The organism is Acinetobacter sp. IK23 (assembly GCF_035615275.1).
Taxonomy (GTDB): Bacteria; Pseudomonadota; Gammaproteobacteria; order Pseudomonadales; family Moraxellaceae; genus Acinetobacter; species Acinetobacter seifertii.
Map to the genome: position 1 here is coordinate 1 of NZ_JANBNX010000004.1, position 115,343 is coordinate 115,343.

The 115,343-nt window shown below is 39.6% G+C and carries 115 protein-coding genes, 2 tRNA genes, 1 pseudogene and 1 riboswitch (1 of these 119 running past the window's edge); of the genes and pseudogenes, 58 read left to right on the forward strand and 60 right to left on the reverse strand.

Annotated elements, in window-relative coordinates; translation table 11 throughout:
* Positions 1-335 (reverse strand): transposase (locus MSG95_RS04310; RefSeq protein ID WP_272363000.1); only part of this gene is annotated, 335 nt, incomplete at its 3' end.
* A gap of 98 nt (positions 336-433) precedes the next feature.
* On the opposite strand from MSG95_RS04310, the gene MSG95_RS04315 reads away from it, so the two are divergent.
* Positions 434-778: a hypothetical protein gene (locus MSG95_RS04315; protein ID WP_019456903.1), complete on the forward strand. Its 345-nt coding sequence runs from the start codon at positions 434-436 to the stop codon at positions 776-778.
* Between the two features lie 60 nt (positions 779-838).
* On the opposite strand, the gene MSG95_RS04320 is transcribed toward MSG95_RS04315, so the two are convergent.
* Positions 839-1,099, reverse strand: coding sequence for a DUF2798 domain-containing protein (locus MSG95_RS04320; RefSeq protein ID WP_077164983.1), 261 nt, complete (start codon positions 1,097-1,099; stop codon positions 839-841).
* Between the two features lie 233 nt (positions 1,100-1,332).
* Between MSG95_RS04320 and MSG95_RS04325 the strand changes: the two genes are divergently transcribed.
* Entirely contained in the window at positions 1,333-1,671 is a 339-nt protein-coding gene (locus MSG95_RS04325; RefSeq protein WP_000434938.1) for a tRNA-binding protein, read from the forward strand.
* 1 nt (position 1,672) lies between these two features.
* Here MSG95_RS04325 and lnt read toward each other — a convergent pair whose 3' ends face one another.
* Both lnt and MSG95_RS04335 read right to left on the reverse strand, forming a co-directional pair.
* Positions 1,673-3,232 (reverse strand): apolipoprotein N-acyltransferase, encoded by a 1,560-nt coding sequence (gene lnt / locus MSG95_RS04330; protein ID WP_077164982.1) that lies wholly within the window; start codon positions 3,230-3,232, stop codon positions 1,673-1,675.
* Positions 3,229-4,068, reverse strand: coding sequence for an HlyC/CorC family transporter (locus MSG95_RS04335; protein WP_004698992.1), 840 nt, complete (start codon positions 4,066-4,068; stop codon positions 3,229-3,231). The genes lnt and MSG95_RS04335 overlap by 4 nt, the downstream gene beginning before the upstream one ends.
* A 184-nt stretch (positions 4,069-4,252) precedes the next feature.
* Here MSG95_RS04335 and tusA point away from each other — a divergent pair, with 184 nt between their 5' ends.
* Both tusA and MSG95_RS04345 read left to right on the forward strand, forming a co-directional pair.
* Positions 4,253-4,510 carry a sulfurtransferase TusA gene (gene tusA / locus MSG95_RS04340; RefSeq protein ID WP_002053527.1) on the forward strand — a complete coding sequence of 86 codons (258 nt, stop codon included), beginning with the start codon at positions 4,253-4,255 and terminating at the stop codon, positions 4,508-4,510.
* A 132-nt stretch (positions 4,511-4,642) separates the two neighbouring features.
* Positions 4,643-5,023 carry a hypothetical protein gene (locus tag MSG95_RS04345; RefSeq protein WP_139344740.1) on the forward strand — a complete coding sequence of 127 codons (381 nt, stop codon included), beginning with the start codon at positions 4,643-4,645 and terminating at the stop codon, positions 5,021-5,023.
* Between the two features lie 43 nt (positions 5,024-5,066).
* Here the strand turns inward: MSG95_RS04345 and MSG95_RS04350 are convergent, their stop codons facing one another.
* On the reverse strand, positions 5,067-6,779 hold the full coding sequence (locus MSG95_RS04350) for an electron transfer flavoprotein-ubiquinone oxidoreductase (protein WP_004698986.1): 1,713 nt from the start codon (positions 6,777-6,779) through the stop codon (positions 5,067-5,069).
* A 184-nt stretch (positions 6,780-6,963) separates the two neighbouring features.
* On the opposite strand from MSG95_RS04350, the gene MSG95_RS04355 reads away from it, so the two are divergent.
* From MSG95_RS04355 to MSG95_RS04375, 5 genes are all read left to right on the forward strand, one after another.
* Positions 6,964-7,575, forward strand: coding sequence for a DUF1285 domain-containing protein (locus MSG95_RS04355; RefSeq protein ID WP_077164980.1), 612 nt, complete (start codon positions 6,964-6,966; stop codon positions 7,573-7,575).
* Positions 7,576-7,623: 48 nt separating this feature from the next.
* Positions 7,624-8,490 (forward strand): glutamate racemase, encoded by an 867-nt coding sequence (gene murI / locus MSG95_RS04360; protein WP_324624608.1) that lies wholly within the window; start codon positions 7,624-7,626, stop codon positions 8,488-8,490.
* Positions 8,491-8,610: 120 nt separating this feature from the next.
* Entirely contained in the window at positions 8,611-9,615 is a 1,005-nt protein-coding gene (locus tag MSG95_RS04365; protein WP_077164978.1) for a DUF4062 domain-containing protein, read from the forward strand.
* A 73-nt stretch (positions 9,616-9,688) separates the two neighbouring features.
* Positions 9,689-10,705, forward strand: a complete 1,017-nt coding sequence (gene hemH, locus MSG95_RS04370) for a ferrochelatase (RefSeq protein ID WP_077164977.1) — start codon at positions 9,689-9,691, stop codon at positions 10,703-10,705.
* Between the two features lie 23 nt (positions 10,706-10,728).
* Positions 10,729-11,373 carry an MBL fold metallo-hydrolase gene (locus MSG95_RS04375; protein WP_019456911.1) on the forward strand — a complete coding sequence of 215 codons (645 nt, stop codon included), beginning with the start codon at positions 10,729-10,731 and terminating at the stop codon, positions 11,371-11,373.
* Here MSG95_RS04375 and MSG95_RS04380 read toward each other — a convergent pair.
* Positions 11,370-11,564, reverse strand: a complete 195-nt coding sequence (locus tag MSG95_RS04380; protein WP_004698974.1) for a DNA gyrase inhibitor YacG — start codon at positions 11,562-11,564, stop codon at positions 11,370-11,372. The genes MSG95_RS04375 and MSG95_RS04380 overlap by 4 nt on opposite strands.
* An 87-nt stretch (positions 11,565-11,651) precedes the next feature.
* On the opposite strand from MSG95_RS04380, the gene MSG95_RS04385 reads away from it, so the two are divergent.
* The 5 genes from MSG95_RS04385 to MSG95_RS04405 all read left to right on the forward strand — a co-directional run bounded on the left by MSG95_RS04385 (position 11,652) and on the right by MSG95_RS04405 (position 14,884).
* The gene (locus tag MSG95_RS04385; RefSeq protein ID WP_077162820.1) at positions 11,652-12,290 is read left to right on the forward strand and encodes an SAM-dependent methyltransferase; all 639 of its coding nucleotides are present in this window, start codon (positions 11,652-11,654) and stop codon (positions 12,288-12,290) included.
* On the forward strand, positions 12,280-13,485 hold the full coding sequence (locus MSG95_RS04390) for a TIGR03862 family flavoprotein (RefSeq protein WP_077164976.1): 1,206 nt from the start codon (positions 12,280-12,282) through the stop codon (positions 13,483-13,485). The genes MSG95_RS04385 and MSG95_RS04390 overlap by 11 nt, the downstream gene beginning before the upstream one ends.
* Positions 13,486-13,562: 77 nt before the next feature.
* Entirely contained in the window at positions 13,563-13,973 is a 411-nt protein-coding gene (locus tag MSG95_RS04395; RefSeq protein ID WP_000075988.1) for a GFA family protein, read from the forward strand.
* Positions 13,974-14,017: 44 nt separating this feature from the next.
* Positions 14,018-14,084, forward strand: a riboswitch (Fluoride riboswitch).
* A 124-nt stretch (positions 14,085-14,208) separates the two neighbouring features.
* The gene (gene crcB, locus MSG95_RS04400; RefSeq protein WP_077164975.1) at positions 14,209-14,589 is read left to right on the forward strand and encodes a fluoride efflux transporter CrcB; all 381 of its coding nucleotides are present in this window, start codon (positions 14,209-14,211) and stop codon (positions 14,587-14,589) included.
* 166 nt (positions 14,590-14,755) lie between these two features.
* Positions 14,756-14,884 (forward strand): hypothetical protein, encoded by a 129-nt coding sequence (locus tag MSG95_RS04405; RefSeq protein ID WP_002053279.1) that lies wholly within the window; start codon positions 14,756-14,758, stop codon positions 14,882-14,884.
* A gap of 132 nt (positions 14,885-15,016) precedes the next feature.
* Here the strand turns inward: MSG95_RS04405 and MSG95_RS04410 are convergent, their stop codons facing one another.
* From MSG95_RS04410 to MSG95_RS04420, 3 genes are all read right to left on the reverse strand, one after another.
* The gene (locus tag MSG95_RS04410; protein ID WP_002114866.1) at positions 15,017-15,349 is read right to left on the reverse strand and encodes a HopJ type III effector protein; all 333 of its coding nucleotides are present in this window, start codon (positions 15,347-15,349) and stop codon (positions 15,017-15,019) included.
* A 254-nt stretch (positions 15,350-15,603) separates the two neighbouring features.
* Positions 15,604-15,858, reverse strand: coding sequence for a type B 50S ribosomal protein L31 (locus MSG95_RS04415; protein ID WP_019456916.1), 255 nt, complete (start codon positions 15,856-15,858; stop codon positions 15,604-15,606).
* A gap of 101 nt (positions 15,859-15,959) precedes the next feature.
* A complete protein-coding gene (locus MSG95_RS04420) occupies positions 15,960-17,258 on the reverse strand; it encodes an ABC1 kinase family protein (RefSeq protein ID WP_077164974.1) in 1,299 nt (432 codons plus the stop codon).
* A gap of 257 nt (positions 17,259-17,515) precedes the next feature.
* On the opposite strand from MSG95_RS04420, the gene MSG95_RS04425 reads away from it, so the two are divergent.
* Both MSG95_RS04425 and MSG95_RS04430 read left to right on the forward strand, forming a co-directional pair.
* Positions 17,516-18,763 carry an SfnB family sulfur acquisition oxidoreductase gene (locus MSG95_RS04425; RefSeq protein WP_077164973.1) on the forward strand — a complete coding sequence of 416 codons (1,248 nt, stop codon included), beginning with the start codon at positions 17,516-17,518 and terminating at the stop codon, positions 18,761-18,763.
* A gap of 33 nt (positions 18,764-18,796) precedes the next feature.
* Positions 18,797-20,047, forward strand: coding sequence for an acyl-CoA dehydrogenase family protein (locus tag MSG95_RS04430; protein ID WP_077164972.1), 1,251 nt, complete (start codon positions 18,797-18,799; stop codon positions 20,045-20,047).
* Positions 20,048-20,081: 34 nt separating this feature from the next.
* Here MSG95_RS04430 and abeM read toward each other — a convergent pair whose 3' ends face one another.
* Positions 20,082-21,428 carry a multidrug efflux MATE transporter AbeM gene (gene abeM / locus MSG95_RS04435; protein ID WP_174735301.1) on the reverse strand — a complete coding sequence of 449 codons (1,347 nt, stop codon included), beginning with the start codon at positions 21,426-21,428 and terminating at the stop codon, positions 20,082-20,084.
* Between the two features lie 32 nt (positions 21,429-21,460).
* Positions 21,461-21,922, reverse strand: coding sequence for a DMT family transporter (locus tag MSG95_RS04440; protein WP_213033545.1), 462 nt, complete (start codon positions 21,920-21,922; stop codon positions 21,461-21,463).
* A 117-nt stretch (positions 21,923-22,039) separates the two neighbouring features.
* Here MSG95_RS04440 and hemW point away from each other — a divergent pair, with 117 nt between their 5' ends.
* Entirely contained in the window at positions 22,040-23,194 is a 1,155-nt protein-coding gene (gene hemW / locus MSG95_RS04445) for a radical SAM family heme chaperone HemW (protein WP_077164970.1), read from the forward strand.
* A 46-nt stretch (positions 23,195-23,240) separates the two neighbouring features.
* On the opposite strand, the gene MSG95_RS04450 is transcribed toward hemW, so the two are convergent.
* On the reverse strand, positions 23,241-23,996 hold the full coding sequence (locus MSG95_RS04450; RefSeq protein WP_077164969.1) for an SDR family oxidoreductase: 756 nt from the start codon (positions 23,994-23,996) through the stop codon (positions 23,241-23,243).
* Positions 23,997-24,109: 113 nt separating this feature from the next.
* On the opposite strand from MSG95_RS04450, the gene MSG95_RS04455 reads away from it, so the two are divergent.
* Positions 24,110-25,006 carry a LysR family transcriptional regulator gene (locus tag MSG95_RS04455; RefSeq protein ID WP_077164968.1) on the forward strand — a complete coding sequence of 299 codons (897 nt, stop codon included), beginning with the start codon at positions 24,110-24,112 and terminating at the stop codon, positions 25,004-25,006.
* Positions 25,007-25,071: 65 nt separating this feature from the next.
* Here MSG95_RS04455 and MSG95_RS04460 read toward each other — a convergent pair.
* The 4 genes from MSG95_RS04460 to MSG95_RS04475 form a co-directional block, all read right to left on the reverse strand.
* Positions 25,072-25,147 (reverse strand) — tRNA-Lys (locus MSG95_RS04460).
* A gap of 22 nt (positions 25,148-25,169) precedes the next feature.
* Positions 25,170-25,245, reverse strand: a tRNA-Lys gene (locus tag MSG95_RS04465).
* Positions 25,246-25,365: 120 nt separating this feature from the next.
* The gene (locus MSG95_RS04470; protein ID WP_019458010.1) at positions 25,366-27,207 is read right to left on the reverse strand and encodes a long-chain-acyl-CoA synthetase; all 1,842 of its coding nucleotides are present in this window, start codon (positions 27,205-27,207) and stop codon (positions 25,366-25,368) included.
* A gap of 192 nt (positions 27,208-27,399) precedes the next feature.
* On the reverse strand, positions 27,400-30,717 hold the full coding sequence (locus tag MSG95_RS04475; RefSeq protein ID WP_077164967.1) for an Rne/Rng family ribonuclease: 3,318 nt from the start codon (positions 30,715-30,717) through the stop codon (positions 27,400-27,402).
* Between the two features lie 722 nt (positions 30,718-31,439).
* Between MSG95_RS04475 and MSG95_RS04480 the strand changes: the two genes are divergently transcribed.
* From MSG95_RS04480 to MSG95_RS04495, 4 genes are all read left to right on the forward strand, one after another.
* Entirely contained in the window at positions 31,440-32,372 is a 933-nt protein-coding gene (locus MSG95_RS04480; RefSeq protein ID WP_077164966.1) for an RluA family pseudouridine synthase, read from the forward strand.
* Positions 32,369-33,043: an HAD-IA family hydrolase gene (locus tag MSG95_RS04485; RefSeq protein WP_039251825.1), complete on the forward strand. Its 675-nt coding sequence runs from the start codon at positions 32,369-32,371 to the stop codon at positions 33,041-33,043. The genes MSG95_RS04480 and MSG95_RS04485 overlap by 4 nt, the downstream gene beginning before the upstream one ends.
* 70 nt (positions 33,044-33,113) lie before the next feature.
* Positions 33,114-33,809 (forward strand): helix-turn-helix transcriptional regulator, encoded by a 696-nt coding sequence (locus tag MSG95_RS04490; protein WP_077164965.1) that lies wholly within the window; start codon positions 33,114-33,116, stop codon positions 33,807-33,809.
* Between the two features lie 49 nt (positions 33,810-33,858).
* Positions 33,859-34,464, forward strand: coding sequence for a glutathione S-transferase family protein (locus MSG95_RS04495; RefSeq protein WP_077164964.1), 606 nt, complete (start codon positions 33,859-33,861; stop codon positions 34,462-34,464).
* 58 nt (positions 34,465-34,522) lie between these two features.
* On the opposite strand, the gene MSG95_RS04500 is transcribed toward MSG95_RS04495, so the two are convergent.
* Positions 34,523-35,200 carry a DUF1345 domain-containing protein gene (locus tag MSG95_RS04500; RefSeq protein WP_077164963.1) on the reverse strand — a complete coding sequence of 226 codons (678 nt, stop codon included), beginning with the start codon at positions 35,198-35,200 and terminating at the stop codon, positions 34,523-34,525.
* 243 nt (positions 35,201-35,443) lie between these two features.
* Entirely contained in the window at positions 35,444-36,343 is a 900-nt protein-coding gene (gene hcaR, locus MSG95_RS04505; protein WP_019458017.1) for a DNA-binding transcriptional regulator HcaR, read from the reverse strand.
* A 692-nt stretch (positions 36,344-37,035) separates the two neighbouring features.
* Here hcaR and MSG95_RS04510 point away from each other — a divergent pair.
* Entirely contained in the window at positions 37,036-38,088 is a 1,053-nt protein-coding gene (locus MSG95_RS04510) for an MBL fold metallo-hydrolase (RefSeq protein ID WP_324644964.1), read from the forward strand.
* A gap of 65 nt (positions 38,089-38,153) precedes the next feature.
* Here MSG95_RS04510 and katG read toward each other — a convergent pair whose 3' ends face one another.
* From katG to MSG95_RS04525, 3 genes are all read right to left on the reverse strand, one after another.
* The gene (gene katG, locus MSG95_RS04515; RefSeq protein WP_077164960.1) at positions 38,154-40,310 is read right to left on the reverse strand and encodes a catalase/peroxidase HPI; all 2,157 of its coding nucleotides are present in this window, start codon (positions 40,308-40,310) and stop codon (positions 38,154-38,156) included.
* A 512-nt stretch (positions 40,311-40,822) separates the two neighbouring features.
* Positions 40,823-43,117, reverse strand: coding sequence for a phosphoenolpyruvate--protein phosphotransferase (ptsP, locus tag MSG95_RS04520; protein ID WP_077164959.1), 2,295 nt, complete (start codon positions 43,115-43,117; stop codon positions 40,823-40,825).
* An 84-nt stretch (positions 43,118-43,201) separates the two neighbouring features.
* Entirely contained in the window at positions 43,202-43,687 is a 486-nt protein-coding gene (locus MSG95_RS04525) for an RNA pyrophosphohydrolase (RefSeq protein WP_019458019.1), read from the reverse strand.
* A 183-nt stretch (positions 43,688-43,870) separates the two neighbouring features.
* Between MSG95_RS04525 and MSG95_RS04530 the strand changes: the two genes are divergently transcribed.
* The 4 genes from MSG95_RS04530 (at position 43,871) to MSG95_RS04545 (ending at position 47,329) form a co-directional block, all read left to right on the forward strand.
* Complete coding sequence (locus MSG95_RS04530; RefSeq protein WP_032048122.1) at positions 43,871-44,521, forward strand: HAD family hydrolase; 651 nt, start codon at positions 43,871-43,873, stop codon at positions 44,519-44,521.
* A 190-nt stretch (positions 44,522-44,711) separates the two neighbouring features.
* Positions 44,712-46,151, forward strand: coding sequence for a DUF2252 domain-containing protein (locus tag MSG95_RS04535; RefSeq protein WP_077164958.1), 1,440 nt, complete (start codon positions 44,712-44,714; stop codon positions 46,149-46,151).
* 54 nt (positions 46,152-46,205) lie between these two features.
* Positions 46,206-46,949 (forward strand): sporulation protein, encoded by a 744-nt coding sequence (locus MSG95_RS04540; RefSeq protein WP_077164957.1) that lies wholly within the window; start codon positions 46,206-46,208, stop codon positions 46,947-46,949.
* A gap of 128 nt (positions 46,950-47,077) precedes the next feature.
* Entirely contained in the window at positions 47,078-47,329 is a 252-nt protein-coding gene (locus MSG95_RS04545) for a hypothetical protein (RefSeq protein WP_077162797.1), read from the forward strand.
* A 5-nt stretch (positions 47,330-47,334) separates the two neighbouring features.
* Here MSG95_RS04545 and MSG95_RS04550 read toward each other — a convergent pair whose 3' ends face one another.
* Both MSG95_RS04550 and MSG95_RS04555 read right to left on the reverse strand, forming a co-directional pair.
* Positions 47,335-48,195 carry a LysR family transcriptional regulator gene (locus tag MSG95_RS04550; protein ID WP_077162796.1) on the reverse strand — a complete coding sequence of 287 codons (861 nt, stop codon included), beginning with the start codon at positions 48,193-48,195 and terminating at the stop codon, positions 47,335-47,337.
* 117 nt (positions 48,196-48,312) lie between these two features.
* Positions 48,313-48,567, reverse strand: coding sequence for a DUF2061 domain-containing protein (locus MSG95_RS04555; protein WP_171262290.1), 255 nt, complete (start codon positions 48,565-48,567; stop codon positions 48,313-48,315).
* 238 nt (positions 48,568-48,805) lie between these two features.
* On the opposite strand from MSG95_RS04555, the gene leuC reads away from it, so the two are divergent.
* The 4 genes from leuC to leuB all read left to right on the forward strand — a co-directional run bounded on the left by leuC (position 48,806) and on the right by leuB (position 52,704).
* On the forward strand, positions 48,806-50,224 hold the full coding sequence (gene leuC, locus MSG95_RS04560; RefSeq protein WP_213033544.1) for a 3-isopropylmalate dehydratase large subunit: 1,419 nt from the start codon (positions 48,806-48,808) through the stop codon (positions 50,222-50,224).
* An 18-nt stretch (positions 50,225-50,242) separates the two neighbouring features.
* Positions 50,243-50,890 carry a 3-isopropylmalate dehydratase small subunit gene (leuD, locus tag MSG95_RS04565; protein ID WP_004698920.1) on the forward strand — a complete coding sequence of 216 codons (648 nt, stop codon included), beginning with the start codon at positions 50,243-50,245 and terminating at the stop codon, positions 50,888-50,890.
* 112 nt (positions 50,891-51,002) lie between these two features.
* Complete coding sequence (locus MSG95_RS04570) at positions 51,003-51,593, forward strand: hypothetical protein (protein WP_004698919.1); 591 nt, start codon at positions 51,003-51,005, stop codon at positions 51,591-51,593.
* Positions 51,594-51,624: 31 nt separating this feature from the next.
* Complete coding sequence (leuB, locus tag MSG95_RS04575) at positions 51,625-52,704, forward strand: 3-isopropylmalate dehydrogenase (protein ID WP_077164956.1); 1,080 nt, start codon at positions 51,625-51,627, stop codon at positions 52,702-52,704.
* A 60-nt stretch (positions 52,705-52,764) separates the two neighbouring features.
* Here leuB and MSG95_RS04580 read toward each other — a convergent pair whose 3' ends face one another.
* Complete coding sequence (locus tag MSG95_RS04580) at positions 52,765-53,172, reverse strand: hypothetical protein (protein ID WP_077164955.1); 408 nt, start codon at positions 53,170-53,172, stop codon at positions 52,765-52,767.
* Positions 53,173-53,339: 167 nt separating this feature from the next.
* On the opposite strand from MSG95_RS04580, the gene MSG95_RS04585 reads away from it, so the two are divergent.
* The gene (locus MSG95_RS04585) at positions 53,340-53,714 is read left to right on the forward strand and encodes a lysozyme inhibitor LprI family protein (protein ID WP_077164954.1); all 375 of its coding nucleotides are present in this window, start codon (positions 53,340-53,342) and stop codon (positions 53,712-53,714) included.
* Positions 53,715-53,765: 51 nt separating this feature from the next.
* Here MSG95_RS04585 and infA read toward each other — a convergent pair whose 3' ends face one another.
* A complete protein-coding gene (infA, locus tag MSG95_RS04590) occupies positions 53,766-53,987 on the reverse strand; it encodes a translation initiation factor IF-1 (RefSeq protein WP_001284370.1) in 222 nt (73 codons plus the stop codon).
* Positions 53,988-54,251: 264 nt separating this feature from the next.
* On the opposite strand from infA, the gene MSG95_RS04595 reads away from it, so the two are divergent.
* Positions 54,252-55,262: an AraC family transcriptional regulator gene (locus MSG95_RS04595; protein ID WP_004883404.1), complete on the forward strand. Its 1,011-nt coding sequence runs from the start codon at positions 54,252-54,254 to the stop codon at positions 55,260-55,262.
* A gap of 19 nt (positions 55,263-55,281) precedes the next feature.
* On the opposite strand, the gene truA is transcribed toward MSG95_RS04595, so the two are convergent.
* The 5 genes from truA to asd form a co-directional block, all read right to left on the reverse strand.
* Entirely contained in the window at positions 55,282-56,079 is a 798-nt protein-coding gene (gene truA, locus MSG95_RS04600; RefSeq protein WP_004883402.1) for a tRNA pseudouridine(38-40) synthase TruA, read from the reverse strand.
* Positions 56,080-56,093: 14 nt separating this feature from the next.
* The gene (locus MSG95_RS04605; RefSeq protein WP_077164952.1) at positions 56,094-57,065 is read right to left on the reverse strand and encodes an asparaginase; all 972 of its coding nucleotides are present in this window, start codon (positions 57,063-57,065) and stop codon (positions 56,094-56,096) included.
* 58 nt (positions 57,066-57,123) lie between these two features.
* Complete coding sequence (locus MSG95_RS04610) at positions 57,124-58,419, reverse strand: hypothetical protein (protein WP_139344738.1); 1,296 nt, start codon at positions 58,417-58,419, stop codon at positions 57,124-57,126.
* A 59-nt stretch (positions 58,420-58,478) separates the two neighbouring features.
* On the reverse strand, positions 58,479-59,840 hold the full coding sequence (locus tag MSG95_RS04615; protein WP_077164951.1) for a FimV family protein: 1,362 nt from the start codon (positions 59,838-59,840) through the stop codon (positions 58,479-58,481).
* 148 nt (positions 59,841-59,988) lie between these two features.
* The gene (gene asd, locus MSG95_RS04620; protein ID WP_002053322.1) at positions 59,989-61,107 is read right to left on the reverse strand and encodes an aspartate-semialdehyde dehydrogenase; all 1,119 of its coding nucleotides are present in this window, start codon (positions 61,105-61,107) and stop codon (positions 59,989-59,991) included.
* Between the two features lie 187 nt (positions 61,108-61,294).
* Here asd and MSG95_RS04625 point away from each other — a divergent pair, with 187 nt between their 5' ends.
* Both MSG95_RS04625 and gltP read left to right on the forward strand, forming a co-directional pair.
* Positions 61,295-62,416 carry an endonuclease/exonuclease/phosphatase family protein gene (locus MSG95_RS04625; RefSeq protein ID WP_077164950.1) on the forward strand — a complete coding sequence of 374 codons (1,122 nt, stop codon included), beginning with the start codon at positions 61,295-61,297 and terminating at the stop codon, positions 62,414-62,416.
* Positions 62,417-63,107: 691 nt separating this feature from the next.
* A complete protein-coding gene (gene gltP / locus MSG95_RS04630) occupies positions 63,108-64,394 on the forward strand; it encodes a glutamate/aspartate:proton symporter GltP (protein WP_004698899.1) in 1,287 nt (428 codons plus the stop codon).
* Between the two features lie 56 nt (positions 64,395-64,450).
* Here gltP and MSG95_RS04635 read toward each other — a convergent pair whose 3' ends face one another.
* The 3 genes from MSG95_RS04635 to MSG95_RS04645 all read right to left on the reverse strand — a co-directional run bounded on the left by MSG95_RS04635 (position 64,451) and on the right by MSG95_RS04645 (position 67,507).
* On the reverse strand, positions 64,451-65,551 hold the full coding sequence (locus tag MSG95_RS04635) for a glycosyltransferase family 4 protein (RefSeq protein WP_077164949.1): 1,101 nt from the start codon (positions 65,549-65,551) through the stop codon (positions 64,451-64,453).
* A gap of 269 nt (positions 65,552-65,820) precedes the next feature.
* A complete protein-coding gene (gene lpxL, locus MSG95_RS04640) occupies positions 65,821-66,756 on the reverse strand; it encodes an LpxL/LpxP family Kdo(2)-lipid IV(A) lauroyl/palmitoleoyl acyltransferase (protein ID WP_324624606.1) in 936 nt (311 codons plus the stop codon).
* Positions 66,757-66,874: 118 nt separating this feature from the next.
* Entirely contained in the window at positions 66,875-67,507 is a 633-nt protein-coding gene (locus tag MSG95_RS04645; protein ID WP_077164947.1) for a LysE family translocator, read from the reverse strand.
* 141 nt (positions 67,508-67,648) lie between these two features.
* On the opposite strand from MSG95_RS04645, the gene MSG95_RS04650 reads away from it, so the two are divergent.
* The gene (locus MSG95_RS04650; RefSeq protein ID WP_151819264.1) at positions 67,649-68,656 is read left to right on the forward strand and encodes an acyltransferase family protein; all 1,008 of its coding nucleotides are present in this window, start codon (positions 67,649-67,651) and stop codon (positions 68,654-68,656) included.
* A gap of 20 nt (positions 68,657-68,676) precedes the next feature.
* On the opposite strand, the gene MSG95_RS04655 is transcribed toward MSG95_RS04650, so the two are convergent.
* A complete protein-coding gene (locus tag MSG95_RS04655; protein ID WP_077164502.1) occupies positions 68,677-70,587 on the reverse strand; it encodes an ATP-binding cassette domain-containing protein in 1,911 nt (636 codons plus the stop codon).
* Positions 70,588-70,619: 32 nt separating this feature from the next.
* Between MSG95_RS04655 and MSG95_RS04660 the strand changes: the two genes are divergently transcribed.
* Positions 70,620-70,865: a SlyX family protein gene (locus tag MSG95_RS04660; protein ID WP_004698888.1), complete on the forward strand. Its 246-nt coding sequence runs from the start codon at positions 70,620-70,622 to the stop codon at positions 70,863-70,865.
* Between the two features lie 55 nt (positions 70,866-70,920).
* Here the strand turns inward: MSG95_RS04660 and MSG95_RS04665 are convergent, their stop codons facing one another.
* On the reverse strand, positions 70,921-71,928 hold the full coding sequence (locus MSG95_RS04665; protein ID WP_077164501.1) for a zinc-binding alcohol dehydrogenase family protein: 1,008 nt from the start codon (positions 71,926-71,928) through the stop codon (positions 70,921-70,923).
* A 99-nt stretch (positions 71,929-72,027) separates the two neighbouring features.
* Between MSG95_RS04665 and MSG95_RS04670 the strand changes: the two genes are divergently transcribed.
* The 10 genes and pseudogenes from MSG95_RS04670 to MSG95_RS04715 all read left to right on the forward strand — a co-directional run bounded on the left by MSG95_RS04670 (position 72,028) and on the right by MSG95_RS04715 (position 80,823).
* Positions 72,028-72,405, forward strand: a complete 378-nt coding sequence (locus tag MSG95_RS04670) for a winged helix-turn-helix transcriptional regulator (protein WP_004698884.1) — start codon at positions 72,028-72,030, stop codon at positions 72,403-72,405.
* Between the two features lie 147 nt (positions 72,406-72,552).
* Positions 72,553-73,002 carry a hypothetical protein gene (locus tag MSG95_RS04675; protein WP_004698883.1) on the forward strand — a complete coding sequence of 150 codons (450 nt, stop codon included), beginning with the start codon at positions 72,553-72,555 and terminating at the stop codon, positions 73,000-73,002.
* A gap of 35 nt (positions 73,003-73,037) precedes the next feature.
* Positions 73,038-75,674 (forward strand): type I DNA topoisomerase, encoded by a 2,637-nt coding sequence (gene topA, locus MSG95_RS04680; RefSeq protein ID WP_019458040.1) that lies wholly within the window; start codon positions 73,038-73,040, stop codon positions 75,672-75,674.
* An 86-nt stretch (positions 75,675-75,760) separates the two neighbouring features.
* Positions 75,761-76,519, forward strand: coding sequence for a hypothetical protein (locus tag MSG95_RS04685; RefSeq protein WP_324624605.1), 759 nt, complete (start codon positions 75,761-75,763; stop codon positions 76,517-76,519).
* Positions 76,520-76,656: 137 nt separating this feature from the next.
* Positions 76,657-77,229, forward strand: coding sequence for an HdeD family acid-resistance protein (locus tag MSG95_RS04690; protein WP_077164499.1), 573 nt, complete (start codon positions 76,657-76,659; stop codon positions 77,227-77,229).
* A gap of 115 nt (positions 77,230-77,344) precedes the next feature.
* A complete protein-coding gene (locus MSG95_RS04695) occupies positions 77,345-79,324 on the forward strand; it encodes an ATP-dependent helicase (RefSeq protein WP_324624604.1) in 1,980 nt (659 codons plus the stop codon).
* A gap of 73 nt (positions 79,325-79,397) precedes the next feature.
* On the forward strand, positions 79,398-79,637 hold the full coding sequence (locus MSG95_RS04700) for an RNA recognition motif domain-containing protein (protein WP_019458044.1): 240 nt from the start codon (positions 79,398-79,400) through the stop codon (positions 79,635-79,637).
* A gap of 15 nt (positions 79,638-79,652) precedes the next feature.
* Positions 79,653-79,805: pseudogene (locus tag MSG95_RS04705) on the forward strand (ASCH domain-containing protein); the annotation flags it as partial.
* Positions 79,806-79,928: 123 nt separating this feature from the next.
* A complete protein-coding gene (locus tag MSG95_RS04710) occupies positions 79,929-80,432 on the forward strand; it encodes a DUF6586 family protein (RefSeq protein ID WP_004698871.1) in 504 nt (167 codons plus the stop codon).
* 112 nt (positions 80,433-80,544) lie between these two features.
* A complete protein-coding gene (locus tag MSG95_RS04715) occupies positions 80,545-80,823 on the forward strand; it encodes a hypothetical protein (RefSeq protein WP_004698869.1) in 279 nt (92 codons plus the stop codon).
* Between the two features lie 39 nt (positions 80,824-80,862).
* Here the strand turns inward: MSG95_RS04715 and MSG95_RS04720 are convergent, their stop codons facing one another.
* The 4 genes from MSG95_RS04720 to MSG95_RS04735 form a co-directional block, all read right to left on the reverse strand.
* Positions 80,863-82,572, reverse strand: coding sequence for a cation:proton antiporter (locus MSG95_RS04720; RefSeq protein WP_004698868.1), 1,710 nt, complete (start codon positions 82,570-82,572; stop codon positions 80,863-80,865).
* A gap of 147 nt (positions 82,573-82,719) precedes the next feature.
* The gene (gene rpmG, locus MSG95_RS04725; protein WP_001205031.1) at positions 82,720-82,875 is read right to left on the reverse strand and encodes a 50S ribosomal protein L33; all 156 of its coding nucleotides are present in this window, start codon (positions 82,873-82,875) and stop codon (positions 82,720-82,722) included.
* A 12-nt stretch (positions 82,876-82,887) separates the two neighbouring features.
* Positions 82,888-83,124 (reverse strand): 50S ribosomal protein L28, encoded by a 237-nt coding sequence (gene rpmB / locus MSG95_RS04730; RefSeq protein ID WP_000048256.1) that lies wholly within the window; start codon positions 83,122-83,124, stop codon positions 82,888-82,890.
* A 167-nt stretch (positions 83,125-83,291) separates the two neighbouring features.
* Positions 83,292-84,740, reverse strand: coding sequence for a coniferyl aldehyde dehydrogenase (locus tag MSG95_RS04735; protein WP_324624603.1), 1,449 nt, complete (start codon positions 84,738-84,740; stop codon positions 83,292-83,294).
* A 112-nt stretch (positions 84,741-84,852) separates the two neighbouring features.
* Here MSG95_RS04735 and MSG95_RS04740 point away from each other — a divergent pair, with 112 nt between their 5' ends.
* The 5 genes from MSG95_RS04740 to MSG95_RS04760 all read left to right on the forward strand — a co-directional run bounded on the left by MSG95_RS04740 (position 84,853) and on the right by MSG95_RS04760 (position 88,698).
* Positions 84,853-85,545: a TetR/AcrR family transcriptional regulator gene (locus MSG95_RS04740; protein WP_019458048.1), complete on the forward strand. Its 693-nt coding sequence runs from the start codon at positions 84,853-84,855 to the stop codon at positions 85,543-85,545.
* A gap of 74 nt (positions 85,546-85,619) precedes the next feature.
* A complete protein-coding gene (gene purU / locus MSG95_RS04745) occupies positions 85,620-86,483 on the forward strand; it encodes a formyltetrahydrofolate deformylase (RefSeq protein ID WP_004698860.1) in 864 nt (287 codons plus the stop codon).
* Positions 86,484-86,873: 390 nt separating this feature from the next.
* Positions 86,874-87,629, forward strand: a complete 756-nt coding sequence (locus tag MSG95_RS04750; RefSeq protein ID WP_213033529.1) for an energy transducer TonB — start codon at positions 86,874-86,876, stop codon at positions 87,627-87,629.
* Positions 87,630-87,673: 44 nt separating this feature from the next.
* Positions 87,674-88,294 (forward strand): MotA/TolQ/ExbB proton channel family protein, encoded by a 621-nt coding sequence (locus MSG95_RS04755; RefSeq protein ID WP_077164495.1) that lies wholly within the window; start codon positions 87,674-87,676, stop codon positions 88,292-88,294.
* Complete coding sequence (locus tag MSG95_RS04760; RefSeq protein ID WP_002053449.1) at positions 88,294-88,698, forward strand: ExbD/TolR family protein; 405 nt, start codon at positions 88,294-88,296, stop codon at positions 88,696-88,698. The genes MSG95_RS04755 and MSG95_RS04760 overlap by 1 nt, the downstream gene beginning before the upstream one ends.
* A 57-nt stretch (positions 88,699-88,755) precedes the next feature.
* Here the strand turns inward: MSG95_RS04760 and msrA are convergent, their stop codons facing one another.
* The 7 genes from msrA to lgt form a co-directional block, all read right to left on the reverse strand.
* A complete protein-coding gene (gene msrA, locus MSG95_RS04765; RefSeq protein WP_019458051.1) occupies positions 88,756-89,280 on the reverse strand; it encodes a peptide-methionine (S)-S-oxide reductase MsrA in 525 nt (174 codons plus the stop codon).
* A gap of 100 nt (positions 89,281-89,380) precedes the next feature.
* Positions 89,381-90,436: a DUF4105 domain-containing protein gene (locus MSG95_RS04770; RefSeq protein ID WP_077164494.1), complete on the reverse strand. Its 1,056-nt coding sequence runs from the start codon at positions 90,434-90,436 to the stop codon at positions 89,381-89,383.
* 14 nt (positions 90,437-90,450) lie between these two features.
* Positions 90,451-90,960 carry a dihydrofolate reductase gene (locus MSG95_RS04775; protein WP_019458053.1) on the reverse strand — a complete coding sequence of 170 codons (510 nt, stop codon included), beginning with the start codon at positions 90,958-90,960 and terminating at the stop codon, positions 90,451-90,453.
* Positions 90,961-91,004: 44 nt separating this feature from the next.
* Positions 91,005-91,847 (reverse strand): thymidylate synthase, encoded by an 843-nt coding sequence (gene thyA, locus MSG95_RS04780; protein WP_077164493.1) that lies wholly within the window; start codon positions 91,845-91,847, stop codon positions 91,005-91,007.
* A gap of 117 nt (positions 91,848-91,964) precedes the next feature.
* Entirely contained in the window at positions 91,965-92,294 is a 330-nt protein-coding gene (locus tag MSG95_RS04785; RefSeq protein WP_228144392.1) for a hypothetical protein, read from the reverse strand.
* A gap of 44 nt (positions 92,295-92,338) precedes the next feature.
* On the reverse strand, positions 92,339-92,698 hold the full coding sequence (locus tag MSG95_RS04790; protein ID WP_032048365.1) for a hypothetical protein: 360 nt from the start codon (positions 92,696-92,698) through the stop codon (positions 92,339-92,341).
* 73 nt (positions 92,699-92,771) lie between these two features.
* On the reverse strand, positions 92,772-93,590 hold the full coding sequence (gene lgt, locus MSG95_RS04795) for a prolipoprotein diacylglyceryl transferase (protein ID WP_004698831.1): 819 nt from the start codon (positions 93,588-93,590) through the stop codon (positions 92,772-92,774).
* A 93-nt stretch (positions 93,591-93,683) separates the two neighbouring features.
* Between lgt and MSG95_RS04800 the strand changes: the two genes are divergently transcribed.
* Positions 93,684-94,469 (forward strand): NRDE family protein, encoded by a 786-nt coding sequence (locus tag MSG95_RS04800; protein WP_213033530.1) that lies wholly within the window; start codon positions 93,684-93,686, stop codon positions 94,467-94,469.
* A 60-nt stretch (positions 94,470-94,529) separates the two neighbouring features.
* On the opposite strand, the gene MSG95_RS04805 is transcribed toward MSG95_RS04800, so the two are convergent.
* From MSG95_RS04805 to MSG95_RS04820, 4 genes are all read right to left on the reverse strand, one after another.
* Positions 94,530-96,515 carry a PhoX family protein gene (locus MSG95_RS04805; protein WP_077164492.1) on the reverse strand — a complete coding sequence of 662 codons (1,986 nt, stop codon included), beginning with the start codon at positions 96,513-96,515 and terminating at the stop codon, positions 94,530-94,532.
* A gap of 178 nt (positions 96,516-96,693) precedes the next feature.
* Complete coding sequence (gene tatC / locus MSG95_RS04810; RefSeq protein ID WP_004698824.1) at positions 96,694-97,464, reverse strand: twin-arginine translocase subunit TatC; 771 nt, start codon at positions 97,462-97,464, stop codon at positions 96,694-96,696.
* Positions 97,461-97,898: a Sec-independent protein translocase protein TatB gene (gene tatB / locus MSG95_RS04815; protein ID WP_049066767.1), complete on the reverse strand. Its 438-nt coding sequence runs from the start codon at positions 97,896-97,898 to the stop codon at positions 97,461-97,463. The genes tatC and tatB overlap by 4 nt, the downstream gene beginning before the upstream one ends.
* A gap of 11 nt (positions 97,899-97,909) precedes the next feature.
* Entirely contained in the window at positions 97,910-98,128 is a 219-nt protein-coding gene (locus MSG95_RS04820; RefSeq protein WP_004698818.1) for a Sec-independent protein translocase subunit TatA, read from the reverse strand.
* Positions 98,129-98,381: 253 nt separating this feature from the next.
* Here MSG95_RS04820 and MSG95_RS04825 point away from each other — a divergent pair, with 253 nt between their 5' ends.
* Entirely contained in the window at positions 98,382-99,257 is an 876-nt protein-coding gene (locus MSG95_RS04825; RefSeq protein WP_077164491.1) for an AEC family transporter, read from the forward strand.
* 192 nt (positions 99,258-99,449) lie between these two features.
* Here the strand turns inward: MSG95_RS04825 and rdgB are convergent, their stop codons facing one another.
* The 7 genes from rdgB to MSG95_RS04860 form a co-directional block, all read right to left on the reverse strand.
* Positions 99,450-100,076, reverse strand: coding sequence for an RdgB/HAM1 family non-canonical purine NTP pyrophosphatase (gene rdgB / locus MSG95_RS04830; protein WP_004698813.1), 627 nt, complete (start codon positions 100,074-100,076; stop codon positions 99,450-99,452).
* Positions 100,077-100,238: 162 nt separating this feature from the next.
* The gene (locus MSG95_RS04835; RefSeq protein ID WP_019458061.1) at positions 100,239-100,826 is read right to left on the reverse strand and encodes a tetratricopeptide repeat protein; all 588 of its coding nucleotides are present in this window, start codon (positions 100,824-100,826) and stop codon (positions 100,239-100,241) included.
* Positions 100,823-101,416, reverse strand: a complete 594-nt coding sequence (metW, locus tag MSG95_RS04840; protein ID WP_001217230.1) for a methionine biosynthesis protein MetW — start codon at positions 101,414-101,416, stop codon at positions 100,823-100,825. The genes MSG95_RS04835 and metW overlap by 4 nt, the downstream gene beginning before the upstream one ends.
* Complete coding sequence (gene metX / locus MSG95_RS04845) at positions 101,416-102,576, reverse strand: homoserine O-succinyltransferase MetX (RefSeq protein WP_025469059.1); 1,161 nt, start codon at positions 102,574-102,576, stop codon at positions 101,416-101,418. Before metX ends, metW begins: the two co-directional genes overlap by 1 nt.
* Before the next feature lie 83 nt (positions 102,577-102,659).
* Positions 102,660-104,357, reverse strand: coding sequence for a 2-isopropylmalate synthase (gene leuA, locus MSG95_RS04850; protein ID WP_151819268.1), 1,698 nt, complete (start codon positions 104,355-104,357; stop codon positions 102,660-102,662).
* A gap of 458 nt (positions 104,358-104,815) precedes the next feature.
* Positions 104,816-105,499: a Fe2+-dependent dioxygenase gene (locus tag MSG95_RS04855; protein WP_004698804.1), complete on the reverse strand. Its 684-nt coding sequence runs from the start codon at positions 105,497-105,499 to the stop codon at positions 104,816-104,818.
* A 107-nt stretch (positions 105,500-105,606) separates the two neighbouring features.
* Positions 105,607-107,895, reverse strand: a complete 2,289-nt coding sequence (locus tag MSG95_RS04860; RefSeq protein WP_077164489.1) for a TonB-dependent receptor — start codon at positions 107,893-107,895, stop codon at positions 105,607-105,609.
* 415 nt (positions 107,896-108,310) lie between these two features.
* Here MSG95_RS04860 and tig point away from each other — a divergent pair, with 415 nt between their 5' ends.
* The 4 genes from tig to MSG95_RS04880 all read left to right on the forward strand — a co-directional run bounded on the left by tig (position 108,311) and on the right by MSG95_RS04880 (position 112,723).
* Positions 108,311-109,645: a trigger factor gene (gene tig / locus MSG95_RS04865; RefSeq protein WP_077164488.1), complete on the forward strand. Its 1,335-nt coding sequence runs from the start codon at positions 108,311-108,313 to the stop codon at positions 109,643-109,645.
* A 193-nt stretch (positions 109,646-109,838) separates the two neighbouring features.
* Positions 109,839-110,444 carry an ATP-dependent Clp endopeptidase proteolytic subunit ClpP gene (gene clpP / locus MSG95_RS04870; protein ID WP_000289452.1) on the forward strand — a complete coding sequence of 202 codons (606 nt, stop codon included), beginning with the start codon at positions 109,839-109,841 and terminating at the stop codon, positions 110,442-110,444.
* 101 nt (positions 110,445-110,545) lie between these two features.
* Positions 110,546-111,859 carry an ATP-dependent Clp protease ATP-binding subunit ClpX gene (gene clpX / locus MSG95_RS04875; RefSeq protein WP_002053318.1) on the forward strand — a complete coding sequence of 438 codons (1,314 nt, stop codon included), beginning with the start codon at positions 110,546-110,548 and terminating at the stop codon, positions 111,857-111,859.
* Between the two features lie 147 nt (positions 111,860-112,006).
* Positions 112,007-112,723, forward strand: a complete 717-nt coding sequence (locus MSG95_RS04880; RefSeq protein ID WP_004698797.1) for a DUF2846 domain-containing protein — start codon at positions 112,007-112,009, stop codon at positions 112,721-112,723.
* A gap of 24 nt (positions 112,724-112,747) precedes the next feature.
* Here MSG95_RS04880 and MSG95_RS04885 read toward each other — a convergent pair whose 3' ends face one another.
* The 3 genes from MSG95_RS04885 to pta form a co-directional block, all read right to left on the reverse strand.
* Positions 112,748-113,302, reverse strand: a complete 555-nt coding sequence (locus MSG95_RS04885; RefSeq protein ID WP_004698794.1) for a DUF2059 domain-containing protein — start codon at positions 113,300-113,302, stop codon at positions 112,748-112,750.
* Positions 113,303-113,443: 141 nt separating this feature from the next.
* Positions 113,444-114,970: a fumarate hydratase gene (locus MSG95_RS04890; protein ID WP_004883333.1), complete on the reverse strand. Its 1,527-nt coding sequence runs from the start codon at positions 114,968-114,970 to the stop codon at positions 113,444-113,446.
* A 225-nt stretch (positions 114,971-115,195) separates the two neighbouring features.
* Positions 115,196-115,343 carry the 3' portion of a phosphate acetyltransferase gene (gene pta / locus MSG95_RS04895; protein ID WP_077164487.1) on the reverse strand. Its footprint extends 1,997 nt past the window's final position, so only the last 148 of its 2,145 coding nucleotides appear in the window; its start codon lies beyond the right edge, outside the window; it ends in the stop codon at positions 115,196-115,198.

The following is a 115,343-nucleotide window of genomic DNA, read 5'->3' on the forward strand; positions in this document are numbered from 1 at the left end:
CTTTTTTGGTAGCTAATCGCAATATCAATATGTTTTTGTCTTCTGCAAAGCGTCGTATAGTCTGGCGCTGTCCAATCTAATCCGCAAAGTTTAATCAGGCTTTGTACAAAGCCAGTGACCATGCGTAGAGAAAGACGAAATATGGATTTAATCATTAAGCAGCATTGGATGGCTGTATCGGAATAAGTTTGATTTCGACCATGTTGGCTTTTTGGTTGAGCATACCATTGTGTTTTGGGATCAAACCAAATGGCAATATTCCCACGATTAATGAGAGCTCGGTTGTATGTGGGCCAATTGGTTGTACGGTAGATTTTAGGTGTAGGCTTATTCATCTCAAAATTATATTGTGGAATAAGCCTTTAGAGATAGGTTTGTGCAACAAAGCCCATAATAAATAAAAATCACTTTATAAAACTATGGGAGAGATTAAATGAAAGCATTTCTCGTACTTGATGAACTAAATCAGTTTCATTGGGCGATGCTTAAGTCTGTCCTATTGATTTTAGCATTATTACCCATTGCTGAAGTTTCATTAAAACTATGGCTAAGTACAGAAGGTAGCAGTCAAATCATGATTGGCTTCTTTGCATTAAGTATTGTGAGTGCATGGTTAATGGTGAGTTTTTTCACTGCATTAAAAGCGAGTGTATGGCAAGCTAAACAGATCTCTTCTAAATATGAACAATTACTTTTTAAAGCTTATCGCTATGTACCCATGGTCTTTTTATCAAGCTTAGTTGCTTATTTATCTTTGCAGTTATCAATCGCTTTTTAATGATATTTAAAACCAAATTTTTAGATAAAACGTAGACTCAATATCTACGTTTTCATTTTTTTAAACAGGCTCTACTAATAGTGCCGTGATTTTACGAACGACAGGTAATACTAAAAGTAGTGTTGGAAAAGCAATTAACCAAGAAATGATCCATGCTGACATCCAGACATTTATAGAAAACTCTTCTAATCCTAAACTTCGTAAAGTACTGACCATAGACACTACAAAAGTCATAATGAAGGATAGAAAAAAAGGTAAAACAATAGCAGTATAGCGACTTGGAAGTTTCTTAAAACTATAGAAAGTTTTTTGGTTTTCCATTTTGTCTCCGTAAACCAACAAACGCCCGTGCCATTCAAAATATAAAAAATATTTTGAACAAATAGCTCCAAGCCTTGTTGGAGGTATGTTGGAACGTTGATTGACGTAAACGTTTACGGCTTTTGAATCAGCGGATTTAATTTAACATGGAATTTTCAAATTAAATATGAATAATTTATTTTTTTATATTGTGTATTTTTGATTTGAAGATTTAAGAATATGAGAAATATAAAGTGGAACAGATCGAGTGGAATGATTTTTTAAAAGTAGAGCTTCGTGTGGGTAAAATTATTCAAGCTGAGGTTTTTGAAAAAGCGCGTAAACCTGCTTATATTTTGCATGTAGATTTTGGTGAAGAATTGGGTGTACGTAAATCGAGTGCTCAGATTACTAAACTTTATCAACCGCAGGACTTGATTGGTAAATTAGTCGTTGCTGTCGTAAATTTCCCTAAAAAACAAATCGGACCTATTCAGTCAGAATGCTTGGTGACAGGGTTTCATAACGCAGATGGGGATGTAGCACTTTGTATCCCAGAGTTTGAAGTTCCTCTGGGTACAAAGCTATTATAATTTAGCGACGTGATTTATAAGACACATCAACTTGACGTGGACGATAGATCCAACCTAAAACCAACAGTAATACTGCAAATCCTAAAATTGGGTAATCACCTAGACGGTTATAGAGAGTTTGACCTTGCATGGCCGGTAAATCACCTCTCAAGACAAACTCTTTATCAATTGGTGCTTGTTCAGTGATATGACCATTTTGATCAATAAACGCTGTTACACCTGTGTTGGTTGCACGAATAAACCAGCGACCATTTTCTTTCGCGCGCATTTGCACCATTTGTAAATGTTGCCATGGGCCAGCAGTACCCGTAAACCAAGCATCATTAGATACAGTCACCAAGAAGTCGCTATCTTCTGCATTACGTCGTGTCAGGTTCGGATAAGCCACTTCATAACAAATTGCAGCAGCAAGCGCATGCCCTTTAATTAAGAGTGGTTTCTGGTTGCTCTCGCCACGTGTAAAACCGCTCATGCTAATATCATTTTGCATGGCTGGTAACACCCATGACAGTAAACCTGAAAGCGGAATATATTCACCAAAAGGTACGAGACGCTGCTTTTTATAGAGACCGCTTGAGTCACTACCTGAAGCCATAATACTGTTGTAATACAGAGGACTGCCGACTTGATGTGATTTCGCGACATCCCAATAAGGAATGCCAGTTACCCACGCAGTATGGTTCTTTTTCGCTTGAGCATCCATGGCATCCAAAAACGGTTCAATGTCGGTTTGGAAGAGTGGAATTGAAGACTCAGGCCATACAATCAGGTCACGGCCCCATTCAGATTGAGTTAAACCTGCATAAATTTCTAATGTTCTAACTTGATATTCGGTTAGCCATTTTAAATCTTGTGGAATGTTACCTTGAATAAGCGAAACGCTCAGTGGTTTAGCCGCTTTAGGTTGTACAAACTGAATATATGATGCTCCCCATGCACCTAAAACTAATAGGGCAGAAGGAATAACCCAAAAAATACGCTTACGTAGAACTTCGACTAAAGCACACGCCAATACAATTGCCACGAAGGAAATTGCATAAATACCAAATAGCGGTGCATAACTATCGAGTAGGCGTTCAGTAAAAGCGTAACCTACAAATAGCCACGGGAAACCCGTAAATACCCAAGTTTTAGCCCACTCAAAAACAATCCAGAGAGGGGCGAAAGTCAGCGGTGTTTCAGGGAAGAAGCGTCGATAAACCCAAGTTTGGAATGCTGTAAATAACCCCATCACAAGAGCCATAACAGCAATCATACATACGCTTAAAAAGGCATTGGTATCGCCATATACATGGATAGATGTATAGAGCCAGAAAGCCCCTACAAACCATAAACCAAAACCATAACTCCAGCCAATCGCAAATGCTTGTTTGGCTGAGCGTTTATGCAATGTCGCATAGAGTAGGGCAGGAGACAAAATTGCCAGCCACCACCAATAATAAGGTGCCAGTGCAAAGCTGAACACGGCACCTGAAAATAAAGCTATGAGCAAAGGAAAAATTAAAGGAAGCTGTTTTTGTTGTTTCGAAGAATCTAACAGCTTTTCAAAGTATGCTCTCATTGACGTACAGCTCGAATCAGATGAATAGTGCGGGCATCTGCTTCAACAATCGTAAATAACCATTTTCCAAGTTCAACTGTCTGACCTTGTAAATCACTGACTAGACCAATTTCTTGAAGCAATAAACCGCCGACAGTTTCTACTTCATCGTCAGAAAAATCAGCATCTAATACAGTGTTGAAGTGTTCAATTGGTGTAAGTGCCTGCACCATCCATGCATTCGCTACACTGTGGTCACTATCTGGAACAATGTACTGCGCATCTTCATCAGCAGTATCATGTTCGTCTTCAATTTCACCCACGATCTCTTCAAGAATATCTTCAAGTGTAACAAGACCAGCCGTAGAGCCATATTCATCAATGACAATCGCGATATGGGTTTGGGTATGTTTGAGCATACGAAGAACTTGATCTGAACGTGCGCTTTCAGGCACAAATAATGGCTGGCGCATAAGCGAGCCAATATCTAATTTGGTATTTGGTTCAGTCAAAAATGGCAATAAATCTTTTGCCAATAAAATACCGACAACATTATCGGGTTGGTCAGCTGAGAAAACTGGAAAACGTGAGTGAGCAGACTCAACCAATACGTGAAGAATATCAAGTAACTGATCATCTTCTTGCATACTGATCATTGCTGTTCGTGGCGTCATAACTTCACGAATTTTTGTAGCAGGAAGGTCAAGAACACCTTCAAGCATGGCAACAGTATCAGGTTCTAAAAAACGACGTGAATTTTGGACTAGTTTTAATAATTCATCTCGGGTTTCGGGCGCTGTACCTAACCACTTTCGTAAGCCTCGCATTCCCCACGACGGACTCGGTTCCTCTTGCATGATCTTTCCTAAAGACTCAATGTATCAAATGAATACATTGATCATACCGAAGAAAAGGCCCTTATGCATCTATAAAACAAAGTAAAAGACAAAACACATATTGTTATGTAAACACCAGTTACAGTTCATAAGTCAGTGATCGGTTTATGCTAAAATGTGAAAATTCTATTTGTTCGAGTTTGTTATGTCAGAACAACCTATTTCACCTACTGTACAACTCAATACACGTGGTTTACGTTGTCCGGAACCTGTCATGATGTTGCATCAAGCCATTCGTAAATCTAAGTCTGGAGACGTGGTTGAGGTCTTCGCAACAGACAATTCGACATCGTGGGATATTCCTAAATTTTGTATGCATTTAGGTCATGAGTTGCTTTTGCAAGAAGAACGCTTAGATGAAAATGGTCATAAAGAATTTCATTACTTGGTGAAAAAGGGCTAATAGAATAAATAAGGCTTCTAATGAATAGTGTTGGGAGCCATTAAACATTAAAATTATTTAAAAATGATAATTTTTTATAAATAAGAATCATTATATAATCTATAAAGTTAAGTATATAAATGACATATAAAAATGAATGATTATTTTTTAAAACGAAGCTTATTTATTTTCCTTTGGTTCGCATGTCTTGCTGGTTTGTTACGTATAGAAGTTTCTTGGTTAACTGAGACTACTGCTAACATAATTCTATTCACTTTTATAATTCTTGGTTCAATTATATTAGGTTATAGAAATACATCTTTTGCTCCAGAATCAAAAATTAACAATAGCATCATCTTACATACAGGTTTTATGGGATTTATGCTAATGATTGATTTATTGTTTGGAAAATCAGCTTGGTATATTGATCTAGCACGGAATTTGGGTTTTCTTAGCTTATTTTTATTAGGCACATTTATTTTCTATAAAAAGAATTTTAATTTAAAAGTATCAAGAATACCGCCTTTTCAATAAGTGGATACTAATAAAAAAGCCCCGATTATTCGGGGCTTTTTTATTACATGTTAGGGTAATTTGGACCACCGCCGCCTTCAGGCGTTACCCAAGTAATGTTTTGAGATGGGTCTTTAATATCACAAGTCTTACAGTGAACACAGTTTGCTGCGTTAATCTGGAAGCGCTTAGAACCATCATCATTTTCCATGATTTCATAAACACCAGCAGGGCAGTAGCGCTGAGCAGGCTCATCCCATTTTGGTAAGTTTACGTTCACTGGAATTGAAGGATCAGTAAGCTTCAAATGAGCTGGCTGGTTTTCTTCATGTACAGTGTTTGAGATAAACACAGAAGACAAACGGTCAAATGTAAGCTTGCCATCCGGTTTTGGATAGTTTGGTTTGAAGCTCGTTGCATCAACAGTTTTCAATGCAGCGAAGTCTTGCTTCAAGTCATGTAAAGTAAATGGAACTTTAAATACGTTTTGGTCGATAAAGTTAAATGCACCACCAATCCATTGACCAAATTTATGCATTGCTGGGCCAAAGTTACGAGAGTTATAAAGCTCTTCTTTTAACCAGCTGTTGTTAAATTTGTCAGTGTATGAAGTCAATTCTTTAACGAATAAATCTTCGCCTTCAGTAACACGTGCAATCGCAAGGTCACCACCTTTTTCTACACCAGCAGCAATCGCTTCAAATACAGCCTCACCACATAACATGCCTGATTTCATGGCAGTGTGTGAGCCTTTGATTTTTGCAAAGTTTAAGAAACCTGCGTCATCACCAATCAAGCAACCGCCCGGGAAAGTCAATTTAGGCAATGAGTTGAAGCCGCCTTTCACTACAGCACGTGCGCCATAAGAAATACGCTTACCACCTTCTAAATATTGTTTAATGAGAGGATGAGTTTTCCAGCGCTGCATTTCCATGAATGGATACATGTGTGGATTTTCATAAGACAAGTCCACGATCATACCCAAAGTCACTTGGTTGTTTTCAGCGTGGTATAACCACCAACCACCAGAAGAACCAGTTTCAGCCAATGGCCAACCAGCGCCATGCATCACTAAGCCCGGCTTATGTTTTGCTGGGTCAATTTCCCAAAGTTCTTTAATCCCGATACCGTAGTGCTGAGGGTCAGCATCTTTATCAAGGTTATATTTTGCAATGAGGCGTTTACCTAAGTGACCACGGCAACCTTCAGCAAAGAGAGTGTATTTAGCGTGAAGCTCATAACCCGGAGTAAAGTTATGCGTTGGTTCGCCATCTTTACCAATACCCATGTCACCAGTTTGAATACCTTTTACAGTACCGTCTTCATGGTAAAGCACTTCAGATGCAGCAAAGCCAGGGAAGATAGAAACTTCTAATTCTTCAGCTTTTTGGCCTAACCAACGAACCACGTTACCTAATGAAATAACATAGTTACCGTCATTGTGCATGGTTTTAGGAACCATCCAGTGAGGTGCTTCTTTAGACGTAGTTTCTGAAAGCAAGAAGAATGTTTTGTCTTCAGTTACAGGTACGTTAAGAGGCGCGCCTTCTTCTTTCCAGTTCGGGAAAAGTTCATTAATAGCACGTGGTTCAAGTACAGCACCAGATAAGATATGCGCACCTACTTCAGAGCCTTTTTCAACTACACAAACTGAAAGATCGGGTAAGTTATTCTCAATCGCTAATTGACGGATCTTAATCGCAGCAGATAGACCTGCAGGTCCTGCACCTACGATGACAACGTCAAACTCCATCGATTCGCGTTCGATGTGTTCCATGTAGGACTCCTCAATACTTAAAGGTGGCAACCGTAATGTCAGATCATCCGGTGCTGCCGTGAGTTTTAATCCATAGGCGCAAATATGCTATTGTGCCTTTTATCGTTTTGGCTAGTATAGTTTTAAACCATGATCTAGCCAATTGGCTGAGTCGTCATATTTTCTCGTCAGCAAGGCATAAACTATGGTAAATCAAAATAATTCCCCATCGGATATGGGAAAAATACCGTTATCTGATGATAAAAACTTAATGAACATTGCACAATACTTAAAAGATGTACAGCAAAGTCACAAAAGGTCAATCCCACCTTTAGAGCAATGGCATCCAAAGCATTGCGGTAAAATGGATTTAACGGTTAAAGCCAATGGAGAATGGTGGCACGAAGGTCAATTAATCAAGCGCCAAGCCCTATTGGATTTGTTTACCAAAGTCCTATGGAAAGAAGAGGGTAAATTCTACCTGAAAACCCCTGTAGAACAAATTGAAATCGAAGTTGCAGATGAACCTTTATTGGTCAATCAGGTCGATCAGGTCGAAATTTCAGGTGATCAGTTTTTACAACTGACGACGACCAATCAAGATGTGATTTTGGTTGATGCAGAACACCCGATTTTTATGCGGGAATATGCAGGCGAATTACGCCCTTATGTGCATGTCCGATTTGGTATTAATGCGCTTATTCAACGCCAAGCTTTCTATCACCTCGTGAACTACGGAACACTGGTCGAAAATGATAAAGGTGAAACCATTTTGCAGTTAAAAAGTGGTAATTTGCACTTGCAATTAGGCACTTGAGGTTTAAGCTTTATAGAGTGAAATTTTCCGACACTCTCTAGTACTGCCATGACAGCCATACAGCCTTTATTTACTGAATTAGAATCTATGCCTAAAGCATCAGCAGATGCCCCAATTGGTATTTTTGATTCGGGAATTGGTGGAATGTCGGTTGCAGCAGAAATTGCCAGATATTTGCCAAACGAACGTATTGTCTATTATGCCGATACAGCCTATGTACCTTACGGCCCTCGTTCTGATGACGAAATTAGAGAGCTTACCGCTCGCGCTGTCGATTGGTTATACCGCCAAGGTTGTAAAATTGCAGTTGTAGCATGCAATACTGCCTCAGCATTCAGTCTTGACCATTTACGTGAACATTATGGCGAGCACTTTCCTATTGTTGGTTTAGTACCGGCATTAAAACCTGCCGTATTACAAACACGTTCTAAGGTAGTTGCAGTATTGGCAACGCCTGCTACTTTTCGTGGGCAACTTATTAAAGATGTTGTAGAAAAATTTGCTGTTCCAGCGGGTGTTAAAGTCATGACTTTAACCAATCTGGAACTTGTTCCTTGTGTTGAAGCAGGGCAGCAAATGAGTCCTGTTTGTTTGAATGCATTAAAAGAGGTTTTACAGACTGCAGCCGATCAAGGGGCTGACTATTTAGTGCTCGGTTGTACGCATTATCCGTTCTTAAATGAAGCAATTCATCATCTTTTTGATAACCAATTCACACTGGTTGATTCGGGATTAGCAGTTGCCCGACAAACAGCCCGTATTTTAATAAAAAATGAGTTATTATGTGACCAAATACGTCAGAATGTTGCACGTATTGAATGTTATGTAAGTGGTAATAATGCCGACGCATTGCAACCTGTTTTACAGAATATGATTCCACAAGAATTGACATGGACGCTGCACAATCTGAGTTGAGCTCTGTTGTAGGCATTCAGAAGAAAGCGTTTTTTATATTTATTTTTTCTTATTTGGGGCGGTTCATAGTCTTGGCTTATTTAGGCCATATTAAGATTATGGGGCGATAAGGGTATTGTTATGCTCGATACACGCTATCAGATTTTTATTTCAACGTCAGGTCGCGAGATGCAACCTGAACGTGTAGTTCTCTCTCAAACTTTAGTCAGTATGGGTTTCTTTGCTTGGGGTTTAGAGTATAGAAGTCCTTTAACTACAACACTTTCCCGTCGACAAATTGATGAATCGGATTACGTTGTCTTACTATTAGGCAGCCAGTACGGTGAACAATCTATTTCTGGCACTAGCTATTTTGCCCAAGAGTATGAATATGCTTTAAGCCGAGCTAAACCTATTGTGGTATTCATGCATGAGCAACCTGAAAGCCGCGATATGCATTTGCAAGAGACTCATCCACAGCTTAAAGAAAAATTTCTAGCATTTAGAAAGAAACTATTACACGAAGCTCACCACGTATTTTACTTTAAAAGCCCACGTGATTTAGAGCTAGCCGTCCGTTTAAATATGCCTCTAATGGTTGAACAACATGTGGGACAAGGGTGGGTACCTGCACACCAAGCACATCAGTTAGAAGATGAGGTTAATCGATTAAAAAGTAAAATTTTACAATTAGAGAAACAATTAGCAGATGTACCTACACAACTCAATGAAGTAGCGCCACAAGACATTTTTGCGTTTGAGTATCAAATTCAAGCGTTTCAAGATGGTAACTTTAAAGAGCTGAAACGGCAGAGACAAATGACGTGGTCTGAGCTATTAAGTATTTTGGCTAAACACTTTGAGACAGCTATGCCAGAAGAAAACTTCGGCACTTGCCTTAATGAATATCTTAATCAAGCAGGGCTAGAAGATGCCCGCGAGGTGTTACCTCGTGCCCATGCAGTAGCTTGTGCACAAATCAATCATAAAGCGCTATTTCGAATTAAAAGGCAAATGCAGTCACAAGGTTGGATTATTCCAACAAAATCTGAGCAATACCCAAGTTTGTGGAAATTGACTACAAAAGCGCAAAAGCTTTTGCTGAGTTATAAATGGAATCATCGAGGTGCTCGATTAAAAGCTTAGAGCGATTCAATTTATATATAACAATGAAAACTGTTACATTAGTGTCATAAGTTGAACTGAAAGGCATTTGCGCATGTCGTTTGAACAAAAACCGAAAGTTACTGTCATTTTAGCGAATTTAGGTACACCGGATGAGGCAACTGTCCCAGCGGTGCGCCGTTTTTTAAAGCAGTTTTTATCTGATTCACGTGTGATTGAAATACCAAAATTCATCTGGTGGATTATCTTAAATTTGTTCGTTTTACCTTTTCGCCCAAAAAGAGTAGCGCATGCCTATGCTTCAGTATGGTCTACCGATTCACCCATGCGTGAAATTGTGCTTGAACAAACTCAACGTGTGCAGGCTTATTTAGAGCATGAAAATAAACAATTTGATTTAACTGTATTGCCAGCAATGACTTATGGTAATCCGGGTATTGATGCAGTTTTAGAAAAACTGGCAGCTCATCCACAAGAGCATGTCATTTTATTGCCTTTATTTCCTCAGTATTCTGCGACGTCGACAGCGCCTCTATACGATGCATTTGCCAAATGGATTCCTAGTCAGCGCAATTTGCCGGGTCTGACCATTATTAAAGACTACTACCAGCACCCAATGTTTATTCAGGCACTGGCAGAAAGTGTTTTAGCTTACCAAGAGCAGCATGGTAAGCCTGAAAAACTATTGATGTCATTTCATGGTATTCCACAGCCTTATGCAGACAAAGGTGACCCTTATGCAGACCGTTGTCGCATTACCGCAAAGTTAGTCGCTGAAGCTTTGCATTTAAAAGATGATGAATGGGCAATTAGTTTCCAATCACGTTTTGGAAAACAAGAATGGGTAAAACCTTATACCGATCAGCTTTTACAAGATTGGGCGAAGCAGGGTGTTAAGTCAGTTCAGGTTTTAAGTCCTGCTTTTTCTGCTGACTGCTTAGAAACACTTGAAGAGTTAGCCATCCAAAACGCTGAGTTGTTTCAAGAGGCGGGTGGCGGAAGCTATGCTTACATTCCTGCTTTAAATAGTGATCAGGCTCATATTGATTTGCTTGCAGGTTTAGTTCAGGCTAATCTTGATGCCCTTACCCATACCTTAGCCCACCGTTAATTGCGTTTTAGCCAGAGGTTCTTATGCTGCAAGTCAAAATTGTTCCAGTTACTGCTTTTGCTCAAAATTGTTCTTTAGTTTGGGACAGTGAAACAAAAGAAGCAGTTTTGATTGATGCTGGCGGTGACGCTGCTGTTTTGAAGAAAGAAGTAGAAGCCTTAGGTTTAAAAGTAAAGGCACTATGGCTCACTCATGGGCATTTAGATCACGCAGGGGCAGTGGGTGAACTCGCACAAGAATGGAGTGTTCCTGTTGTTGGTCCGCATAAAGAAGATCAGTTCTGGTTAGATATGATTCAGGAAGTTTCAGCACGTTATGGCTTTCCAATTCCACAGCCAGTAAAAGTTGATCAATGGCTTGAAGGCGGCGAAGTGCTAAAACTAGGTGAAGATGAGTTTGAGGTGCGTTTTGCACCAGGACATACACCAGGGCATGTCATGTTCTATAACAAAAATCATGGCTTACTTTGGACTGGCGATGTCCTGTTTAAAGGCTCAATAGGAAGAACAGACTTTCCACGTGGGAACCATGAGCAACTCATTGAGTCGATTCAACGCGAATGCTTTAGCTTGCCAGATCAAACTCAATTTATTTCAGGTCATGGTCCAATGAGTACCATTGGCTATGAAAAAAAATTTAACCCGTTTGTCGCAGGTAAAGCGGGTTAATCCTCATAATCATCTTCATGCTGACTACCCTTGTTTTGTTGAGGAGCATCTTGGGTAGGCAGTCTATATTCATCGTTTGCCCAAGCGCCTAAATCAATGAGTTTACAACGTTCAGAACAAAATGGACGAAATTCATTGCCTTCCCAAACACTTGGTTCACCACAACGTGGGCAGGGGAATGTACGTGGCATAAAGCGATATCCTCAAAGTGAAGAGAAATAGATTAGGCAAAAGTCAGGTGACTTGTTAGACTTGTGCCGATTTTTATTTAGTTTGATGTGATTATGCAGATTCGTCAATTTCAAGCACAACGTATGCAAGCGCCTCGCGATTTTACCCCAATTGAAAATACTCCAATTTGTGTAGAAATTGGGGCGGGCAAAGGTAAACATGCTTTGCTATTTAGTGGGCAAAATCCACAGCACACGTTATATGCGATTGAACGAACCCGAGAAAAATTCTTGGCAATGCAAAAGCAGCATGGTTTAGAACCACGAGAAAATCTGGTACCTGTACATGCGGATGCTTTGCCGTGGGTGGTACATGCTTTACACCCTGCACAAGTTGAACATTTTTTTATTCTCTATCCGAACCCTGAACCTCATAATCCGGCACAGCGCTGGTTAAACATGCCATTTTTTGAGTTTTTGTTATCACGTCTGAAAACAGGCGGAACCATTACTTTGGCAAGTAATATCCCTGAATATATTGAAGAAGCTGAACAACAGTTATTAAATGTGTGGAAGCTGCCTTACCAAAAAGAAAAAATTGCACAAACTTCTGCACGTACTCATTTTGAAATTAAATATTTAGAGCGTGGTGAGCTTTGCCAACAGCTCATAATCAGCAAGCCTGAAGGTTATCAAACTCGATTTGATGAATTTACGCCACTGCAAGGGCAAACACATGGCGAGTAAGCGCATTGCCATTATCGGTGCTGGTCCGGCTGGTTTAATGGCAGCTGAGGTACTGAGCCAGTATGCTTATGAAATTGATGTGTTTGAGCAAAAACCTTCGGCTGCGCGTAAGTTTTTGATGGCTGGTAAAACAGGTTTGAATATCTCGCATGCTGAACCATTAGCCCAGTTCATTGAACGTTATGACCATGCAGAATGGCTTAAACCGTGGGTTGAGAAATGGGATGCAGTCTGGATTCAGAACTGGATGAAAAGTCTGGGAATAGACTCGTATGTGGGCACTTCAGGTCGCATTTTTCCTGTCGAAATGAAAGCTGCTCCTTTACTGCGTGCTTGGCTTAAACGTTTAGCAGAACAACAGGTTAAATTCTTTTATCGACATCGTTGTATTAATTTGCAAGGTACAACGGTGACTTTAGAAAACCAAAATAATCAAAGCAGCAAGACTTTTACCCAACAATACGATGCAGTCGTGTTGGCTTGTGGGGCTGTATCTTGGTCTCAATTGGGTAGTGATGGTGCTTGGCAGCAATGGATAGATCAATCCAGTATTGAACCTTTTAAAGCAAGTAATGCAGGGGTATTGCACACTTGGTCAGCTTTTATGGAAAGCTGTTTTGGTGAACCTTTAAAGCGTATCAATGCGTGGGTTGAACCTAGCCAAGTTACTCATGGCGATATTGTGATTACTCACTATGGTTTAGAAAGTGGTGTCATTTATAAACTTGGACGAGCTTTAAGAGAACAACAAAAACAAGGGAAAAGCTTAAATCTATTTTTAGATTTATTGCCTGATGTAGAGCTTACACAGTTAGTTAAAAAATTACAGGCTAGCAAAAAACAATCGCTTACTAATATTTGGCGTAAAGCAGGCTTAGACACGGCCAAAATTAACTTAATTAGAGAAGTGGTTGATAAAGCGCTATGGAACCAACCAGAGGCTATGGCTCAGCAAATTAAAGCACTTCAAATCAAGTTAAGTGGCTTTAGACCGATTGAAGAAGCAATTAGCTGTGCTGGTGGTGTTAAGCAAGGTGCATTAACTGAAAGCCTAGAGCTTAAACAAACCTCAGGTGTTTTTTGCTGTGGTGAAATGCTGGACTGGGATGCTCCTACAGGCGGCTATTTGCTTACAGCATGCTTTGCTACTGGACGAGCTGCTGGTGAAGGCGTGCATTCATTCTTAGAGAAATAACGGCAAATTCGCTGCTATGTTTGATATGTGAAAAGTGTTATTTTTGAGCAATCAATAATAATAGGATTTACGAGAACATGTCTCAAGCATCACCAGTTTATCAAGGAAGTTGTTTATGTCAGGGTATTCGCTATGAAATTAAGGGCGATATCGGAGATATTATTCAGTGTCATTGCCAACGATGCCGAAAATCCAATGGAACAGCATTTGCCACCAATGCTCCTGTTAAAAGTACAGATTTTAAAATTACCCAAGGTGAAGATCTCGTCAAAAAATTTGCTGTGAATGGTGTGTATCGCTGGTTTTGTAGCGAATGTGGTTCACCGCTTATTAGCTCGCGTGATGCCCAGCCTGAACTGTATCGTGTAAGAATTGGGTCACTCGATACACCATTAGATCAAAAGCCGACAATGCATATTTTTGCTGCTTCAAAAGCAGAGTGGGAAAGCATTTGTGACGATTTACCACAATACGATGAACGTCCATGATTTAAAAAGTATGTTTTAATCAAATTTTAGATGATTTAATATACTTAAAACGGGGAGATGGCATTCCTCCCTTGAAAAACCGCCATATCGGCTAATGATGCCTACGTTACCCTCATGTATTTATATCGCTGGGTACGTAGGTTATTGCGTACTCTGCTTATTTTTGGAGTACGCCATGTCACGTTTCCCATCATTTTTGTTTGCTCTTTTAGCATGTCACTAAAGGGGTGGTTCTATGTATTATCCTTTACTTTCAATTGCTTTAGGCTCAGTTCTAGGGGCGTGGTTGCGTTGGTTTTTAGGTTTAAAACTCAACCCAATTTATCCGCAAATTCCATTGGGTACTGTCACTGTTAATTTAGTCGGTGGCTTTATTATTGGTTTGGCGATGGCTTATTTTGCTCATAGTGATTTAAGTCCGAACTATAAGCTTTTCGTAATCACCGGCTTTTGTGGTGCTTTAACTACGTTTTCAACGTTCTCGATTGAGATTGTGACTTTATTGCAAAGCGGTAAGTTGGGAATGGCGATGTTGGCAATTTCTATTCATTTAATTGGGTCGTTAATTTTTACGTGTTTGGGTTTGGCGACTTATTATTGGATAGCAGGCAACTGATTATTCAAATGTTTAAGGAGCGATACATACTGCACTGCCTCCGTTTTAAGATATTCTCCAAGACCATTTGTATAGGCATACCTTACTTTTGAGAGATCAAAAGTAAGCAAAAATCTTTTGTTTCGCTGATGCTACATCCATGTAGCACAGCAAAATAGCGGCATCCATGCCGCTTGTCACGATAGTAAATGACGAATTAAAAACATCTGATTTATTTTGGGATTTGATACGCGTTAAAGTCATCAACAGCCTGACTGAAATCAGCTATATATTGTTTTTGCAAAATATTGGATAAGTGCAAACGGGAAACAGGTTCTGTTGATGACAAATGCCTTTGGTTACTTTGGGCAAAACCAAAGTAACAGAATTAGCTACTTTCATTTGAGAATAAACGGTAAGACTCCGTCGTGTATTCACAAATACTTAATTACTTTTCAGTTAAAGCCTGACCTTCAAACTTCACACCATCCCAACCATTTTGCATAAACTGACGAATATTTTGATGATCAGTTCCTTCTGGGGTAGCCAATACAGATGCATAGTGCTCTGCAAATAAACTTAAAGTTTGTGCTTGGTCTAAACCTTGTAACTTGGCAAAAGAGAAAACTTTTGCACTGCCTTGATTTTCAGTCGCAGCGTTATGCTGTGCACCATTTTGAAAAGCTGTTGGAGTATGTTGGTAACGCGCTTCAATATGAGCTAAAACGTCTGAAAATTTTGCTGTGCCTGCTTGTAATTGGGCAAGTAACTCTTGTGCCATAATCTTAAACTTCCTATCAAATGGGGGCTTAAGCATAGCATCGAATACACGCTTTGAAAGCTTGGAAGCTATAAAAAATGATGGGTTGTTGAAAATAATCAGAAGCATTTTTAGACAAATTGTGGATAAGTTTTAGTTTATACACAACTGAAAAAAGTATAGAAAAAATCCACATAAAAAAAAGAAGCCTAAGTGGAGGAGATAGTCTTAGGCTTCCAATGATTTTAGTGTATTGGTCAAATCTTAACGCAAGATTAACTCTTACGACTGAAGCGACCGAAGCGTTTATTAAAGCTTGCCACGCGGCCTTCATTACTCGCTTGACGAACTTCACCTGTATAGAAAGGATGCGAAGCACTCGAAATATCAAGAGTCACATAAGGATAGACTTGTCCTTGATATTCCTTGGTTTGTTTAGACTGAAGAGTACTACCTATTAAGAAGTAGACGTCTGCATTGGTGTCATGAAATAACACTTGTTGATAAGCAGGATGAATATCTTTACGCATGAGAGATTGTCCTAAATTATTTTTGATTAAAGAAATGTTATAACATAACATTTAATAAGTCAATGTAACCCTGAAAAGGCTACATTAATCAGTAATTTAAATTAGTTAGAAGGTGGGACAAGCTCTTCAAATAAATCATTCAGGTTGTCATATACTTTTAAGTGAATGAGATTCCAGTAATGTCCTGAAATAGTCCTGTTGACCATCAAAGTGTCTGGTGATGGTTTAAAGACATCCCAATATTTTAAAGACTTCTTCACAAGTAACATGCCATCATGATGTGATGAGTTCTCTGCAAAGTCATAGCTTGTAGTAAGTGGACGCAATAACACTTCAATCCAGAGTTTATAAAGATCGCTCGGGAATTTACCTTTCTCGGTTAAAGAGTGCAGGGCAAGTAACTCAGTTTCAATAAGATCAATATCTTCATGACGAGCTGCATTCACCAATCGTTTGAAACTATAGACAATTTCATTGGAAAGCGTTTTAACACTGCCATAGTCATAAATAATGACACTACCATCTTGGCGGAAGGCAAAGTTACCTGGGTGAGGGTCACAGTGAAAACGCTTTAAAAAGAACATTTCCTGACCCAAAGCGCGGATTAAACGACGCCCAATAGTGTTTCGAATTTCGATAGGCCAAGAACTCGCAGTTTCAATACTGTCACCTTGTTCAAGACTTAAAGTCAAAATTCGTCTTGAAGAGTAATCTTTATAAACAGTCGGGATAATAATTTTGTCATCTAACTTGCTATGAAAAGTTTTAAAGACCTCAAGATTTTGAGCCTCAATTTCATAGTTAAGCTCTGCTGACAGACTATCTTGAATCTCTGCAAAAAGTTGATCTTGCAGTTTTTTATCAATTTTAAGTACACCCATTAAACGGAGGGCTAAACGCACTTGTTTTAAGTCACTTTCACAGGCTTCATCAACACCAGGATATTGAACCTTAACCACAACTTGTTGGCCATTTGGCAAAACTGCTTTGTGGACTTGTCCAATTGATGCAGCGGCAAAAGGCTGTTCATCAAAAGATTTAAAGGCGGCATTGAGTGGCTTCCCAAGCTCACGTTCAACTTGTTGCTGAATCGCTGCAAAAGGCATGGCTGGAGCTTGGCGTTGTAGTTTTGATATCGCTTTAGCAACTTCTGGCGGGAAGATATCTTTATATTGCGATGCAATTTGCCCAACTTTCATGACAGCACCTTTCATTTCGCCTAAGGTGTCTGCAATCTGTAGACCAATATCTTGAAACAATTTAGTTTTTGCAGCTAGTTTCTGTTCTTCATCCGCAGTCAGGTTTCGAATCGAATTAGAAACGGTTTTTGTTGCAATGCTCGCGGTCATTCCTGCAAGTTTCATAAATCGTTTGCCAGGTGAACTTGCACTCTTTGCCATATCTTCGATACCTCGTTGACTACAACATAATATTGTCTAGTTTTGATCATAGGTGACAAAACTTAAAAAGCCTATATGAAATTGTTTAGCGCGTGTAAGAATATTTTCGAAAAACAATATGTTATTTTTAAAGTAAAAAATGTGAAAAGCTTTTTAAAATTCATTTCATAAACAAAGCTTTAATATCTATAAAGTCACTGTTTTTTTAGTGCTAAGGTGAATGGCATGTTAAATAAGAAATAGAGACAATAAAAGTTATGACCAGTCTAAATTCATCTTATGGTCGCTCTCAAGCGGTTCCTTTATCTGTGTTTGAGCAGTCAAAAGACGCGCATATTATTCGCTCTGATGAAGAGGCAATTGAGGTTGCCAAGCAACTTGCTCAAGAGTTTGCTCAAGAAGCATCTGAGCGGGACAGAGAACGCCGTTTACCCTTAAATGAAATTCAACAGTTCTCACAAAGCGGTCTTTGGGCTATTACTGTGCCGAAGCAGTTTGGTGGCGCGCAAGTCAAGTATCGAACTTTAGCGGAAGTGATCAAAACAATTGCGAGTGTTGATCCATCTCTTGCTCAGTTGCCACAAAACCATTTGGCTTTTATTGAGCATTTAAGACTAGATGCGAAACCTGAACAGCAACAATTCTTTTTTAACTTGGTGTTAAGAGGAATTCGTTTTGGCAACGCATTTTCCGAAAAACATAGTAAGACAGTCGCGGACCTCACAACTAAACTTGGAAAGACCGAACATGGTTATGAAATTAACGGCAAAAAATTCTTTGCAACGGGTGCTTTGCTCGCACATTGGATTCCAATTGTTGCTGTAAATGAACAGGGGCAACCTTATGCCGCGCTTGTTCCACGGGAAACATCTGGGGTCAATATTATTAATGACTGGTCTGGTTTTGGACAACGTACTACAGCGAGTGGCACAGTAGAACTAAATCAGGTTCCAGTACGTGAAGAATATTTAGTTCCGATTTACCAAGCATTTGAACGTCCAACACCAGCAGGCGCTATTTCTCAGTTTATTCAGGCTGCGGTTGATGCTGGTATTGCGCGTGGTGCAATTGAAGAAACGATTCAATACGTTAAAAATCATAGCCGTGCATGGGTTGATTCAGGTCTGGAAAAAGCCAGTGATGATCCTTACACCATTGCAAATATTGGTGACTTAAAAATCAAACTACGTGCAGCAGAAGCGGTACTGGACTTGGCTGGAGATGCAATTGATCAGGCCATTGCTGAAACCACCGAAGAACATGTAAACCAAGCCACATTATTGGTTGCCGAGGCAAAAGTACTCACTACAGAAATTGCTATTTTGGCAGCCAATAAACTTTTTGAGTTGTCGGGCACACGTTCTACTTTATCTGAACTCAACCTTGACCGTCACTGGCGCAATGCCCGTACCCATACCTTGCATGACCCTGTGCGTTGGAAATATCACATTGTCGGTAATTATTACCTCAATGGCATCCATCCACCGCGTCATGCATGGAGCTAAAGTGAAGAAAAAAATAAGATTAGGAGAATAAAGATGACAACAGCTCAAATTGAATTAGAAGAGCTATCGGTAGGCGCCGATTATGAGAAGGTAGCAAACAGATTTCGTCCAGTTTTTGAAAAAATTGCACAAGGGGCAATTCAACGGGAAAAAGAACGAATCTTGCCTTTTGAGCCGATTCAGTGGCTAAAAGAAGCCAAGTTGGGTGCTGTACGAGTACCCCGTAAATATGGTGGAGATGGGGTTTCATTACCTCAATTGTTCCAGCTTTTAGCAGAGTTAGCAGAAGCTGACTCCAATATTGTACAAGCATTACGAGGGCATTTTGCATTTGTTGAAGACCGTTTGGTTGCTCATAAAGAGCATTCACAGGAGGTTTGGTTTCAGCGCTTTGTACAAGGCGATTTAGTCGGAAATGCATGGACAGAAGTTGGAAATGTACAGATTGGTGATGTCGTTACACGTGTCACTAAAGACGCTTCGGGTAACTTGGTGGTAAATGGTGAAAAGTACTATTCAACCGGAAGTATTTTTGCAGACTGGATTGATTTATTTGCCTACGATGAAGTGAACGACCGTCATGTGATTGCTGCTATTTATCGTCATGAAACAGGTGTAAGTGTGCTGGATGATTGGGATGGTTTTGGTCAAAAGACAACAGGCAGTGGTACTTTAAAAGTACATCAGGTCCATTTGCCAGCTTCAAACCTCATTCCATTTGATCAACGTTTTAAGTATCAAACCGCTTTTTATCAGGTGGTGCATCTCGCAACATTAACGGGTATTGCGCGTGCCGCAGTCGAGACGTTTAGTCAGGAAATTCGTGAACGTAAACGTATTTTTAGTCATGGTAATGGTGACTTGGTTCGTCATGATCCGCAAGTTTTACAAGTGGTGGGTAAGGCATCGGCTCAAGCTTATGCAAGTGAAGCAATCACCTTGAAAACGGCCGAAGCATTACAAAAGGCTTATGAAAGTCATTTTGCCGAGTCTGAAGTGAAAGAGCATCAGTTTAATGTAGATGCCGAGCTTGAGTCGGCACAAGGGCAGGTGGTAATTTCCAACCTAGTGCTCGATCTAACAAGTCAGTTATTTAATGCTTTAGGGGCATCGGCAAGTAGCCAAGCGAAACAACTTGACCGTTTCTGGCGTAATGCGCGGACTGTATCTTCACATAATCCGCTTATTTATAAAGAAAAAGTGATTGGAGATTGGGAAGTAAACCGTACGGATTTACCATTTGTTTGGCAAATTGGAGCAAGCCCGCGGGCAAAGTCTGCATAAAATAAGAAAAGCCGATGTTTCATCGGCTTTTTTATTAGGTTTGACTTAATCGTTTGGTGTTTAAATAAAGCCGCGAGAGCAGTAAAACACAGGCAATGCTTAATCCAATAATTAAACCTAGCCATACGCCAGCTACGCCCCAATGGGTATAACGTGCCAAGTAAAGTCCGATTGGAAAAGCAATTACCCAATACGCCATAAGCGTAATCCACATCGGTGCTTGAGTGTCTTGCATACCTCTTAAACAGCCAGCAGCACTGACCTGTAGAGCATCCATTAACTGATAACCCATTGCAAACCAGAGTAAATACATCGCAACAGGCACAACATTTATATCTTGAGTATAAACCGAGACAATTTGTTCACGGCCTAGAGCAATAAATGACATGGTCAATAGAGCAAAAAATACTGCTGTGCTCAAACCAATTTTTTGCACTTGGTACATGGAAGCCCAGTTCTTTTCGCCATAATACGTTCCCACGCGAATGGTTAAGGCAATCGCAAGTGAAAGCGGAATCATAAACAGCACCGAAGTAACAGAAATTGCCACTTGATGCGCGGCAATAAATACTTCACCCAGTGGACTAAGCACCAATGCCCCTGTACTAAAAATACTTACTTCAAAGAACACCGCTAAACCAATTGGCAGACCAAGCTGTAAGATTCTTTTAACCCAAGTCAGGTTAATTTTATCAAATCTGCTAAAAATAGATGTATTTCTATAAGCTGAAGCTTTATAAATATAGCCAGCTAAAGTAATCAGCATGAGCCATTGTAAAATGGATGTTGCAAAGCCACAGCCTGCGCTACCTAAAGCAGGAATTGGCCCTAAGCCATGCATAAAGATCATGTTTAGAGGGATTAAAACTACTAAGGCCAATAAGCTAATCGCGGTGACAGGGCGTGGGTGGCCTAAAGCTTCTGAATAGCCACGTAGCGCTGCATACATGGTTACGGCTGGCATACCTAAACCAATGGCATGCAAGAATAAGCTTGCTTTAGGTCGTAAGCTTTCTGGAACACCAAACACATGTAAGAAAAAAGGCATAAGCTGCAAAATGAGCATAGCCATTACACCTAAAATAATCGCAACCCATAATGACTGACGAACAATGACAGGAATTTGTTCTGTATTTCTAGCGCCTTTTGCCTCTGCAACTAGCGGTGTAGTGGCAATCATGATCCCGCTAAAAAGGAGCATAACAGGAATCCATAGACCTACACCTACTGCAATAGCAGCTAAGTCTGCTGCAGATAAATGCCCTGCCATAATGGTGTCAATTAATCCGAACCCTGCTTGAGCAAACTGCGTAATTAAAATAGGTAGCATTAAATGGAAGAGTTGTTTTAATTCAGTCCGAAACGACGTGACATTCGACACAAAAGATACTCTTTATAAATATAAAAATGAAACTAGCGCTGTAGGGTGAGTAACACACCAACAAAGATAACCACTCCACCTAGGAACCGTTGCCATGTAACAGGAGTTTTGTCTGTACCTAACCATCCAAAATGGTCAAGCAACATAGAAATAACCAATTGCCCAAAAACGACTAGCCCTGTAAAGGTTAAAAAACCAAGCTTAGGTGCAGTATAAATGCTCATGCTAATTGCATAAACCCCAAGGAATCCTCCGGTCCAAAGAAGCCACGGAATATTTGATATTTCACTTAAAGTAGGTTTCTCGGCACTTTGGAAGAACACCATAGCTGCTAAAACAATAGTACCTATGAAAAATGATAATAATGCCGCTTGCAAAGGTGAGTGTAATTGCTCACGAAGCTGAGCATTAATTGCAGTTTGAAAAGCCATGGCAACACCGATTCCCATAGCTAAGGGTAAGATCAGGAAAAGTTGACTAGAGAATTTCATCATTTTTATCAATATTTAAGTATGTTTAAGAACAGTCTAAAGCAATTAAGGTATGTTTTCATAAGTCCATTGATGCAGTCATGTTAAAATAGAAATATTGTGTAAATTGGACCTTGTTCCTTGGCTGTATTAAATCCTGCTTCTGTTCCGTTATCTTTATATATCCACATGCCTTGGTGCGTGCGTAAATGTCCTTATTGCGACTTTAACTCGCATGCCGTGCCTGATGGGGCGCTTTCGGCAGAACTTGAGCAAACTTATCTAAAAGCATTGGTAGCCGACTTTGAAACTCAAGTTGAGATGGCCCAAGGGCGTTCAATTCACAGTGTATTTATTGGGGGTGGAACGCCTTCACTCATTTCTGCCAAAGGTTATGCATGGCTATTTGAACAGCTTAAGTCACGGCTTAACTTTGAAGATGACTGTGAAATTACCTTAGAAGCTAATCCGGGAACACTGGAACATGACCCGTTTGCAGGCTATTTAGAAGCGGGTATTAACCGTTTGTCGATTGGTGTACAGACTTTTAATACCGATCACTTGCAAAAGCTTGGACGTATTCATTCAGCAAACAATGCTATGGATGCAATAGAGCAGGCAAGACAAGCAGGTTTTAAGCGAGTTAATGTCGATTTAATGCATGGTCTGCCTGAGCAAACGTTAGAGCAAGCACTTTATGACTTAAAGATGGCTGTAGAGCATGGTGCGACACATATCAGTTGGTATCAACTTACCATTGAGCCAAATACCGTATTTTTTCGAACGCAGCCTGTTTTACCTCAAGATGAGGTATTAGAAGATATTCAAGAGCAAGGCGAAGCATATTTAAAAGCAAATGGCTTTGTAAACTATGAAGTGTCGGCTTGGCGTAAAGAACAACCTTCAGCCCATAATTTAAATTACTGGGAGTTTGGTGATTATCTTGCGATTGGTGCAGGGGCACATGGAAAAGTGACACAACCAGATGGTGTGTACCGTTTCCAAAAAACTCGTTTACCGAAAGATTACTTAGCTAAGGTTCCTGCTGAACATTTGCAAATGAAAAAGATTGAGGCAGAAGAGCTACCTTTTGAGTTTATGATGAATGCCTTACGCTTAAATGATGGGGTAAACGCTGAGTTATATGAACAGCGTACAGGTTTAAGTTTAGAGGGGCTAAAAGAGGTACTTACTTCACTACGTTCGAGAAAGTTATTGGTAGAGGATAGTGCTCGTTTAGCATGTACTGAGCAAGGGCATATTTTCTTAAACTCGGTACTAGAAGAGTTCTTGTAAAGAAGCAAACTAAAAAGCCGCACAATGAGATGCGGCTTTTTTAATTTTAGCGGGTAGTATAACCGCCATTTGCGAAAATGGTTTGACCGGTAATCCACCAACCATCGGTCACCAAAAAGCGAACTAGAGGTTCAATATCTTCAATTTTAGTAAGTCCACCTAGAGCTGAAGCCGATTTATGGTAAGCGACTGCTTCGGCAGACTCCTGACCATAAAAGAAAGGTGTATCCATGGGGCCAGGTGCAACAGCAGTCACAGAAATTTGGCGATCTCCAAATTCTTTCGATGCAGCGCGGGTGTAATGCTCAACAGGTGCTTTTAAACCTTCGTAGGTTGAATAGAGACCCGTGTAGGCTGCCAGAAGAGAAGTCACGATTGAACAGATTTTTCCGCCGTCATTTAAATGACGACCTGCCGATTGAATAAAGAAATAGGCAATTTTTGAGTTGATATCGCTCATGCTATCAAACTCTTGTTCTGTGGTTGCTAAAAATGATTTCTTTAAAACCTTTCCAACTGTATTAATGGCAATATCAATTCCACCAAAATGCTGTTTGGTATCTATGAAAAGTTTTTCGATGTTATCGATATGAGTTAGGTCTGCCTGAATTAAAACAGCATCTACACCGAATGCTTTTACATCTGCGAGTGTTTGTTCGGCATCCGCTTGAGTTTCTGAACTATTATAGTGAATTGCGATTTTTGCGCCTTGTTCTGCAAATTTACGGCTAATGAGTCCACCTAAGTTTTTTGCGCCGCCTGTAATCAATACAACTTTATCTTTAAGCGTATGAGTTGACATGATGGTTGTTCCTATGATGACTTGTTCTAATGTGTTTTTAGTCTAGATTGGCGGTAATTTTTGATCAATTATGCTAGTTTGGTTTAACTATTCAGAAAATACGAACAATTAAAATGGATCGGTTGCAGCAATTTTTTATTTTTACAGAAGTCGCTAAACGGCAAAGCTTTAGTGAAGTGGCGCATCGACTCGATCTACCTCGCTCAACGGTAACCAGCGCCATTCAACAACTTGAAACTCACTATGGCGTACGCTTATTTCACCGCACCACTCGTAAAGTAAGCTTGACGCAAGATGGACAGCGAATATTGCCAGAGTGTCAAAACTTGTTGTTTGACTATGAACAATTAGAACAATTGATCCAGACGCAAAAACAGCATTATCGCGGCACATTAAAAATTTCAATGCCCAGTCGGATTGTGCATCAAGTGATTATTCCTGAGTTGTCAGATTTTTATCATCGTTATCCAGATATTCATTTGCAGCTCAATAGTTCTGATGACATGACTGACTTAATTGAAAAGGGGATTGACTGTGTTGTTCGGGTAGGTGAGCTAGATAGCAGCAGTTTAATTGCAAGATTGATTGGTCATTTGGTCATGGTGAACTGTGCAAGCCCCCATTACTTAGAACAGTACGGTACGCCTGAACAATTAGAAGATCTATCACAGCACAAACTGATTAACTACGCGGGAGCTGTAGGCGAAAAGCAGGGCGTATTTGTATATTCGGGTGGAACCGTCATGATGGATAGTGCTTTAAGTGTAAATAATACCGAAGCTTATAGTGCTGCGGCTTGTGCAGGTTTGGGGATTATTCAAGTTCCTTACTACGATGTTCAAGATAAAATAGAGCAAGGTATTTTAGTTGAAGTGTTGAGTGCTTATAGTGCAGCATCACTTCCACTTAACATTTTATATCCCAACAGAAGCTATATTCCAAAACGATTAGAAGTTTTTATGAGTTGGGTGGGAGAGATTTTAAATCGCAAATGCATCGTCATCTTTTAGTCATAAAAAGAAAATAAGATAACAATAAAAAAAGCCTCTCAAATTGTGAGAGGCTTTTTAGAATTTGGTGGGTCGTCCGCGACTCGAACGCGGGACCAACGGATTAAAAGTCCGCTGCTCTACCAACTGAGCTAACGACCCAAATAGGTTCAAAACAGATAAGTGGTGGGTCGTCCGCGACTCGAACGCGGGACCAACGGATTAAAAGTCCGCTGCTCTACCAACTGAGCTAACGACCCGTATCGTTTTGATGTCGCGTATTTTAGCAAGTTATTCAACTAACACAAGAGGAAATTTAAAAACATTTGCATGATTGCCTATAAAAAGCACGATTTCCTCTTGTTTAGCTAAAAAATGAACTAAAAACGGTATTTATATGCCTGAATGTTGTCAAAAATTTCAGTTGTGATGTCACAATAACTGTTTGCACCAGGCAATAAAGCGAGTAAACGTTCAGAAGTTTTGCTCGGATTAAACGCATCTTCTTTCAGTTTATTCTTCTGATATTTAAAAGTACCTGTTGTTTCGACCTTTTTTTGTACACGTAAAAACACCGGTACAGCATAAGCAGGCAAACACTTCTTAAAGACAGACACCATTTCGGTTAAATCTGCGTCATTTAACTCTTCACCATCTGCCAGCGTGATGGCTGCCATACCAGCACGACCATTGGTATTTGGAATTTCTACACCATAAACGACAGCTTCAGCAATTTTTTCGTACTCGCATACCATGTTTTCCACTTCAGTGGTCGATACGTTTTCACCTTTCCAGCGGAAAGTGTCGCCTAGACGGTCCACAAACTGAGCATGACGGAAACCAATATCTCGAACTAAATCACCTGTGTTGAAATAAGAGTCACCTTTTTTGAAAACATCTTTCCAAATTACAGATTTGTTCTTTTCAGGGTCTGTATAACCGTCAAATGGAGAGCGGCTAGTAATTTTTCCAACTAGCAGGCCAACCTCACCTGCTTTAACTTTTTGACACCAGCCGTTTTTATCGCGAATAGGCTCATTTTTCTCTTTATCGAACTGAACAATGGCATATGGTGTAGGAGAGAAGCCAACTGTGTTGTCGAAGTTGAAAATATTGCTAAATCCAACGTTACCTTCGCTCGATGCATAAAGTTCAAGAACTTCTTTAACGCCGAAGCGTTGTTTGAACTTGTCCCAGATGTTTGGACGCATGCCGTTACCGATCATTTTGGTGACGCGGTGGTTACGGTCAAGTTCGGTAACTGGAGCATCCATTAGGTAACGGCAAAGTTCGCCAACATAACCAATTGCAGACGCATTAAATTTTTGAACGTCTTTCCAGAATGCGCTAGTCGAATATTTACGTCGAATAGCAAGAGTAGAGCTGCCTGCGATTACACCACACCAGCAAACCACCACACCTGTTGCATGATAAAGCGGCAAGGTAACGTACATAACGTCATCTGGGCCTAAGTTTAAGATATGACCATAAGTGCCATACGCTAATGTCCAGCGACTGTGCTTGAAAATAACAGCCTTTGGCAAACCTGTTGTACCAGAGGTGTAGATATAGAACAGGCCATCATTACCCGTCACAGAACGAGTAGTCGATGGGTTAAATTTTGGAAATTGATCAATTTGTTCAGCTAGATTCGCATAACCTTGAGGTGCTTTACCTGCATTTTGACGTGTTGCTTGATCTGCAAACCAATGAAAACGGTCTTTAGGAACATTTAAGTCTTGGCGAATTTCATCAATAGCTGCTCGAACTTCTTCACCCGCAATAACAGCAATTGGCTTTACGAGATTGATGCTATGAGCGAGAACTTTACCGACTTGAGATGTATTCACAAGTGCAATGGTCACCCCAATTTTAGCTAAACCAACAATTGTTGCGATTAGCTCGGAGCGGTTTTCAATCATTACAGCAATGACGTCCCCTTTACGCGCTCCAATAGAAAGATAGTAATGAGAAATCTGGTTTGCCCATTCATTTAAAGCTTCATAAGAATAACTTTGATCTTCAAATAATAATGCCGTGCCTTTCGGATTCCGTTTAACAGCTTTTTCAAAAGCAATACCCAAACCTGTTGGAGTATGTGATGTTCTTAAATAAGCCTGTTTAAGACCATTTAGGATATGGGGTACTTTGGGAATGAAGCTAGGAAGTCTTGTGGCAACATCACCAAGAGTAATGATATCGGTCTGTGTTGTCTGGCTCATATCAATCCTATTTATTTTTCGATCAATCCAAAAAAGGTTGTGTGGGCAAAAAGTCCAATAGTTTTCATGGTTCACCATGCTTTTAAAACTTTTCTTCTAGTGCAATCAACCTAATTGGTTAAAAATAACAAAAAAAACCTAGTCATCGAAATGACTAGGTTTGTTTAAATTAGCTGCAATTGAGCAAATGGCTTACTCAGCTACAGGATTAGCTTTTTTTGGTGGACGGCCACGAGGGCGACGAGGACGACTTGGTTTGTCCTTATCAGCTTTAGAATCTTCTGATTCACTCTCTGTCGGAGCTTCAGTTGACTCAGCAGCTTGTTCTTGAGCTGCTTTAGCTTTTGCCGCTGCTTTTGGCTGTTTCGCAATTGGAGCTTCTACTACAGCTTCAACTGGCGCTTCTTCTACGCTAGATGCCACCTCAGTTACTTGATCAAGCTCAAGCGGTTGTTGTTTTGACTCAACAGGTGCTTGTGTTTCAGCAACAGGAGCAACAACAGTTTCTTCTACTACAGGAGCAGGGGTAGCTACTTCCTCTTGAGTAGAGTGTTGTTGTTTCACTTGCTCAAATGCTTGCTCAGCAGCCAATTTTGCCAAACGGCGACGTTCACGTGGATCATTTGCAACACGTGGAGTCGGCGCTTGCGATGGAGTAAGCGGAAGCACTGGTGCTGGTTCTGCTTCTTCAGCTGGTTTATGGCTTGGAAGTTCTGCATCACGAGTTACCGGTTTTTTCTCTTCTGTTTCTGAAGTTACTTCAACCACCAAAGTACTTGCGTACTGTTCCGTAAACTTCTGCAATGCACGATTAAATGTTGGTACTAAACCAAATTGTTCAATTAACACAGTGCAGTCTTCGCCATATACGTGACGAATTAAGCTACCAATTGTGTATTGTGCCAAAGTTGGAATTTGCGATGGCGTAACAGTTGGAGTAGCTTGTTTAGCTTGTTTAGCTTCACGTTGCTGACGACGACGCATACGAGGATCGTTGCTAGCACGTTGGATTTGAGGCTGAGTAGCTTCTTTAGTTGGTTGCGCTTCTTTTGTTTCTGCAACAACAGCTTTCTCTTCTACAACTGGTGCAGGAGTTGGCTCTTGAGCAACTTCAACAGGAGCCGCTTCAACATGTTCAACCTTTTGTTCAGGCGTTAGCGCAACAATTTCGCTTTGACCTTGGTCAACGTTGATGATTAAAGCTGTGTTCATGACATCATGTTTAGGTGCGTCAATTACATCCACTTTAACTTGTTTTTCATCAACAACTACTGGTGCCGCTGGCGTATTTTGATTTTCATTTAATACGCTTGGATCGCGATGGCGATTTGGACGGTTTGGACGTTGTTGATTATTACGATCACGGCGTGGAACAACATTCTCAGTTTGTTGTTGTACATCATTATTTTGATGTTGCTGATCTTGGTGTTGTTGACGCTTTTGCTGACGTTTTAATTCACGTTGCTCTTGGCGTGACAACTGAACCACTTCTTCATGAACTTGATGTTGTTGTTCATGAGCTTGGTGATGCTGTTCACGTTGCTCTTTATGTTTACGCTTTTTGTTGTTCTGACGTTGTTGTTGAGATCTATCATCTTTTTCAACATGTTCACGAACTTCTTGTTTCACAGGTGACTGTGAAATATAAGCATTATTTGACTGAACTGGTGCAACTTCTGCAACAGAAGGTACAGCCACTTGACCAAACTGACCACGGCTAACAGCACCAGTATTTACCATTTGCTCAATCGCAGCTGCGGCATTTTGTGCTGAACGAGATTGATCAACAGTTTGCGCTTGTTTTTGAACAAATAAGTTTTCTAACCATGCACAAGGACTTGCCGCTTTTTGAGCTACAGCTTGCTGTGCTACAGGTTGACTTGCTTGGTTTGCTTTTTTCTGAGCTGGAGCATTATTTGAAGTTTGAGCTGTTGCATGTGCATGCCCGTGATCTGCTTCTTCTAAATGCCATTCAGAAGACTCATAACCCAGCTCTTTTTCGCTTGAGCGAGTTGCTTCAGTACGTTCATAACTAGATGGAGCAAAACCGTCTGGGTTATACGCAATTTCGTAATGCGGAGTTTCTAAGTGCGGGTGAGGTAATACAGTCACACGTACACCAGAAGTTTGCTCTAAATACACCAGACTATGGCGTTTTTCATTAAGCAAGAAGGCTGCAATTTCAACTGGAACTTCAACCTGAACTTCACCATGACGTTCACGAAGAGCAATCTCTTCAACTTTACGCATGATTGAAAGAGAAAGCGAACGTAGGTCACGAACCATGCCTGTACCATGACAGCGAGGGCATACATAACCTGTTGCTTCTTCAAGCGATGGACGTAAGCGTTGACGGCTCATTTCCATTAAGCCAAAACGAGACAACTGACCGAACTGAATACGAGCACGATCGCTTTGGGTTGCTTCACGAAGTTTTGCTTCAACCATACGTTGGTTGCGTTCTTTAGTCATATCGATGAAGTCGATTACAACTAAACCGCCAATGTCACGAAGACGAAGTTGACGAGCAATTTCTTCTGCTGCTTCAAGGTTGGTGTTTAGCGCAGTTTCTTCAACATCATGCCCGCGAGTTGATTTCGCAGAGTTAATATCGATTGAAACTAAAGCTTCAGTCTGGTCAATCACGATTGAACCGCCAGATGGAAGTTTTACTTCACGCTCGTAAGCAGTTTGAATTTGGCTTTCAATACCAAAATGAGCAAACAATGGCTCATTTAAAGTATAAGTTTTTAATTTGTCTAATTGACGAGGCATAACTGCTTTAACAAAGTTATAAGCTTCGTTATAAGCTTGTTCGCTATCAATTAAAATTTCAGCAACGTCATCACGTAAGTAATCACGAATTGCGCGTGTTACAACACCAGCTTCTTGGTGAACAAGCATTGGAGAAGGGCCAGAGCTTGCTGTACTTTGAATTTGTGCCCAAAGGTCAAGTAAGTGCTGTAAGTCAAGCTGTAATTCTTCTTGAGTACGGCCAATACCAGCAGTACGTACAATCACGCTCATGCCGCGAGGTACATTTAAAGAGGCTAAAATTTCTTTTAACTCTTCGCGTACTGAACCCGAAATTTGACGGCTGATACCGCCACCTTTAGGGTTATTTGGCATAAGAACTAAATAGCGACCTGCTAGAGAAATAAAAGTAGAAAGCGCTGCACCTTTATTGCCACGTTCTTCTTTTTCAACCTGAACTAAAAGCTCTGTGCCTTCAGTAATAAGTTCACGAATGTTTGAAGTCTGACGAGGATCTGCCTGGAAATAGCTATTCGCAATTTCACGCATAGACAAGAAGCCTTGACGGCCTGCGCCGTATTCAACAAAAACAGCTTCTAATGAAGGTTCTACGCGGGTGACATGGCCTTTATAGATATTGGATTTTTTCTGTTCTCGGGTACGATTCTCTAAATCAAAATCGTAAAGACGATTACCAGTGATAAGTGCAACGCGAACTTCTTCGGCGTGAGTTGCATTAATCAACATACGTTTCATGGGTGTGACACCTAATAGTGACTCACACAAACAAACCAAACAAACTTAAAGGTTCTGAACGAACATCGAACATGACGGATCATTTCCCAGATCTCAAAATACTTGTGGTCTGAGTCATCTGTTACCGGCTACATTTAGCCTTAGCTTCGATTCTCGTCTGTGATGTAGGCAATACTGCTTCAACCTTTAAATCGGAATTCCTTTTTGCTTCACTGGCGGGTGAGCGGTGCATTGGTTAATGACTTTCACTGTCATTGGCCGCGAAGTGACTTCTTTATTGGAAGTTTGATACGGAATGCTCATCGTATCGGTGCTTTCGGCAGTTCCAATGCATCAACGCTTTAGCCTGAAGGCAACATTAAGGATCGATTTGTCTGATGTGTATCAGTTTACGTTCCATAACCAACTAGAGTTGGTAACATATTTTTTTGAACAAACTGAATTAAACGCAACAGTTTGTCATTTTGCCGATATAATAAGCCATCGGCGTCGGCATAATTCTTTAGGACCAATCCGAGCTGGTGATGAAAGCATCATTTTGATTGAGGTTTCAATCAGGGAAAATTCCCATTAGATGTTCACTTACGGCGGTATCCGTGCGCTGACTATATCAAACCTTGCAGCATCTGCCTATGGGCTAAGCTTAGATTTCTTGTGAAAAAACTAAGCTAATCGGTCATTTATTAATCAAATTTCGTAAAATTTCAGGTTTAAATATTAGTATGAATTCTACACAGCAATGGCAAAGTGTCACTTGGTTTGAGGTGGATGAGCATCAAGCAGGACAACGAATCGATAATTTCCTGTTTTCACGTTTAAAGGGTGTGCCAAAGAGTCGAATTTATCGTTTGATTCGTGAAGGTCAGGTTCGCGTCAATAAAAAACGTATTAAAGCCGAGACCAAACTCGCAATTGGAGATCAAATTCGTGTTGCGCCTATTCGCTATGAACAAAAAGATGAAACAGCTGTTCCTGTAAGTGATGGTGTGGCACAAAGTTTGTTAAGCCGTGTGGTTTACGAAGATGAAGGTCTATTAGTTGTAAATAAACCATCTGGTATTGCTGTACATGGCGGCAGTGGTGTGGCTTATGGTTTGATTGAGGCACTACGTGCGGCGACAGGCAAAAAATATTTAGAACTCATTCACCGTATTGACCGTGATACTTCTGGTCTGGTCATGATCAGTAAAAAACGTAGCACTTTAAAGTTGCTACAAGATATGCTGCGTGAACACAAAATTCGTAAGACCTATGCAGCTATTGTAAAAGGTCAGGTAAGTCTTGATAAGCAACTCATTGATGCTCCTTTATTCCGCTATGAGTTAGCCAATGGCGAGCGTCGTGTACGTGTATCTAAAGAAGGTAAACCAAGTAAAACTGAATGGGTGGTTGCAGAGCGCTTTAAAAATGCCACGTTGGTTCATGCTTCACCTTTATCAGGTCGCACACATCAAATTCGTGTACATGGCTTAAGTATTGGCCACCCTTTGATTGGTGATGATAAATACGGGCATAACACAGCTTATGCAGGCCCTGAAGCACGCCGTTTGTGTTTACATGCGATGCGTTTAGATATTCCGGGTTATCCGACGATTGAAGCGCCTTTACCAGAAGACATGGCCCAGTTATTAGATGTTTTGAGAGTAGCAAAATGAGTCTGAAAACCGAATTAGTGATTTTTGACTGGGATGGTACTTTATATAATTCTGTTGGTCAGATTGTTGCAAGTTTACAGCATGCGGCAGAGCAGCATGAGTTAACTTTGACTGATGAAGCTGCAAAAAGCATTATTGGTTTAGGTTTACCGGAAGTGATGCAAACTTTGTTTCCGGAAGCGCCCGAGCTACATGAATCGATTTTAAAAGCATATGGTGATCACTATATTGCGAACTCGACTAGTGATGCATGGTTTGAGGGTGTTTCTGAACTACTTCATGACTTAAAAGCCCAAGGTTTAAAGCTTGCCGTAGCGACAGGTAAAAACCGTCGTGGATTAGACCGTGTGATTGCAAAAACACAAAGTACTCATTTGTTTGATGTGACTCGCGCAGCCAATGAAACTCGATCAAAACCAGATCCACTCATGTTGCAAGAAATATTAACAGTCACTGGGGTGAGTGTTGAGCGTGCAGTCATGATTGGTGATAGTAGCTATGATCTTGAGATGGCGCAGCGTTTAGGGATGCCACGTATTGGTGTAGGCTATGGTGTGCATTCAATCGAAGTTCTACAACAGTTCCAGCCTTTAACGATTGCTAAAGATGTACCTGAGCTACATAACTTTTTAAGAGAGTACGCAAAGTTATCTAATGCAGATGTAGCGTAATTTAGAATGATATAAGAAGGGGGAATTTATTCCCTCTTATTGTAAGTCCAATAACAATAAGACGAGAAAAATGAGCCGTTCTATTCGTTTATTAAATCTTTTACAACAACTCCGCGAATTCCGTTATCCAGTTACTGCCCAAGTCTTGGCTGAACGTATGGGAATTAGTGTTCGTAGTATTTACCGTGATATTGATAGTCTACGTGCACAAGGTGTGAGAATCGATGCATCGGCAGGTTTGGGGTTTCAGCTTAAAGAAGACATTCTATTGCCACCAATGACACTCAATGAAGATGAAGTTGAAGCTATTTTTTTGGCACTGTATTGGTTAAAGAGTGTGCCTGACCAGTCTTTACAATCATCATCTACATCCATCTTAGCTAAATTAAATTCTGTTTTGCCTGAGCATCGCCAATATTTATTACAGCAAACGACCCTAAGAGCGTTTAACACATGGCTGCCTGTAGATGAAAATCGAGTCGAACAAGTGCGGTTAGCTATTCGGCAGCAAGTCAAAATTTCGATGCATTATCATGATGAACAACAGCGAAGTAGTGTTCGAACCTTGTGGCCTTTTGCTTTGGGATATTTTAATGACAAAATTGTGTTGGCCGCATGGTGTGAACTAAGACAGGACTTTCGACATTTTAGACTTGATCGTATTCAACACTTAAGTTTAACCCAAGAGTTATATCCATCATTTAAACAACAACTGTTCCAGCAATGGTGGGCGCAAGAATCGCAAACGACTACTGACAAAAACTGACAAAAGACCCTTGTAGACTATCATCACGATAAACAAGGAGCCATAAAAAATGAGCCTTAAACTTTATACTAACAAAGAATCACGTGGTGTTGTGGTCGACTGGCTTTTAGTCGAATTAGGTGTTGAGTGTGAACGTATTGAAGTCCAATACAAGACTGAAATGAAAACACCGGAATATCTAAAAATTAATCCTTTTGGAAAAGTGCCGGTATTGGTAGATGGCGATGTCGTGATTTATGAGCTAGGTGCAATCTGTGCTTATCTTGCTGATAAATTTTTCGATAAAGGTTTAGCTCCTGCATTAGATGATCCTAAACGTGGTTTGTACTATCGCTGGTTATTTTTGATGGCAGGCCCATGGGAAGCTGCGGGTGTTGATAGAGCTCTTGGAATTGATGTATCTCCTGAGCAAAAAATGTTTGTGGGTTATGGTGATTACAACGATGCCTACCAAGCTTTAGTACAAGGACTTAGTGAAGCTAATCCGTATGTGTGTGGCGAACAGTTTACCGCCGCAGATGTAAGCGTGGGAGCAATGCTGTTATGGCAGTTGAAAATGAACGCGATTGAATCTCATCCTGCTATTACGCGTTATGTTGAAACCATCAAACAACGTGAAGGCTTAAAACAAAGCACGATGGGCTCATTGTTGTAAACCTCTGCTGTTCAGAGTCACCCATTTGGGTGACTTTTTTATTTTGTAAATACAAGTTTTAGTTGGTAAGAAAGCCAGCAGCAACGTTAATACAGATCGCTAAGATGGTGGTATTAAATCCAAAAGACAACACCGCGTGAAATAAGTTTAAAAGACGCATGTGTTTGGTGGTAATCGAAACATCGGCAGTTTGGGCAGAAGTCCCAATAATATAACTAAAATATAGAAAATCAGGATAAGTTGGCTGTTTTGTTCCCGGGAAATCTAGACCACCATTTTCTTCATTTCTAGATAAAGCCATATAAAAATCATGGGCATAATGTAGAGCAAAAACGGTATGCATAAAAAGCCATGCAGAAACAATGGTCAGTAAAGCTAAAGCCACATGACCTAACTTTGCAGCATGATCAGAAGGAAGCTGTGAGAGCTGTATTAAAATAGCAACTAGGCACATGGTTAAAGCCAATAGAACAATCAGCATAATGACCCATTTGCTTTCATCTTGTTTTTTAGCTTGCTGCTGCATTTGAGAGTGATCTGCATTTTTCATTAGTTTGAAAACTTGCAATAAATATAAGCCAATGGAACCATTCCAACTGACTAATAAAATAGTAGACCATTTCCATGAGGTGAACCAAGTCAATAGAGTTCCGGCAATAACTCCCACAAATAAAGCAATAAAGAAGTGAGGTCGATTTCGCACGCTACGACCCAAATGCTTTAATAGTGCTACCATTTACTCGACACTCCATATGCTCTAGTAAATATTTTTTTACTGTTTGGTTAATTTAACATTAAGTTTTATATATGCTTTATGCTTATTAATAATATTTTATAAATTAAAGATAATATATTTATCGAAAATTAAATTACTTCATTAAAGTATAAAATAAATATTAAATGCATTTAATTTATACTTTAATTTAGATTTTCTAACTAATTTATTATTTAAGAGTAAAAGTAGATTTAACTTTGGTGTTTAATCTTGATTCTTATCAAGATGAAATACTTTATTGAGCTGATCAATAAATCTTTTAACACCAACAGATTGTGTATTTTTACGATAACTCACAAATAAATCTAAAGAAGGTAATTCAACATCGAGAGGACGAACCACGGTGTTAGCAACGCCTAGCGGAGCAATATAGGCTGGTAAAATCGTGCATCCTAGTCCTGATCCAGCAGAATTAATGTTAAGTAAAATACTATCTGCCTTTTGTACAATATTGAGGTCGATATTATAAGTTTTAGTAAACTCTAAAATAGTATTATGCAACGTGCTAGATTGTTCAGCAGCAGGAATAATGAAATCAATACCATTTAACGCTTTTACGGGGATACGTTCGTATTTGGCGAGGGGATGATTTCTTGGTAATAGAAAAATTAGAGGTTCTGTTAAAACAAATTGGCTTTGAATTTCATCAGTTTCAGTATTGTCACGAGTAAAGGTGATATCGAGTTCACCTCTTTTTAAGGCTTTGAGTTGCTCCGTATTGTTTAAGCTTGATAGTTCAATCGTAAGGTCTGGGTGTTGTAAGCGTAGATTTGGCAGTACATAGGGGAAAATTTTCATTTCTGCAATGGGGACGAAACCAATGCGTAATAGCTGTTGTTTAGCCTTCGAGACTTGGCGTGCCAAAGCGACTGCCTTATCAGCTTGGGCTAGTGTTAAACGAGCATGTTCTAAAAATACTTCACCTTCTTCTGTTAATTCGACTTTACGTTTTGTGCGATTTAAAAGTCGTACTCCGACATCTTCTTCTAAATCTTTAATTTGTTGGCTAAGGGAGGGTTGCGCGGTATAGAGTTTGAGAGCGGCCTTACTAAAATTTAATTCTTCAGCAACAGTGATGAAATATCGAAGATGGCGTAATTCCATAAGACTAATCCAAAAAATGTCTTACTATGATTTAAGTAAAGTATAAAGCATAAAAGTATATAGCGTGAAGATGCTTTAGATATTTATAAAATAAATGAAAATTTATAAATCATTATTAATTTAATATGAAAAATTTTTTAATTATTAATTTATAAAATATATTAATCCAGCTTCACAATCAAATTTATTTTAAATTCTAATCATAAATTTTAATTACTCTTGACAAATAATATGTAATTTTCTCATATTATGAAAAAGACTATTATTTGTAGAAGCTTTGATAGAAGGAAATCTTTGTATAGTTGTGTATCAATAGTATTTTGTTAATAAATGTATCGCTTGTATGTTGCTATATTTTTCGATTTTATGCATATCAAAAAAGTCAGCAATTTTATAAAAATTGATTAACTGAGATAAAAACAATTCCTCCTTTCGTTATAGGCGGCTTATTATATAGGATTGTTATGTTATACAGTAGCTTTTAATAAACACTGTAATTAATGAATCGCAAACTCAACATATCTAGACATTCTTTTGTGGCAGTTTAGATTGATGTGTGTGGGTGGCGATGAAAATAAAAGGGATATTTATATGATAAATAAATGTAAGTTTCATAGCTTAATTTATTTAAATCGCTAAGATAGAAGACAGTATGATTCATCCTCTCGATGCTACAACCATAGAATAAGCCCATGAAAGACAAGCCGACATTAACGTATCAATTGCCGACTCAGTCCTGTTGGACGCATACTTGGATAAAGCCGCCTTTTTGCCATCCTGAATTGGGCCACGAAAAAGATACTCGTTTTTATAATCAGCAGCCTAGGTCACCAGCACGGGGATCGAAAGAGCTATTACGCTGGTTAGTTACCCGTGAATCTTATACATGGAATGTAGATATTCAACATGAATACGAAGCGCGCATTAATACACCAATTGCGTTGCCACAAAATCGCCCTCATGCGGACTTAGATGATTGGCAAGTTTGGTTTGTAGGTCACGCGACTGTACTTATTCAAATTGGACCATATAACTTTATTACTGACCCAGTATGGTGTGATTATGCGAGTCCACTGCATGGTCGTGGTCCACGCCGTGTATGTCCAGCAGGTTTTGCCTTGGAACAGTTGCCAACTATTCATGGAGTTTTACTGAGCCATAATCATTATGATCATATGGATTTAGCAACGCTTGAATGGCTACATAAAAAATTCGCAATGCCGATTTATACAGGGCTAGGTAACGGGTTTTACTTGCCTAAAGAGTTCCATGTCATTGAAATGGACTGGTGGCAGGAAATTCCTTATCAGGAGTTAAGAATTGTTTATACACCTGCTCAGCATGGTTCGGGGCGTGGTTTACGTGACCAAAATAAAGCACTTTGGGGCGGGTTTTCGATTTTAGCAAAAACAGGACATTGTTTTTTTGCTGGTGACACTGGTTATGCAGGACATTTCAAACAAATTCATGCACGTTATGGGGCGCCGCGTGTTGCTTTACTTCCAATTGGAGCTTATGAACCTCGTAAATTGATGAGCTATGTTCATATGAATCCTCAAGATGCGGTCCATGCACATTTAGATTTACAAGCCCATCGTTCTGTTGCGATTCACTATCGAACCTTTCAGTTAACAGATGAAAATCGTGAAGATCCAGAGCATGCTTTAGCTCACGCTATTAAAGCTTCCTCAAAACTTGCTAATCCTTTTTATTGCATTCGAGAAGGGCATAAATTGACTGTCTAAAACCTCAATGTTGTATATAAAAAAGCCAGTTCAATGTGAACTGGCTTTTTTGATTTTGACTTAAATTAAGCTAAGTCAAAACGGTCAAGATTCATGACTTTTGTCCATGCTGCAACAAAGTCTTGAACAAATTTTTCTTTACCATCGGCTTGAGCATAAACTTCTGACAAGGCACGTAAAATTGAGTTTGAACCAAAAACTAAGTCATTACGTGTCGCAGTAAATTTGACTGTACCTGTCTTACGGTCTTTGCCTTCAAATACTTCACTTGTTGAATCAACAGGTGCCCATACATTCGACATGTCGAGTAAGTTTGTAAAGAAATCTGTGCTGAGTACACCCACTTGCTGAGTGAATACACCATGTTGTGAACCATCCCAATTGGTGCCCAATACACGTAAACCACCAATTAATGCAGTTAACTCTGGTGCAGTCAAAGTCAGTTGCTGAGCTTTATCAATCAATAAGATTTCAGCTGGTGTGTTGATACCTTCTTTCTTCCAGTTTCTAAAGCCATCAGCAGCGCCGAGCAGCAATTGGAAAGTTTCGATATCAGTTTGACTTTGTAATGCATCAACACGACCAGGAGCAAATGGAACGCTAATGTTAAAGCCTGCCGCTTGAGCAGCTTGCTCTACACCCACGTTACCTGCAAGCACAATTAAGTCAGCCAATGACAATTGGGTCGATGCTTTGAGTTCTTCAATTTTAGTTAAAGTCTCAACGGCTTTTTTATTGACTTCCCAACCACGTTGAGGCGCTAAAGCAATGCGTGCACCGTTTGCACCACCGCGTTTGTCTCCACCACGGAATGTTGATGCTGATGCCCAACCAAGAGAAACTAACTCACCAGCAGATAATCCTAACGCAGCGATTTTTGCTTTTGCATCAGCAATACTTGCAGCAGATGGTATAGCGCTAGCAGCAGGTAATGGGTCTTGCCAAATTAAATCTTCAGCAGGTACTTCAGGGCCTAAATAACGTGCTTTTGGCCCCATATCACGGTGAGTTAACTTGAACCATGCGCGAGCAAATGCATTCGCGAATGCTTGAGGGTCATCATGGAAGCGACGAGAGATCTTTTCAAACTCAGGGTCAAAACGTAAAGTCAAATCTGTAGTCAGCATAGTTGGCTTACGTTTAACTGACGGATCGAATGGATCAGGAATAATCGCTTCAGCATCTGCTGCTACCCATTGAATTGCACCAGCAGGTGAGCGTTCTTGTACCCACTCGTATTTGAATAGGTTTTCAAAGAAGTAATTGCTCCATTGTGTTGGAGTCTGTGACCAAATCACTTCTAAACCTGAAGTGATCGCATCTTTACCAACACCTGTACCAAAGCTATTTGACCAGCCAAAGCCCATTTGTTCAATTGGAGCACCTTCAGGATCAGCCTGAACATGGTCAGCAGGGGCTGCACCATGTGTTTTACCTAAGGTGTGCCCACCTGCAATCAAAGCAACAATTTCTTCATCATCCATTGCCATGTTGCCGAAAGTCGCACGAATAAATGGAGCAGCCGACCTTGGATCACCACTGGCTTCAGGACCTTCAGGGTTCACATAAATTAGACCCATTTCGGTTGCAGCAAGATTACTGCCTTCCAAAGCTTCAGAGTTACGGTGAGCTAACCATTCTTTTTCATCGCCCCAGTTTACATCGTTATCTGGTTCCCAAACATCTTCACGACCTGCACCAAAACCAAAGGTACGGAAGCCAGAAGATTCAAGTGCAATGTTCCCAGCAAGAATAAATAAATCTGCCCACGATATTTTTTGACCATATTTCTGTTTAACTGGCCATAATAAACGACGTGCTTTATCTAAGCTCGCATTGTCAGGCCAACTATTTAATGGTGCAAAACGTTGTTGACCACGACCTGCACCACCACGGCCATCACCCATGCGATAGGTACCCGCAGCATGCCATGCTAAACGAATAAATAAGCCTGTGTAATTTCCCCAATCGGCTGGCCACCAGTCTTGGGAGTCGGTTAATACATTTTTGATATCAGCTTTAAGGGCGTAGTAGTCAATTTTTTTAAATTCTTCGCGGTAATTAAAATCTTTACCAAGTGGATTAGAGCGTTCTGAATGTTGGTTAAGCAAGTCAACACGTAATTGATTTGGCCACCAGTGTAAATTAGTCGTGCCACCACCGAGGGCTACTTGTGGTTTTGAGTTATGACCTGAAAAGGGACATTTTGATTCGTTTGACATGATTATATTCTCTCTGGGTAATATTTATTTGAGCTTTAAATGGAACCGAATGCTCATTTTCCTGGACTTTTGGGTTAAAAAACGATGTGTATCAAATAAAGAAATGAGAGAACAAGTGGTGAAGTAAACCGTTTAAATTTTTTTCACTGTTATGTCAGCTCATCATTTTTATTCAATACTACATAAGTTTCCTTTGTTTATTATTCCTTCAATTTACTGCATGAAGACTAAAAAACAAGAGGGAAAATGGTTCGACTTTTGCAAATAATGATGCATAGCATGAGCTCCTTAATCATTGAAACATCGCAATATCTTTCAACTTCGTTCTTTAAATATACTAAAATCTGAATATTTATTTTTCAAATGGATTAAATTGTCTATATTGATAGGTAAAACCGATTTCAAGAGTTAAGCAAAATTGTTGAGTACAGTAAATGAAAGTTTGAAATAACGAGAAAATATAAAAAATAGTTCAATAAAAAAGGAGAGTTAAAACTCTCCTTTTAAAGTATTTATACGGTGACAAGACGGTTAGATTTAACCATATCGGCTAAACCATGCGTTTTAAAGTAGTACTCAAGCCAGCTTTTTACAATAAGCGGGTTATTCATTTTCATGACATCATCAAGTAACTTTTGGGCATCTGTCATTGGTACATGACAAATTGCTTTACGGACACGCAAGATGTTGCTTGAACTCATAGAAAGGGTATTAAAGCCCATTGCCATCAGTAAGATTGCTGATAACGGATCACCTGCCATCTCGCCACAAATACTTACCGGTTTTTGGTATTTGTGACATTCTTTCACCAGTCGGCTCAAGGCACGCAAAATAGATGGATGGAAGTGTGAATATACGCTGGCCACATGCGGGTTATTACGGTCCACTGCGAGCAAGTATTGAGTTAAGTCATTTGAACCAACCGAGAAGAAATCGACAAGTTCAGCAAACTCATCAATTTGTAGCAGTACGCTTGGCACCTCTACCATAATCCCGATTTTTGGTTTGGTAATCTTAACCTGTTCTTCATCTTGCACAGCGATCCAATCACGTTCAAGTAAATAAAGTACTTCTTCGACTTCACTGACTGTCGTTACCATTGGCAAGAGAATATGCAAATTATTTAAGCCAATACTTGCTTTAAGCATTGCACGAATTTGCGCCGAGAAAATCTCTGGATGGTCGAGTGTAAAACGGATACCACGCCATCCTAATGCCGAGTTTTCTTCTTCGATACTGAAGTATGGTAAGTCTTTATCGGCACCAATATCGAGGGTTCGCATCACCACAGGCTTATTGGCAAAGTGACTCAACTGTTGACGATAGATAGCACGTTGTTCTTCTTCACCAGGGAAACGTTCCCGTAACATGAATGGAATTTCACTTCGGTATAGACCTACACCTTGCGCGCCACGTTGTACGCCGCGAACGACATCAATCATGAGACCTGTATTTACATAAAGTTGAACAGATACACCATCTGGAGTAATCGCTTCTTTGGTCTCGTATTGCTTGAGATCTTTTGCGATTTGCTCATCTTCTTTTTGAATTTCTTTATAGCGTTGACGTAAACGACGTGGCGGGTTTACAAAAACTCGGCCCTGATAAGCATCCACAATCATTTCTGCATCATCAAGCGTGTTAACAGGTAGTTCAGTGACACCAACCACTGTTGGAATACCCAATGCACGTGCCACAATTACCATATGCGAGTTAGCAGCACCTTCTGAGGTTACAATAGCAGCGATATTATCGACCGGTAACTCGACGAGTGCAGCAGTACTAATTTCTTCACCAATTAAAATACTGTCTGGACTGAGTTCACGGTGACTAGAATCTTCCTCTTGTAAACACGCTAAAATACGTCGGCCTAAATCTTTAAGGTCGGAAACGCGTTCGCGAAGATAGTCATCTTCCATTTGTGCAAATAGGGCGGTGTGTTTTTCAATGACACGACGTACAGCACCTTGCGCCCAATGACCATCACGAATCAGATCTTTAATTTCTGCGGGTAATGCATTTTCATCTAGCATTCTTAAAAAAACGCTAAATAAAGCGCGTTCTTCGGCCATGAGTGAATCATGCATTTTTTCGTCTAAAGAACGAATCTCTGAACGAACTGATGAAATCGCTTGATCTAGAAGACGAAGTTCGTGACTAATATCTTCTGCTTCACGGTCAGGTACTGCACCTAAGTCGGCAGGTGGATACAAAATAATGGCACGACCTAAAGCAACACCACCTGCACCTGACGCACCTTGGAAGGTTTTATAGGCAGGCCCATTACTTGGTTTACGAAATACATCGATGTTGCCAACCGCGTGAGCATGCGCAATTACCCCAGAAAGCTGAGCACAGAGCGTAACTAAAAAGGATTCGGCTGCTTCGCTAAAGTCTTGAGGAAGTCTATTTTGGACAACTAAAACGCCCATAACCTTACGACGGTACATGACAGGTACGCCGAGGAATGAGTTATAAATTTCTTCGCCCGTTTCAGGTAAATATAAGAAGCGCTCATGTTTTGGGGCATTGTCAAGGTTAACAATTTCTTCACGTTGCCCAACCAAACCGACCAAGCCTTCACCTATCTGCAATGAGACATGACCAACAGATTCTGGATTTAAGCCTTTTGAGGCCATCAAGACGTAACGCTGGTTGCGTTCATCGAGTAAATAAATAGAGCAAACATCCACTTTCATGGCCTCAGCAACCTGATTGACCATAATGTCTAACGATTCATGCAAACTCACGGACGCATTAATCTCTTGGACAATGCGTCTTAGAGTGTCGAGTTGCATGTTTGACATGGATGTATACTCCAGTATTTTTTAGACTATGAATGTATTTATAACAGCACTTTTAATAAAAATCATTTGCTAGATAAATGATTTTTAGGGTAATTGTTGCAACGGCAACTGTGTACACAACTCCACCATGGCTTTGCGGTAAACATCACGCTTGAAGTTGACCACTTGACCAAGAGGATACCAATAGCTAACCCACTGCCATTCGTCAAATTCGGGCGGGTCAGAGAGGTTTAACTGAATGTTTTTTGCAGGTGCAGTTAACTTCAGTAAAAACCATTTTTGTTTCTGTCCGATACATACAGGGTCAGAGTCTGACCGAATGTACCGATGTGGCAAACGATAACGCAGCCATCCTTTGGTTTGCGCAATAATCTGGACATGTTCGGGCAATAAGCCGATTTCTTCTCTCAGTTCTCGAAAAAGTGCCTGTTCAGGGGTTTCTCCAAACTGGATGCCTCCTTGTGGAAATTGCCAAGCATTGTGACCAATGCGCTTTGCCCATAAAACCTGTCCATCATCGTTTGCCAAAATGATCCCGACATTGGGTCGGAAACCTTCTGAGTCGATCATTTGGCTACCTAAATATTTATCTATATCGTTGACTTTAATCGCGGGGACAAACACTTTTTTATGTCCAGCTCGAAAAGATCAAAGTAAAATGTTTAAATTGCTACGATCTTAACGAATTTCTATCGACTAGCGGAGATAGATTTACATTTTTTTTCTTAAATTTCAGTTTAAACGAGAATTTTCATGAAACTGGCGTTGTTTGATTTAGACCATACCTTGTTAAATACCGATTCAGACCACTCGTGGGGTGAATTTTTAGTCAACGAAGGTTTGGTTGATCCGGTTCATCATCGTCAGATGAATGATAAATTTTATGAAGATTACAAAGCAGGCCAACTTGACCCATATGCTTATAATGAATTCGTTTTTGGTTTCTTAACAAAACATGACAATAGCTACTTAACAGAGCTTCACCAATTGTTCATGCAAAAAGTGATTCGTCCACAAATGCGCCCTAAAGGCTTCGATGCGATTAAGAAACATCAAGACTTAGGTCATACCATTGTGGGTATTACGGCAACGAGTGATTTTATTACCGCGCCAATTTTCCGTGAATTTGGTATTACCGAAATTTTAGCGACCAATGCCGAAGTAGCTGACGGCAAATATACCGGTAAAGTTGCGGGCTTGGCATGTTATCAAAAAGGTAAACTAGCACGTCTTGACGATTGGTTGGCTGGACGTAGCGTCTCTGAGTCTTGGGCATATTCAGATTCAATCAATGACCGTTTTTTACTTGAATATGCAACGCATGCGATTGCCGTAAATCCTGATGACCGTCTTGAAAAGTTAGCTCAAGAGCACAACTGGGAAATTCAGGACTGGTCGATTTAAGATGATCGAGTCGGAAGAGCTATGGGTTAGATAAGCTCTTCCAACTTTTAATTCATTAGGTTTAAATCATTTTTTTATATTTCTTATAAAACTTAGCTAAAAAACAGATATTGCTATGATTAATAAAATAAATTCTATCTTGGCAAAGATTTCAGAATATAAAAAATTTTAATTTAAAAATGAGGAAATAATGTCAAAAACAGTACAAATTAAATTACCAAAACAGCTTTGGAATAATGAAAGTATTGATTTAACACATCATAGCTATCAGGGGAAATTACTGAGTAAAAGCGAAGGCTTCAAATTAGGTAAGGCTCAACGTAAAAAAGTTCCACGTGAACAGCTATCAAAGCTTTCTGAACGACCCAAAGGTACAACTGCCTTAACGATCTATGATTGGAGTAATCAAGGACGGTTAGAAAAACTTAAACCGATTCGTGCAAAAAGGATGAGCGTTTCTCCATTTACATTTTATCGTGGAATGCCTTCTTTAATGCTATTTGACCAAGCGTGGGAGCAGGCAAATTCAGGCTTATTTCAACAGATTTGTGGTGATTGTCATTTAAGTAATTTTGGAGGTTTTGCAAGTCCAGAACGTAACCTGTTATTTGGAATTAATGATTTTGACGAAACTTTAGTTGCCCCGTTTGAATGGGATGTAAAGCGTTTAGCAACCAGTTTTGTAATTGCGGCGCGTGATATTAATCTTGCAGAGAAAGTCGGTTTAAAAGCAATTAAAATAATGCTGAATAGTTATCGTCAGCACTTATTAGAAAATACGAAACTTTCGCCTCTACAAGTTTGGTATGAAAAAGTTGATGCCAGTACATTATTAGAAAATACTGAGTGTCGAAAACTAAGAAAGAAACGCGAGAAGCATCTTGATTCAGCACAGAAAAGAACTGCGTACTCTGTTTTGCCGAAGCTTACCCAGCAAGATCAAGATACAGGATTTCGTCATTTTGTGGATGATGCGCCGTTATTATGGCATCCAAGTGTAGATGAACCATTTAGTAAAGATGTTGATTTATTCTTTCAACAATACCGTGATTCTTTGAAATATGATCGCCAAGTACTTTTTGATCGTTATCAACGTACAGATGTAGCTTTGAAAGTGGTGGGTGTCGGAAGTGTTGGTACACGATCAGCGATTGCATTATTTCAAGATGCAGATCGGGAACCGTTAATTTTACAAATGAAAGAAGCGAATCCATCAATTCTCAGCCCGTTATTTGTAGATAAGGTAAATCACGAAGGTGAGCGTGTAGTGCATGGTCAGCAGCTCATGCAGGCCGCAAGTGATATATTTCTTGGGTTCTCTTCCATATCGGCTCAACATTTTCATGTACGTCAGTTACGTGATATGAAAATTTCGGTTGATCTTAGTGACATGGATGATGAGTATTTCTATGAGTATGCCGAAAGTTGTGGTTTAGCTTTGGCTCATGCCCATGCTAAATCTGGAAATGCAGATGTACTTATGGGATATCTTGGCGAAGGTAATACGATAGTAGAAGTATTACAAATGTATGCAGAAGAATATGCAGAACGTAATCTAAATGACTATAACCAATTTATGAATAAAGTTGCAGATGGTAAGATTCGGCTCGCTGGAGATGATGCACTTTAATAATAAGTATGCTGCTACAGATGAAAGGAAATAATTCGAAAGGTTAGAGAAAAAATGTTTAGTAAAATTATGTCTAGTTTGGGTCTTCAAGGTGTGACGGTAGAAACTATTTTACAGAACCCGAGCTTGCAAGCAGGCAGCACATTGCATGGGGAAATTAGCTTTAAAGGTGGATCATCTGATAAAGAGATTAATGGTCTTTATTTGAAGTTGATGACGATGGCAGAAGTCGAATCTGGTGATCATGAGTTTAACCAACCTTTAGTTTTACAAGAGTGGTTAGTGAACTCTCGATTCCTCTTGCCGGCACATCAAGCGCATTCTTTCCCTTTTAGTATTCAGCTACCATTTGAGACACCAATTACTGAGGTTGCTTGTCGAAGAAATGGTGCACGTGTTTGGATTCAAACCCATATGGATGTTGATTGGGGATTAGATGCAACTGATCGTGATTATCTAAAGGTTCTGCCAACTCCAGCCATGCAAATGTTTCTACAGGCTATGCAGAGATGTGGCTTTGTTTTATCGACAGTAGATGTAGAAAAAGGGCAGCTGACGGCGCGAAATTTTAGATCAACCATTGGTTGTTACCAAGAGCTTGAATTTGTCTCTTCACATATGTTTAGCGGATTTAATGAGGTTGAAGTCTCTTTCGTTGCTGAACCTAATCAAACTCACGTTATGCTTGAAGTTGACCGTCATTTTCGATCAGATCAACTCTTAACGATGACCATTCCACATCATATGCTTGATGAAAACCAAATGGTGCAACAAATTCGAAGCCTGTTGCAGCTTTGATAAATTAAGTTATGTGCATCAAATGAGAGTTTTTTATCAACTTGAAATGAGCCTTATATTTAAATCGCTTTTGCTGCATTGAGAGTAAGGGCGATTTAAAGCGGTCGTGATGATGTGTCGAGGATATGATGGATAATCAGAATGAAACCGAAGAAAAGAAGACTCGTAAAGGTAATCTTCTTGAAGAATTAGGTGGACAACTGATTGACGGTTTCATCACACTCATTGGTGAACTCTTCATTTACATTATTTTTTTATTATTTTCAGGTACTTTACTCGGTATTATCTTTGCCGCTATTTTCTTTGGTTGGGGCGCTCTGTTTTTACTACTGCCTTTCGCAGTTTTAATTTATATCCTTTTTAAAAAATATAGTCATTAATACAGTTATTCCTGCATCATTTTAATCAACTCCTGCATAGCTCTAGATTGAGTACGTGCAGGATGCCACACCATGCCTAATTGGCGATTCATTTCTACATCTAAATCAAGTTGCTGCATATCTTGATTCAGTAGAGTTTTTGGTAAAACTGACCAACCTAAACCAATCGACACTAACATGCGAATAGACTCTAGTGGATTATTACTCATGGTGATTTTTGGTTTAAGCCCTTGTTTTTCGAACTCAGCCAAAGTGATTTGAGCCGTATAAGTCTGTGCAGCAGGCAATAAGCTTGGGTATTCGATTAAGTCTTGTAAGGTCAAATTCTTTTTTTGAGCCAATGGATGAAATGGAGCAGCAACAAACACTAACGGATCATTCCAGATTGTAATGTAGTTAAGACGCTCATCGCCTGAAGGGGGAAGCGTTAAAAATGCAAGCTCTAAATCACCAGCAAGGACCTGTTCGTGGGCTTGTTCTGAGTCAACAAAATGCACGTCTAGAGTGACTTGTGGAAACTGTTGAACAAAGTGTTTAAGTGGTGCAGGTAAATGATGTAAACCGATGTGATGACTCGTCCCGATTTTTAAACGGCCTTGTATTTGCGTTTGTTCATGACTCAGTGTGTGGTGAATATCTTTAAGTTCATTTAACCAGTTTTTGACTTTTGGTAATAACGAATGTGCAGCATGAGTGGCTTGAACCCCACGTCCTGCCGACTCAAATAGCTTTACGCCGAAGTATTCTTCGAGGCTATGAATACGTTTGGTGACAGCAGGCTGGGTAATAAAGAGTTGATCTGCAGCCACAGAGATAGACCCTGTTTCCATAACTTTTACAAAAGCTTCAAAGGCTGCAAGATTCATAATACAACTCTACTTGGAATAGAAAAATCGAGAGAGGCTAAAGTCGCCAAGCCAAAATCGTATCATGCTTGCAGCTAAACGTTCTATAAACTTGTGATTTCGCGTATTAATCTTAACCTAAGCAGTTGTCTCTTTTTCGTCTAAACCTGATATACGGCGGTCTTTGGCTGCCCATACTTTTTCATGAAAGAAAAAAGCAAATGCTTGTACGGTTGGTTCTAACATACTTAAGGTTAAAGCCATCCAAATGTTACCTGTTACAAAGTACGCGACTAGCATTGCTACCGTAATATGCATAATGTAGTAACTTAAGGTTTTCTTTAATGTACGTTGGTTGTTTAAAACGAATTTTTGAATATTAGCCATCATCATTCTCTCTACCTATATTTCATATTTTTAGTATAGAGATGAGAGTATAAGATTAAAAATGGATTATGCAAATGATAATCATTAGCAAAACCGATTTAAATATTTTTGACTAATAGAAATAAACACGGGAATGATTCCTAAAAGTTTTCTAATTTATAAAAATGATAAATTAGATTTATGTGAAACTCTGGCTATAATCGAAGAAAGATTAGAATTACCCAGTCCAATGGAGCGAGACGACATGGCAGGCAAAACTTTATATGACAAATTGTGGGATGACCACGTAGTTACAGAGCGTGATGATGGTTCGTGCTTACTTTATATCGACCGTCATTTATTGCATGAAGTAACAAGTCCACAAGCATTTGAAGGTTTGCAACTTGCGGGTCGTCAACCGTGGCGTTTAAGCGCAAACGTGGCTACACCAGACCACAACGTTCCAACGTCTAAAAAAGAGCGTGATCAGGGCATTGCAGGTATTGAAGATGATACGTCTCGTATTCAGGTTCAAACCTTAGATGATAACTGTAAGGCTTTTAATATCGTTGAATTTGGTATTAATGATATTCGTCAAGGTATTGTGCATGTTGTTGGTCCTGAACAGGGCTTAACTTTACCGGGCATGACTGTGGTGTGCGGTGACTCGCATACAGCGACTCACGGTGCTTTTGGCTGTTTGGCACATGGCATTGGGACATCTGAAGTTGAACACGTTTTAGCGACACAATGTTTGATTCAGAAAAAATCAAAAAATATGTTGGTTCGTGTTGATGGCGTTTTAGGTAAGGGTGTAACACCAAAAGATGTCGTGTTGGCGATTATCGGTAAAATCGGTACTGCTGGTGGTACGGGTTACGCAATTGAGTTCGGTGGTCAGGTTTTCCGTGATATGTCGATTGAAGGACGTATGACGGTATGTAACATGGCGATTGAAGCGGGTGCTCGTGTTGGTATGGTCGCAGTTGATGATAAGACTATTGAATACGTAAAAGGCCGTAGCTACGCACCAAAAGGTGAGCAGTGGGAACAAGCGGTTGCTTACTGGAACACTTTACATTCAGACGATGATGCTGTTTTTGATGCAGTTGTTGAATTAAATGGCGCAGAGATTGAGCCACAAGTGTCTTGGGGTACTTCACCTGAGATGGTGATTCCAGTGTCGAAAGCTGTACCAACCTTAGAACAAGCCAAAGATGACGTACAACGTAGTGACTGGACGCGTGCGTATCAATATATGGGTTTAAATGCAGGTCAAGCATTGGGTGATATTCAACTTGATCGTGTGTTTATTGGTTCTTGCACTAACTCACGTATTGAAGATATTCGTGCTGCTGCTGAAGTGGTTAAAGGCCGTAAAGTGGCTTCTAGCATTAAGCAAGCTATGATTGTTCCGGGTTCTGGTTTAGTTAAACAACAGGCAGAAAAAGAAGGTTTGGATAAAATTTTCTTGGAAGCTGGCTTTGAATGGCGTGAACCGGGTTGTTCAATGTGTTTAGCAATGAACGCAGACAAGTTACAACCGGGTGAACACTGTGCATCGACATCAAATCGTAACTTTGAAGGTCGTCAGGGTAATGGTGGTCGTACTCACTTGGTGAGTCCGGCAATGGCAGCTGCTGCTGCAATCGCGGGTCATTTTGTTGACGTTCGTTCATTTTAATTCGGTCTGGAGCAAACCATGAAAGCTTATACAGTTGAACAAGGTATCGTTGCACCATTAGATCGTGCCAATGTCGATACAGATTTGATTATTCCAAAACAGTTTTTAAAATCGATTAAACGTACTGGTTTTGGCGACAATTTATTTGATGAACTTCGCTATTTAGATGAAGGCTACCCAGGTCAAGATAACTCGGTACGTCCAAAGAACCCTGATTTTGTTTTGAATCAACCGCGTTATCAAGGTGCAACAGTTTTAATTGCTCGTACTAACTTTGGTTGTGGTTCAAGTCGTGAACATGCACCTTGGGCATTAAACGAATATGGTTTCCGTACTGTTATTGCACCAAGTTTTGCGGATATTTTCTTTAATAACTGTTTTAAAAACGGCATGTTGCCAGTCATTTTGCCTGAGAACATTGTTGATCAGTTATTTAAAGAGTGTGCTGCGAATGAAGGTTATCAATTAACTATTGATTTAGCTGCGCAAGAAGTTCGTACACCAAATGGCGAAGCATTTAAATTCGAGGTAGATCCATTTCGTAAGCATTGCTTGTTAAATGGCTTGGATGATATTGGTTTAACTCTTCAAAATGCAGATGCAATTCGCGCTTATGAAGAAAAAACTAAACAGGTTCGTCCTTGGGTATTCCAAGAGATAAATTAACCTTTTGGTACATTTTAAACATAGTCATGGCGTCGTGTTCAAACTCTTGCTAACATGCTAAAGCATAAAAACACCTTAAAATTATGCACTAGATGAGGATTGGGCTTGAACAATGAAGAGGAACGTTACTCATAGCTTTTTGTTGGGCCTGTGCGCAATAACACTCAGTGCTTGTCAGAGCACTTACAATGTGGTCGATACTGTTCGTATTAAGCAGGCCAAACACGAAAATTTGGGGCAGAATGCAGCAATATATTGTTCGGGTGCAAAAAGTTGCGAATTCGAACGACTAAATGATATTACTGTCGTTGATGCACAGACACGCAGAATTAGTAATCAGGCAATTCATCAAGGAATTGTGAGATTAAATGGTTCGCTGTTGAGTCAAAGCAATAGTTTGTATCTGTCTGTGCCTGCTAAGCAATATGAAGTGGTCATTCGTTTTTATCCGATTTCTCCAGATCGGGCAGAAACGATCCATGTTATCCACCAATTTAAAGCTAATCATCGCTATATGTTTAAAATGTACCGAGACAAATCTAACCGTTCGGGTAGTTTGCTCAATGTTTCTGTACCAGATCCATTATGTGTTGACTTAGAGCAGGATGGGCGTGTCATTCGCCGTTTTTGTCGACCATTTGATGTAACCACAGGACTCGGTGAATTTCTCGAACAGAAAAAACTAACACCACGACAGTCATAACGCTGTCTTGTCTTTGAAAATGGAAAACTTCATGTCTAAACAGATTTTAATTTTGGCTGGCGATGGTATTGGTCCTGAAATTGTTGGGGCAGCAGAAAAAGTATTAAATAAAGTAAATGAAAAATTTAATTTGTCGTTGACTTGGGAACATGGCCTATTGGGTGGCGCAGCGATTGATGCTCATGGTGAACCGTACCCAGCTGTAACAAGCGAGCAAGCAAAGAAAGCTGATGCCATTTTATTAGGTGCCGTTGGCGGACCAAAATGGGACACCATTGAACGCTCTATTCGCCCTGAACGTGGTCTTTTAAAAATTCGTAGTGAACTTAACTTGTTTGCTAACTTGCGCCCAGCGATTTTATACCCACAATTAGCCGATGCTTCTAGCTTAAAGCCTGAGATTGTTGCTGGTTTAGATATTTTAATTGTTCGTGAACTTACTGGTGGTATCTACTTTGGTCAGCCACGTGGTATTCGTGAACTCGAAAACGGTGAAAAACAAGGCTATAACACTGACGTTTATTCTGAAAGTGAAATTAAACGCATTGCCAAAGTGGCTTTTGAACTTGCAGGATTACGTGGTGGTAAAGTTTGTTCTGTAGATAAAGCAAACGTTTTAGAAGTGACGGAGCTTTGGAAGCAAACGGTTACTGACTTACAGCAAGCAAACTATCCAAATATTCAGCTTTCACATATGTATGTGGACAATGCTGCCATGCAACTTGTACGTGCGCCTAAACAGTTTGACGTCATCGTTACAGGCAACTTGTTTGGCGATATCTTATCTGACGAAGCAGCAATGCTTACAGGCTCAATTGGTATGTTGCCATCAGCATCTTTAGATGAAAGTGGTAAAGGTATGTATGAACCTTGTCATGGTTCAGCACCTGATATCGCGGGGCAAAATGTAGCAAACCCATTAGCAACCATTCTTTCAGTTGCAATGATGCTTCGTTATACCTTCCGTGAAGAAGCTGCTGCTAAAGCAATTGAGGATGCAGTAGGGCAAGTACTTGATCAAGGTTTCCGTACAGCCGATATTATGTCTGAAGGCATGACGAAAGTAGGTACAGCCGAGATGGGTGCAGCGGTCGTTGCTGCTCTTGCTTAATTGCTATTTCGCTAAAAAAAAACGCGGCTTTAAGCCGCGTTTTTTTATTGTTGAAAGGTTTTAACAGGCTTTGCCCTGATATTGGATTGATTCAGCAATGTCATTTTTAAGCTGAAAAATAACTTTGCAACTAAAATTAATATCGTAAGAATTGCTCCCTAAAGCCCCCGATTGAATAGGGACGGGATTACCACCCATTTCAAGATTACTCACCATAGGAATTGGAATACTTAATGGTCGTAAAATTGTGTAGATGAGTTGATTTGATGTTTTTTCGGGAACATGAGCAATTTGAAAACCAAGGCTACGTAAGTTTAATTCTTGCTGAATAGTGGTAGATGACTTACCCAGAAAGCTTTTTAAATATTCCTGTAAGTTCACAGATTGGCGTGGGGCAGTTGCACAACCGTTCAAATAAATAAGCATCATTGAGAATAGGCTTATTCGACATAGGGTGTGTATATTCATTTTTCTCTCTATCAAATTATATTTATTATTAGATGACGGTAGGTTGGATTGCTGAGCTTGTAAAGAAAAAAAGGAAGTTTATGATAAATGGAGGATGAGTTTATCTAGGAATCCATACTCACATCTGAAAGGCTTTATAATTATTTCGTAAAAAACTTAAGGAAAACATGATGAAAAAAATACTTTTAGCACTTTTATGCAGCTTCGGAATAACAGCGGTATATGCCGATAATTGTGACACTACTCGTAATACCTATGATGATATTTACTGTACAAATAAAATCTATGCGAGTGCTGATGCTGATCTAAATAAAAACTATCAGGCATTAAGAGCAAAATTGAATACAGCGCAACGAAGTACGCTTAAGAAGTCTCAGCTTGCTTGGATACGTCAACGTGATGCTGAATGTACAGATCCAAATAGAAATAGTGTAGACGTGCAGTGTCGTTTACAGACAACGCAGGAAAGAAACCATTGGCTACAAGAAAGATTACGTGAATGCCAAACAGTTGGTTGTAAAACCAGTCGATTAAGTGAATAAATAACGCAATAAAAAAGCCACTTCATGATGTGGCTTTTTTGCATTCACTAATTAGCGAGCACGGTACGTAATACGACCTTTAGTTAAGTCATATGGAGTCATTTCGACTTTCACACTGTCGCCAGTAAGAATACGGATATAGTGTTTACGCATTTTACCAGAAATGTGTGCAATAACTTCGTGACCGTTTTCAAGACGTACACGGAACATCGTATTAGGAAGCGTTTCGGTGACAACGCCTTCGAACTCAATGAGTTCCTCTTTATTGGCCATAGCCTACCTGATGATCAAATTGGAAAGGCGCAAATTATAGTCAATTTATTTAAAAAAAACAAGATAGACATCTTCTTGTTAAAGCATCTGGTTAAACTATGACTAGTAAAAAAAGATGTAATTTTTTTCACAAAACAACTCTAATTCTGTTGTCAGTTTGGTCAATCAACGCTAATCTAAAATCATAGTTATTAGGGACTGTTCATGAAAAAAGAGTCAACAGCTCCTAAGTATCAATGAAGTATCTACATGGAAGGGCACTGCGTGGGTCAGCTAACAGATGCATCAGTTGTATTACGTTTTGGCTATCAAGCAATTCGTCGTGCAGGATTGCCAACGGAAGAAATATTAACTAAAGCGGGAGTCGCTTTAAATCAGGTCGATACCAATGCACGTACTCCGTTAAGTGCACAGTATGCCTTTTGGACTGCAGCTCAGGAAGTCAGTAAAGACCCAGACATCGGTTTGCATTTAGGTGAACATTTGCCTTTATACCGTGGTCAGGTCATTGAACACTTATTTATTAGTAGTGAAACCTTTGGTGAAGGGCTTAAACGAGCTTTGGCTTACCAACGTCTCATTAGTGATGCATTTGATGCAAAACTGGTCGTCGAAGATGGACGTTGTTATTTGACCAATGGTGAACAAATTGGTGCTGATAATCTGGTTAATCGTCATTTTTCAGAATGTGCGATTTCAGGTGTGCTTCGATTCTTCAAATTTATTACCGAAGGGCAATTTCATCCGATCTTCATCGATTTTAATTTTAGTGAAGGTGCTTCTGAAGATGAATATTTCCGCGTTTATGGCTGCCCAGTAAGTTTAGGACAGAAAGAAACAAGGCTATATTTTGATCCTGCCATTTTAGATTTCCAGCTTTGGCAGGCAGAACCTGAACTATTGCAATTGCATGAGCAGCTCGCAATTGAAAAGTTACAAGAACTGGCTCGTTATGATTTAGTGGGTGAAGTTCGCCGTGCGATTGGTTCGACACTGGAAAGTGGAGAAACCACGCTAGAAACTGTAGCAGCTCAATTAAATATTACACCGCGCCGTTTACGGACACAGTTAAGTGAAGCGAATACCAGTTTCCAGCAAATACTTTCTGACTATCGTTGTCGTTTAGCTAAAAAACTTTTGGCAAATACCAGTGAAAGCGTGGAGCGTATTGTGTATTTAACGGGTTTCTCTGAACCAAGTACATTCTATCGTGCGTTTAAACGCTGGACCAATGAAACGCCCGTTGAATACCGTAAGCGTAAACAGCATCGTTAAATACTAAAATTGGTTAAGCCTACTCAGGTAGGTTTAACCAATGTGGGCCAAGTGGTGGCTGTGGCAAGTCAAATTGCTCAGGATAATAACATTGAATAAAGTAGAGGCCGTCAGGTGGAGCAGTGACTCCTGCCGCTTTACGATCTTGTGCCGCAAACATCGCATCAATATGGTCTATTTCATACATACCTTGACCAATTTCGAGTAAGCATCCGACAATATTGCGTACCATATGGTGTAAAAAACCATCTGCTTGAATATCTAACACCAAGTAGCGACCATGTTCAAATAGACGGCAATGCGTTACATGTCGTACAGGCTTATTGGACTGGCATGCTGCTGCGCGAAAGGTTTCAAAGTTATGCGTACCTTCAAATTTACTGGCAGCTTTAATCATCTTTTGCACATCTAGCTGTTGGTAAATGTGCGTGACCTGTTTATATAAGAGGGCTGGGCGACAAGGAGCGTTATAAATAACATAGCGGTAACGTCGAGCCGTCGCCTTAAAGCGTGCATGAAAATTTTCATCCATCACTTTAATCCATTGAATGGAAATATCTTTAGGTAACTGGCTATTTGCTCCTCTTAACCATCCCGTTTCTGGTCGAATGGCATTCGTATCGAAATGTGCCACCATATTGGTTGCATGTACACCTGCATCTGTTCTACCCGCACCATGAAGTGCAATAGGTTCATCTGCAATTTTGCTGAGTACACGCTCAATCGTTTCCTGAACACTGGCAACGCCTGGCTGTTGTGTTTGCCAACCTCGATATTGAACTCCGCTAAACTCAATACCGACCGCATAACGTTGCATAGCTTTACCTCTATTTAATGCAAATTTTCATTCCAATGGCTGAACCATTGTTCTGGGGTTGGGTATTTTAAATAGATTTGAAGTGCTTTTGCATAAAGATCTGCATGACTATGTGCATCATTAATGACAATTTTTGCAGTTTTGGCCCAAGCACTAATTGCATAACGTTGATCAATGCCACCAAAGGTTACTTGTGTCGCCAAGATTGGAACACAACCATGAGCATACAGTTCATCTAAGGTTGCCAATAGTTCAGGGTTTACTGCAATATTGCCTGTACCAAAGCCTTGTAACACCAAAAAGTGTGGTGGGGCAGGAAGTAAGTGACGCAACTGTTGTACCAAGTGCTGTGTTGCAATAGGTTGCATCATCCAGTTTAAAATCTGGAATGAAGCAGCTCTTTCAATTTGAGCATCTTGAACGATCAATTCATTTTGTTGAGGTGTAAACTCAACTTCACTACTTAAACCTGAAAATGCATCGAGTTCAGTTGTATGCGTTTTTAAAGCAGTTTGTGCATGGAATACTTGATGATGGAATGCAAGATAAGCACCTACAGGTAAGCTAATCACTTGTTCTAATGCAAGATATAAGTTCTCAATTGCATCAGTAAATTCACGAGTATTATCACCTTGAATATTAAGTAACGGGTATTGGCTACCAGTAATTACAATATGACAGCTTTGGCCTAAAAAGCGAGCTAGGGTCGCAGCCGCATAACTGAGCGTATCTGTACCATGAATAACAACGAAATGTTGGTAGCCTTCAAGTTGTAGTTGTTGTATGCGTTGAATGAGGCGTAACCAATCAGGTGCCGTACATGCACTGCTATCGACAATATTGGGTGCAGCAAAGCAGTCGACTGTTAAGTGTGGGGGAATCACTTTTTCAAGTTGAGGCAAGAATTGGTCATAAGGCATAGGCGCTAAAGGTTCACCAATGCAACCAAAAGTACCACCCATATAAAATAAGGCTATTTTTTTCATATTTTTGCAGGCATAAAAAAGCAGTCATCTCTGACTGCTTATGGTAAATCGAACAGTTCTAAGAAGCTATGCGATTAAGTAGGTTTTTCGCATGTTGTTGTTGTTCTGTGTTGAATTTTTGCTCATCACTCTCTAATAAATTGCGTGCTGCTTGGTTCGCTCCAAACTTGATGTATTGCTCAGCCAATTTCAAATCGAGCTCATTTTCATTTACTTGTTTTAATTCTGGAAAAGCTTCTAGAAGTGGATCCTCTATTTGAGCTTGAGTAACTGCTTCATTGACTACATCTATAGAGTTTTGAGTTTCAAGCTCTGGTGCTGTAACTAATGCAGGCTCATCTAACGAAAACTCAAGAGGTGCGATAGAAACTGCTTCTAATGGCGCTTGTTCTACGAGTTTAATTTCATCTAATGATGGAGCTTGTTCAGCAGGTTTTGTCTCTGAACTTGAAGGATTTAAGTCAAGATTAAAATCTAATGCATTGATGCTAATCTCTTGATCTGCTTTTACCTCTACTGCTTGAGTTTTTTCTTCAGTTTCATGCTGAGGTGCCAAGTCAAAAGAAAACTCTAAATCAGCTAGCTCATTTGTTTCCTTAGATGACGATACTTCTGGTTCTTGCGGAGAAGTAATTGATACTTCTGGTTGATCTACAGGTTGGCTGGTATTTTCTGTAGTTGCAGTTTTTTCAAATGAAAAGTTAAACTCTAAAGGTTCAACTTCAACAGCAGGTTCTTGTTTTACAGGAGCATAGTCTTTCTGCAAGTCATCAAAAGAAGTCTCAGAAGAGCTTGTTGTTAATTGGTCAAACTGAGCAGTTGTGTCCGATATAGCTTGTGGTTCTTCATGTGCTTTAGCTTGAGGAAACTCAATAGCATCAGGTTGTCTTGAAGACTCATATTCTTTTTGTCTTGCTTCTGCTTTAATTGCGATTTCATTTAATGCCAAGCTGCGAATGTGGCTAATAAGTTGTTGAATCGCAAATTCATCTTTTTGAGCAATATGAACTTCAAGAAGTAATAAATATAATTCGTGCTGGGTGTTGTCTTTTTTTAGTGCCTGATTGACTTGAGCTTCAGCTGCTGAAAACTGTTTTTCTCGAATGAGTTGTAGAATATTTTGACGAACAGCCTCAGGTACAGGACTACTTTGTGGAAGAGCAGGAGCGACTTCTTCAACTACATTGGCTTTACTTTTTTCGCGCGAGCTTTTACTCGATTTACCACTCGCTTTTTTGCCCGATTTTTTACTTATACTTTTTGGGGAGGTGGTCTCTTGTTTTTGGCCATTCTCACGCTTTTTTAAAACAACGGCGACCACGAGTAATATGATAAACGGAATCACATATAACATTACTTTCCCCTTAAAAAATAAAATTTTGCAATATAAAGCGAGCTAACTCTGGTTTTAACTTAATGTTTTTGCTTGTGAGTTTGTTGCTGTGCTTTTAACTGCTGTTGTAACTCTGCCAAACGCGCATTCAGAAGTTGAATACGTTGGTCTTTTAAACTTAAAGTTTGATTTAGTTTGGTTACATTCCTTTGTAATGTAACGGTTTTTTCTCGAGTTGTCATAACTTTTACTGCTAACTCAGTATTGTTTTGACCTGGTTGTGTGCTCTTTTTTGCACTTCCATGAGTAGAATTTGGACTGTTCTCTGCCACAATGCTCATTTCTGCTTGTTGTAAGCGATATTTAGCTCTACCAGAAGATGCTTTTGCTAAGTTAGTTTCACTCGATTTAGATTTTGTATGTGAAGCCTTAGCTGTATTTGCTGTTGTTAAGTTTAGTGAAATTCCCTGACGCAAACGGTTTACATCACCTTGAATAAAAGCATGTCGGTTTTGAGCTTGGATATCTCGCATGACTTTAGCCACAGGTTGTTTGGTCTGTGCTGCAATACGATTGGCAATAGTCCATAAAGATTCATTACGCTGCACGACATATTTACCTGTAGGGGCTGGACCTTTATAGGTACTGATTTTTTGCTTTTTCGGTGTATTTTTACTTAATGCATTTTTTTGTTGAGCAGGCTTAGGTTGAGCCGCTTTTTTAACTGTAGTTGTTTGATTGTCACTGCTCGGTTTAAGAGAAGCGGCAGGCTGTTTTTCTACAGCAGATGGTTCATTACTCATTGCTGCGATAGTTTGCTGTGGCGCTTGAGTCGCAGGTTTTTCGGTAAAAGGCGTTGCTGGAGCCGAGTTATTCAAAGCAGGAGCAGTTCCAGTGCTAATGTTTAGATTACGCTCATTAGCTGTAGTTTCGGCTACAGGTGTTGCTGTTTCAGCAGATGTATAACGAGTACTTTCAGGTAGGTTTAACGCAATGTCTTTTTCATTTACGATAAATTGTGGTGAAAGTGGAGTTTCGTTAGCAGCCACCTTTTTGATAGGCGATGGCTTTAAAACGGTTTTAATATGTTGAAGGCGAGTTGCATTACCCTCACTGACTTTTACGACAATATTCAGTTCGGGATCAATAATAGGACGAGATGAGGTAATTACAATAACGCCAGAACCTTGGGCATTTTGACGTGTATAAAAATTTAGACTACCAGGAGGTTGGTGAGTGACTCCCAAACTATTGAGATCTTCTTGAGTGGCTAAACTGACTTGCAAGGGAGTGTTAGGATCCGCTTGCTGAAAATTCATTTCTGCATAAAGTAATTCCCCAGGTGCAGATTGAATTTGAATAGGATCTAATGTAATCGCATAAACACAAGGCGAAGACATAATGGTGAAAATGGCAATTTTTAATTTGTTATATGCAGTCATCTCAATCCATGACCTGATCAGTCGTAAAGTCGTTCAAAATTATACAATAATGAAATGTAAATAAATTGTTAATTTTTCACAAACCAGTTACGAAAAAGCCGATCAAATGTGATCGGCTTTTTATTTTGACTGAATAATTCAGGTCAAATTATGAGCTTTTGTATTCAACTAAAATACGTAACATACGACGTAAAGGTTCAGCAGCACCCCAAAGTAGCTGATCGCCTACTGTGAATGCACCGAGATACTCTTTACCCATATTGAGTTTACGTAAACGGCCTACAGGTACAGTTAAGGTACCAGTCACAGCTACAGGTGTAAGATCAGTCATCGATGCTTCACGTGTATTTGGTACAACTTTAGCCCACTGGTTTGAGTTACGAATCATATCTTCGATCTCATCAAGCGGAACATCTTTTTTCAGTTTGATCGTTAATGCTTGAGAGTGGCAACGCATTGCACCGATACGAACACAGTGACCATCAATAGGAACGATTTGAGAGTTACCTAAAATCTTGTTGGTTTCAACTTGACCTTTCCACTCTTCTTTAGATTGACCGCTTTCAAGCTGTTTATCAATGTAAGGAATTAATGAACCCGCAAGTGGCACACCAAAGTTTGCAGAAGGGAAGCCTTCACCACGTTGTAACTCAGCAACTTGACGGTCAATATCAAGAATTGCAGATTTAGGATCATCTAACAAAGTCTTGGTATTGTTGTATAAGTAACCCATACCTGTTAACAACTCACGCATGTTTTGTGCGCCAGCACCTGATGCTGCTTGATAAGTCATAGCAGTCATCCACTCAACCAAATTGTTTTGGAAAAGTGCGCCCACACCCATCAACATAAGTGATACGGTACAGTTACCACCAACGAAAGTTTTAGTACCTTTCGCTAAACCGTCTTTAATCACGTTAAGGTTAACCGGATCAAGAACGATGATTGCATCATCAGACATACGTAAAGTAGATGCTGCATCAATCCAGTAGCCATCCCAACCAGTTGCTTTTAACTGTGGGAAAACTTCAGATGTGTAGTCGCCACCTTGGCAGGTAATAATGACATCCATTTGCTTCAGACTGGTAATGTCTGTAGCTTCCATAAGTGCTGGAGCAGTCTTACCACCAAATGAAGGAGCTTCACCACCTGCATTACTGGTAGAGAAATAGAATGGCTCAATATGAGCAAAATCATTCTCTTCAACCATACGTTGCATAAGGACGGAACCGACCATCCCGCGCCAACCGACCAGACCTACTTTCATGTCATTTTGCCTCGGTGCGTTAAAATTGTTAGGGGGAGTTGAGTGTATCAAAAGTGCTCACAACTGCAAGCGTTACAGAATCAAAACAGCAATTTTATTGAGTAGAATATCTTGTTTATGTTACATACAAAATTGATAAAGATGACAAAAACATTAAAAAACAAATCATCTTAAAAGAGAAATTTCAATGATTTATATCGAAGTTGTGTCTGTAGTGGTGATTTGGTTGACTTTCTGGTCACTAATCCCTCGTGATGAGTGGTGGTTTAGAGGCGCTGATTTTCCACGGTTACAAATTTTGTTTGTTGGGCTAATTGCTTTAATAGGCATGTTGTTTTGGCCAACAGAGTGGAATCTATGGCGTGAGATTTTACTTGCGGTACTTATCGCAGCAATTGCTTATCAACTTAAAATGGTTTTACCTTATACATTGTTTTGGAAAAAGCAGGTTAAAAAAGTTAAACCAAAGCAATTAGATCCTCAAAAACAAATTTCACTGATTGTATCCAATGTGCTTACACCCAATGATAAATATCATTTATTACTTGAGCATGTGCGGACATTAAAACCTGATTTATTATTAACGTTAGAAACTGACAAGACTTGGGAAAATGCATTAAAAGAAATTGAGGAAGATTATCCATACCGTGTGCCAGTCCCTCTAGATAACTTATATGGCATGCATTTATATAGTCAACTCCCTCTTAAAAATACAGAGGTTAAATTCATTCTAAGTAATGAAATTCCTTCTATTCATACCACTGTAATCTTGCCTTCTGGAATGCCTGTTCAGCTCTACTGTTTGCATCCTAAGCCACCTAGTCCAACTGAAGCAAAAGATTCAACACTACGAGATGCAGAACTTTTAATTGTTGGAGATCAGATTAAAGATCTAGATGAAAGTTGTATCGTGATGGGAGATCTAAACGATGTCGCATGGTCACGCACAACTCGTTTATTTCAACGTATTAGTGGGTTGCTCGATCCGCGTGTTGGACGACATTTTATAAATACTTTTCATGCAGACTATCCTTTATTGCGCTGGTCACTTGATCATATCTTTCATAGCACAGATTTTGGTTTGATAAAGATGCAACGTTTATCTCATATTGGATCGGACCATTTTCCTGTTTATGTGGTTTTACAAACTGGTCGAATATTTGAGCAGATTCAAGAAGAAGTTGAAGAAACTGAAGAAGATGCAAAAGAAGCTAAAGCTGCAATACAAGAGGGTATTGCTAAGGCTGAAAAAGAAGAAAAAGTCGTGGCTGATGAAATTACAGAACCTTATAAAGGGAAAAGTATATAAAAGCGAATTGTAAGCAATATCGTACAAAGATTTGAGTCGAGGTCCAATAGGCAGAAGAGTTGAAAACTCGTATTCTACATTCATCGGCACACGGAAGCGGGAATGGATTATCCCAAGTAAGGATGCACTAAGCTGATATGGAACGACATCACGGATAAGATGTTAGAACGGAAGCGATAAAAAGAATTATATACCCTGAAAGCACAACCTCATTTACCCGAGTTTTGCAGGACGCAGAACTCGGGTTGATATTTTATATAAGTACCATTTAATTAATTATAAATTAAAGAAATATTTTAAGGTTCTCTTAATTTAAAAATCTATTTAATTATAGGTAGTAGTCCATAAATTTTTTTATATATCCGAGCCCTTTTTCAATGAAAATACATACAAAAATTTTTTTAAATAAGTTTTTGTTTTTATAGATTATTGAAGAATAAATATAGGCTTTGATCTATTTAGGTATAAATTGGACTTGTTTAATTGGCAAATCTCAATAGAATGTGCCGATCGTTGACATGTTGGATCGTCAACAGGCATTGTTGTTTACTTCGCCGGATCGGCGGGTTGTGATTTGCTTGTGCATTTAAATTTCTGTTTGGAAATTAGTGTACATATTGAGGTTTCACTATAAAAATAGTGTTCTTCTCCCTCTCATATTTGATACTTTGCGGTGCATAAGGATTGTCTTATGAAGAATTTTAAATTTAGCCTTGCGTGGCAAATTTTAATTGCTTTAATCCTAGGGATAGTTGTCGGGGCTGTTTTACATAATCAGCCTGAAATCAAAGATAGCATTGTAAATAACGTTCTTACTCCATTAGGTAAGATCTTTATTAGCCTGATTAAAATGATTGTTATTCCAATCGTTTTCTCTACATTGATTTTAGGTATTGCTGGTGTAGGCAGTACAAAAAGTCTAGGGCGTCTTGGTTTTAAAACCATTCTCTATTTCGAAATTATTACTACTATTGCTATTTTGGTTGGCTTAGTTGCAGCGAATATCTTCCATCCAGGTTCAGGCATTGATATGTCTCAGCTGGTTCAAACAGATATTTCTCAATATAAGCATACAACTGAAGAAGTTCAGTCACAGTCTCATGGCATCATGCAGACAATATTATCGCTTATCCCAACGAACATTATTAGTTCAATGGCGCATGGCGAAATGTTACCAGTGATTTTCTTTGCTGTACTTTTTGGTATTGGTCTATCTTCATTACCAGCTACAACTAAAGACCCATTATTAAATGTATTTCATGCTGTATCGGAAACAATGTTCCGTGTAACGCACATCATCATGAAATATGCGCCAGTGGGTGTATTTGGTTTGATCGCTGTAACTGTTGCAAACTTCGGTTTTGCTTCACTTATTCCATTAGGCAAATTGGTTGTATTGGTTTACGGTGCAATCTTGTTCTTTGCTTTAGTGGTACTTGGTTTAACTGCAAAAATGTTCAGTATCAATATCTTTACTTTGCTTAAGATCTTGAAAGATGAATTAATTTTGGCATATTCGACTGCAAGTTCAGAAACAGTTTTACCGCGTATTATGCAAAAAATGGAAGCTTATGGTGCGCCAAAAGCAATTTCTAGTTTTGTAATTCCAACAGGTTATTCATTTAACCTTGATGGTTCTACGCTCTACCAAAGTATCGCTGCAATCTTTATTGCGCAGCTTTACGGTATTGAAATGTCAATCAGCCAACAAGTTATTTTGGTTGTAACATTAATGATTACTTCTAAAGGTATCGCGGGTGTTCCTGGCGTATCGTTCGTGGTGTTATTAGCGACATTAGGTAGTGTTGGTATTCCTGTAGAAGGCTTAGCATTTATTGCTGGTGTTGACCGTATTATGGATATGGCACGTACTGCGTTGAACGTTGTAGGTAACGCGCTTGCGGTACTTGTAATCAGTAAATGGGAAAAACAATACGACTATGAAAAAGCTGCTGCTTATGAAGCAACATTTAAATAAGACTGCTTTCTTTTAGTTATAAAAAAACCCGCGATCATCGCGGGTTTTTTATTATGTTATTTCAATACACTTTGATATAGCTCAAGCGTCTGGTCGCACATATCTTTTAAACTGAACATGGTCACAGAAGCGACTGTTTGAGGTTGTTCAATATGATGCTTTACTGTTTCTACTAAGGCTTTTTCATTTTCAGCTTCAACAAGACCTTGCGGGTACACATTCGATAAAATCTCGGCAACACCTCCACGGTTCCAGCCAATCACCGGCGTACCGACTGACAGCGCTTCTAATGCTGTTCTACCGAATGTTTCTGCTTGATTGGATAGAGAGAGCACGATGTCGCTAAAAGCGAGCCATTCGCGTATATCTGAGCGATGTCCTACAAAGGTGATCTTATCTGCGAGTCCTTTATTTTGGATGGTGCTTTGTAGCTCACTTAAATAAGCCTGTTTTTTAGCATCGGCACCACCCACAACCACAGCATGTAATTGAGGATATTGCGACTGAAGTTGTTGCATTAACTCAATTAAGCTTTCATGTCCCTTTAAGCGGGTAATACGACCAGGCAAGCATAATAAAAATTTATTTTCGAGTTCAGGAAAGTCATTAAAAACCTGATTAAACCACTGTGCTGAAGGTTGATAGTTATGCGGAAAAGCAGCAGGATCAATTCCTCGATAAATCCGGACAATATCTTGGGGTGGACAGTTTTTATAATGGTCAGTGATGTATTTAACCACGCTGTCAGAAACGGCAATCACTTTCTCGGCCTGAGTCATAATTGCACTATAACGATTAATTGAATAGAAACCATGTACTGTGCTAATGAGGTGAGGGCGTTTATGTTCTGGTATTCCTTTTAAGGCAAAATGGGTAAGCCAAGCTGGCACACGTGAGCGTACATGAACAATATCGGGCTGATGCTCTTCAATAAGTCGACGTAAAGGGTGGATTTGCCACAAGCTCGATAAAGATTTTTTATGAATCGGGAGGGTCAAGTGTTTAGAACCTTCAGCTTCAAGTTGGGACACTAATCGTCCGCCGTTTGATACAACCAAAGATTGATGGCCTTGTGCAACTAGTGCACGTGCAATTTCCAGTGTGCCGCGTTCTACGCCACCGCTATTGAGTTCTGGGAGAAGTTGCATCACTTTCATTGTTTTTTGCCTTTAGGTTGTAGCAAAGCGGGATCTTGCAATTTTGAAGTCGAAATTTAGAGATTAACCTTCGGTTCGACCTACTTTTGTTTTGGCAAAAGTAGGCAAAACCATTCTCATCCACAAAACCTGTTCACTGCTTGTGTGTATCAAATTATATCGCAGAAACAGTATCTTCACTGATTTTGGGCAGGTTGTGGATGACGTTTCCGCGAGTCATATAAATAATGTTGTGCCTACTACCAATTTAAAATTATTACAGCTTTATCTTAATAGATCTCTTCATATCCCTCAGGACGTGTCTTAAATCGGCGGTGGAACCACATATATTGAGTTGGTGCGATACGAAGCTGATTCTCAATAATCTTATTTACTCGGGTTGCATCATCGACTTCATCTTCGCTTGGCATATTGTCGACCGCAGGTTCAATCAAGATATGATATTTAGGGTTCTGTACATTGCCATTACGATAAAAATATAAAGGGACAGCAACCGCTTTGGAGATTTTTAATAAACGACGGTGGGCCGTGACTGTAGCAGCTGGCACTCCAAAAAACGGTGCCATAACACCTTGTTTGAGTCCGAAATCTTGGTCGGGGCTATACCAAATTGCATCACCATCTTTAAGGTGGCGAATTAAGCCACGCATATCATCATGATCGATTTGAGCTTTGTAAATCGTTGCTCGACAACGATAAATCAGCATATCGAGAAGAGGATTATTTTGAGGACGATACACAACATCTGGCTCAAAATATTGAGCACACACATAACCACCAGCATCAAGCAAAGTACTGTGAGTTCCCAGTAATAAAACGCCTTTGCCCTGAGCTTGAGCATTGGTAATATGTTCTAAACCTTCAATCGTGACACGGTTTTTAAACCAGTAAGGTTTATACCAAGCGTTTAAGGTCTCAAAAACACCAAGCATCATATCTACAAAAACTTGTTTTGCTTGTTGTTGTACTTTTTCAGATGACCACTCGGGAAAGCAAACTTCTAAATTACGAATAGTCGTTTTGCGACGAGATTTTAAATATTTCCAAGCGATATTTGCTAACCCGTGAGCCAAACGCCATTGAATCGCCCACGGTAAAATAGCCAAAAGCATGAGGAAAGTAATCGCAATCCATACACCCCAATATTTAGGTAATAAAAAGGACCACTGAAACTCACCGGGCGTATAAGGCTGCTTTTGGCTCATAACGATATAAAAAATCTAAAAGTTAAAACTGCCAAAAGTGTATCACGAACTGAATTTATCGTCTTAATATACAGGAGTAAATTGAAGGTTTAGAGCTGGTAAAGACAAATAAAGTAGTTTATCTGCGGTGTTCTAAAAGAATACGAACAGCGAGTCCGGCTAAAACAGTCCCCATAATCCAGCGTTGAATGCTGGCCCAAAATGGTTTTTGCTGTAGAAAAAGAGCAATGCTACCTGCAGAAAACACAATCAGTGCATTTACTGAAACACTTACAAAAATTTGTATGGTCCCGAGTTGAATAGACTGCGCTAAAATACTGCCTTGTTGTGGATGTATAAACTGTGGCAATAAAGACAAATACATAATGGCAATTTTTGGATTCAGTAGATTTGTTAAAAAGCCCATTAAAAATAATTTTAATGGTGAATCGATAGATAAGTCTTTTACACTGAAAATAGGCGCTGCATTTGGACGTAAGGCTTTCCATGCAAGCCATAGTAAATATAAGGCACCTACAATACGAATCGTGTCATAGGCATAAGGAACTGCGACCACAAGCGCTGTGATTCCGAAAGAAGCGCAGAGCATATAAAATACAAAACCAACCGCAACGCCACCTAGGGAAATAAAACCTGCGAGTTTGCCCTGACTAATGGAACGAGAGATAAGATAAATCATGTTTGGACCTGGGGTGAGTACCATCGCCAAGCAAATGAGTCCGAATGCCAAAATTTGAGAGAGATCTAGCACGGAAATATCCTTAAATATTATTATACTGGTAGGTATATCATAATTATTTTGTATACAGCGAAACTTTATTCATTGTCTTTTTGAATCAAAAAAATAAGAATAATTCAGTATGATATGAATATCCTGAATTCATAGAAATTTATGAGAAATCTCCATATCGATGCCACAAAAGGCATCTTAATTTTTCTAGTTGTATTGGGTCATTACCTTGAAAGGTTAATTGGCTGGAATGAACCTCTAAATCAAGCGATTTTAGGGAGCATTTACTTTGTTCATATGCCAGCTTTTATTTTTATATCAGGCATGTTTTTTAAAGAAGAGAAAATCTTAGAAAAGGTAATTTACTTTTTATCGTTATATTTACCATTTCAAATTTTATTTCAATTGCTTGATGTTTTCTATAATGGAAGTTTATGGAATTGGTCGTTTCATTTGGTATGGTTTGCTAAGCCTTATTGGGTGCTATGGTATTTATTTGGCATGGTGGCTTGGACGGTTCTCGCTTTTTTCCTAAAAAAGACGGCTTATCCAGTTTTGTTTTCAATCGTTTTAGCTTTATTTATTGGATGCTCACCCATCAATAATTACAGCTACTCGATTGGTCGAATTTTCGTATTTCTACCTTTTTTTATGGCTGGGGCGGTTTATGGCAAAACCATTTTTCAGTATCTTCCGCAGTTGCCTTATGCAAAATTATTTGCTGTTATCACATTATTAATCATTACTGCTGTAGCCGCTATAAGTCATTATAGTTATTACTGGTTATTTGGCAGTTTGTCATATTTTCAATTACATGTAGATGTATGGCAGGGAATACTGATTCGCAGTGTAATTATGTTGCTATCGGCTATGGGTGTTTTGAGTTTATTTGTACTCACTCAAAATTTTAAACGACCTTGGATCGGTTTAGGCCAAAAAACGCTACCAGTTTATATATTGCATGGTTTTGTAATTATTGTTTTGACTCATCAACTAAGTTTTAAATATTCGGTAGAGATCAATATTTTCATTAGTCTCGTTTTGGCTATCCTCACTTGTATGGTTTTGCAGTCACAGATATTTGAACGTTTAATTCGCTTCATCTCTTTATTTGTTTATAAGCCTTGTATGACATTAGTAGAAATTCTAAATCCAAAAAAAGGGCTTTAATTAAAGCCCTTTTTTATTGATTAACTGCCTTTACTCATTTGCTCAAGCTCATCCCAACGCTCTAATTTTTCAAGCAGTAATTCTTCAATTTCTGCGAGGCGTTGGCTTGCTTGAGTCGCAGCATCTGCATCAGATACAAACCATGAACCATCTGCAAGTTTGTCTGAAAGCTCGGCTTGTTCAACTTCCAGTTTCTCGATTTCAGCAGGAAGTTGCTCAAGTTCACGTTGGTCTTTATAGCTCAGTTTGACCTTTTTAATGTTACTTTGAGCAGCAGCTTTTTCAGCTTCAGCTTTTGCTTGAGCTTTTTTAACGTCAGATTTCTGATCTACTACTTTGTCATCTGGACGTTGCTGTAAATAGTCTTGGTAGCCACCGATGTATTCTGCAATATTACCTTTGCCATCAAATACCCAAGTCGATGTTACGACGTTGTCCATAAATGCACGGTCATGCGAAATGAGTAATAAAGTGCCTTTATATTCAGAAAGCATCTCTTCAAGTAGCTCAAGAGTCACCATATCCAAGTCATTGGTTGGTTCGTCCATCACAATCAGGTTCGATGGTTTAAGTAATAATTTAGCAAGCAAAATACGGTTACGCTCACCACCAGAAAGGGCTTTTACTGGTGTGCGTGCACGTTCAGGTGAGAACAAGAAATCTTGTAAATAGCTGTAGATATGACGACGGTTGCCATTCACATCAACAAAGTCAGAACCCTCTGAAACGTTTGCCATGACTGTTTTTTCAAGGTCTAAGGCATTACGCAACTGATCAAAATAGGCAACTTCTAACTGTGTACCTGTCTTAACTGAACCGCCATGTTCGATTTCACCTAAAATAGCTTTAATTAAAGTCGTTTTACCAACGCCGTTATCGCCCACTAGGCCAATACGGTCACCACGCATGACAAGGGTAGAGAAGTCTTTGATGAGTGGTTTACCATCATAAGATACACTCAAGTGCTCAATATCAAATACTAATTTACCTGAGCGATTTGCTTCTTGAGTCGCCATGCTCACTTTGCCTTGTTGTGAACGGCGTGCTTTCGATTCTTCACGTAAAGCTTTTAATGCACGAACACGACCTTCGTTACGTGTACGACGTGCTTTAATGCCTTGACGAATCCAAGCCTCTTCTTCAGCTAATTTTTTATCAAATAAAGCATTTTGCTTCTCTTCTGCTTCCATTTGCTGAGCTTTAAGCTCCAAATAGCGAGAATAATTGCCTTCATAGCCACGTAGGATGCCGCGGTCAAGCTCAACAATTCGAGTTGCGATACTATCTACAAAAGAACGGTCATGCGAAATAAATAGAAGTGTTAAATTATTTTGATCGAGTAGGAATTTTTCTAACCATTCAATACTTTCAACATCTAAATGGTTGGTTGGTTCGTCTAAAAGTAATACGTCTGGCTGCGTTAAAAGAGCACGAGCAAGTAAAACACGACGTTTACGTCCACCAGATAAGTCTGCCAAATCTGCGTTTGGGTCGAGTCCCATTTTACTTAATAGGGCATTCACCTTGTTTTCAAGTGCCCAACCATCTAGTTGGTCTAGCTTGTGCTGAAGGTTACCCATACGGTCACAGGCTTCCATGTCTCCCAGCATACAAGCATCGGTTGCTTCATGGTAAGCTCTAAGTACTTCGGCAGCTTCTCCTGCGCCATCTGCCACAATGTCAGCAACTTTGCCAGAATCCATTGGAACGTCTTGGGCTAACATAGAAACCGTTAGACCATTTTGAATAGAAACTTCACCAGAATCGGGTAATAAGCTTCCCTCGATGAGTTTAAGTAAAGTAGACTTACCTTCACCATTACGCCCAATTAAACAGACTCGTTCGCCACGTTCTAGATTAAAGTTCGCGCCATCGAGCAGGGCAGGTCCGCCAAAAGCAAGTTGGACATCCCTTAGGGTAATATAGGCCATAATGTTTTCCAGAATCTCAAATGAGGATTTAAATGACTAAACCACCATATCATGATGATCAAGCGTCATTTTCCGCACCCATTGAAGATTTGCAAGTGCGAATTACATTTTTGGATGATTTAGTTGAACAATTAAATCAACAACTCGCTATTCAAACTCAGGAAATAGCTGATTTGAAAAAACAAATGCAATTACTTTACCTACGTGTGGAATCTTCAGATTTATCAGAAGGTATTGCGCCTTTTGACCCATTAACCAATAAACCTCCTCACTATTAATAAAAAGGCAAGTTCAATACTTGCCTTTTTAACTAGAGGATATTTTTAATTTTAGTTAAAAACCGTGTAAAACAATTTTCCCTTTTGTCTTACCACTCTCAATTTGTTGATGAATCTGTTTTAAATTTTCAGCATTAATAGGGCTTAAAACTTCAGTCACAGTTGTTTTAATTTTCCCTTCCTCAACTAGTTTGCTGACTTCATTTAATAGTTCACTTTGTTTTTGCATATCTGTAGTTTTAAACATTGAACGCGTAAACATAAATTCCCAATGCACAGACACAGACTTCGATTTAAACGGTTTAATATCTAACTGCTCAGGGTCATCAATGAGTCCAAAGTGCCCTTGTGGTGCAATCAACTCTACAATATCTGCTAAATGCTGATCTGTTTGAGTGGTTGAGAATACATATAAAGGTGCATTTAAACCTAATTGTTTGATTTGTGGGGCTAAAGGCTCACGATGATCTAATACATAGTTGGCACCGAGTTGTTTTACCCATTCTTTCGTTTCAGGGCGTGAAGCTGTCGCAATAATCGTAAGGTTAGTTAACTGTTTAAGAAGCTGAATGGTAATAGAGCCTACACCACCAGCCCCGCCAATCACTAATATTGTTGTGTTTTCTGGTGCAGTCTTTGGAACTTGCAAACGATCAAATAGCATTTCCCAAGCCGTGATTGCAGTTAAAGGAAGAGCAGCTGCTTCAGTTACTTCTAAATTTTTCGGTTTATGACCAACAATACGTTCATCAACCAATTGCAACTCACTATTACTGCCTTGGCGATTTAACGCGCCTGCATACCAAACAATATCACCCACTTTAAATTGAGTGACTTTATCTCCAATTGATTCAACGACACCTACAGCATCCCAGCCAAGTACTTTCCAACCAGATTCGGCACTTACATTTTTACGTATTTTGGTATCAACTGGATTGACCGAAATTGCCTGTACGCGAACAAGCAGATCATGGCCCTCTGCAACGGGAGTGTCTAGTTCAATATCTACGAGTGCCTCTGGCGATGTAATAGGCCCTGCTTTTTGATATGCCACAGCTTTCATAATTGTGATTCCTCTTGTTGAGAGTTTGATCATAACGTAAGCTTAAAAATAGTGACTACAGACAAATAACGCTCATAGTGTCAAAAAGGATACTGTAAAATGGCAAAAGCTCGACATTCAAGTTTTGACTGTTCACCGGGTTGTTCAGTTGAAGCCGCAATCAGTTTGATTGATGGTAAGTGGAAATGTGTCATTCTTTGGCATTTACTAAATGAAGGAACCTTGCGATTCAATGAAATTCGTAAACGAGTTCCAAGCATTACGCAAAGAATGCTCACCAATCAGCTTCGTGAGTTAGAACAAGATGGCATTATTCATCGCGAGGTTTATCCTCAAGTTCCTCCTAAAGTTGAATATAGCCTGACAGATTTAGGACAAGGTCTTGAGCAGATTTTACTTGCTTTAAAAACATGGGGAGATGCCCATCTAGATCGGTTCGGTAAGTTATCCACTCTTGAAACTGAAAAGTCTGCCTAAATATTGTGCCTAGATTGCTAAGAATATCTACGAGAAAATGTTGTAGTTTTTAACCTCACAGGTTAATGGGACATTATTTTTATGATGTAACTTGCGTTTTCTGGTCAGCTTATGCAACTCTAATAAAAGAGATTAATAGGTTTTGCTATGGACAATATGGGAATTTGGGTTACCGTTATCATTGTTCTTTTCGTGCTAGGCTCCATTTTTGGTTTAAGAGTGAGTCCGCGTGAAAAGGCACTCGGTATTATGCGAGACAAAGCCCGTAAAATGGGACTACATCCACGCATAATTGCCGCACCTGAATGGACACATGTCCCGATGGCAACTGAAAAGCGTGCCAGCATGGTTGCTTATTATAGTGTATTAATCCCCGATGCTCGTTTAACGCTCATGCGTGCTCGTGTTATAGACGGAAAATTAAAAGTAGTGCAGGGCGATGAGAAATTTAATGATTCTCCCATTGCATTAAAAGGGATTTATGCTATTGATATGCAGGCAAACTGTGTAGGCCTTTATTGGGATGAGGAATCGGACCTAAAAGCCACGCAATTAGATGAGATGAAGGCTTATCTGTTGGCCTTGGCTGAAGCCTGATTTTTAAATTTATTGGTATAGGAATAACATTTTATATGGCGAATACCTCGCGCTCTGCATCTCAAAGCACAGCATCTACTGCCTCTGCTGCACATAAACGTGCCTTAGTGATTGTGGAGTCGCCTGCCAAAGCGAAAACCATCAACAAATATTTAGGTTCGCAGTACATTGTTAAGTCTTCTGTGGGTCACGTACGTGACTTGCCAACAGGCGGCAGCAAATCAACAGAGAAAAAGCCGGCTGCCCGGACAAAACTCACTGAAGCTGAAAAAGAACAAAAAGCCCAATCTGCGCTGATTAATCGTATGGGTGTCGATCCGGAACATGACTGGAAAGCACACTACGAGGTTCTACCTGGCAAAGAAAATGTTGTTGCTGAACTCAAGAAACTTGCTAAAGATGCAGATGCAATCTACCTCGCAACGGACTTGGATAGAGAAGGGGAAGCAATCGCTTGGCACCTACGCGAAGTGATTGGTGGTGACGATAGTCGTTATCACCGTGTGGTATTTAACGAAATTACTAAAAATGCCATTCAAGAAGCATTTAAACAACCAACGCGCCTAGACTTAAACCGTGTGAATGCACAGCAAGCACGTCGTTTCTTAGACCGCGTAGTGGGTTTCATGGTTTCGCCATTACTTTGGGAAAAGATTGCCCGTGGTTTATCGGCAGGTCGCGTACAGTCAGTTGCTGTAAAGCTTGTTGTGGAACGTGAACGTGAAATTCGTGCTTTTATTCCAGAAGAATATTGGCAAGTTTTTGCAGATACCCAAGCCAAAAAAGATGACATCCGTCTTGAAGCAGTTAGACAAGCAGGTAAAACGCTTAAACTGAAAAATAAAGCTGAAACTGATGCTTTATTAGAAGTTTTAAAAGGCGCTGAATATAAAGTTGCACAGCGTGAAGATAAGCCGACTAAGGTCAATCCAAGTGCACCATACATCACTTCGACTTTACAACAAGCTGCAAGTACACGCTTAGGTTTCTCTGTGAAGAAAACCATGATGCTTGCGCAGCGTTTGTATGAAGCTGGTTTTATTACCTATATGCGTACGGACTCAACGTTTTTGAGTGATGACGCTGTAAATATGGTACGTGCTCATATTGAAAGCCAGTTTGGTGAAAAATACTTACCAGCAAAGCCAAACCGCTATGGTAACAAAGCGGGTGCTCAAGAAGCCCACGAAGCAATTCGCCCTTCAAATGTTTCACTTACAGGTGATCAACTTGCGGGTGTAGAGCGTGATGCTCAGCGCTTATATGACTTGATCTGGCGTCAGTTTGTTGCTTGTCAAATGACACCAGCAGAATATTTGTCTTCAACTTTAACGGTTGAGGCAGGCAATGTTGAGTTAAAAGCAAAAGGTCGTACGCTTGTATTTGATGGTTTTACGCGAGTTCGTGGTGCCAACAAGTCTGATGACGATATTATTTTGCCAGCTATTAAAGTCGGTGAAATCTTAAAATTAGAGAAGTTAGACCCAAGTCAGCACTTTACTAAGCCGCCTGCACGTTTTACTGAGGCATCTTTAGTAAAAGAACTTGAAAAACGTAGTATTGGTCGTCCATCGACTTATGCAGCGATTATTTCTACCATTCAAGAACGTGGTTATGTCAAATTAGAAAATCGTCGTCTTTTTGCAGAGAAGATGGGCGAGATCGTGACAGATCGTCTTGATGAAAGTTTTAATAACCTGATGAACTATGCGTTTACAGCCGACCTTGAAGGACAGCTCGACAAAGTTGCTACAGGTGAGCGTAACTGGAAAGAGTTACTCGATACTTTCTATGGTGATTTTAAAAAGCGTTTGACCAATGCTCAAGGCGAGCAAGGCATGCGCCGTAACCAGCCAGTTGAAGTGCCAGCAGTACATTGTCCTGAATGTTCGCGTCCAATGCAGATTCGTACAGGTACAACAGGCGTATTTTTAGGCTGTTCTGGCTACAATTTGCCGCCTAAAGAACGCTGTAAAGGGACTTTGAACTTAACACCAGTTGAGTCTTTAGCTGCGTTATCTGATGATGATGGAGCTGAAACGGCTGACTTGATGTCAAAGCATCGCTGTCCAAAATGCGGTACAGCAATGGATAGCTATGTGATTGATGGTGGTCGCAAGCTTCATGTCTGTGGTAACAATCCAGATTGTGATGGTTATGAGCTTGAAGAAGGCGAGTTCAAGATTAAGGGTTATGATGGCCCAACTATTCCATGTGATAAATGTGACGGTGAAATGCAGCTTAAAACTGGTCGCTTTGGTCCATATTTCGCTTGTACCAGTTGTGACAATACTCGTAAAGTCTTGAAGAGTGGTCAACCTGCACCTCCGCGTGTAGAACCAATCAAGATGGAACATTTGCGCTCAACGAAGCATGATGACTATTTTGTGTTACGTGATGGTGCTGCTGGTCTATTCTTGGCTGCAAGTAAGTTCCCGAAAATTCGTGAAACACGTGCACCAAAAGTTGCTGAGCTTCGCAGTGTTGCTGACCAACTTGATCCAAAATACCAGTTTATTTTACAAGCTCCAGATGTAGACCCTGAAGGTAATCCGACTATTGTGAAGTTTAGTCGTAAGAACCAATCACAATATGTGGGATCTGAAACACCAGAAGGTAAACAAACCAAATGGAGCCTGATTTATCAAGACGGTAAATGGATTGAAGGCTAAATAAGACAGTTAAAAAATGCTAGCTCAGCTAGCATTTTTTATATCAACAACAATAAAAGAAAATTTAATTTTTATGGGGAAAAAGAATGTGGAAAAACATTCGGATTTTATGCCTATTGATGATTTTATTAATCGTTGCGGTTCAGGCATGGCGTGACCAGAACCAAGACTGGAATCAGCCTGTTATCGTGGTATTGCATCCAGTAAATGCAGATGGTTTACAAACCACGCAAGCTTATATTCATCAGTTACAAAACGCTGATTTCCAAACGCTCAAAAGCTATTTAAGTGAATGGTCACAGCATTATCGTGGACAGTCCAGCAACTTTGAGATTCGTTTAGGGCAACAACTACAGCATCGTCCACCTGTGGTTCCGCAAAATGCCAATATTTTGAATGTAATCTGGTGGAGCTTGAAGTTTCGTTTTTATGCATGGCGACAACAACAGCCTGAAGATAGCGGAGCTTCACTTAAACTTTATTTAAATTATTATGATCCAACTTATCAAAAGGTTTTAGTGCACTCGACTGCTTTAGAAAAAGGTCGTATTGGTAGCGTCAATTTGTTTGCTGCACGTGAGCAGGCATCAGAAAATCAGGTCGTTCTTGTTCATGAGCTATTGCATGGCTTTGGCGCAAAAGATAAATATGATTTAAAAACAGGGCAGCCGATTTATCCATTGGGTTATGCACAACCCGAAAAAGTACCTCTTTACCCACAAAAGCAAGCAGAAATCATGGGGGGTAAAACTCCATTGTCTGAGCAGACCAATAAAATGCCAAGAGATTTACAAGAAACCGTAATAGGTTTACCAATAGCTCAAGAAATTGGTTGGTTGAAATAAAATTGTGGATAAATACTGTTTTATCCACATCAATTGTTAATAAACGATGCAGATCTTATACAGACAATAAATGTGAAGTAAATCACTATAATGACAATATATAAACTTCCTAATACCTGATAATAAGAGTAGCCATGATGAAAACTGTAGGTAATGATTTAGTTCGTAATCAGCTACATGCTGATCGTAAATGGTATCTAATATTAGGCTTTGTGCTCATTATTTTCGGTTTAGTCTTATTTAGTTCACTACCATTTGCAACATTTTCGGTTGTTTTCCTATTTGGTATTTTAATGATGATAGGCGGTGTTCTGCATTTGACTGCTGCCTTAAGTGTATTTAAGGGTGGTAGCCGATGGCTTTGGGCACTTTTTGGGGTGCTGTATTTAATGGCTGGCTATTACGCATTTTCTACACCTGTGACTACAGCCGTAGTTTTAACTAGTCTGCTATCGATTGCACTGATTATTGCTGGGGTCATCCGCACCATAAACGCATTTTTATTAAGACCAATTGCTGGGTGGGGATGGACATTATTTTCAGGTTTATTAACCCTAGCTACAGGTATTTTAATTTTAGTTTCTAAAGACTCACCGTTTTGGGTATTGGGAATGTTTTTGGCAGTAGATATTTTATTTCAGGGTATTAACTTTTTAGGATTGGCTTCTGCAATTAAGCATTTACCTTCTAGCTCAAAAACAGTTTCTTAAATTAAATAGCGAATAAAGGGCACTTAAGGTGTCCTTTTTTGTTTTTAGTGAGCTAAGGTCCATCTCGTGGCATGGGTCTGTTAAACTAGGCCTTGGTGTTTTAGCGATGTGTGTTATGAGTCTTGCAAAGTTAATTAATGAATTAAATGCTCACCAAAAAAAGGCAGCAACGACTACGGCTCAAAACTGTCTGGTTTTGGCTGGAGCAGGCTGTGGCAAGACTAAAACCATTGTTGCTCGCGCAGCTTATTTAATTGATCAGGGGTTACCTGCAAATCAAATCCAGATTTTAACCTTCACGCGCCGTGCTGCGAGTGAAATTGTAGCAAGGGTTGAACAGCATGTTGGGGCACAAGCCAAAGGTCTTCGTGCATCAACCTTTCATACCTTTTGCATGTACTTGCTGCGTCGTAATTCACAAGCATTTGGTTTAACCCAATTTAGTATTATTGATCGTGATGATCAGTTACTCATGTTTCGCTTATTGAGAGGTAAAGACAAAGATAACGTTTTACCTAAAGCAGCAGAGCTGTGTGATTTGTATTCTTATGCCCGTAATACGCAATCTAAGCTTTCAGAGGCATTACTCAAGCAATTACCTGAAGCATATGAGTACAAGGCACAAATTGCGGAGCTAATGAAAACCTATGAGCAACGTAAAAGAGAGCGCAATTTTTTAGACTATGACGATATTTTGTCGATTGTCGCTGTTCATTTGCAAAACTCGGAAGCACTCACAGATTGGGGTGCAGGTTTTTGTCAGGCTTTGCTGGTCGATGAAATGCAAGATACTAACCCTTTACAGTGGGCACTTTTGCAGCCACTCATTGGTAAGGTGAAATTGTTTTGTGTGGGTGACGATGCTCAGTCCATTTACGGTTTCCGTGGGGCCGACTTTGAAAACATACATTCTTTTAAAGAAAGGATTCCTGATGCCGTTATTTATACCTTAGATTTAAATTACCGTTCAACTCAAGAAATACTAGACTTATCTAATTGGTTATTGGCACATAGCCCAATCGATTATGAAAAACAATTACAGGCACATCGTGGCAAAGGGCAAAAGCCACAGCTCCACTTGTTTGGTAATGAATTTGAAGAAGCCAATTGGATTGCACAAGACTTAATAGAGCGACATCAGCAGGGCGCAAATTGGTACGACCATATGGTGTTAGTTCGTTCTGGCTACAGTGCTCGCTATTTGGAAGGTGCATTTATTGCCGCTGAGATACCTTATCGTTTTATTGGTGGCGTAAAGTTACTTGAATCCGCACATGTAAAGGATGTACTCAGTCTATTGCGTATTGTGAGTAACCCGCAGGATGACTTGGCTTGGATGCGCTTTTTAACCTTATGGGATGGGATTGGTGATGTTGGTGCTAGTAAGTTAGCACAAGAGTTAATGGGCATTAGTGAGGTTGAAGAACGTTGTCAGCGTTTGGAGCGTCATGGAAAAGTCCCTTTACAGGCTATTTTGATTTTGAAGCAGCTTGATGTGTTACAGCAGCATGTTGAAGCAAGTATTGGTTTGGCACTCGATGCCCTAAGTGAACAGTTAGAGCAAAACTATAAAACGAAAGACTGGTCACGTCGCGCTAAAGATTTTGATTTGGTTAAACAACTTGCGCGTAAGCATGCATCGCTGGGTGAATTTCTTGAAGAATATGTGCTTGAGCCGATTTCAGTTTCTGAAATTGAAAAAGCGGGTGATGATGATTTAGTGACTTTAATTACAATTCATTCGGCTAAAGGTGCAGAGCAAAAGGTATGTTATGTACCGCATGTTTCGCCAAATCAGTTTCCATATGCACGCGCACAGGGGGATTTTGATGATGTCGAAGAAGAACGCCGTGTGTTATACGTTGCATTAACACGTGCGGAAAATGAATTGATTCTGACGAAGCAAAACCTCAATACATGGTCACAAGATACCTATGATGAACAAGGTCGTAAAATCGAAAGTTATTTCTTAAATGATCTACCCGCACATTTAGTTCAGGCAAAAATTCATCGTCAAGTTCCACAGCCATTTGCCAAAAAACAATGGAACACTTCACGAACAGTAAACTTAGGTTTTGGTATCGATCTCGACTAAACTACTGTATAAGACACTGTGAATACTCAAATGTATATTGGCCCTTATTTTGAAGGCCAGTTAAGGTTGGAAAATGAAAATATTAGTTCGTAATTTAGATCGTTTAGTGACTGAAGCCGAAGTTTTAGAGTTGTTTAAGGCTTATGGTAAAGTTGATTCTTGTGTTGTTGTAACCGATAAAGAGACAGGTAAATCAAAAGGTTTTGGCTTTGTCGAAATGCCGAATCCACGTGAAGCGATCAAAGCCATTAAAGGTTTAAATACACTTAAAGTAAAAGGTTACGGAATTCGCGTTAAAGCCGCTGAAGAGTAATGCGTTTATGCAACAATTTTAGCTCTTTCTGTGGTTGCTCCAAATGGAACCCGTATAGCCCAAGGTGTAAAGACACTTGAAGTTCGTTCATGGGTTCCTACAGAGTTGCCTCTTAAAGATCTATTAATTGTTGAAAACCAGAATTTTTTAATCAATGATGGTGATGAGTAACACCGAAAAATTTATCAAGTCGCTTTGGATTTTCCATAAATAACGTTGATTTTATCAATGGAGTCGTTAAGCTAAGAATAGTCATATTGATGGCAATCTTTAGAACAGGAAAGTTTAGTTATGTCACGTGTTGCTCGTTATCATGCCGATCGTACCAATCAAAAACTCTATTTTGCGCGCTTAGCGTGTCAACAAGCAGAGCAAACTGATCATGTACAGCAGGTACAAGCGTATCGTGAAACAGCTGTCTTTCACTTGCATGGTGCAATGCTGGCTTTTCTGCAAGAACTGGTACGTTACTACCGTTTAAATGACTCGCAGCCGACATTAAAATCGATTGAAGAACTTATGGCGGCAAAAGGTCAGGTTTCTCCTGAGGTTTCTGTTTTGCAGCAATTAGCCAAAGATGGCTTTGTTGCAGAGTTAAAGCGCGCTTACCGTATGTGTCAGTACGCACCAGAACCAACTGAACCAACGCCGGAAGAAGAAACATCTTCTAATTTGATCATTAAAGTGACTCAGGGACCTCAGTCATGGCTACCCGATGTGAAAATCTTGCGTGAATGGCATAGAGAATTAAGTCATTTAATTGATGGTTTTCGTAACGAAATGGTCGAGTTCTAAAATTAAACTGTTTAAGCGCTTGAAATTTAATCCTAGTGCGCCTATATAAATAAGACGAGAGATGCAAAGTGCAAGGGTGCTTTGCCACCATGTTGAAACATGGAGGAAGTATATGTCTATACAGCAATTGAAAGAGTTATTTGGCAATCAAGAAGCAGTGTTGGAGTTAGTCCAACTCGAAGGTGGTGAGCTTGCCTTGCGTAATGCTGGTTCTGAAAAAGAGCCCTTGGTTAAAATTCAGTTTAGTGATGAACTAAAAGAGATTTTAGGCGAGCAAACGCCTGTAGTTGCACAGCATATGATTCAGGCTGCTTTATTTGGACTGCTCGAAAAGCAGGTCAATGAATGGCAGGCTGAGGTTGTAGATGAGCAGCCTAAATTCCTAAGTTAAAAAAAGCGTACTCTTGAGTACGCTTTTTTTTTGTATATGTTAATGATGTGTTGACTGATGCGCCAGTTCGATTTGATTTAAAATATGGTGGCTCATATTCTTTGCCATTTCTTCTTTTGCATAGAATACTTCGCCAATATTTTCATCTCGAATAACTGCTGCTTCTTCTTTACTTTCTGCACAAATTAAAACCTGAATTTGAGGGTTTAATTGTTTGGCAATATCCACAATTCGGTGAATATCTAAAATATCCATAGGGGAAATCACCAATAGTCGTGCATGCATGATATGCGCCTGAATGAGAACGCCAGGTTCAGTTGCGACGCCACTCACGGCAGCAATATTTGCTTGACGTAGCTTTTCTACAATTTCACGATTTTCTTCTGCAATCACAACTTTAATATTCTGATTAATTAAATTTTCAGTAATACGTCGTCCAACGCCACCATACCCTACAATCACCACTTGATCGCGTAGATAAGCTTGATCAACTTCATCTGGCAACATTGCGAGTGGGTCACCACTGCGCTCAAGAAGTCGTGCTAAATGAGAGCGTTCACGAATCCAGCGTTGTACAGGTTCAACTGCCGAGAAAACAAAAGAGTTAAGCGTAATTGAGAACAAGGCACCTGCTAAAATCAGGTTTTGAGCTTCTAGTGTTAATAGACCTAAAGAAACGCCGAGTGTTGCCAAAATAAATGAGAACTCGCCAATTTGTGCAAGGCTGGCCCCGACGGTCAAAGCAGTATTGATTGGATAGCGGAAGAATAAAACCAAAGCCATTGCAGCAAGCGTTTTACCCACCATAATAATCGCGATAACCGCTAAAATATGCAGTGGACGCTCGATAAGGATATGTGGGTCAAACAACATTCCGACCGAAACGAAGAATAAAATCGAGAAAATTTCACGTAGTGGAAGTGTTTCTTCTTCTGCACGGTGGCTAAAGTCTGATTCTTTTACCACCATACCTGCAAAGAAGGCTCCTAAGGCCATTGAAACCCCAAAGATGGCATAAGAGCCATAAGCGATCGAAACAGCAGCTGCTACGACAGTCAGCGTAAATAGCTCTCTTGAACCTAAGCGCGCAACAAACTGCATAATGATAGGAACAACACGCTTACCCACAATAAGCATAAACGCAATAAAGCCAATCACTTTTAATAGAGTGATTCCCAGTGTTAGCCAGATGTTTCCTTCTGCGCCTGCTGGTGCTTTTCCACCAAGTAAAACCGCTGTAGCTGGAAGAAGTACTAAAACAAGTACCATTACCAAATCTTCAACTAACAGCCAACCTACCGCAATTTTGCCGTTTACAGAGTCTAAAAGACCACGGTCTCCTAAAGCTTTTAATAATACAACGGTACTCGCACACGATAAGCTTAAGCCAAAAACCAGTGCAGAGCCAAAGCTCCAGCCCCATAGCATTGAAACGCCAACACCAAGTAAGGTAGCAACGGCTATCTGTAAAATTGCACCTGGTAAGGCAATACGTCGAACTTGTAAAAGATCATTTAATGAAAAATGCATCCCAACGCCAAACATCAGAAACATTACACCAAGCTCAGCAAGTTGGTTCGCTAGATGAATGTCTGCTTCTATACCGGGAGTGTTAGGACTAATAATAATTCCGGCAATTAAATAGCCGATAAGAGGGGGAAGTCGTAGTCGGGCGGCAATATAGCCAAAAAAGAGGGCAACGCCGAAACCAACAGCAAGTAAAATAATTAAATCTACGTCATGCGGCACTAAAAACTCCTTTTACGTGAGTTAGGCTAAAGACAAGCATAAAAAATGCCAAGGCGGAATATGTAGAAAGTTTAACAAAAAGGTGGGTATAAAAAAAATGCAAAAAAAAACGACTTCTTTAAGAAGTCGTTTTTTTCGACGCTAAAATTATTTGATTTTAGCTTCTTTGAAAATCACGTGTTGACGGATTTTTGGATCAAATTTTTTGATTTCCATTTTTTCCGGCATAGTACGTTTGTTTTTAGTCGTGGTATAGAAATAACCTGTACCAGCTGAAGAAACGAGACGAATCTTATCACGCATTGCTCAGACTCCTTAGATCTTTTGACCTTGAGCACGAAGGTCTGCAACAACCTTTTCGATACCCAATTTGTCAATAATACGCATACCTTTAGTGGTTAAACGAAGACGTACAAAACGTTTTTCGCTTTCTAACCAGAAACGGTGGTGGTGCAGGTTCGGCTCGAACCGGCGCTTGGTTTTGTTGTTGGCGTGTGAGACGTTGTTACCAACGACTGGACGCTTGCCGGTAACTTGGCAAACCTTAGACATGGTGTAACTCCATTGATTTAGCCAACAGCAAATCTGTGGCCAGTCATACTAAATGTAAACGGATGAATTCATTCAAGGGGCGTTTTATACCAAAAATACGATTAAAAGACAAGCGAAATTGGTAAAAACGAGGCATGATCTAGTGTAACAGATCATGCCTTGATCAGTTAACGCAACAAGGTTTTCGAAATGAAGCGATGAATTGGTTTATTGAACGGTGGAAGAATGTATTTCAGGCTATAAAGTTTTGGATTCGACATTACCGAACGTTCATGTGAAAGCCCGAAAAAGCCTTCTGGTCCGTGATATTTGCCCATACCTGATGCCCCAATTCCGCCAAATGGTAAGTCATCTTGAGCAACATGGGTAATGACCATGTTAATTCCGAAATGTCCTGAATGAGTATGCTGAGAGATATAATCGGCGCGTGCCTGATCATAGTCAAAATAATACATTGCTAAAGGACGCGGACGACTATTAATAAACTCAATGACTTCTTCTATTTGGTCATATTCTAAAATTGGTAGAACAGGACCAAAAATTTCATTTTTCATAATATCCATTGCAGTCGTTACACCAGTTACTAGAGTCGGTGGAATTTTGCGGACATCATCTAAAATTTCATTTTGCGGATTAATTTCAACAATACGGGCACCCTGATCACGGGCATTTTCAAGATATCCTTGAATACGGTTGTACTGTTTATCATTAATAATAGAAGTGTAGTCTTGGTTGTTGCGGAAATGAGGGTACATTCCTGCGACAATCAATTTAAAGTTTTCAATGAACTCGGCAGTTTTCCCGCGTGGCAAGAAAATATGGTCTGGCGCAACACAAGTTTGACCAGCGTTCCACAATTTACCTATAGCAATACGTTGTGCGACATCTTTCATCTCTACGGAAGCATGGACAAGAGCAGGGGATTTACCGCCTAACTCAAGAATAACCGGCACAAGGTTTTGAGCTGCGGCTGCCATGACGGTTTTACCAACCGAAGTCGAGCCTGTGAAAATCATTTTATCGAAAGGCAAATGGCTAAACGCATCGGAAATTACACCGCCACCATTTACAACAGCGACCAACTCTTGTGGGAATGCTTCCGCTAATGCACTTTCAAGAACTTGTCCAAAGTTTGGAGAAGCACTCGAAATTTTGATCATGGCATGGTTACCAGCTGCAAGAGCACAAATAAGTGGCCCAACTGATAAAAGTAATGGGTAGTTCCAAGGTGTAATAATGCCAATAATACCCATTGGTTGATATTGTACCCAACCTTTTGCTGGCTGATGTAATACACTGATATGGCGTTTTGATGGTTTCATCCAACCGGTTAAGTGCTTACTGTAATACTTGATTTGTTCAAGACAAGTAAGCAATTCACCAATTTTGGTTTCCATAATGGCACGATTACCATAATCAAGGTTAATTGCTTCGGCAATCTGATCTTGATATTTTACCAAAACTCTTTTAAGACGAGCTAAACGATCAATACGTTCTTTAGCAGTGGGTACCGGATAACGTAAGTAGGCAATCTTTTGCTGCTCAAGCAAATCATGTAAATGCTTAACATCATAAGGAACCTGAGTCTCTGGATTTGTTTTTGTTTGACTGTTCATCGGTACTTACCAAATATACTGATATACTTAGTTTTTAGAGTAAATACTCTAAAGAGTCAAGTTGGTTTCTGTATTCACGTCTTAACCATATGAATTAACGAAGGTTATTGAAATGTCTCTACCTAAAGCTCTGAAGACAAAAGACCGGATTTTACAAATCAGTTTGCAGCTTTTTAATGAGCGTGGCGAACGGTCTGTCACAACCAATCATATTGCTGCAGAGTTGGGGATTAGTCCTGGAAACTTGTATTACCACTTTCGAAATAAACATGAAATCATTAAGGAATTAATGTATCAGTATCAGGTAGAGACTTTAGAAATGCTCTCTTTACCTGAAGACAGACCTTTAACCACTACTGATAAAATTAACTACTTTCAAGTGTTAAGTGGTCAACTCTGGAATTATCGTTTTATTCATCGTGATGTTTATCACTTAGTTGAAAGCAATGAAGACTTTAAAAAGATCTATCCGAGATTTGCAGGCCAAGTCATGCAACAAGGGCAAAAAATTTATCAAGCCTTTGTCGACGCAGGCCTTATGAAAATGACGGCTTCTGAAATTGAAGCACTCATTATTAACCTTTGGATTGTTTTAACGAACTGGACTAATTTTTTATATATGTCTGGACATATTAGTGACAACAATCATCTTGAAGAGAAATGGGTTTGGCAGGCATTACGTCAGATGGTTTTCTTAGAGGGCCCTTATTTAATGGGTGAAAGCCGTGCCACTTATGAACAACTGCTCGAATCACTTGGGCCTTCTGATCTTTTCGCAAGCTTGTCATCCTTAAAAGATGAATAGTTGTGCTTGTTTATTTAGAGCGCTAGAATACTCGGCTTATCAAAAATTTGTCTCAATTAAGTGATATTAACAAAATGAATATGACCACTGCCAATACAGCCCGTTTACTGATTACTTGTGAAGACAAGCCTGGGATCGTACAGGCTGTATCGAGCTTTTTGTACCATCAAGGTGCAAACATTACCGCGCTTGATCAGTATGCGACGGAAGCTCAAGGCGGGCGTTATTTCATGCGTGTTGAATTTGAACTTGATCATTTACAGTCGCGTAAAGATGCATTAATTCAAACATTTGCTGTCAACGTTGCTGAGCGTTATGGCATGCAATGGCGTCTTGCATTCGTAAACGAAATTAAAAAAGTTGGTATTTTAGTTTCTAAAGTCGACCATGCTTTACTTGAGTTATTGTGGCGTCATGCACGTGGGTCATTACCTTGTGAAATTACGCATGTGATTTCTAACCATGAAGACTTACGTGAATCTGTTGAAAACTTCGGTATTCCATTTACTGTAATTAAAGTAACTAAAGACAATAAAGCTGAAGCTTATGCTCAAATTGATGAAATGATGCAAGGTAACGACTTATTAGTTCTTGCACGTTACATGCAGATTTTAAGCGAAGATTTTGTTGCAAAATGGGAAATGAAAATCATCAATATCCACCATTCATTCTTACCTGCTTTTGTTGGTGCAAACCCATATAAGCAAGCCTATGAAAAAGGTGTGAAGTTGATTGGTGCGACAGCTCACTATGTGACTGCTGACCTAGACCAAGGTCCGATTATTGAGCAAGACGTTGAACGTGTAAGCCACGATTATAATGTTGAGCAGTTACGTGAACTTGGTGAAGATGTAGAGCGTAATGTATTAGCTCGTGCTGTTAAATGGCACTTGGAAGACCGTATCATTGTAGATGGTAATAAGACGGTTGTTTTCTAATTACCTCATATTTTTAAAAGCATGCTCTTAGGCATGCTTTTTTTATGGCTAAAATAAATTTAAAATGTTATAACGTAACATAAATTTGATGTTCGATTGCTTAGCCTTAATATTTAATTGTTTAATCAACGCTTATGTTGAGCACAGTTTGATAAATAAGAAATGAACTCAAAGTTTTTAGCGTGCTGTTTATACAAGAGAAAAGTAAGGTGATATCACTTTATGAGGTTAGATAGCAAAATACTGGGTAGTGTTTTTCGCGAAAAAAGTAGTTGCAAATGAAAACACTTCTCATTTATTATTGTGGCACTTTATTGTTCTATCCGATGTTTGAAATCGTTTCTCTTAATTAAAGGTCGAGATCATCATCCATTAGGTAATTAGATTCTTATGAGTCAATCTTCCGCAGCCTTAAACTCTCCTAATCCGATGAAAAAGAAAGTCATCACGGCCCTAATTGCGGTTGCAATTGGTCATATCGGGGTCTTATGGGCAGTTAGCCACATTAAGCCTGCTGAACTAAAGCCAATTGATAAGAAACCTTTACAAGTCCGCTTTGTAAAAATTCAAGAGCAACCGAAACCACTACCTCCTAAACCAAAGGAGCCGCCTAAAAAGCCGGAACCTAAGAAAGAGGTAAAAGAAGTTAAAGTTGTTGAGAAACCTGTGATTCCACCTAAACCAGTGGAAAAAATCCAGCAGGTGAAAAAGGCTGAAACTCCTAAACAAACAGTAAAGACAGAACCAAAAGTTGAACCCAAAATAGCCGCTCCAGCGACAACTGTTACTGAAAAAGTCGTTGAGAAGCCAAAACCAGTGGTACAAGAAGCGCCTAAAGCTCAACCTGCACCAGATCCGTCACCAAAACGCGTTTCAATTGGTGGTTCAGGTGTACAGTGGAGCCGCTCACCACGTTTGACTGTTTCACCAAAAGATTTACAAGGTGAAGCACGCTCAGTTGTTGTACAAATTGAAGCTGACGAAAAAGGCAAAATCATCAACGTGCGTGTTACCCGAAGCAGCGGTATTTCAAGTCTAGATGACAAAGTAGTTCGCGCTGTTCGCGGTGCAAAATTTAAACCTTATATGGAAAATGGTGTTGCTTATCCAATTAAAGCAGAGCAACCCTTTGATTTAACCCCTTAAACGAATTTGAGTCCCAACGGCTAACCTTAATCAGGAGTTCGAATATGAACTTTTCAATCTATTGGCAACATGCAGATGCAGTGAGTAAAACCCTGTATTTCATTTTATTGGCAATGTCGATTGCTACTTGGACAGTTTTCATCTTACGTTTGATGGGGACTCGCCAACTAAAACAACAAGCTTATGCTCAACTTTCTAAGGCTATTACTTCGCTAAAAGCAAAGTTACAACCTTTAAGTTTTGAACAGCGTAAAGCAGTTGCAGAGCAAGCATTATTGCGCCAAATTTCTGCTGAAAAAGTCAATGCTGAAAAAGGTATTTCTGTTTTAGGAACAATTGCTTCAATTGCACCATTCGTTGGTTTGTTTGGTACAGTATGGGGTATTTTTCACGCGTTGGTTGCTGTAGGTAAGAGTGGACAAGCAGGATTGGCTCAAGTGGCTACACCAGTAGGTGAAGCACTGATTATGACTGGTCTTGGTCTTGCAGTTGCGATTCCTGCAGTATTGGCTTATAACATTTGTGTACGTGCTAATCGTGGTCTTGCTCATGATTTACAAGATCAAGCACATAGTTTGTTAATCGATACCATGTTGCAGCAAGACTCAACTGTAAAGACTGATGTTAAAACTGCAGAGCAAAGTTATGTTGGAGGTCAAGCTTAATGGCTTTTCAATTGGGTGAAGACCACGATAGTGGCATAAATGAGATGAACCTCATTCCGCTAATCGACATTATGTTGGTGTTAATGATCATCTTTTTGGTCACAGCAACAGTTGCCAACCCATCGATTCCATTAACACTGCCTAAAACAACTGCTGAAATTATTGATCCACCACCAAAAGCGATTACGATTAGTATTAATGCAAATGGTGAAGTGGCTTGGGATACTCAAGTAATTAGCCTTGATGAGCTTCAAAAACGTTTCCAAGAAGCAGGTCAAGGTGCGGTTAAACCTACGGTTCAACTTCGTGCTGATAAAGAGTCGAAGTACGATACTGTGGCTCAGGTAATGTCTCGCGCCAGTGAAGCCGGACTGAGCGATATTGCCTTTGTAAGTGAAAACTAAAATTTAGTTGACTCAATAAAAAAGCAACCAATTTGGTTGCTTTTTTATTACTCTGATTTATTGATCTTTCATCAGATGCTGGAATTTACTATATAGCTTTAATAGCTTAGGTGGAATCGCAAAGTTGCAATAACCTTGTGAAGGGTTCTTTGCATAGTAATTCTGATGATATTCTTCGGCTGGATAGAACGTCGGTACAGGAGACAATTCAGTCACAATATCAAGATCGTCATCTTTTAGCGTTTGAATCGTGTGTTCCGCTGCCTGCTTTTGCTCTTCGTTATAATAGTAAATAACAGAGCGGTACTGAGTACCAATATCATTACCTTGACGGTTTAAAGTCGTTGGATCATGCGTTGCAAAGAATACATCGAGTAACTGTGAATATGTTACTTGCTTTTCATCAAAATCAACCAAGATAACCTCAGCATGCTGAGTATCGCCTTGACATACTTGCTCGTAGGTAGGGTTGATCGTATGTCCACCTGCGTAACCACTAGTTACTTTTTCTACACCACGGATCTGTAAAAATACGGCTTCGACACACCAAAAGCAGCCGCCGCCAAATAATGCCTGTTGCATTGTGTTTCCCTCTATTTCCTGCCTATTACAATAGGGTCTATCTATTTAGATTACAAAGTAAAGCATGTGTAAAAAAGTAAAGAAAAGTGCATTACTTATTTCATTTTGCTTTAGGTAAACCTTGTCGAACGATTCGAGAGAAGTGTTCACTGCTCTGATCTGAAAGTTGTTCAAAATGTTCAGTACGTGGATTGATATGTGCGATTTGATACCATTGCTTTAAACTAATATTTTGATTAAGAGCTTTAAGATCATATAAATAATTAGGTAAATAACCTGAGGCTATTAAACGATAATCTTTAGGAAGTTGATATGGATTAATCGCTTGAACCATATCGAAAATCAGGGTTGTACAATTACTTGTGAGCGTATTATACCATTTTGGTTGAGCACGTAGCTCATCTGACTTTTTAAGATATTCTAAAAATAGCGCTTTCTGTTCAGAACGGGGCATATTAATTGGGAAATTATAAACTTGCTCTTTACGAATGTTACTGCGTGTGTAGACAATATCTTTTTCATCGGACGCAATTAAGCTCAGTTCGTATTTTCTAAAAAAACCACCCACTGCCGAAAACTCTTCGTTCTTTTCTTTTCGAATTTCGATTGAAAAAACTAAGGGTTGTTGATTTTTAAACTCAAAACTGACCAGAGTATGGGCAATTTGTGGCCCCATCCAGTAAGAGGTAATAATATTAATGCCATTTAACTTGTTCAGGTTAAAAGTACGGGTTTCCCAGCGGACATCATAAGTGCCATCAGGGTGCCAGTTGAAGTTACGGACATTGTGCAAGGTAATTACATCGCCGTGTTTTTCGTAACTTAGCATATTGGCAACTTCAGGATTCCAGTCACGGTCTTGACGTGCTGTAATCGAGAAATACCAAACCAAAGAACAAGCAAAAGCTAATAGATAGATCAAAATGTCTGTACGACGGCTAATGATATGGCCATTAAAATATAAGCCAGCCATACTTAAAGCAAAGGCAATCCATATGCCAATAATAATGCGGCTGCCTAACCAGCCAAAAGGTTGTTGCACCCAAAGTGCTAAACACACCCAAATGCTGGAAAGCACAATAAACAACGTAAATAGACCATGTAAAGCGCCGAAGAGGAGGGCGATAATAAATTCACGTGTTCCGATATTGTGCATAGGCGGCCATAAAATTATTTTTTATAAGTTGCAAATTCGAATGAAGTTCCTGTTTTTTCATCTACTTGCTGCTCGCTCGCAACTTTATGAAATTCACTCGGTATAGTTGGATAATGTGCATCACCTTGGACATCTAAGTCAACATGAGTGAGTTCAAGACGGTCTGCAATTGACAAGGTTTGCTTAAATATTTCACCACCACCAATGATGAAAAGCGCCTGCTTTTCGGTGTTTTTGGCATCTTCTAAAGCTGCGTTTAAAGCATCTTCAATTGAATACGCAATTTTTACACCATCAAAGTGCCAGTTAATGTCACGGGTAATTACCCAGTTCACACGGTTCGGTAGAGCACGGCCCATAGACTCAAGGGTTTTACGGCCCATGATGACCACACCACCCTGAGTGATTTCTTTAAAGTGTTTTAAATCGGCAGAGATATGCCATGGCAACGCGTTGCCTTTACCAATACAGTGATTTTTATCCATTGCCACAACGTGGACAACTTCTACATTTTGCCATGCCATAATCTTATTCTCTAAACCGTAATCAAATGAAATTTAAGCCGTTGTTATACTGCAACCGGTGCTTTAATTGCTGGATGTGACTCGTAACCTAAAATCTCAATATCTTCAAATTTGAAATCGAAAAGGTCTTTAACTTCCGGATTAAGTTTTAATTGGCAAAGTGGTAATGGTTCGCGGGTTAATTGTAGTCGTGCTTGTTCAAAATGGTTGGCATAAAGATGTGTATCGCCACCAGTCCAAACAAAATCACCTACACCTAAGCCGCACACTTGGGCAATCATATGAGTGAGTAGAGCATAACTAGCAATATTAAATGGCACGCCCAAGAATACGTCAGCACTTCGTTGATAAAGCTGGCATGACAATTTGTTGTCTTGTACGAAAAATTGGAAGAGTGTGTGGCAAGGTGGCAATGCAACTTGTCCAGCTTCATTCGGGTTCCAGCCAGAAACGATTAAACGACGCGAATTTGGGTTAGTTTTGATTTCGTTAATTAACCATTTAATTTGGTCAAAACCATCTTGGTTATAAGTACCATCAGCATTTTTAGTTGCGCCGAAATTACGCCATTGATGACCATAAACTGGGCCAAGTTCATGTTCTGGGCGGCCAAAACGTGCTGTTTGTTCTGCTGTTGCCCATTCGTCCCAAATTGAAACTTTATTGTCTTTTAAATATTGGACGTTGGTGTCGCCTTTTAAAAACCAAAGTAACTCAATCACAATAGAACGGAAGTGAACTTTTTTTGTGGTGAGTAAAGGAAAACCTTTAGAGAGATCAAAACGCATTTGATGACCAAATACAGAACGGGTTCCTGTGCCTGTACGGTCGCCTTTGTCACCGCCATTATCAAGGATATGTTGTAGAAGGTCTAAATATGCACGCATAACACTCTCGAGTTCGGATTAATTCCATAAAATAAAAGGGAGACGGTTTCTGGATCAATAAACCGTGGAAGATAATAGCATGCTTTAGGAATAGTAAAAACGAGCTAAACTTTATGCTTAAAAACGCTTGGCACGATTTTGATAAATTGAAACAAGAAAAAATCCAACCAGTACAAAGCCTAAAGCTTGTATCGTTACGATCCAATTGTGCTGAGGCGGTAGTATCCACACAACAAGAGCAACAATAATGAAAGGGTAAATTCTAAGCAGAAACTGGAATTTAGATTTATATGAACTACGAGCTGGAATTTTTGTTTGTAAATATTGCCCGAAATGAAGCCCGAACCCTAACACGAGGCTAAGAACAGTGTAAGTCGATGATAAAGGCTGAACTTGATTGGCTGCATAAATTGCAGCACAAACGACAATAATGAAGATGAGTTTAATGTGACGCGGTGCGTTTTACCAATAAGCCAACATAAAACGGGAGCCTATTTGTTAAATAACGATTGTGGTGAAAAAATAAAAGCAGCAAGCGCCATAAATGCAATGCCTTGAACGCCCCAAATAAGTAAGTTAGGCATGGCTTTCACAAAAATAAGTGCAAACAAGAGGGCAATAGGGACCCATGTAAATAGACGGTAAAGTAAACCGGTTGGGTTACTTTGAGCAAAATGCAATTTAAAGTAACGGCAGATTAAAAAAATAACTCCAGTTCCCGTAAACATTAAAATAGTATCTAACGGTAATGGTTGATATTGATATAACCCAATACAGATTAAGAGGGTAATAATTAAGATCATTAATTTTTTAAAAGACGGGACTTGCTTGTTAAACCAGAATTCCAGCATGGTGTATCTTCTTTCTTGGGAGATAAAAACTGTAGCATAAAAAAGAGGAGTCGAAACTCCTCTGATTTAGATGTTAACTGTTCTTTTGTGGGCCCCAGTCATAAATTTTCTTTTGATAGGCATACCACATCATCCAAAGGCCAATGAGTAGCATTGGAACGGTAAGGATCTGACCTTTAGTCATCCAGCCAAATAAAATGAAACCTTGGTCGGCATCTGGTTGACGGAAGAATTCCATTACAAAACGTGCAACGCCATAACCCATCAAGAATAGTGATGAAACGGCCATACGTGGGCGAGGTTTTGAACTAAACCACCATAAGATAATGAATAGAATTAGACCTTCACAAAGCGCTTGATAAATTTGAGAAGGGTGGCGAACCAAGTGTAATGGATCGGTTGGGAAAATCATTCCAAATGGATAGTTCGGATCTGTAACCGCACGACCATATAACTCTCCACCAATAAAGTTACCGAAGCGTCCGAACATTAAGCCTGTCGGTACACAAGGGGCAATAAAGTCGAGTGTTTGGAACCATGTTTTTTGATATTTTTTACACCAGAATAGCATTGCAATCATGACGCCTAAGAAGCCGCCGTGGAAGCTCATACCACCAGTCCAGACTTGGAATAGCCAAATTGGGTTTTCAAGGAATTTATCAAACTCATAGAAAAGCACATAGCCGATACGTCCGCCGAGTACAACACCTAGAGCGCCGTAAAACACCAGATCGGAAACCATGTCCGATGTCCAGCCATCACGCTGTTTGGCACGGTAGGAAGCAAGTCCCCAAGCACATAAAAATGCCAATAAATACATGAGTCCATACCAATGGACTTGAAGAGGTCCTAGATGTATTGCGACCGGATCGATATTAGGATAGGTCAGCATTGCTGCTCCTTGATCTTACGTTTTGACAGATTGTAGCGGAATGATGTGAAAAATGTTGTACATTCAATGTGTAAACATAGGGAACAAGAATCAATGTGTATTGTGGCTTTAGCATGGCATGTTCTGGATGATATGCCCTTGTGTCTTATTTCAAACCGTGATGAGTTTTATCATCGACCAACCGCATTATTGCATCAATGGGAACATACACCCATCATTGCAGGGCAAGATTTACAGTCAGGTGGTACTTGGATGGGGGTTACGCCGCAGGGCCGATGGGCTGTGTTAACTAATTTCCGTGATGGACGTGATAAACAACAATACGAGACTTCTCGTGGTCATTTAGTTCAGGCTTTTCTAGAGTCTGATTTATTGCCGATTCGCTTTGCGCAACAATTAGAACAACAGCAACAGAACTTTGCTGGTTTTAACTTGTTTATGGGAACGGCTGATCAAGCGGTTTATATGAGTAACCGCGGAGAAGCACCTCAAGTATTAGCCAATGGTGTGTATGTAGTTTCGAATGGTTTGATGTCCGATCACTGGGAGAAAACCAGACATTTAAGAACTCGTTTTACGCAAGAGTTCTTGCCTATGCATCAGCACAAAACAGAAGAGCTAAGCTTGCAACATGCAGCGTGGGATATTTTAGAAGATGAGCGTAAAGTCACCACAGCACTGTTGCCAAATACGGGTATTCAACCAGAAATGGAAGAGTTGCTATCATCGACTTTTATTCAAAGTCCAGTATATGGAACACGTTGTTCGAATTTTTTAAGAATGACTAATAATGAATGGATTTGGTTGGAAAAGACACAGCAAGGCGAACATAGCGGCCAAATTGTACAGCAGCAGGTACCTCTTTTCAGAAATAAATGAACTTTAAATACAATAAAAGAAACCTGCATAAAGCAGGTTTCTTTTGAGTTGTGGTAAGAATTATTTCTTCACAACAGATGGTGCTACAGGGTCTGCCGTAATATAACCTACCGCAGCAGCAAAACGGTCTTTGTAGTTTGCACGAACAAGAGGATCAAGCGTTGCTTGTACTTTATCGTGTAATGGAGATTCCCAGTCACCAGGGTGCTGGAAGTTACTCATAATGTACGTCCAACCATTCACTGCATCTACCGCGTGAAGACCTGTCGATTCAGCACCAGCAGGTGTTGATAGAATACGGCTTAATTGTTTGGTATCTACGTTATATGCCCATAAGAAGTTATTTACGTGCATACCACTGTCTTCACCAATGAAGAGTGTACGTAAGTTTTCAGAGAACTTAATGTTATCTGGGTTGGCAACTTTATCTGCGTTTGCAGTGTTACCTAGAGCGTCAGCAGTAGTGAGGTCTTCACCCACTAAAGCTGCTGGTGGTTCCATATGAGTTGATACCCATTCACTGTTAATGAGCTGGCCTTTGTTATCGACTTGGCTACCCTTTAACGTATGTGCATAAATAGCACCAGATTTTGGACCTTGCACTTGAATATCAGTAGTTTTATCAATCATAGAAGACTGTACATAAGACATCGCAGAGTATGCAATTTTGTCTTTAATATTGACAGTTGTACCTTCCATCTTGGTGAAACCCATACTTGCGCCAACTAAAGCTGCGTAACGATGCGTTTCTAGGAAAGCTGCTTCACGTTCTTTACCTGGGACAAGTTTGATCCAGTTATCTTTGCCGCTAAAACGGATTTTGGTATAGCTTGCATCTTTTGGATCAGATGTTTTTACATCCATCAAGTCAGAAATCTTGTATTGATCTGCCCAACTTTTTACTTCAGCACTTGTTGCATGACCAAGGTTAATCCAAGAGATATCACCCGCACCAGCACCTACGCCTGAGGTTTGCTTCCATTTAGCCACATAGAGTGTACCCGCAGACAAGTCTTTTTCTTTGTCGGCAACAAACATGAATAAGCCGCCATTGGTTGCATCATCACCCATCAATGCAGTGCGGTTATCTGGCATAACTTGAATAAGTTCGTGTGAAATGCGGCCTAAACAGTAATGTTTTTTGATTGAACCCGTACCATCTGTATTTACAGTTACTTCTGGTAAATGACCGTAGTGGTAAGGGTTGCCTTTAGTACTATCACCAAATAAGTTTTTGCTAAATACTGGTAAGTAGCTTGCAGCAACGTTGTTTGCGTCTGGTTCGTATTCTTCACTAGAAAGGTGAGTTCCCCATGGAGACAAGCTTGCACCACAAGTGATCCATAGACCGTTTACTTTAGAAGTATCGACATTGTGGTATTTAATAAGCGTTAAATGACCAGTTTTAGGGTCTTGGTCTAAAGTTAAAATCGCAATTGGAGATGGTAGTAAACCATACATAGACTTTAAGCTTTGATCGCGAGTTGTATATTCAAATTGAACAACGTGAAATACTGGGTTACCTGTAACACCTAAAGCTTGTTTGTCTGCATCGGTAAAATCACGACCTGTTGCTTGTTTAAAGCTAATTAAAGAGCTTCCATCTGGACAATCAGAGAAGAACTGACGTTCTTGACCAGGTTTTGATTTATCGATAATCGGCTGGTTATTAATATCAACATAACCACCCGCTAGAATTTTTCCACCTTTACCATCTGCAACAAGATCGCCAGTTGTAAAGAAAGGCTTATACGCTAATGTATAGTCAGTTTTTGAGCCATCTTCCCAATTGATTGAAAGGGTTGAACCGACAGTTGTGGTTGCCATTGCTGCTGGGTTAGCTAAAGAAGGTGCAGCCATTGAGGTAAAGGTTGCATTTTTAAAATTTACTGTTGGCGGTGGAGTAACAACATTTGAATCATTATTGCTGTCATTACAGCCTGCTAACGTTGCTGCCGTAGCCATCGCACCTAATGGAAGAAAAGGAATCCCCGTAAACCATTTTAAAATATCGCGACGTGTTGGGTGGTTAGAAGCAGTTGTCATAATAAATCCGTAACTTTTGTGTGTATATTTGTTGAGTTGATTCTATGGATTGGAAATGACACTTTTCTTACATTTTTAAGTCACTTTGAAGACAGTTTACAGTTTGATGATTTAAACAAATGTTCAAAAATAAAAAGCCCAAATTTTAATATCTGGGCTTTTAAAGAAAAGTTGTAAATCATTCAGCAGTCTGGCTTTTTCTCTTTTCAAGAATTCTTCCAAAGAGTAAGCCTATTTCGAAAAGTAACCACATCGGAATTGCTAACATCACCATTGAAATCGCATCTGGTGGGGTAATAAACATGGCAACAAAAAAGCATCCCACAATAATAAAACGTCTCTTTTCAGCAAGACTTTGAGTATTTACTACGCCAATTAAAATCAGTAATAAGGTTGCGATAGGAATTTCAAAAGTGACACCAAACACTAAAAATAGCTTTAAACAGAAACTTAAATAACTATTAATGTCGGTCATTGGTGCTACCGTTTCTGGTGAAACGCTAATAAAGAAATGTAGTATTGCAGGCAGGGTAATGTAATAAGCAAAAGCTACCCCTGCATAAAATAGGACAATACTGCCAACCAGTAATGGAAGTGCTAAATGGCGTTCTTTTTGATAGAGTGCTGGGCGAACAAAAGACCATATTTCATAAAGAATAAATGGCATGGCTAACACAAGTGCGACAAATAAATTTAATTTAAAAGGTGCCATAAAGGTTGCTGTCACATCTGTTGCAATCATTGACGATGATGCAGGAAGTTGTAACCTTAAAGGCTCAGATAGTAATTGGTAAGTATTGTTTCGAAAGGGTAGTAAACAAAAAAATAAGAATAATGTTACCCCTACAATCCTGAATAAATGGCGTCTTAAAACGACCAAATGATTCATGATTGGCATTTGGTCTAGGTTTTCTTGACTATTTACAGTGGTTGAAGGCAGTTGGTTCATACGGCAATCTTCAATTCAACAGGAGATGTTTCGGCTATATCAGTTTGAGGAACGAAAGGCGTAATTTTTGCAACATACGGTACCTTGTATTGGTCTGATATAGGAATACATTTCCGAATAGGCTTTTGTATTGTTTTCGGTTTTTCAGTAACTTCTAAATGCTCAGAAGTCTGCTGTTTTTGTATTTCTTCAAGCTGTTGTTGTACTTTCCGTTCCAATGCTTCGATGCGATTAAGTTCTTCTTGCATTTCTTTGCGGAACTCAGAAAGACGCAACTCCTGATCAATCTCATTTTGCAAATTGGTAATATATCGTTTTAGTCGAACATACCAGCGACCAGCAAAACGTGCAGCCTCTGGAAGCTTATCTGGACCTAAAACTAAAATTGCAATAATTGCAAAACAGAGTAGCTCTGTCATTCCTACATCAAGCATGGGGGAAACCTTTAGCTTTTCACTGAAGTACTTTCAGATGTTTTAACTTGTGCATCGATCGTACGAGGAGTATTTAAAGATGTAGCATCATCCTCTTCACGAACTGATTTTTTGAAGTCTTTTACTGCACCGCCTACATCTTTACCGATATTTTTTAATTTAGATGTACCGAACAATAAAATAACGACGATTGCGAAAATAACCACATGCCAAATAGATAAACCGGCCATAATTTTATACCTCTTTTTAGTTCGCTTTATCTCAACAGGTTGCTATGACAATAATGTGACACTTATATTTCATTTTTAAGACAGTATCTAAAGTAAATTAGACAAGATAAGATTTTTAAAAGTATTTCTTACAAAGTTATTTGCTGTTCAGTTCATTTAATTTTAAGGAAAATTTAGGTGAAATCGGTCATACATTTCAAAATTAAAAGGTGTAGCATAACAAACTGTTTTTGATGTGTAGGTGGGGGAAAGTGTGGGATTACTATTGCCAATATTGGCATTTATCACTGGACTATTACTTGCCCAAACTTCTATCTCCGAAACTATAAAACCTATTCTTTCTGCTTGGCTTGCACGACTCCTGATTCCGATTGTGATTATTTACAACATCGTATTTTATCAATCTGGAAGCTTGAGTTTAATGCTTTTTAGTTTTGGCTCAGCGTTTATTATTTTCTTTGCTTATTTGGCTTTATTTAAAGACCGTTTATTGGCGCTTTGCGTCAGTTATACCAATATTGGATGGCTAGGTTTTCCTTTTGCCATGGCTTTATTTGGCCCTAAAGCAACTGCACCAATAGTCGCCTTATATATTGGAATGTCGCTGTTTGGCAATGCTTGGGGTGTGACTGCCGTAACAACGGAACCACAGAGTAAGCTCAATATATTAAAAAAGGTTTTAACCTCTCCACCTTGTATTTCAATATTCTGCGCTGTTGTACTCAGACTTTTAGGTGCTCAACATATTGAACACCCTGCCATACACTGGATTTATGATATTGCTAAAATTGCAATGACTTTTGCTGGTATGTGTGTGCTTGGAATGTGGCTACGCCGTACGAGAGTTTATACAAAAGATTTAATCTACAGTACGAAAGCTCAAGCATTTAAGGTGGCGTGTGGATTTGTACTTTGTGGATTAACTTATAGATTTTTACCTATTCCAAATATAAGCCAGCAAATAGGGGTGATGTTTTTGATGTTCTGCCTGCCGCCAGCAGCTAATATTGTAGCGTTAGAAACACATTATCAAGGGACGGGGAGATCGGCGGCTTATATCGCTTCGGGGACGATTGTGAGTTGTGTGTGTATTGCGATTTATGCAGTGTTTTTACATGTAGTATTATAATTAATTTTAAATTTTCTTCCCTACATTTGCTTGTGCGAAGGCGGCATGGATGCCGCCAGTTAGACTGTGGCACAAGGAAGTGCCATCAGTCTAACAAAAGATTTTTGCTTACTTTTCATCTTTGAAAAGTAAGGGTTGCCTATACAAAATCTAATATGTTTTAACGTGGCATATTGTGGCTATATAATCAGCTTACTTCTGTAAGCTCTCTCTAAATAACTGCATCGCTTGTCCACGATGACTAATCTTATTCTTATCTTCTTTAGACAACTCAGCGCTAGAAACTTGTAGCTCAGGCAACCAGAACAGTGGATCATAACCAAAACCATTTTCACCACGTGCAGCTTCTAAAATTTCGCCGTGCCAGATGCCTTGGAAAATTTGTGGTAATGGATCTTCCGCATGTGTGACTAAAGCAAGTACGCACACAAACATGCCTTCAATCACTTCACCATTTTTACGGTATGGTAAAAGATCATTTAATAATTTGGCATTATTCGCTGCATCGTCACCGTGTTCTCCAGCATAGCGTGCAGAGTAAATACCAGGTGCACCACCTAAAACTGGAACACAAATACCAGAGTCATCAGCCATAGCAGGTTTACCTGAAATTTTAGAGGCATGACGTGCTTTAATAATCGCATTTTCAATAAAGCTTAAGCCGTCTTCAATGGCGTCGGGAATATTAAGGCGACCTTGAGGAATAATTTCTACAGGTAACTTAAGTTGTTCAAAAAGTTTTTCAAACTCTGCGACCTTACCTTTGTTATTGCTGGCAAGAACTAAACTGCCCTGATCAAACCAATGTGGGGTAGACATAATAAAACCAAACTTTATAGCTAATATCGAACATGAGTTATGTTACGTGTTTTTTAAGAGGGGATATAGAGGAAAATAAATAGAATATAAAAACTAAAACCACCTTGTACAGCATACAAGGTGGTTTTAGTCGAGTAAGGTTTTTTTACGGATGAACCGTTATTATTGTGCTTGGATCCATTTGTCAGCGCGGTCACGTGCTGTACGAATTTGTTCTTGTGTTAAGTTCGCTGCAAGCGCAGTTTTTTTGCCTTCAGATAAACTAATTACTTTATTGTCTAGCATGCCATCACGAGTTGAAAGTTCATACCATTGGTAAGCACCAACGTAGTTTTTCTTTTGCTCTTCCATCATCGCAAGATTATAGCTTGCACGGTTATCACCGTTGCTTGCTGCTTTTTCGAAGTATTTACGAGCCATAGACTCGTCTTTCTTAACGCCAATACCATCGGCGTACATACGACCTACATTTAACTGTGCTGGTGATAAACCTTGGTCAGCAGCAGCTTTAAACCATGCGAAAGCTTGCTTCTCATCTTTTTCTACATCTTTACCATATTGGTAGTGTGTACCTAGGTAAAACTGTGCGCCTGCTTGACCAGATTTTGCAGCTTTTTGAAGGTCACTTACCCCCATTGTTGAAAAGCGTGCAGCCTGACTCGCAACCGATTGTGGCTGGGCGATATAATCTGCATGAGCCTGCATACTTAGCAGTCCTGCAAATAGTGTGCTAAATAATGTCTTTTTCATAGTGCACTCACTCGATAAATAGCGACTTCACCAAACAAATTCGGAACATGTTTGCTTAACAGGCTTCCCTGCTGGTTTCCATTGACGGCGAGTCGATTAATAATTTGTATCTGATTTTCAGCACAGAGTGCTTCAAAATCTTTAAATGTACATAAATGAATGTTCGGGGTGTTATACCACATATATGGTAAAGCATCCGACACAGGCATCATCCCTTTTAATGCAAGAAAAGAGCGAGTCTTCCAATGCGCGAAGTTCGGAAAAGTAATAATTGCCTGTTTACCCACACGCACCATGTCTCTTAATAAAACATCGGGTGCATCTACGGCTTGCAAAGCTTGTGCCATTACTACATAGTCAAAAGACTGGTCAGCAAAGCGGCTTAAACCGAGATTCAAATCTTGTTGAATAATATTTAACCCGCGACTGACGGCAATTGCAATCTTTTCTTGATCAATTTCTAAACCATAAGCACGAATTTGATGTTTTTGGCTCATATGAGCGAGTAATTCACCGTCACCACACCCTAAATCGAGCACGCTTGAGCCGGGTTTAATCCACTTTTCTGCCAGTTGTTGATCAATACGCATTAACTTGCCTCCAGTGATGTCGATTTTAAGTGTTCTTCACCGCCTAAGAAAGCGCGCATGGTTTTGACATACAGTGGAATCGGGAATAAGAACGAGTCATGGCCTTGCTCAGCATCAATATCGAGATAACTTACAGGCTTATGATTGGTAATAAGTGCATCTACAATTTCTTGAGAGCGACTAGGGGCAAAACGCCAGTCTGTTGTAAATGAGACAATCAGGAACTGACATTTGGTTTTACCCATTGCTTCTGTAAGTGAATGACCGTATTCGCGTGAAGGATCGAAATAATCCAAAGCTTTGGTCATAATGAGGTAAGTATTGGCATCAAAGTTACGGCTGAACTGTTCACCTTGATAACGCAGATAGCTTTCAACCTGAAACTCGACATCAAAACCGTACATAAATTTGCCTGATTTTAAATCACGACCAAATTTTTGTTTCATCGCCTCTTCAGAAAGATAGGTGATATGGCCGACCATACGAGCCAAAATCAGGCCACGTTTCGGATAGCTATCATTTTCTAAGTAACGACCATGATGGAAGTCTGGATCAGATAAGATCGACTGACGTGCCACTTCGTTAAATGCAATATTTTGTGCTGAAAGTTTTGGTGCGCTGGCAATAATCACACATTTTTGCAGGCGGTCAGGGTAGTCTACAGACCATTGTAGTGCTTGCATGCCCCCTAATGATCCACCAACAACCGCATACCAGACATCTACACCCAAACGGTCGGAAAGCATGGCTTGAGTCTTAACCCAGTCGCGTACCGTTACTAATGGAAAATCCGGTCCATAAGGGCGATTGTCATTTTCAGGGTTTGGCGAAGTTGGGCCAGTTGAGCCACTACAACCACCAATATTATTGAGCGAAACTACAAAGAACTTATTCGTATCAATTGCTTTACCCGGGCCAATACAGCTATCCCACCATCCAGCTTTTTTATCATCTTCGTGGTGATAACCCGCTGCATGATGATGTCCGGAAAGGGCATGACAGATTAAAATGGCATTTGATTTATCTGCATTTAAAGTGCCGTAAGTTTCAACCATTAATTCAAAACGTGGCAAAACACGGCCACATTCAAGATGTAATGGTTCTTCAAATTGGAACTTTTGCGGAGTGACTAACCCCACTGAATCAGCTGGAAAAGACACGGGAACATTTCGCCTTTTAAATCTTTCAGGAATAAAAAGAAAGGATACCAAGCTAGGTATCCTTTCAAAAGAGTTTTTTTAAATTAAACAGCGGCGGCAACAACCTGATCTGTACTTAGAACACCTTGATCAATCAAACGGTTGGTACATGCAATAATTGCTTCAATCGATGAGGTGACGGTATTGTCATGAACACCAGCACCAAATGAGCCTCTACCTGTACCTTTCACTTGAAGTTCAATTAAGGTCAAGGCTTTGGCATTTGCACCTGAACTAATACTACGTTCTTCATAGTTCAATACGTCAATTGGTAATTGAAGTGCGTTTAAGAATGCAGAGATAGGACCATTACCTTCGCCACGAAGTTGTTGTGTTTCACCTTCAACATCTACATCAAGTTCGATAATTTGAGTACCGTTAATGTCTGATAACTTGTAGTGTTTGACTGTGTAATGTTGGTTTTTCACATCGACATATGTGTCTTTAAATAATGTCCAGATTTCTTTGGCATTAATTTCTGTACCATTCTCATCAGCGTATTGTTGAACAACTTGGCTGAATTCGATTTGCAAACGACGTGGCAATACAACGTTGTAGTTTGATTCCAATAAGTAAGCAATACCGCCTTTACCAGACTGACTATTTACACGAATAACTGCATCATAGTCGCGGCCCAAGTCTTTCGGGTCGATTGGCAAGTAAGGCATATCCCAGATTTCTTCGTTTTTCTGGTACTCGAAGCCTTTTTTGATTGCATCCTGATGTGAACCGGAGAATGCAGTAAATACCAAGTCGCCTGCATATGGATGACGAGGGTGTACAGGTAAACCAGTACATTCTTCAACCGTTGCAATCACTTCATTAATGTTAGAGAAATCTAACTCTGGCGCTACACCTTGGGTATACATGTTCAATGCAATGGCTGCAACGTCAACGTTACCAGTACGTTCGCCGTTACCAAACACACAACCTTCAACACGGTCAGCACCTGCCATAATGGCAAGTTCCGATGCTGCAATACCACAGCCGCGGTCATTGTGACAGTGAACAGAAATGATCACGCCATCACGACGTGCCAAATTGCGATGCATCCATTCAATTTGGTCTGCATAAACATTTGGTGTAGAAACTTCGACAGTCGCAGGTAAGTTTAAAATCACTTTATGTTCTGGACGAGCATCCCAGATTTCTGTCACAGCATCACAAACATCTTTAGCAACTTCTAATTCGGTTGCAGAGAAACATTCTGGGCTGTACTGGAAAATCCAGTCAGTTTGAGGATATTGCGCTGCATACTCTTTCACTTTTTGAGCTGCATTAATTGCTAATTGTTTTGCACCATTTACATCTACATTCAATACTTTCTGACGGAAAGTTGGAGAGTTCGAGTTATAAATATGTACGATTGCGCGTTTAGCACCTACTAAAGATTCAAAAGTGCGTTCAATTAAATGATCACGTGCTTGAACCAAAACCTCAATGTATACGTCATCAGGAATATGATTTTCTTCGATTAACATGCGAGTAAAATCGAAGTCAATTTGAGACGCAGAAGGGAAACCGATTTCAATATGTTTAAAACCGATTTTTACAAGCATTTTGAACATTTTGAATTTTTGTTCCATGTTCATCGGTTCAAAAATTGCTTGGTTACCGTCACGTAAATCAGTACTCATCCAGATTGGCGCTTTTATAATTTCTTTATTTGGCCATTGGCGATCTGGTAAATCCACTCGTTGGTACATACGGCGGTATTTTTTGCTTGGGTCAGCCAACATCATGAGAAAACTCCTTGTCTCGTAGCGCAGTTGCTCTGGATATATTTAAAAGGCAACGTCTCTACTTAATATATGGTATCTAATTCAGAAAAATTAAAGGGAATTTCAAAGCGCTGCTTTAAAAAGCAGACAAAATTTTTATACGCGCGCTTGGCGCAGCATCAGGAGTTGCGGATGATGTCTTGCTTGAGTAGGCTGGGCAAACAAGTAATTCGTTTTCATCTCTAGACCGTGAAATAATAAGTTTGATGGTTTGCTGGTAATCTTGATATTTAGATATATCACATCTAAACAATGATTACACCTTGTGCAAAATTCTTATCGTAATTTTAATCTCAGAAATTAGAAAATAATTTTCTAATTTTGCGTTGTTTGATGTTTTATGGGAAATAATTTTCACTATTTTGCCTTATTGAGATAAAAATAATTAATTAGACTAAATAAGGCAAAAATAAATAGAGTTACAGTTCTGACCACATACGGATGAGATTATGATAAATATTAGTCAGTTTCATCACTTCAGAATAACTATCGCCATGTGATTTACGTAGTTCACGTATGCTTTCATCTAAGTTAAATAAAAGATGGCGTTTACTGTCATCGCGAACCAAACTTTGCACCCAGAAAAAAGAGGCAAAGCGAGTACCTGATGTAATACTACTGACTTCATGCAGGCTAGTAGACGGGTAGAGCACCACATCACCCGCTGGTAATTTGACTTCGTGATAGCCATAAGTATCTTCGATAACGAGGTCGCCGCCTTCATATTCATCAGGTTCGCTTAGAAATAAGGTACAAGATAAATCGGTACGTAGTTGTTCTGAAGTCCCGCGTATAAGACGAATTGAGTTATCTACATGGAAACCAAAACTTTCATACTCGTCATAACGGTTAAACAGTGGTGGAATAATTTTGTGGGGAAGGGCTGCTGCTTGAAACACAGGATTTTGCCAAATTGCTTTAATGACAATATCACTTAAGTGATGTGTAAGCGGGTCTTGTTCAGAGAGTTGTTGATTTCTTTTAACAGAGGCAGACAAAGTGCCGGCAGTTACTTTACCACCTACCCAATTTGCCTCTTTCATGAGCTTGCGAAACTCTGCAACTTGCTCTTTGCTTAAAACATTGGGGATATGATGAATCACAGCAAACACCTTTTAAGTAAATACTTTATTTATAAAGATAGCCTCATTACGAGGCTATCTTTATATCTGCTTTAATTAATACCATAAATAAATTATGGAATTAAGTTTTAGTATTTAAAGTTAATGGCTAAAACGGCGTTACGACCATTGCCTTCAAATGCATAGTGAGCTGGGTGAGCACTTGTAAAATAGCGTTTATCAGAAATGTTATTGATATTAAGCTGTAAGTTTACGTTCTTGTTGACATCGTATTTAGCCATAGCATTGTAAATGGTATATGTTGGCAAATATTTGTCTTCAAGCATTGTTGTGCCAGTATTTGTATTGGTAAATACTTTATCACGGTATTCGGCACCAGCACCTAGAGTTAACTTAGGTAGTACTCGATAAGTAGACCACAATGTCGCACTATTTTTAGCGACGAATGGGAGCGGTTTGCCTTCTTGTGCAACTGCGTTATAAGCCGCTTTTGTCAGTTCACTGTCTAAATAGCTATAACCCGCAGAAACTTCCCATTTGTCAGTTACCTTACCGTTGAATCCGACTTCGAAGCCATCAACTTTACTTTCACCAGCATTGGTTGTGGTATTAGCATCAATAGCGATACGAGTATTTTGTTTCTCGGTACGGAAAATAGCAGCCGTTAAGTTTGCACGATTATTAAACAGGTCCCATTTAGTACCAACTTCGAAAGTACGTGCTTTTTCTGGAGATAAATCATTTGCTTGTTGAGAAGAAGTGGATAAGGCATCTGCACCATCACCTTGGTCTACCCCAACTGGGTTTGCAGAAGTTGCAAAACTTGCATAGATACTACCATTTTCAATTGGTTTGTAGACTAAACCAGCTTGATAAGAAAAATAGTCACTATCATTTTCGAATTTCTGACCAGCTGCAATACTTACGTCATTTGTATAGTTGCCGCTTGTGCTCGTTTTATCGATATCTTTAACAGTTTTATAAATATTTTTATTATATTTACGCTCAGTTTCGAATTTATCCCAACGTATACCCAAATTTAAAAGCCATTGCGGATTAAACTCGATACTATCCAATGCATAAAGAGAAACAGTACGGCTGCGAGTTGTATACTGATTTTTGATGCTACCTAAAGTATCAGTAAATGCTCCATTTATTGGATTGTCTACTGAAGTACACCAGCCATTTGAAAGCGCACTGCTTACAGGACAACTGGTGTTATGTACTGTTGATGTGGTGCCAGAGGCATCAGTAAACGTATAAACACCTTGATTTGATTGTTGGTAGCTCCACTCGACACCTGTATTAAAAGAGTGTTTAAGCGCACCTGTATTGAATTTACCTTTTAATGCAAGCTGATCGCTATAACCATCTGTGTCTACAATACGACTTAAAGCACGACGCGAAATAGTACCGTTTTTCGTTACATTACCTTTTGAGTCATCGGCATTGGTATAGATGTAATCTGATTTAGATTTTGTATAAGACATCGTGTTTGATAATGTTAAATCATCAGCAAGATCTTGTTCTAATTTAAACGTGCCGATATGGTTTTCACGTTTATCAAAGTCACGAGCTTTCCAACCGTAGTATGTGCCTTGTTTTACATCAATTGGTTTCCCACCAACAGGAAGGAAGGGAATACCTGCATCAGGTTCATCATTACTACGTAAATAGTAGTAGCTCAGTGTTCCACGAGTTGCAGTATCTAGGCCAAATGCAAGACTTGATGCAATACCGGCACGAGCATATTCTGCACCGTTATTTGAGCCAGCTTTTTCGTTTTCATGGCCCATAACAACAACACGACCAGCAACGCCATTACCAAAGTCTTTGTTTGCATCAAGTTGGATATGGCGATAGTTGTCGGTGCCACCTTGAACACTACCTTGGTAAACATCACCTTCATGGGCGACTTTAGGGATTAGGTTAATACTACCCCCAACACTACCACCGCCGCCAAGCGCAGAAGAAGAACCTTTAATGACTTCAACTTGCTCAATAGCGAACATGTCGCGATTTTGAGAAGTTGAATTACGAACACCATCGACATAGACAGAGGATTGAGCGCTATAGCCACGAATATATGGCATATCGGTAAATGGGGTACCGCCTTCACCTGCGCCTAAAGTAATACCTGGTTCATAGCGTAAAGCTTCGAGTAGGGTGTTAGAGTTTGAATCTTTAATTAATTTTTGAGAAAGAATAGAAACGGATTTTGGAGTATCTAAAAGGGGAGCAACTAATTTTGAATTTGCCGACTCATCTACTTTTAAAGATTCTTCGTGAGTTGCTTGAGTATGAATGGTTGGTAGTTGTGAAACAGTTTCTTGTGCCATTGCAGTTGTTGCAATCATAGAAAGGGATGATGCGATTGCAGATGAAACAATTTTTTTACGTGTTCTAATCAATGACATGACTTTCAGGACTTAAATACAAAACGTTATGCGAATAATAATAATTCTTATTTATATGTACAGTTTGTGTTAATTGGATTTGTCGATAGGATTGTGAAGAAAATATGAAAGATTTAATCGGGTTTTGTCACTAAAAATTGCTAATTAATTAATTATTATTAATTTTTATGAAAAACGATAATTATTGATAAATTAATTGTAATTTTAGATTTATGAAGAATAACTAAAAAATTACTTTGGCTTAAGGTTGAGTTAAAAAAAATTAAAAAATCATAAAATTATTGTGAAATTTACTGAAAAAACGGCCTTCAATTTACTGATCTGATCGGTTAATTTTGTATATCTTGAAAGTTGTCATATAATACAGCACTTTTTTAAAAACTGTTCCTACTAACTAATTTTTATCGAGGAAGCCATGCAAGTAACGACTGAAGCGGTTTCGGGCGTTGCCCGTCGTTTAAATGTTTCTGTACCGACGAGCCGTGTTAACGAGCAATTTGAAGCTCGTTTGAAGCGCACTGCCAAAACTGTGAAGATCAACGGCTTCCGTCCAGGCAAAGTACCTGCAAACGTTGTTCGTCGCGAATACGGTGCAAGTATTTATCAAGAAGTTGTGAATGACATCATTCGTGACAGCGTATTTGAAGCGATTCAACAAGAAAAAATCAATGCGGTAGGTATGCCGAACATTGAGAAAGTTGAACATAAAGAAGATGCTTTAGTTTTTGAAGCAACTGTAGAAGTTTATCCTGAAGTTGAAGTAAAAGCATTTGATGGTTTAGAAGTTGAACGTAAAACAGCTGAAATTAAAGACGCTGACGTTGAAACTATGATCGAAAACTTGCAAAAACAACGTCAAACTTGGGCTGTGACCAAGGGTATGGCGAAAAAAGACATGCAAGTGACTTTTGACTTCGAAGGTTCTATCGACGGTGAAAAGTTCGAAGGCGGTTCTGCTGAAGACTTTAAACTTGTGTTAGGTTCAGGTCGTATGATTCCTGGCTTCGAAGACGGCATCGTTGGCATGAAAGCTGGTGAAGAGAAAGTAATTGATGTAACTTTCCCTGAAGATTACCAAGCTGAGAACTTAGCTGGTAAAGCAGCTCAATTCAAAATCACTGTGAAGCAAGTTGAAAAACCTAAACTTCCAGAGATTGATGCTGAATTCTTGAAAATCTTCGGTGTTACTGAAGAAGAAGGCGTTGAAAAATTAAAAGCTGACGTTCGTAAAAACATGGAACGTGAAGTTCGCAATGGTTTACGTAACCAAGTTAAACAAGCTGCATTTGATGCTCTTGTTGCTGCTAACGAAGTTGAAGTTCCAACTGCAATGGTTGCTCAAGAAATTGACCGTCAACGTCAGCAAATGGTTCAACAGTTCACTCAACAATTTGGCGGTGCTGGTGCTCAATCTTTCGACAAGAGCATGCTTCCTGACGAATTGTTCAAAGAGCAAGCAGAGCGTTCAGTTAAGCTTGGTATCTTAGTAAGCAAAGTATTAGCTGATGCTAAACTTGAAGTTGACCAATCACGTGTTGATGCTTACATCGACGACATGGCTTCTTCTTATGAAGATCCAACTGAAGTGATCGAATACTTCAAAAATGATGCTCAACAACGTCAACAAATTGAAGCTGTTGTGTTAGAAGATCAAGTTGTTGATCATATCTTAGCTGCAGCTAAAGTGTCTGACAAAGCAGTATCTTACGAAGATTTATTGAAAGAACAACAAGCTCGCCGTATGGGCTAATCTTTTGAGAAATCTGGAAAAGGCGCTATAGGCGCCTTTTTCATTTTTGGGTATGTGGTTAATTTGAGTACGCCATGCAGTACTTAGGTATAAATAATATAATATTTCAGTGCGAACCTTTTGCAATTTGAGAAATTATCCCGCATATTGTTGCCATAGGTTAAGTCACAAAAAATTTAGGAATAAATAACGTATGTATGTTCCAACAATTGAAAATGCTTTAGTTCCTGTTGTGGTTGAACAATCTTCTCGCGGCGAACGTTCTTTTGATATTTATTCACGACTTTTACGTGAGCGCGTCATTTTTCTAACTGGTGAAGTTGAAGACAACATGGCAAATTTGATTGTTGCTCAAATGTTGTTCTTAGAAGCTGAAAATCCAGATAAAGATATTCATCTTTATATTAACTCGCCAGGTGGTTCGGTAACTGCTGGTATGGCGATTTATGACACGATGCAATTTATCAAACCTGATGTAGTAACATACTGTATGGGGCAGGCTGCATCTATGGGCGCATTCTTATTAAATGCTGGCGCTAAAGGTAAACGCTATTGCCTTGAAAATGCACGTGTAATGATTCACCAACCATTGGGTGGGTTCCGTGGTCAGGCATCAGACATTGAAATTCACGCTCGTGAAATTCTATTTATTAAAGAACGCTTGAATCGTTTGATGGCAGAACATAGTGGTCAAGACTATGACACGATTGCCCGTGATACTGATCGTGATAACTTTATGACTGCACAAGCAGCAAAAGAATATGGCTTAGTCGATCAGGTATTAAGTAAGCGTCCATAAGGGGAGTTTTTAAGTGGCTTGAGTTGTTGGAAAACGCCTCCATATAGTCATTTAGCTCTATCGCTTGCCCTCATATTTAAGATTCTATTTGTGGAGAGAATATGTCCGAACATCCTCAAGGACAAAAACATTGTTCATTTTGCGGTAAAACGCAGTCTGAAGTCGGGAAACTGATTGCGGGCGAGGACGCATATATTTGTAATGAGTGTGTAGATGTCTGCTTAGACCTTGTACAAACCAGCCAACAGGTTGAAGCAGGTGACTGGGCGAGCAAGGCATTGCCAAAACCGCATGAAATACGTGCTGCGCTTGATCAATATGTGATTGGTCAGGATCTTGCCAAAAAGACATTATCTGTTGCCGTTTATAACCATTATAAACGTTTAAAAGTCGGGCAATCTGGTCATGTGTCTAAAGATGTGGAAATTGCTAAAAGTAACATTCTACTGATTGGACCTACCGGTTCAGGTAAAACATTACTTGCTCAAACATTGGCTCGTTTGCTAGATGTTCCATTTGCGATGGCAGATGCGACAACTTTAACCGAAGCGGGTTATGTCGGCGAAGACGTTGAAAATATTGTACAAAAGCTTTTGCAAAAAGCAGATTACGACGTAGAAAAAGCTCAAAAGGGCATTATCTATATCGATGAAATCGACAAGATTACACGTAAATCTGAAAATCCGTCGATTACGCGTGACGTTTCTGGTGAAGGTGTACAACAAGCATTGCTTAAGATGATTGAGGGTACTGTAGCTTCAATTCCACCACAAGGTGGACGTAAACATCCGCAGCAAGAGTTCATTCAAATTGATACCTCAAATATCTTATTTATTTGTGGTGGTGCATTTGCTGGGCTGGAAAAAATTGTACAACAGCGCCAAGAAAAAGGCGGAATTGGCTTTACAGCTGACGTGAAGAAAAAAGATGAAAGCAAGAAAATTGCTGAATTGTTCCGTCAAGTTGAGCCAACTGACTTAGTGAAATTTGGTTTAATTCCAGAGTTTATTGGCCGTTTACCAGTTATTGCGACGCTTGAAGAGCTTGATGAAGAAGCATTAATGCAAATTTTGACAGAACCAAAAAATGCATTAACTCGCCAGTATCAATACTTATTCAACATGGAAAATGTTGACCTTGTATTTGAAGACTCTGCTTTACGTGCAGTTGCTAAGCGAGCGCTTGAGCGTAATACTGGAGCTCGTGGTCTACGTTCGATTTTGGAAAATGTTTTACTTGAAACAATGTATGACTTACCAAGCCGTACAGATGTAGGAACAGTTTTCATTAATGAAGCAGTGATTAATGGTGAAGCTGAACCTGTTTACAAGCCAGAACGTCAGCCTAAAGAAACAGCAACTCATGAAAGTGTTGCTAAGGCAGATTTAAAAGTAATTGATTCGAAGTCTGCTTAGATTTCATTCATCTAAAAAGCATGAATCGCGTGAGTGATTCATGCTTTTTTTGTTTTCAATTCATGTAGGTGGTGTTAATCTAAAAAAACAAAATACGCATAGTTTTGCGATATAGAAAAATCAAAAGAAAACGCTTTGAGGGATGTCATGCGTTATTTAATTATTGCATTAAGTTGTACCGCATTACTTGCGGGTTGCCAAAGTTCATCACACTTGGCAAAGAATCCAGCTGAGCTGACTGCGACTTTACCTAAAGTTGATGTAGATAAAGCACCTGGTGTATTTGATCAATACCATGTGGGTGGTTTTAGCATGGGGGGATGGGTCAACCAAAAACTAGGTCAGACATTTGTTCCGATTAAACCGCAAAATGAACATGCAGCGGTAGTCTATCTCTATCGGCCAGATACCAAATGGAACCGTCAGGAAATTGCAGCAATTAATTTATTTGTAAATGGCAAACGAATTCCAAGCTTATTGCATAACCATTATTACTGGATTGAACTGCCAGCAGGAAGTTATCGTATTTCTGCAAGTCGGCCTTTATTAGGTATTCATTTTCAAGAGCCAAAATATATTGATATTACGGTCGATGCAGGAACATCTTATTATTTAAAATACGATGAAGAAAACAAAATGGACCGCGGTGAACACACTGGCCCATTTATGTTAATGCAAGACAACATTGGACGTAGAGAGATTGCTTTTACGGAGCTTAAATCTTCTAGCTACAATTTTGTTGCTGAAGATGCTTCAGGAAAGATTCGACATAAACCGCAAGAGCTAAAACCAGCCAAATATGATGAAAAATCAGATGTCCATCTGATTAAACCATTTAAGTTGTGGAACCCTTTAACGTGGTAATGGCCTACAAAGGATAAAGAAAAGTTAAGACTTTTCTTTATCCTTCATGAGTGGCGCAATAATTTTAAGCATCTCTTCTTGCATATGATCGCGTGCTTTAGGGTCATTAAAGGTTTGTTGTCCCAACTCCATCATGTATTCTGAAATTTGCCCCATAATCTGTACGTTTTTACGCGTAATTGATTGACCTTCTGGGGTTTTTAAAAATTTTAAATTTGCCTGAATTTCTTCTTCAGTATATGTCTTTAAATAAATATCTTGTAAGGCTTGCGTAGTTTTTGGGCTACTAATGAGCTGGTTACTCGAATCTTTTAAAAGTAAGCCTAACTTTTTTGCGGCCTCTTTTTCTTTCGGACCTAAAGTTTTGATGCCCGTAATATTAGTAATGATCTGTTCAGCTTGTTGATCATAATAAGGTGTTAATTCATTAATTGATTCTTTAAGCAAATAATCAATTTGGCTCATTTGCATGAGTTCTTTGACTGAGCTTAATTTGGCAGGAGAGGCAAACAAGCTTGTCGTAATACAGCTTAGGCAGAGGCTGATTGAGAGATTTTTAAGAATAGGGCGGATAGTCATGAAATGACCTATATGCAATATATGGCGGGTGGGTGTATTTATTAATAACATAGATTGGCGAACTAATTGTTACAATTCTTTTCAATTTCCAAAAAAAATTATAAGGCATAAAAAAAGCACCGAATTCGGTGCTTTTCTTGATTAGCCTGCTGCGGCATCGATTACTGGAATTTTTCCAATTTTTGCTTGCCAGATTTTTGGAGCTACTGCGTGAATTGAAGTACCGTTTACATCAACTGCTACAGATACAGGCATATCTTCAACTACGAATTTGTAGATTGCTTCCATACCTAAGTCAGCGAAGGCAACAACTTCAGCTTCACGAACAGCTTTAGATACGAGGTAAGCCGCACCACCAACTGCCATAAGGTAAGTTGCTTTGTTGTCTTTGATTGCTTCAATTGCTGTTGGACCACGGTCAGCTTTACCAATCATACCGAATAGACCAGTATGCTCTAATACTTTACGTGTGAATTTGTCCATACGTGTTGCAGTTGTAGGACCAGCAGGACCAACGACTTCATCACCCACAGGATCAACTGGGCCAACGTAGTAAATGAATTTACCTTTAAGATCAACTGGTAATTCTTCACCATTGTCGATCATTTCAACCATACGTTTGTGCGCAGCATCACGACCTGTGTACATTGTACCGCTAAGAAGTAATGTGTCGCCCGGTTTCCAAGAATCCATTTCTTCTTGAGTAATGGTATCAAGGTTTACACGTTTAGACTGTGAAGAGTCCCAAGTGACTGAAGGGTAGTCTTCAAGTTTTGGTGCTTGAATATGAGCTACGCCTGTACCATCAAGCTGGAAGTGAGCATGACGAGTCGCAGCACAGTTCGGAATCATGCCTACTGGTTTACCAGCAGCGTGACATGGGTAATCTTTGATTTTAATATCAAGAACAGTGGTTAAACCGCCAAGACCTTGAGCACCAATACCGAGAGCGTTTACTTTCTCAAAGATTTCGATACGAAGTTCTTCAATTTTGTTCTCTGGTCCACGACGAAGTAATTCGTCCATGTTGATTTCTTCCATGAGTGCTTCTTTAGCAAGCATCATGGCTTTTTCAGCAGTACCACCAATACCAATACCGAGCATACCTGGAGGACACCAGCCTGCACCCATTGTTGGAACAGTTTTAAGAACCCAGTCAACAATCGAGTCAGATGGGTTAAGCATTGCAAGTTTAGATTTGTTTTCTGAACCGCCACCTTTAGCAGCAACAGTAATATCTACTTTGTTACCCGGAACGAGTTTGTAGTGAATTACAGCAGGGGTATTATCTTTTGTATTTTTGCGACCAAATGCTGGGTCAGCAAGTACAGATGCACGAAGAACGTTGCTGTTTTCAAGGTAACCTTGGCGAACACCTTCATTTACTGCATCGTCTAAGCTCATTGTTAAATCGAATTTAACATCTAAGCCCACTTCAAGGAAAACGTTAACAATACCAGTATCTTGGCAAATTGGACGATGACCTTCCGCACACATGCGAGAGTTAATTAAAATCTGTGCAATTGCATCCTTTGCAGCTTTGTTTTCTTCGCGATCATAAGCACGGCTCATCGCTTGGATAAAGTCTTGCGGGTGATAGTACGAAATAAACTGTAGGGCGTCCTTGATTGATGTAATCAAGTCATCTTGTTTGATAATCGTTGTCATACCAGAAAATCTCTTGAGCGGGCTGTTAGCTAGCGGGCTAAATTATATGACAAAAACACAATCTTGTGGGGGATTGGTTGATGTTTTGACCAAAAGTCGAATAAGGATAATGCTAAGTGATTTAAAACTAAGAATAACCAACAGCTAAGGTAGTTATTTAAGAGTAAAAAAGCCATTTGAGCGGACATCAAATGGCGAGAGGTAGAAAAGATTAAATGATATTAATTATTTGGCAGCAGCTTGTTGTTCAGCCTGAATTGCTGTTAATGCAATAGTAAAGACAATGTCATCTACTAAAGCACCACGAGACAAGTCATTCACTGGCTTATTTAGGCCTTGCAGCATTGGTCCAACACTGACTACATTTGCTGCA

Coding starts and splice junctions, on each gene's coding strand:
- infA (WP_001284370.1), bottom strand. CDS start 53,987: ATGGCCAATAAAGAGGAACTCATTGAGTTCGAAGGCGTTGTCACCGAA.
- MSG95_RS04540 (WP_077164957.1), top strand. CDS start 46,206: ATGTTTAGTAAAATTATGTCTAGTTTGGGTCTTCAAGGTGTGACGGTA.
- MSG95_RS04610 (WP_139344738.1), bottom strand. CDS start 58,419: ATGTTATATGTGATTCCGTTTATCATATTACTCGTGGTCGCCGTTGTT.
- MSG95_RS04500 (WP_077164963.1), bottom strand. CDS start 35,200: ATGGTAGCACTATTAAAGCATTTGGGTCGTAGCGTGCGAAATCGACCT.
- MSG95_RS04395 (WP_000075988.1), top strand. CDS start 13,563: ATGTCTCAAGCATCACCAGTTTATCAAGGAAGTTGTTTATGTCAGGGT.
- MSG95_RS04750 (WP_213033529.1), top strand. CDS start 86,874: ATGAGTCAATCTTCCGCAGCCTTAAACTCTCCTAATCCGATGAAAAAG.
- katG (WP_077164960.1), bottom strand. CDS start 40,310: ATGTCAAACGAATCAAAATGTCCCTTTTCAGGTCATAACTCAAAACCA.
- MSG95_RS04375 (WP_019456911.1), top strand. CDS start 10,729: ATGCTGCAAGTCAAAATTGTTCCAGTTACTGCTTTTGCTCAAAATTGT.
- lnt (WP_077164982.1), bottom strand. CDS start 3,232: ATGAGAGCATACTTTGAAAAGCTGTTAGATTCTTCGAAACAACAAAAA.
- MSG95_RS04320 (WP_077164983.1), bottom strand. CDS start 1,099: ATGGAAAACCAAAAAACTTTCTATAGTTTTAAGAAACTTCCAAGTCGC.
- MSG95_RS04535 (WP_077164958.1), top strand. CDS start 44,712: ATGTCAAAAACAGTACAAATTAAATTACCAAAACAGCTTTGGAATAAT.
- MSG95_RS04550 (WP_077162796.1), bottom strand. CDS start 48,195: ATGAATCTTGCAGCCTTTGAAGCTTTTGTAAAAGTTATGGAAACAGGG.
- MSG95_RS04615 (WP_077164951.1), bottom strand. CDS start 59,840: ATGACTGCATATAACAAATTAAAAATTGCCATTTTCACCATTATGTCT.
- MSG95_RS04585 (WP_077164954.1), top strand. CDS start 53,340: ATGATGAAAAAAATACTTTTAGCACTTTTATGCAGCTTCGGAATAACA.
- MSG95_RS04675 (WP_004698883.1), top strand. CDS start 72,553: ATGGACAATATGGGAATTTGGGTTACCGTTATCATTGTTCTTTTCGTG.
- lpxL (WP_324624606.1), bottom strand. CDS start 66,756: ATGAGCCAAAAGCAGCCTTATACGCCCGGTGAGTTTCAGTGGTCCTTT.
- MSG95_RS04380 (WP_004698974.1), bottom strand. CDS start 11,564: ATGCCACGTACATTCCCCTGCCCACGTTGTGGTGAACCAAGTGTTTGG.
- MSG95_RS04665 (WP_077164501.1), bottom strand. CDS start 71,928: ATGAAAGCTGTGGCATATCAAAAAGCAGGGCCTATTACATCGCCAGAG.
- MSG95_RS04525 (WP_019458019.1), bottom strand. CDS start 43,687: ATGATCGACTCAGAAGGTTTCCGACCCAATGTCGGGATCATTTTGGCA.
- MSG95_RS04475 (WP_077164967.1), bottom strand. CDS start 30,717: ATGAAACGTATGTTGATTAATGCAACTCACGCCGAAGAAGTTCGCGTT.
- MSG95_RS04775 (WP_019458053.1), bottom strand. CDS start 90,960: ATGGCATGGCAAAATGTAGAAGTTGTCCACGTTGTGGCAATGGATAAA.
- MSG95_RS04690 (WP_077164499.1), top strand. CDS start 76,657: ATGAAAACTGTAGGTAATGATTTAGTTCGTAATCAGCTACATGCTGAT.
- MSG95_RS04470 (WP_019458010.1), bottom strand. CDS start 27,207: ATGAGCCAGACAACACAGACCGATATCATTACTCTTGGTGATGTTGCC.
- MSG95_RS04415 (WP_019456916.1), bottom strand. CDS start 15,858: ATGCGTAAAGATATTCATCCTGCTTATCAACAAGTGTTATTTCATGAC.
- tig (WP_077164488.1), top strand. CDS start 108,311: ATGCAAGTAACGACTGAAGCGGTTTCGGGCGTTGCCCGTCGTTTAAAT.
- leuC (WP_213033544.1), top strand. CDS start 48,806: ATGGCAGGCAAAACTTTATATGACAAATTGTGGGATGACCACGTAGTT.
- MSG95_RS04635 (WP_077164949.1), bottom strand. CDS start 65,551: ATGAAAGTGATGCAACTTCTCCCAGAACTCAATAGCGGTGGCGTAGAA.
- MSG95_RS04760 (WP_002053449.1), top strand. CDS start 88,294: ATGGCTTTTCAATTGGGTGAAGACCACGATAGTGGCATAAATGAGATG.
- MSG95_RS04755 (WP_077164495.1), top strand. CDS start 87,674: ATGAACTTTTCAATCTATTGGCAACATGCAGATGCAGTGAGTAAAACC.
- MSG95_RS04655 (WP_077164502.1), bottom strand. CDS start 70,587: ATGGCCTATATTACCCTAAGGGATGTCCAACTTGCTTTTGGCGGACCT.
- MSG95_RS04455 (WP_077164968.1), top strand. CDS start 24,110: ATGGATCGGTTGCAGCAATTTTTTATTTTTACAGAAGTCGCTAAACGG.
- hemH (WP_077164977.1), top strand. CDS start 9,689: ATGTCGTTTGAACAAAAACCGAAAGTTACTGTCATTTTAGCGAATTTA.
- metW (WP_001217230.1), bottom strand. CDS start 101,416: ATGCGTATTGATCAACAACTGGCAGAAAAGTGGATTAAACCCGGCTCA.
- gltP (WP_004698899.1), top strand. CDS start 63,108: ATGAAGAATTTTAAATTTAGCCTTGCGTGGCAAATTTTAATTGCTTTA.
- clpX (WP_002053318.1), top strand. CDS start 110,546: ATGTCCGAACATCCTCAAGGACAAAAACATTGTTCATTTTGCGGTAAA.
- MSG95_RS04700 (WP_019458044.1), top strand. CDS start 79,398: ATGAAAATATTAGTTCGTAATTTAGATCGTTTAGTGACTGAAGCCGAA.
- clpP (WP_000289452.1), top strand. CDS start 109,839: ATGTATGTTCCAACAATTGAAAATGCTTTAGTTCCTGTTGTGGTTGAA.
- MSG95_RS04605 (WP_077164952.1), bottom strand. CDS start 57,065: ATGAAAAAAATAGCCTTATTTTATATGGGTGGTACTTTTGGTTGCATT.
- rpmG (WP_001205031.1), bottom strand. CDS start 82,875: ATGCGTGATAAGATTCGTCTCGTTTCTTCAGCTGGTACAGGTTATTTC.
- MSG95_RS04885 (WP_004698794.1), bottom strand. CDS start 113,302: ATGACTATCCGCCCTATTCTTAAAAATCTCTCAATCAGCCTCTGCCTA.
- MSG95_RS04820 (WP_004698818.1), bottom strand. CDS start 98,128: ATGGCCGGTTTATCTATTTGGCATGTGGTTATTTTCGCAATCGTCGTT.
- ptsP (WP_077164959.1), bottom strand. CDS start 43,117: ATGTCAAACATGCAACTCGACACTCTAAGACGCATTGTCCAAGAGATT.
- MSG95_RS04490 (WP_077164965.1), top strand. CDS start 33,114: ATGAGCCGTTCTATTCGTTTATTAAATCTTTTACAACAACTCCGCGAA.
- MSG95_RS04650 (WP_151819264.1), top strand. CDS start 67,649: ATGAGAAATCTCCATATCGATGCCACAAAAGGCATCTTAATTTTTCTA.
- MSG95_RS04335 (WP_004698992.1), bottom strand. CDS start 4,068: ATGCAAGAGGAACCGAGTCCGTCGTGGGGAATGCGAGGCTTACGAAAG.
- MSG95_RS04355 (WP_077164980.1), top strand. CDS start 6,964: ATGGTAAATCAAAATAATTCCCCATCGGATATGGGAAAAATACCGTTA.
- leuA (WP_151819268.1), bottom strand. CDS start 104,357: ATGATGTTGGCTGACCCAAGCAAAAAATACCGCCGTATGTACCAACGA.
- tusA (WP_002053527.1), top strand. CDS start 4,253: ATGTCAGAACAACCTATTTCACCTACTGTACAACTCAATACACGTGGT.
- tatB (WP_049066767.1), bottom strand. CDS start 97,898: ATGCTTGATGTAGGAATGACAGAGCTACTCTGTTTTGCAATTATTGCA.
- MSG95_RS04570 (WP_004698919.1), top strand. CDS start 51,003: ATGAAGAGGAACGTTACTCATAGCTTTTTGTTGGGCCTGTGCGCAATA.
- MSG95_RS04410 (WP_002114866.1), bottom strand. CDS start 15,349: ATGGCACAAGAGTTACTTGCCCAATTACAAGCAGGCACAGCAAAATTT.
- rdgB (WP_004698813.1), bottom strand. CDS start 100,076: ATGTCTACCCCACATTGGTTTGATCAGGGCAGTTTAGTTCTTGCCAGC.
- MSG95_RS04770 (WP_077164494.1), bottom strand. CDS start 90,436: ATGCACAATATCGGAACACGTGAATTTATTATCGCCCTCCTCTTCGGC.
- tatC (WP_004698824.1), bottom strand. CDS start 97,464: ATGAACCAACTGCCTTCAACCACTGTAAATAGTCAAGAAAACCTAGAC.
- truA (WP_004883402.1), bottom strand. CDS start 56,079: ATGCAACGTTATGCGGTCGGTATTGAGTTTAGCGGAGTTCAATATCGA.
- MSG95_RS04485 (WP_039251825.1), top strand. CDS start 32,369: ATGAGTCTGAAAACCGAATTAGTGATTTTTGACTGGGATGGTACTTTA.
- MSG95_RS04430 (WP_077164972.1), top strand. CDS start 18,797: ATGACAACAGCTCAAATTGAATTAGAAGAGCTATCGGTAGGCGCCGAT.
- MSG95_RS04715 (WP_004698869.1), top strand. CDS start 80,545: ATGTCTATACAGCAATTGAAAGAGTTATTTGGCAATCAAGAAGCAGTG.
- leuB (WP_077164956.1), top strand. CDS start 51,625: ATGTCTAAACAGATTTTAATTTTGGCTGGCGATGGTATTGGTCCTGAA.
- MSG95_RS04480 (WP_077164966.1), top strand. CDS start 31,440: ATGAATTCTACACAGCAATGGCAAAGTGTCACTTGGTTTGAGGTGGAT.
- crcB (WP_077164975.1), top strand. CDS start 14,209: ATGTATTATCCTTTACTTTCAATTGCTTTAGGCTCAGTTCTAGGGGCG.
- topA (WP_019458040.1), top strand. CDS start 73,038: ATGGCGAATACCTCGCGCTCTGCATCTCAAAGCACAGCATCTACTGCC.
- MSG95_RS04440 (WP_213033545.1), bottom strand. CDS start 21,922: ATGATGAAATTCTCTAGTCAACTTTTCCTGATCTTACCCTTAGCTATG.
- MSG95_RS04510 (WP_324644964.1), top strand. CDS start 37,036: ATGAAAGACAAGCCGACATTAACGTATCAATTGCCGACTCAGTCCTGT.
- MSG95_RS04365 (WP_077164978.1), top strand. CDS start 8,611: ATGCTCGATACACGCTATCAGATTTTTATTTCAACGTCAGGTCGCGAG.
- MSG95_RS04425 (WP_077164973.1), top strand. CDS start 17,516: ATGACCAGTCTAAATTCATCTTATGGTCGCTCTCAAGCGGTTCCTTTA.
- MSG95_RS04545 (WP_077162797.1), top strand. CDS start 47,078: ATGGATAATCAGAATGAAACCGAAGAAAAGAAGACTCGTAAAGGTAAT.
- MSG95_RS04390 (WP_077164976.1), top strand. CDS start 12,280: ATGGCGAGTAAGCGCATTGCCATTATCGGTGCTGGTCCGGCTGGTTTA.
- MSG95_RS04405 (WP_002053279.1), top strand. CDS start 14,756: ATGCCGCTTGTCACGATAGTAAATGACGAATTAAAAACATCTGATTTA.
- MSG95_RS04685 (WP_324624605.1), top strand. CDS start 75,761: ATGTGGAAAAACATTCGGATTTTATGCCTATTGATGATTTTATTAATC.
- lgt (WP_004698831.1), bottom strand. CDS start 93,590: ATGCTGACCTATCCTAATATCGATCCGGTCGCAATACATCTAGGACCT.
- MSG95_RS04495 (WP_077164964.1), top strand. CDS start 33,859: ATGAGCCTTAAACTTTATACTAACAAAGAATCACGTGGTGTTGTGGTC.
- MSG95_RS04580 (WP_077164955.1), bottom strand. CDS start 53,172: ATGAATATACACACCCTATGTCGAATAAGCCTATTCTCAATGATGCTT.
- asd (WP_002053322.1), bottom strand. CDS start 61,107: ATGAAAGTAGGTCTGGTCGGTTGGCGCGGGATGGTCGGTTCCGTCCTT.
- MSG95_RS04555 (WP_171262290.1), bottom strand. CDS start 48,567: ATGATGATGGCTAATATTCAAAAATTCGTTTTAAACAACCAACGTACA.
- MSG95_RS04735 (WP_324624603.1), bottom strand. CDS start 84,740: ATGAACAGTCAAACAAAAACAAATCCAGAGACTCAGGTTCCTTATGAT.
- MSG95_RS04890 (WP_004883333.1), bottom strand. CDS start 114,970: ATGACAACGATTATCAAACAAGATGACTTGATTACATCAATCAAGGAC.
- MSG95_RS04350 (WP_004698986.1), bottom strand. CDS start 6,779: ATGGAACACATCGAACGCGAATCGATGGAGTTTGACGTTGTCATCGTA.
- MSG95_RS04695 (WP_324624604.1), top strand. CDS start 77,345: ATGAGTCTTGCAAAGTTAATTAATGAATTAAATGCTCACCAAAAAAAG.
- MSG95_RS04880 (WP_004698797.1), top strand. CDS start 112,007: ATGCGTTATTTAATTATTGCATTAAGTTGTACCGCATTACTTGCGGGT.
- MSG95_RS04800 (WP_213033530.1), top strand. CDS start 93,684: ATGTGTATTGTGGCTTTAGCATGGCATGTTCTGGATGATATGCCCTTG.
- MSG95_RS04530 (WP_032048122.1), top strand. CDS start 43,871: ATGAAACTGGCGTTGTTTGATTTAGACCATACCTTGTTAAATACCGAT.
- MSG95_RS04790 (WP_032048365.1), bottom strand. CDS start 92,698: ATGCTGGAATTCTGGTTTAACAAGCAAGTCCCGTCTTTTAAAAAATTA.
- MSG95_RS04670 (WP_004698884.1), top strand. CDS start 72,028: ATGGCAAAAGCTCGACATTCAAGTTTTGACTGTTCACCGGGTTGTTCA.
- MSG95_RS04315 (WP_019456903.1), top strand. CDS start 434: ATGAAAGCATTTCTCGTACTTGATGAACTAAATCAGTTTCATTGGGCG.
- MSG95_RS04660 (WP_004698888.1), top strand. CDS start 70,620: ATGACTAAACCACCATATCATGATGATCAAGCGTCATTTTCCGCACCC.
- murI (WP_324624608.1), top strand. CDS start 7,624: ATGACAGCCATACAGCCTTTATTTACTGAATTAGAATCTATGCCTAAA.
- rpmB (WP_000048256.1), bottom strand. CDS start 83,124: ATGTCTAAGGTTTGCCAAGTTACCGGCAAGCGTCCAGTCGTTGGTAAC.
- purU (WP_004698860.1), top strand. CDS start 85,620: ATGAATATGACCACTGCCAATACAGCCCGTTTACTGATTACTTGTGAA.
- MSG95_RS04625 (WP_077164950.1), top strand. CDS start 61,295: ATGATTTATATCGAAGTTGTGTCTGTAGTGGTGATTTGGTTGACTTTC.
- msrA (WP_019458051.1), bottom strand. CDS start 89,280: ATGCAACAGGCATTATTTGGCGGCGGCTGCTTTTGGTGTGTCGAAGCC.
- MSG95_RS04740 (WP_019458048.1), top strand. CDS start 84,853: ATGTCTCTACCTAAAGCTCTGAAGACAAAAGACCGGATTTTACAAATC.
- thyA (WP_077164493.1), bottom strand. CDS start 91,847: ATGCGTGCATATTTAGACCTTCTACAACATATCCTTGATAATGGCGGT.
- MSG95_RS04450 (WP_077164969.1), bottom strand. CDS start 23,996: ATGTCAACTCATACGCTTAAAGATAAAGTTGTATTGATTACAGGCGGC.
- leuD (WP_004698920.1), top strand. CDS start 50,243: ATGAAAGCTTATACAGTTGAACAAGGTATCGTTGCACCATTAGATCGT.
- MSG95_RS04345 (WP_139344740.1), top strand. CDS start 4,643: ATGAATGATTATTTTTTAAAACGAAGCTTATTTATTTTCCTTTGGTTC.
- MSG95_RS04835 (WP_019458061.1), bottom strand. CDS start 100,826: ATGAAAAAGACATTATTTAGCACACTATTTGCAGGACTGCTAAGTATG.
- MSG95_RS04860 (WP_077164489.1), bottom strand. CDS start 107,895: ATGTCATTGATTAGAACACGTAAAAAAATTGTTTCATCTGCAATCGCA.
- MSG95_RS04805 (WP_077164492.1), bottom strand. CDS start 96,515: ATGACAACTGCTTCTAACCACCCAACACGTCGCGATATTTTAAAATGG.
- MSG95_RS04710 (WP_004698871.1), top strand. CDS start 79,929: ATGTCACGTGTTGCTCGTTATCATGCCGATCGTACCAATCAAAAACTC.
- hcaR (WP_019458017.1), bottom strand. CDS start 36,343: ATGGAATTACGCCATCTTCGATATTTCATCACTGTTGCTGAAGAATTA.
- MSG95_RS04420 (WP_077164974.1), bottom strand. CDS start 17,258: ATGGCAAAGAGTGCAAGTTCACCTGGCAAACGATTTATGAAACTTGCA.